The following is a 109,899-nucleotide window of genomic DNA, read 5'->3' as shown; positions in this document are numbered from 1 at the left end:
CAGCGGGAGAGGGCAGCGTCGCGGTGCATTGGTTCTCCGGCGTGTTGCGTACCCCGGGCGCCTGGGTCAGCGCCACACCGGCAGCCGAAAGTCCCGCGCCAGCGCCAGGGCACGCAGCCCGCTCGTGAGCCCGGCCCCCACCAAGAGCGCGGCGCTTTCGGGCCAGGCCAGGGCATGGGCCCCAACCACGGCCCAGCCGCCCACAAAGGCGCAAACGGCATAGGGCCGGTGGTCGTGGAAGGCGCTGGGGATGTCGTTGCACACGATGTCGCGCAGCACCCCGCCGCAGACAGCGCTGATCACCCCCATCAATACGGCCACCAAGGCGGGCTGCCCGAGGCTCAGCGCCAGTTGCGTACCGGTGGCCGTGAACAGGCCCAGCCCCAGGGCATCGGGCCATTGCATGGCGCGCTCGGTCAGCGCCAGGTGGCGCTTGCGCAAGAACAGCATCGCCCCCACACACAGCACCAGCAGCGCCCAGAGCCAATTGGCGTGCTCCACCCAGAAGAAGGGGCGCCGGTCCAGCAACACATCGCGCAGCGTGCCCCCGCCAAAAGCAGCTAGGCCGGCCACCACCACCAAGCCCACGGCATCCAGCCGCTTGCGCGCCCCGGCCATCAGGCCCGACAGCGCAAATGCGGCGGTGGCGGCAATTTCAACCGCCAAGACGAGGGTGGAGGGGGTGAAGGCGAGCGGCATGGGCGTGTGGTGTCGGGCGCTCAAGCACTTACTCGCAGCGCACCCGGCAAGCGCCAGGGTCGGCCGTGCACGCGGGCGGGTCCACCACCGCGCAGCGCGCCTTGGTGCGGTGGGCCAAGGTCAGGGTGTCGTTTTCGTCGCCACCTGCGATCCCATACTGGCAGGCCACCCGCGTCACCGTGCCTTGGCGGCTGACGGTCACGCTTTGCACGCGGGCGGCTTGCAGGCGCTCGCGGGGCACGTCACAACTCAGGTAGCCCTGCCATGCGCCGTCGGCGCCCGCTTCCCACAGCGCCACATTCTTGAGCTTGCGGTAGTTTTCAAAGCGGCTGCAGGTGTCGTGGTCGGCGGCATACAGGCGCCGGTTGTCGCTGCAGTAGCCGACAAAGCCACCGCGCAGCTGCTCGTCGGATGGGCAGGCGTCAATTTGCACGGCGCTGGCCAGGGCGGGGCAGCTGAGGGGCTCGGCGGCGTGGATTGGGATCAGGGGCAGGGCCAAGGCCCAGGCGGCCAGGCTGCGGTGGATGAGGGACGTCAAGCTTTGCATGGTGGCGTGATGCTGTGGGGCGCTTCTCTGAAGTGGGTTCAGCGCCCCAACAGAAACTCGATGGCGCGGTTGATGGTGGTGGCCTGGGCCTCGTTGCAGGCCGCGGGTGTGGTGCGCGGGCTGTCGGGGTAGACCTCGGTGGTGGTGGTGAAGCGCGCTTGGGTGATGCCGCCGCACAGGCCCAGCGCGCTGAAGTCGTAATGGATCACGCCGTGCGCCTGCACGGGCGAGCCAATGATGCAGCCCTGCGGATCGGGCTCGGCGATGGGCGTCACCCGTGCCACCGCCTCGATCAGTGCTTGCTGGAACGCAGGCACGGGGCGCGCGGTGTCGCCCACCACGTAGAAGCCATCGGGTACCTCGTGCCACTCGTAGGGTGTGCCATCGCGTGCGGCCTTGGCGGGGCCGAACTCGTCGTTGTCGCTGTCGGTGGTTTCGTGCAGGTCCACGTGCACATCCACCTGCGGTGCGTGTGCGGCCACACAGGCCATGGCCAGGTGGGCTTCGGCGGATGGGCTGTCCGGCTTGAACAGGCGGTTGGGGTCCAGGGCTTCCGGGTTCCAGCGGTTGATGGTCTCGTAGCCCCAGGGGCTGATGGCGGGCAGCACCAGCACATTCACCTCATGCGACCAGCGCGCGAAATCACGCCTCAGCCACAGGAGCGCACCCTGCACGCCGCTGGTTTCGTAGCCGTGCACACCGCCCGTCACCAGCACCGTGGGGCGGCCGGCTTGCCAGTCGCGGCTGCGCACGGCCATCAAGGGGTAGGTGCCCAGGCCCAAGTGGCGGTAATCCAGCTGTCCATATTCAAAGCACTCTGCCGGTGCGGGTGGGTGGGCCTGCAGCGGGGCCAGCACCTCGTCCGCATACGAGCGCTGCACGCGCTGGCGCGCCAGCCACGCGGCGCGTTCGGGCGCGCCCCAGGCCTGGCCGGGGGTGCCGATGGGGTAGGGGGTCAGGGTGGGGGGTGGGGTGGCTTGCATGCCCACACTGTAGACAACCGGCGTTGCTGGGGTGAGGTTCAGCGTGGCCTCCGGCCGGTTGGTGTCGCGCTCCCCGCCATTCGACCGCCCAATCCGCCATTCATTCCTCCACCCGGCACGCGGTGCGGGGGCGTCCCTACGCTACAGCTTGGCTTTAGGAGCGATGCAATGAAAACCTGGTGGCGCGCACAGCGCGGATGGGTCACCCTGCTGCTGATGTTTGGCTTGTTCCGCACCGCTGTGGCGGACTGGAACCCGGTGCCCACGGGCTCGATGCGGCCCACCGTCGTTGAGGGCGATGTGGTGCTGGTGAACCGCCTCGCTTGGCAGGCCAAGCTGCCCTTGTCCGATGTGGTGCTCGCGCAATGGGGCGCGCCCGAGCGGGGCGACATCGTGACCTTCAGCTCGCCGGCGGACGGCACGCGCCTGCTCAAGCGCGTGGTCGGACTGCCTGGGGACCGCATCGAGCTCGTGGACGGGCAGCTGTGGGTGAATGGCCAAGCCATCCCGACCAGCGAGGCTGAGTGGGTGACCGAAGCCGTGCAGGACGATCTGGAACTGAGCGCGGCACGCCGCCAGGAGCAACTGGGCCGGCATCGCCATCCCGTGCAAGCCCTGCCGCAACTCTCGGCACGGCGCGACGGCGTTTGGCACGTGCCGGCCGGGCACTATTTCATGATGGGCGACAACCGCGACAACAGCCTGGACTCGCGTTATTTCGGCCCCGTGCCCCAGGCGCGATTGATTGGCCGCGTCTCGCGTCTGTTGGCCTCGTTCGATCCGGATCGCTTCTTTCTGCCCCGCTGGGAGCGCGTGGCGTTGAGCCTGCCCTGAATTGGATACTGCGGCGCATGAGCTTCCTGCGTCTGTCTCCTGCCGCCGAACGTAACAAGCAACCCATTCTGGAGGCGCTGCAGCAGCGCTTGCCACCGCGTGGCGTGGCGCTGGAAGTCGCCTCGGGCACCGGGCAGCACGCGCTGCACTTCTTGGGCGGGCTCGGGGGCTGGACCTGGCTGCCCAGCGATGGGTCGGGCACAGCGGTCGAGGGCCTGCAGGCCCTGCGCGGGGCCCTCGCGCCCACGCTGGCGGAGCGTCTGCAGCCGGCGCGGCTCCTCGATGTCAGCGCCGACAGCTGGCCGCTGGACGAACAGCACTTTGATTTGATCTATTGCGCCAACCTGCTGCACGCCTCGCCCTGGCCTTGCTGCCGGGGCTTGATGCGGGGCGTGGCCCGGCACCTGGCGCCGGAGGGTCTGCTGGTGACCTACGGCCCCTACTTGGAGAAGGACGTTGCCCCTGCCCCCAGCAATCTGGCCTTTGACGCCGACCTCAAGCTGCGCAACCCCGAATGGGGGCTGCGCGAGCTGGACGCGGTGCGTGCCGAGGGCGGGCGTGTGGGTTTGCAGTTGCAGGAGCGCGTGAGCATGCCGGCGAACAACTTGCTGTTGTTCTGGGCGAAGGGGGGGTAAGGCGCCTGGCCTGCAGATGCCGTTCCGGGGACGGGAAGACACCATTGCTTCAAGTGGAGGTTCTCGCGGGGCTCGAAACCCACCACAGTCCGGCACGGCGCATTCATGCTTCGGAGGCTGCAAGACGCAGCCCTGCTAAGGAACACCCATGCTTTCAAATCTTTCTGGCGCACTGCATGCTTTGTTTGTCAGCCTGCTGCTGGCGCAACCTATGTTGGCTGCGTGCGCGGAGTCGGAGGCGAGGATCCCTGTGGCAGCGCTGCTCCAAGACCTTCACGCCCTGAAGCTAGGCATCGCCAACACCCACCCGGATCCCTCGCTCACCGCTGACCCAGAAGGTTTGGAAAATGCCTTCCAGGAACTCGAGGCCGAACTTCGCCGTGGGCCCTTGAACCGGTTGCAGGCCTAGCGCGCCTTCTCGCGACTGAATCGCTGGTTTGGCGACGCGCATTGGTCCGTGAATCTGCCCGATCGTGTGGCTCTTCTGAAGGCCCATTTGCAGGCAGGAAAGGGTCTGTTTCCCTTTGCTGTCCAGGTGGATTTGTCGGGTGACCTGCGCATCCGTACCTTACCTGGTGGCGGTGTGGCCGACTTGCAAGGGCGGCGCATCCTGCGCATTAACGGACGGGAAGCGCAGGCCGTGGTTCAAGAAATGTTGGCCCATTTTTCTGGCGACACATTGTCTTTCCGAACCGAACTGCTGTCGCGCCGCTGGCCCATGGCCTACTGGCTGTTGCAAGGTGCGCCCGAAGAATTTGAGTTGACCGTGGAAGGGTTTTCCAAGCTATTGCGTGTGTCGGCTAGCCGTGAGCTGCCGGTGGAGCTTCGGAACCCATCATTTGAACAAACCTTCCACCTACAGTTGCGCCCCGAGAAGTCCGCTGCCGTGCTCACGCTGAACGAATTTTGGTGGGAAGACAAGCCACGCTTTCACGCCTTCATCGAAGACGTTTACGCCCGACTCAAAGTTGCCAAGATCCGGCGTCTGATCATCGACGTGCGCGCGAACCCGGGCGGTGACGATGACATGTGGAAGGGCCCGCTGCTGCGTCTGGTGGCCAAGCAGCCGTTCCGCAATGCCTCGGCTTACGTGAAGAAGGTGCTGCCGGGACGGGCCAGTGGTACCGAGAAGGTGGGCGATGTGGTGCACGGACAAGCCGACAGCTGGGTGCAGCCTGATCTGGAGAGCCCGGTGCGGTTCGAGGGCCAGGTCTACGTGCTGGTGGGGCGTTTCACCTACTCCTCGGCGGTATTGTTTGCCAACGTAGTGCAAGATTTCGGCATCGGCCAGCTGGTGGGCGCTGGGGGCAGCCAGCGCACCCGGCAAAGCGGAGGTATTCAGAAAGCCGTCCCGTTGCCCCACACCGGCCTGGATTTATTTGTGCCGCGCTTTGTGCTGACCCGTCCTTCAGGTCAGCGTGAACCCGAATTGGTTTCTCCGGACATCGTGCTGCCGGACAACCCTTTCGACACCACCGAGTTGGTCGAGGAGCTACTGAACCGTTTCTAGCTTTTTTGAACCATGCGACGGCCCGTCGGTCGCAAGCCAACTAAAAGTTCTTCAGGATCCGCCATTCAGGGTCGTCTGTGCGGGTTACGAACCCCACGTGTAAATCTGGACTCATGAGTCGAGTTCCCGTTGAATATTGGCCAACAGGGCGTCGCAGGCGGCTTCCACCAGGTCGAGTACGGTCTCAAACCCCTCGCTGCCGCCGTAGTAAGGGTCGGGCACGTCTGGCGTGCGGAGGGCTGGCGCGTGGGCCAGCAATCGGTCCAGGCGCGGGCGCCGGGCCGGCGGGCACAGCGCTGCGGCCCGGGCCAGATTGGCGCCATCCATCACCAGCACGCGGTCGAAGCGCTCGAAGTCCTCGGCCACCAGCGCGCGGGCGCGCAAGTCGCTGATGTCGTAGCCGCGTCGCCGGGCGTGGGCTTGGGTGCGTTCGTCGGGGGGCTCGCCCACGTGATAAGCATGGGTGCCCGCAGAGTCCACCTCGATGCGGTGTGCCAAGCCGGCGGCCTGCACTTTGGCGCGCATCACGCCGTGGGCGGTGGGGCTGCGGCAAATGTTGCCCATGCAGACGAAAAGTACACGAATGGGAGCAGTCGGGGTCATGGTCGTCGATTCCGTCTTGCACGGGGTTCCGGTCGGGTGCTCGCTGGTCGCGCGGTTGCACCGCCGATATTTTGAGTTCGCGGGCGCGCCCGGGTCAGCTTGGGCCCCGCCGAGTCGGCCGCCGCCAGCGCCCGGCCCCATGACGCCGTAACATGGCCCAACAGCTCGTTTGAGCCGGCCTGCGCGTTGGCGCGTGCCCCGGTGTCAACGGACGGGCTTTGGGCTTAACTGCAAGCACCTCAATGGCATGAACGAAACGCGCATCCGATCGAAGCCGGCCCGAGTTGCGGGGTGGGTCGGCGCGCTGCTGTGGCCGCTGGTGGCCGCGGCACAGGCGCCGACATCGACAGAGTCGCCCGTGACCTTGCATTACGTTCAGCGCCCGCCCTACATGATGGTGAAGGGCGAGGGGCTGGTCGGGCTGACCGGCGGGCCCTCGTATCAAGCGTTCAAGCTGGCGCAGGTGCCGGTGCGCATCGAGGAGACGCCCTTCGCCCGACAACTCCGTTCCCTGAAGGAGAACACTGGGCAGGACTGCATGATCGGCATGTTCTGGAAGGCCGAGCGCGAGGAGTTTGGGCGCTACAGCAAGCCGGTGTACCAAGACCAGCCGCAGCTGATTCTGGCGGCCGCCGCCAGTCAGTCGCGCTTCAAAGATCACACCTCCGTGGAGGATGTGTTCAACGACAAGTCGCTGCGCTTGCTCGTCAAACTGGCGTACTCCTATGGGGCGCCGCTGGACGCCCTGATCGAAAAGATGCAGCCCACCCGCCGGGCCACACCGGACGAGAACCTGCAGATGGTGCGGCAGATCAAGCTCGGCATGGCCGACTACATGCTGATGGCGCCTGAAGAGGCAGGTGTGGCGATCGAGGCCGCTGGCTTCCAGCCCGCCGACTTCGTGCAGATTCGCTACAAGAGCATGCCCGCCGGGGAGCACCGGCACCTGTTCTGCAGCAAGAACGTGCCCGTCGAGGTCATGCAGCGGCTGGACGCCGCCATCAAGAAGCTCACCGACCGGGCGCCGCCACGCTGAGGCAGCCGCCGCGGTTTCACCGACCCGTGTACGCAGCGTGCGGCCTGGGCCATCGACGCAGACGCGTCAGCCCCGCAGGGTATCGAACGCAGCCCGCTCAGGGCGCGTAGCCGCTGGCCGCCAGCAGGGCGGCGGGGTCGCGTGCTGCGAGCAGCTCGCGCAGCGCCGCGCGCGGGTCGGCTGCGCGGGCCAGATAGGCGCGGGCGATGTTGCGCCCGACCCAATAGCCGAGCTCATCCGGCCAGCCTTCGGGCAGGCCTTTGAACGTGGCGCCCGCGTTGGCAAACCATCGACGATAGGCTTGGTTGGCGGCGTCTTTGTCGCCCTGGAGCAGGATCTCGCGGTCGGCCAGAAAGCGCCGCCACAGATCGGCCTCGCGGGGCCGTGCCCAGGCCTCGCGGGCGGGGTCGGGGTCGAACCCCGTCACCAACTCGGCCAACAGGTCCGGCGTGCCTTCTTTGAGTGCGGCCAGCAGCAGCCAGTCCTTCGTGTCCGCCGCGGGTCGCGGTTGCCAGGTGTGCGCGGTCTCGTGCGCAAAGAAGCTGCGCATGCTGCGACGGAACTCGGCCTCGGTGGTGCCCGCCTTGCACAGCACCTCCAGGCCCAGCACCTGCGCGTCGGGGGCGGCCGTGCCGCCGCTGTTGCCCGCGCCAAACACCCAGTGCACGGCCGGCAGGGGCAGCTCGGGCAACAGGCCGCGGTAGGCCAGGTAGATGGCGCGCAGCTCGCCATTCAAGCTCTCGGCCAGGGGCAAGCAGGTGGCAATCGCGTGGGCGTAATCGGCCCGGCGTTTTTCCACCTGGCGGGCGAGGTGGGCGGCGTCGTGGATGCGGTTGGGCGTGAAGATCTGCACCCCGCGCCCGGCGCCGTCCAGATAACCCGCCTGCAAATCCTCGGCGCTCGTCTTGCCGGCTTGAAACAGCTTGGCAAAGCGCCAGGCATCGCTCGTCTGCACCTGGGCGCGCAGCGGGTCTTCGCTGGCGTGGCTCAGGCTGCTGGCAAGGATCAGGAGGAGCGAGAACAGGGTCTTCATGGTGGCGAAACTGTGAGGCCTTTGCGGCAATGACGGGGTCGTGGAGATTGCAGCACGGCCCGCGGGGCGGTGCCGAAAGTTCAGCGCCGGGTCTCAGAGGTCGAACACCGACGGCCCGGCCTGCAGGCCGGCCAGATCCAGCGCGTGGGGCCGCCCCAGCCACAGCGCACCCTCGCGGTGGTCGCGCAGCTCGTTGTCCGAGTTGGGGTGCAGCAGCACGTCTAGCGTGCCCCGGTTCAGCAGCAGCCAGCCCAGCACCGCGGGCAGATGCTCCGGCAAAAAGGCGATCTCGTAGCTGCCCACGGGGTGCGGCCCCACCGGGCCCTCGTTGAAGCGCCCAAGCCGGATGCGCGGCCCCAGATCGGCTTCCAGCGCGCCGCGCAGGGCCCGGGCTGCCGCCTGCGTGGAGTCCTCGAAGTACACGTGGGCGTGCCAGCTGTGGATGCGAGAGGGGTCGAGAGAGCGCATGGAGTTGATTTTCGGAATCGAGGGGGCCGGGTCCGGCTCAGCCCCGCTTCACGCGGACGAGAGGTGACGCCTGAGACTCTGCTTCCGCCATCTTGATCAGCTGGCTGAGCCGCCCTACGGTGAGGTTCAACGCCCGCGCCAACTCGGTCTGTAACCCTGGAGCGGCGCTTCGCCGCTTCAGGAGAGCCAAATCAAATATGCAACGCCTGCCCCAAAGCCCGCAGGCAAGCCTCCTGCACCGCCTCACCCAGCGTGGGGTGCGAGTGGATGGTGTGCGCCACATCCTCCAGCCGCGCGCCCATTTCCAGGCTCAGGCCGAAGGCGGCGGAGAGCTCGGACACCGCCGCGCCCACGGCTTGCCAGCCGAGGATGAAGTGGTTGTCGGCACGCGCCACGACGCGCACAAAGCCTTCTGGCGCTTCCAGGGACAGCGCGCGGCCGTTGGCGGCGAAGGGGAATAGGGCCTGCAGGACCTTGAAGCCATGCTTGGCCCCTTCCGCCTCGGCGCTGGCCGGGGTGTGGCCGGCGACGACGATTTCGGGGTCGGTGAAGCAGACGGCTGGGATGCTGGCGGGCTCGAAGCGGCGGTTGTGGCCGGCAATGACCTCGGCCACCAGCTCGCCTTGCGCCATGGCGCGGTGGGCCAGCAGGGGCTCGCCGGTCAGGTCGCCAATCGCCCAGACGTTCTTCATGGAGGTGCGGCACTGGGCGTCCACCTTCACGGCGCGGCCGGCCATGTCGAGCATCAGGTGCTCCAAGCCCCAGCCGCTGGTGCGCGGCTTGCGGCCCACGGCGACGAGGATCTTGTCGGCCGGCAGTTCGAGGAGCGCGCCTTGCGGGTCGCGCACGGTGAGGGCCGTGCCGTCGGCGTTCAGGCCCTCAACGCGGTGGGCGGTGAGCAGCTTGATGCCCAGTTTGGTGAGGGACTGGGCGACGGGCTTGACGAGGTCGGCGTCGTAGGCGGGGAGGATGCGGTCTTGCGCTTCCACGACGGTGACCTCGGCGCCCAGCTTGCGCCAGACGGTGCCCAGCTCCAGGCCGATGTAGCCGCCGCCCACCACCACGAGGTGCTGGGGCACGTCGGCAAAGCTCAGGGCCTCGGTGGAGGAGACGACGCGGCCGTGGCCGCCCCCGAAGGGAAGGAAGGGCAGCTCAATCTCCTGCGAGCCCGCCGCCAGCAGCAGGTGCTCGCACTGAATCCGCTGGGGGCTGTCGCCCGCCTCGGCGCCGGGCTGGGTGATCTCGACGGTCTTGCCGTCGATGACTTCGGCCCAGCCCTGGACGACGGTGACGCCGTGCTTTTTGAGCAGCGCGCCCACGCCGCCCGTGAGCTTGGCGACGATGCCGTCCTTCCAGGCGATGGTTTTTGACAGGTCGAGCTGGGCGCTGCTGACGCTGATGCCCAGCTCAGACCGCCCATAGGCCTGTTCGCGGGCTTGGGCAAAGGCCTCGGCCGCGTGGATCAGCGCCTTGCTGGGGATGCAGCCGACGTTCAAGCAGGTGCCGCCCAAGCGCTTGCCTTCGACCAGCGTGACCTTGAGGCCGAGCTGGGCGGCGCGGATGGCGGCCACATAGCCGCCGGGGCCGCCGCCAATGATGAGCAACTGGGTTTGCGAATAAACGGGGGGCATCGCGGACTCACTCAATGAATAGGGTGGCGGGGGTTTCGAGCAGGGCGCGGATGCGCTGCACGAAGAGCGCGGCGTCCATGCCGTCCACCACGCGGTGGTCGAAGCTGCTGCTTAAGTTCATCAGCAGGCGCGGCACGACGCGGCCGTCGCGGTCGAACATGGGGCGCTCGACCATCTTGTTGACGCCAATGATGCCGACCTCGGGGTGGTTGATCACCGGCGTGGTGACGATGCCGCCCAGCGCGCCCAGGGACGTGATGGTGATGGTGCTGCCAGAGAGTTCGTCCCGGCTGGCCTTGCCGGTTTTGGCGGCGTCGGCCAGGCGGGCGATTTCTTCGGCGCAGGCCCAGGGGTCCAGGGTTTCCGCGTGGCGGATCACGGGCACCATCAGGCCAGCGTCGGTCTGCGCGGCCATGCCGATGTGCACGGCGCCGTAGCGCGTGACCACGTTGGCTTCGTCGTCAAAGCGGGCGTTGACTTGGGGGAAGTCGCGCACGGCGATGACGATGGCGCGGGCGATGAAGGGCAGCAGCGTCAGTTTGGTGCGGCTCTTGGCGTGCTGGGCGTTGAGGCGCTGGCGCAGGGCTTCGAGTTCGGTCACGTCCACTTCTTCCACATAGGTGAAGTGGGGGATTTGGCGCTTGGCCTGCTGCATCTTTTGCGCGATCTTGCGGCGCAGGCCGATGACGGGCACGGGCTCCTCATCGAGGCGCAGGGCGTAGCGGCTGTCGGCTTCGCCGCCGCCCACGCCCGAGGCACCGCTGGCTGCAAAGGCGTCCAGGTCCTCATGGGTGATGCGGCCCGCCGGGCCCGTGCCGGGCACGAACTGCAGCTCCAGCCCCAAGTCCCACGCGCGGCGGCGCACGGCGGGGCTGGCGATGGGCTTCTCGTTCGCGGCGCGGCGCGGGGCGGCTGTGCGCACTGCCGCCTTGGCCGGCGGCTTGGCGGCGGGCGCTGCAGCCGGTGCTGGGGCTGCGGCAGCCATCGGGGCGGGAGCGGGCGCGGCGGACACAGCGGGCGCAGCGGACGCGCCTAAGGGGGCAGGGGCGGGCTGGGCGGCCGCCGGGGCGGCGTCGCCTTCCTTGACGTTGCCCTCGCCCTCGACCTCCAGGCGGATCACCTCCGAGCCCACGGCCATCACCTGGCCGACCTTGCCGCCGTGCGAGATCACACGGCCGGCCACCGGCGAGGGGATCTCCACCGTGGCCTTGTCGGTCATCACATCGGCCAGGATCTGGTCCTCGGCCACCCAGTCGCCCGGCTGCACGTGCCAGGCCACCAATTCCACTTCCGCAATGCCCTCACCGATGTCGGGCATCTTGATCACATAAGCACCCATCGCTCAGGCCTCCGTCACACGTTTGAGAGCGGCACCCACACGTCCGGGGCCGGGGAAGTAAGCCCATTCCTGCGCGTGCGGGTAGGGGGTGTCCCAGCCCGTGACGCGCTCGATGGGCGCTTCCAGGTGATAGAAGCAGTGCTCTTGCACCAGCGACATCAGCTCGGCGCCGAAGCCGCTGGTGCGGGTGGCCTCGTGCACGATGACGCAGCGGCCGGTCTTCTTGACCGAGTTGACGATGGCGTCCAGGTCCAGCGGCCAGATGGAGCGCAGGTCGATGATCTCGGCGTCCACGCCGGTCTCGTTGGCCGCGGCCTCGCTGACCCACACCATGGTGCCGTAGGCCAGCACGGTCACATCCTTGCCGGGGCGGAAGATGCTGGCGCTGGTCAGCGGCACGGTGTAGTAGCCCTCGGGCACTTCGCCCATGGGGTGCTTGCTCCAGGGCACGACGGGTTTGTCGTGGTGGCCGTCGAAGGGGCCGTTGTAGAGCCGCTTGGGCTCCAGGAAGATGACCGGGTCGTCGTTCTCGATGGCCGAGATCAGCAGGCCCTTGGCGTCATACGGGTTGCTGGGCATGACGGTGCGCAGGCCGCAGACATGGGTGAACACGGCTTCGGGGCTCTGGCTGTGCGTCTGGCCGCCGTAGATGCCGCCGCCGCAGGGCATGCGGATGGTCAGGGGCGCCGTGAAATCGCCGTTGGAGCGGTAGCGCAGGCGCGCGGCCTCGCTGACGATCTGGTCGAAGGCGGGGTAGACGTAGTCGGCGAACTGGATCTCGACCACGGGGCGCAGGCCGTAGGCCCCCATGCCCACGGCGGCGCCGACGATGCCGCTCTCGGAGATCGGCGCATCAAACACGCGTGACTTGCCGTACTTGGCCTGCAAGCCTTCGGTGCAGCGGAAGACGCCGCCGAAGTAGCCCACGTCTTCGCCAAAGATGACCACATTGGGGTCGCGTTCCATCATCACGTCCATGGCCGAACGCAGGGCCTGGATCATGGTCATGGGCTTGGTGGGGCCTTGGTCGCCTTTCGCAGCGGGCGCGCCCAGTTTGTCCTGTTGGACGATGTCGTTCATGGCGTGCTCCTGATCAGTAACCTAGCTGCTGGCGTTGTTGGCGCAGGTGTTCAGGCATGTCCTTGTAGACGCCTTCGAACATGCTGGCGACGCTGGGGATGTGGCCATCCAGCAGCGAGCCATAGCGCTCGGCCTCGCGTTGCGCGGCGATCACTTCGGCCTCCATCGCTTTGAGGGTGGCCTCATGCTCGTCGTCGCTCCAGTGGCCGAGGCCGATCAGGTGCTTTTTGAGGCGCTCGACCGGGTCGCCCAGCGGGAAGCGCTCGGCATCGTCGGCGGGGCGGTACTTGCTCGGGTCGTCCGAGGTGGAGTGCGCGCCGGCACGGAAGGTCACCCATTCGATCAGCGTGGGGCCCAGGCCCCGGCGCGCGCGCTCGGCGGCCCAGGTGGAGGCCGCGTGCACAGCCAGGAAGTCGTTGCCATCCACGCGCAGGCTGGCAATGCCCGAGCCCACGCCCCGCGCGGCGAAGGTGGTGTGCTCACCGCCGGCAATGGCCTGGAAGGTGGAAATGGCCCACTGGTTGTTCACCACGTTCAGGATCACCGGCGCGCGGTAGACGTGGGCGAAGGTGAGCGCGGTGGAGAAGTCCGACTCCGCGGTGGAGCCGTCGCCAATCCAGGCCGAGGCAATCTTGGTGTCGCCCTTGATCGCGCTGGCCATGGCCCAGCCCACGGCCTGGATGTACTGCGTGGCCAGGTTGCCGGAGATCGAGAAGAACCCCGCGCGCTTGTAGCTGTACATCACCGGCAGCTGGCGGCCCTGGATCGGGTCTTTCTCGTTGCTGAGCAGCTGGCAAATCATCTCGACCATGGAGATGTCGTCGCGGCTCAGCAGCAAGCCTTGTTGGCGGTAGGTGGGGAAGTTCATGTCCCCCTGCTGCAGGGCCATGCCGTGTGCCACGGCGATTGCCTCTTCACCCAGGCACTGCATGTAGAAGCTCAGCTTCTTCTGGCGCTGGGCAATCTGCATGCGGGCGTCAAAGGCGCGCACCTTGAGCATGGCCTTGAGGCCACGGCGCAGGAAGTCGGGCGCCAGTTTCGGGTCCCAAGGGCCCTTGGCCGTTCCGTCGTCATCCAGCACGCGAATGAGCTGGTGGGCGAGGTCCTGGGTGTCGACGGGGGTCACGTCCACGTCCGGGCGGCGCACCGCGCCGGCGGGGGAGACCTTGAGGTAGGAAAAGTCCGTGGCACAGCCCGGACGCCCAGTGGGCTCGGGCACGTGCAGACGCAGCGGGGCGTACTGACTCATGGCAGCGCAAAACTCCTGGCGTCCCTTGTGGGGCGCCGTGGTGACAGGCAATGAGCCAACCGCGGGGCCCGGTTGGGGCCCAACGGCTGGCGGGGCTTGGCCGGCCGCGGGGCCCAGGGTGCGGGGCGCGGCGCCAGGGCCGTCAGCGTAGCGCAAAGGAGTCTGGGGTTTCCCCGAGGAAAGCCCGAACAGAAATCCTGGCACCGCCTGATTCAGGTCAAGGCCCCGGGCTGTCGATTCACCGCCACGATTGGCGATTCGGCGCGTGTTGCTGGTGCTTTGGCGTGCAGAACTGCACAGTTTCCATTCCTTTTACGAATACCCCAGGAGCCGTCATGACCCCCAGCTTGGACCACCAACTGAAGGAATTCCGCAACCGCCGTTTTTTGGCGATGCCCCTGGCTGGCACGCTGGCTTGGGCCTTGATTGGGGTGGCCGGTCAGGTGCTGGACGCGCGCTGGCACCTGCTGGCGACTTACCTGTTGACCGGGTGCATCGCCTATCTGGGGATGGGCTTGTCCAAACTCACCGGCGAAGACTTCATGGCCCCGGCGAACCGCCGCAACGTCTTTTCCAAACTGTTCATGCTCAGTATGGGGCAGGCCTTGCTGGCCTTCGCCATTGCCTTGCCGTTCGCCATGGTGCGCCCGGAATCGGCGGTGTTTACCGTGGGGATGTTGGCGGGATTCATGTGGCTGCCCATGAGCGGCTTGATCGGCCACTGGATTGGGGCTGCCCACGCCATCGGGCGCACCGCGATGATCGTGGCCGCTTGGTTTCTCGCCCCGGATCAGGGCATGGTGTGGGTGCCGGCCATCGTGCTGGGCTGGTATGCCGTGACGATTGCGGTGCTGGAACAGCGCTGGCACAACCTGAGCAAGCAGCCGACGCCTGCGGTCGCGGTGACGCCTGTTTGAGGGCCGCTCCGCCCACCCGGCGGTCCGACCGCCCGCGGGTTTTCCTGGTGGTCAAGGCAGAAAGTGCGGAAAAGTTAACGGTTTCCCTTTGGGGGTATTCCCTTGACCAAGGGAATACCCGTCCTTCTTTTGGGTGCACGAATCCATAACTTTTGGAAACAATCCGCTCCACGCCGCCCGAGAGGGTTCCAAGAGAACGCCAGGGCCTTCCGATTCCACACATTCACGGAATGAGCGACATGCAAAAGGTTTTCAAGCGCAGCGCCCTGGTTATCGCCCTGGCAGCCCTCTCGGCCCCCGTTCTGGCGGCTCCCGACGCCGAAGCCCGCGCCCGCGGTCACATCGAGTCGTTCGCCGGCTACACGATGCACGGCAACGGCCACGCCTACGGTCTGCGCGATGTGGTGACGGATGCCGACGGCGGCACCCACGCCCGCTTTGACCGCACCTTCCGCGGCATGCGCGTGATCGGCGGCGATCTGGTGGTGCACAACGACGGCAACGGCAATTTCCGCGGCGCTAGCCACACCCTGCGCCATGTGATCAACATGAGCGATGTGGCCCGGATCACCCCGGCCGCTGCTGCCCGTGCCGCACTCGCCGCCCATGCCGGTGACACCCAGGGCAAGCCGGCCGAGAAAGTGGTTTACGCCCGCGGCGCGACCCCGCAGCTGGCTTATGACGTGCGCGTTTTCGGTGAGCAAGCCGACGGCACGCCCAGCGAAATGCATGTGATTGTGGACGCCACCAACGGCGCCGTCCTGGAGATGTGGAATGACATCCACACCGCAGCCGTCAACGGTACGGGCAAGAGCCTGTACAGCGGTACCGTGTCCCTGGGCACGAACAGCCTGAGCAGTGGCTACGAGATGCGCGACCCCAGCCGCGGCGGCATCTACACCACCAACATGAACAAGAAGACCTCGGGTGCCGGCACGGTCTTCACCGACGCCGACAACGTCTGGGGCAATGGCACGACCTCCGACCTGGCCTCGGCCGCCGTGGACGCTCAGTACGGCACTGCTGTGACCTGGGACTACTACAAGAACGTGCACGGCCGCACCGGCATCGACGGAACGGGCGCCAAAGTGGCCTACAACAAGGTGCACTACGGCCGCAGCTATGCCAACGCCTTCTGGTCGGACAGCTGCTTCTGCATGACCTACGGCGACGGCAACTCGTCGATCAAGCCCTTGGTCTCGCTGGACGTGGCCGGCCACGAAATGACCCACGGCGTGACCAGCCGCACCGCCAACCTGACCTACTCGGGTGAGTCGGGTGGCCTGAACGAAGCCACCTCGGACATCTTCGGTTCGATGGTCGAGTTCTACGCCAACAACACCAGCGATGCCGGCGACTACCTGATCGGCGAGAAGATCATGGTGGGCAAGGCCTTCATGCGCAACATGATGCAGCCGAGCAAAGACGGTGTGAGCGCCGACTGCTGGTACAGCGGCCTGGGTTCCATCGACGTCCACTACAGCTCGGGCCCGGCCAACCACATGTTCTTCATGCTGGCCGAAGGCACCAACAGCGCCCTGGGTGCGAGCAAGACCTGCAACGCGGGTGACACCAAGACGGCCACCGGCAACGGCAGCGTGACGGGCATTGGCCGCGATGCCGCTGGCAAGATCTGGTATCGCGCCCTGACGGTGTACATGACCTCGTCGACCAACTACGCCGGCGCCCGTGTGGCGGCGTTGAAGGCCGCGAGCGATCTGTACGGCGCGGGCTCGACCCAGTACAACAGCGTGGCCGCCGCGTTCTCGGCGATCAACGTAAACTGATCGGAAAAATACGCTGCGGACACCGCGGCGACCAGAGGAGGGCCGGCTTGTCCGGCCCTTTTTCATTGACGACGGATTGAGGTTCGATGCGGGGTTTTGCGGTTCGTCTGGTGGCGGGGGTGGTGGGGTTCGGTGTGGCCGGCGTGGCGCTGGCCGCCCCCATGTCCGAACGGCGCGTGCTCGCGTGCGACGACGACAACGGCTGGCCGCCCTACACCTTTCGGGTGCCCACCGCGAATGGCGCCTCAGAGGTTCGGGGGCGCTCGGTCGACCTGCTTCGCTTGGCCTTGGGGCGCCTGGGCTGGACCTTGGAGCTGGAGCTGCTGCCCTGGAAACGCTGCCTGGCGGAAGTCGCGGGGGGGCGTTACCACCTCATCCTGAGCGCAACGCAGACGCCGGAGCGTCAACGCGACTACTGGGTGACGGCCCCCTATTACAAGACCCAGCAGTACTACGTGTGGAACCGGGCGCGGTGGCCGGACGGCCCCACCGTGGCCAAGGCCGCCGATTTCGCGCAGTGGCGCGTGGGCGGCGTGCAGGGCTTTGTTTACCCGTATTTGAAAGCGGTGGGGATCACACCGGCGGTGCAGGCCAAGAGCCACACCAACCTGGTGGACATGCTGTTTGCGGGTCGCTTGGATACGGTGCTCATCGCCGATTCCATTCTGCGCAGTCAGCGCAACCGCGAGGGCGTGCTGTTCTGGGACGACCCCAACCTCGGGCGAGCGCCGGTTCCCGGTGGCTATCAGAACGAATATCACATGCTCATCAGCAAGCGCTGGCCGCAGGGGCAAGAGCTGCTGCAGGACCTGCAAGCGGAACTGGGCCGCATGCGCCAACGGGGCGAGCTGAGTCTCTTGATGGATGGCCGGTGAAGCTCCCTTGATGGGGGTCAATCAACGCCGAAGCCGAACTTTTTGCGCAGTGCAGCAATTTGCGCGAAACCCAGTCAGAATTGGGTTTTCGCCCGACCTCGCGGCCCGCCTTGGCCGCCCCTCTGCAGGAGTGATTCATGTCTGCTGATCCCATCGTCATCGTTTCCGCGGCCCGCACGCCCATTGGCGGTTTGCTGGGTGATTTCTCCAACTTGGCGGCCTGGGAGCTGGGCGCTGTGGCCATCAAGGCGGCGGTGGAGCGCGCCGGAGTGCCGGGCGATGCCGTGGACGAGGTCCTGATGGGCAACTGCCTGATGGCCGGCCAGGGCCAGGCCCCGGCGCGCCAAGCGCTGCGCAAGGCCGGCCTGCCCGATTCGGCTGGCGCGGTGACGCTCTCCAAGATGTGCGGCTCGGGCATGCGCGCCATGATGTTCGCGCACGACATGCTGGCTGCCGGCTCGGCCTCCGTGATGGTGGCGGGCGGCATGGAAAGCATGACCAATGCACCCCACCTGATGTTTGCGCGCAAGGGCGTGAAGTACGGCCTCGCGCAGATGTACGACCACATGGCGCTGGACGGCCTGGAAGACGCTTACGAGCGCGGCAAGGCCATGGGTGTGTTTGCCGAGCAATGCGTCGGCAAGTACAACTTCAGCCGCGAGGCGATGGACCAATTCGCCATCAGCTCGACCCAGCGCGCCAAGGCCGCCAACGAGGACGGCAGCTTCGATTGGGAAATCGCCCCGGTGACGCTCACCAGCCCCAAGGGCGACACCGTCGTCAAGTTTGACGAGGCGCCTTTCAAGGCCAAGCTCGACAAGATCCCGACCCTGAAGCCGGCGTTCAAGAAGGATGGCGCCATCACCGCCGCGACCAGCTCGAGCATCTCGGACGGCGCCGCCGCCCTGGTGCTGATGCGCGAGAGCGAAGCGGCCAAGCGTGGCCTCACGCCCATCGCCCGCATCGTGTCGCACGCCGTGCACGCCCGCGCGCCCGAATGGTTCACGACGGCTCCCGTCGGCGCCATCGAACTTGCGCTGAAGAAGGCCGGCTGGGACGCCAAGTCGGTGAACCTGTGGGAAGTGAATGAAGCCTTCGCCGCGGTGTCGATGGCCGCGATGGCCGAGTTCAAGCTGCCGCACGAGATCGTCAATGTGCACGGCGGTGCGGTCGCGCTGGGCCACCCGATCGGCGCCTCGGGCGCGCGCATCGTCGTCACGCTGCTGGGCGCGCTGAAGAAGCGCGGCCTCAAGCGCGGCATGGCGGCGCTGTGTATTGGCGGCGGCGAGGCCACCGCGATGGCGGTGGAGATGATCTGACGCGGCTCAACTCGCGCTAATCTACGCATCAGGCCCTCCGGTGAGGGCCTGAACTTTTTGAGCCCCATGCGTCACTTGCTTCTTTTGTTCGTCGCCCTGCTGGTTGGCTACGGCCTGTGGCAGCTCGGCAACCGCCGCGCCTGGCGTCAGGCCACCCGGCACTTCCTGCGCGTTGCCGCGCTGGCGGTGGTACTGGTGGCCTTGCTGGTGCTGGCGTACCTCACCCCTGCAATCAAACTGTTATGAACCTGCGTACCCCTTTGCTGCTCGCCCTTGTGGCGGGCCTGACGGCTTGCACCCAAATCGACACCGGCAACGTGGGCGTGGAGCGCACGCTGGGCAAGGTGAGCCCCGAGGCCCTGCCACCGGGCGTGTACTTCACCCTGTTCAAGACGGTGGATGAGTTCAGCGCCAAGGAAGTGAGCTTCCAGCTCAACGACATGACGCCCAAGAGCCGCGACAACCTGACCATGAAGGATGTGGACATCGACGTCTACTTCAAGGTCAATCCGGGCGCCGTGCCGGGCCTGTACACCAAGTACCAGGGGGATGTGGTGCGCCACCGCGATGTGGTGCGCGAAGGCGGCACCAAGGACCTGATCATTGCCTACAGCCGTGTGTCCCGCGAGGCTCGTGAGGCGGTTTACAAGTCCATCGCCCAGCTGGACGCCACCACCATGCACACCAAGCGCAGCGAACTGGCGGAGCTGGTGCGCAGCGGCCTGCAGCGCGAGCTGGATGCCAACGACAAGGGCGCGTTCGTGGTCACCGCGGTCAATGTGCGCAACCTGCTCACCGACCCCGCCATTGAAGCGGCGATCCGCCAGCGCGCCGAGACCGATCAGGCGATCGAGAAAAAGCGCAAGGAAATCGAGCTGGCCAAGGCCGAGGCCGAGCGCTTGATCGTTGAAGCCGAGGGCCAGGCCAAGGCCAACCAAATCCTCAGTGCCTCGCTGACGCCGGCGCTGAAAGAGATCAAGCTGGCCGAGTTGCAGCGCGATGCGGCGCTGGCCATCGCCAGCAAACAGGGCAATACCGTGTTGCTGGGCACGACCGCCCAACCGCTGGTGAGCGTGGGCAAGTGAAGGGGAGTGGCATGCACGTTCTGGTGATTGGCGCGTCGCGCGGCATTGGGTTTGAGTTCGTCAAGCAGTATCGCGAGGCGGGGCATCAGGTCACGGCCACGGCGCGGGATGAAGCGTCCCTGCAAAAGCTAAAAGGCCTGGGGGCCAAGGCTTTGCCGCTGGAGCTGCTGGACGCCAAGAGCTGCGCGGGCCTAGCCTGGCAGCTGGATGGCCTGCAGTTCGACACGCTGTGGATCAACGCCGGTGTGTTTGGCGCGGACGTGGCGGCGCCCACGCCGCCCACGCAGGCCGAATTTGATTTGGTGATGCACACCAACGTGCTCGGCCCCATGCGCGTCTTGCCGGCCCTGACGGACTGCTTGGCGCAGAACGCCAAGCTGGCGTTGGTCTCCAGCCGCATGGGCTCCATGGGCGCGCGCACCAGCCCCAATGCCTGGCTGTACCGCGCCAGCAAGGCGGCCGCGAACTCCGTGCTCAAGGACGCATCGATTGCCTTCGGGGGCCGCGCCACCTGCGTGGCTTTTCACCCCGGTTGGGTGAAGACGGACATGGGCGGCTCGCAAGCCGACCTGACGCCGGCCGAAGCCGTGTCCAGCATGCGCCAGGTGCTGGACGGCCTGGGATTCCAAGACAACGGCCGCTTCTTGAATTTCGACGGCAAGCCCCTGCCGTGGTGAGCGCCTGATGCAGGCCTCCGAGGTCGAGGCCTTTTTCGCGGCCTACGCGGCGGATTTCAGCGCCCTCGACGGCCAGGCCGTGGCCTCGCGCTGCAGCGTGCCGCTGAGCATTGCCCACGCCGGCGGCGTGACGGCTTGGACCGATGCCGAGCCCCTTCGCGCCAACATGCTGGCGCTGTGCGAGATCTACCGCGGCGCCGGCCTGAGCGAGGCGGTGCCGCTCATTCTGGAGACCGTTCCCCTGGGGCCGGACGACGGTTTTGTGCTGGTGCGCTGGACCTTGCGGCGCGCCGATGCCTCGGTCCTTCAAGTCTTCCGCACCGGCTACCAACTCAAGCGCCTCGAAGGCGCTTGGCGGGTCGTGTTCGTGACAGCATTTGAAGAAAATCTGCAAGCCTTGAAGCGAGCAGCGGCCGCCCCCTGAGGGGCAGGTCAGACAAAAGAACGGGATGGCGATGCGGCGTGTATTGAAGGCGGTGCTGTTAACGGTGCTGGGCTTGTTGGGTCTGGTGGTGCTGGTGGCGGCCGCCTGGTTTCTGAGCAATGTCCGCGATGCGGAGCCGAAGCCTTGGCCTCAGGCGCTGACCGTTGCCCCAGCACTGCCGGGGGACGACAACTTGCTGATCCCGTTCGAGGCCGTGCGCGGTTCGAGGAACAGCCTTCCCTGGGAGCTCAAGGACTGTGGTGCCCAAGGGGATTGTCGGGAGGCGCTTGATAAGCAGGTGATTGCATGGGAGCGTTGGAAGGCTGCTGCGGCTGACTTGGTCAAAACCTGCGAGCAACTGCCGCCCGCGGCGGATTTGCGCCTGCGCGAACGCTTGCCGGAGCGTCCCCAAGACCCGCTGCCTACGTATTCCTTGGTCCTGGGCTGTCACACACATTGGTTGATGGTGGGTGAGCAAGCCCAGCGGCGAGGTGATGGCGCCGCGGCGTTGGACGCGCTGCAGCGGGCCGATGCGATTGCGCGGACGGTGAGCGAGCAAACCCGATTGCTGATTGGATACTTGGTTAGCCAGGGGATGACCCGGCGTCAGCTATTGCTGGTGCGTGAATGGGCTCGGCGAGACCCCGACCGGGCGGGGGACTGGCTACCGTTGGTGCGGTGGGACGAGGCCGTTTGGAAACGGGGTTTGGCCCGCTGGGTGCCCACGGAGGCGCAATTTGGACGGGGGGTGATGGTCGACTTGGCGGCTCAGACTTGCTCGGCCACTGCGCCCACCGATGGTTGGTGGGGGCGACTGACGTGCCCCATTGCCTCACGGACCCTGCAGTCGGAGTACGCGCAACAGCAGGCGGCGACTTATTGGATGTCTGTGATGGATCAGGCGCGACAGCATCCGCTAGATGAACTGCCAGCCCATGGAGCTGTTGCCGAGCCGGGCTGGCGTTGGTTCCATACCCTGCCGACCGTTCTGTGGAGCATCGCGCAGCCTGCTTTTGATCAGTACCTGGAACGCACAGCCGATCTAGCGCTGGCGACCCAGGCCACGGCGCTGTGGATCGAAGTCCACACGATGCCGGTGGCCGATCGCCCCGCATGGTTGAAGCAACGCACGCGAGGGGAGTTGGCGGCACGCCTGACAATTACGCCCGAAGGCGAGTGGGTGTTGCGGCCATGGCGTCCACAAGACGTCACGGAACTGCCCCTGCGCTGGCCTGCCATCCGCAGTTGAAAGCAAAACCATCATGATCCTCTCCGAAGACCACCTGGCCGTTCAAGACGCCGTGCGCGCGTTCGTGCAGGCTGAAATTGCCCCCCATGCCGCGGCCTGGGACAAAACCCACCAGTTCCCCGCCGAACAACTGAAGGGCTTGGCCCAGCTGGGCTGTTATGGCGTGGCGGTGCCGCCGGAGTACGACGGCGCGGGCTTGGACTATTTGGCGCTGGCCGTGATCTTGGAAGAGATCGCCGCGGGCGACGGCGGCACCTCGACCGTGGTGAGCGTCAACAACTGCCCGGTGTGTTCCATCCTGATGGCCTTTGCCAACGAAGAACAGAAGCAGGAATTCTTGAAGCCCCTGGCGCGCGGCGACATGCTCGGCGCCTTTTGCCTGACCGAACCGCATGTGGGCTCGGAAGCGGGCGGGCTCAAGACGGTGGCCGTGCGCGAGGGCGACGAGTACGTTCTCAATGGCGTCAAACAGTTCATCACCAGCGGCAAGAACGGCGACGTGGCCATCGTGATGGCCGTGACCGACAAGGCCGCCGGCAAGAAGGGCATCAGCGCCTTCTTGGTGCCGACAAAAACGCCGGGTTACACCGTGGCGCGCATCGAAGAAAAGATGGGCCAACACTCCAGTGACACGGCCCAGATCCTGTTTGAGAACTGCCGTATTCCGGCGCGCTACCGCCTGGGCGAGGAGGGCGAGGGCCTGAAGATTGCGCTCAGTGGGCTGGAAGGCGGGCGCATCGGCATCGCGTCGCAAAGCGTGGGCATGGCGCGCGCAGCGCTGGAGGCTGCCACCTCCTATGCCAAGGAGCGCATTGCGTTCGGCCAGCCCATCTTTCAGCACCAGGCCATCCAGTTCAAGCTGGCCGACATGGCCACCCAGGTCGAAGCGGCGCGCCAGCTCATCTGGCATGCCGCCAGCCTCAAGGATGCCGGCCGCCCCTGCCTGAAGGAGGCGGCGATGGCCAAGCTCTTTGCGTCCGAAATGGCGGAGCGCGTGTGCTCGTCGGCCATTCAGGTGCTGGGCGGCTACGGCTACGTGACCGACTTCCCCGTGGAGCGCCTCTACCGCGATGTGCGCGTGACGCAGATCTACGAAGGCACCAGCGAAGTGCAAAAAATCCTCATCGGGCGAGCTTTGGCCCTCTGACGGGGCTGGTGCAACCCCGCTGGGCCGTGCGATAACACCATCATGCTCAAGCCCCCGATCGACTTTTATTTCGACTTTTCCAGCCCTTACGCCTACATCGCCAGCGAATGGATCGGGGCGGTGGCGGCGCGGCATGGCCGCACGGTGAACTGGCGGGCCATCTTGCTGGGGGCCACCTTTCAGGTGACCGGCTTGAAGCCGCCGGTGGAGTTCCCGCTCAAGCGCGACTACCTGTTGCGGGACGTGGCCCGTTCGGCGGCGTACGCCGGGGTGCCGCTGCGCATGCCGGAGGTGTTTCCCATCCCCACCCAGAACGCGGCCCGTGTGTTCTGGTGGCTGCATGCCCAAGACACGCAGCGCGCCGTGGCCTGGGCGCGGACGGGGCTGCGCGCCTACTTTGCGAGGGGCATCAACCTCTCGGACCCCGCCGCGCTCAAGGCGCTGTGTGAGGAGTCGGGGTTGGATGCCGAGGCGGCCGAAGCGGCCTGGAACGCGCCCGAGTGGAAAGCCAAGCTCAAGAGCGTGAATGAAGCGGCCATCGCCACCGGGGTCTTTGGGGCCCCGTTCTTCGTGATCGATGGCGAGCCCTTCTGGGGCAATGACCGCCAGGCCCAAATCGAGGCCTGGCTGGCCAGCGGCCCGCCGCGCGGCATCGCCTAAAGCAAAACCTGAGCGGCGGGCTTCGCCGCTCAGGCGGCTTGGGCTGCGGCCGGCGCGCGGTAGCGGGCCAGCAGTTCGCGCCCCTGTTGGCGCACCGCTTCCACATTGGCGTGCTTGACGTGGCCATAGCCGCGGATGCGCTCGGGCAGGCGGGCCAGCTGCACGGCGGTGTCCAGCGTGTCCGGGCGAAGGCCAAGGATCAGCTCTTGCACCAGCGTTTCGTAGTCGGCCACCAGTTGCCGCTCCATGCGGCGCTCGGCCGTGTAGCCGAACAGGTCCAGGGCGCTGCCGCGCAGGCCCTTGAAGCGGGCCAGCCCGCGCAGCGCCTTCCACATCCAGCCGCCGTAGGTGATCTTCTTGGCCCGGCCATCGGCGCCGGGCTTGCTAAAGACCGGGGGCGCCATGTGGAAGCGCAGGCCGTCCCAGGACTCGAACTGCTCTTTGAGCGCGGCCTCGAAGCTGCCATTGGTGTACAGGCGCGCCACCTCGTACTCGTCTTTGATCGCGAGCAGCTTGGCGTAGTAGCGCGCCACGGCCTTGGTCAGGCGCTCGGCCTTGCCCGCATCCCCAAGCCGGCTCTCGGCTTCGCGCACGCGGCGCACCAGGGCTTCGTAACGCTCGGCATAGGCCGCGTCTTGGTAGTCGGTCAGGAAGGCCTTGCGGCGGGCGATCAGGCCCTGCTCGCCATCGAGCTTGTCGGTGGCCAGGCTGAGCTTGACCACGGTGGCGCCGCCCAGGCGGTCCAAGGCGGCCGGTGCGGCATGGGCCAGACGGCCCAGGGCAAAGGCCGTCTTGTTGGCCTCCACCGCCACCCCGTTGAGTTCGATGGCCCGCGTCAGCGCCGCCAGTGACACGGGCACCAGCCCCGCCTGCCAGGCCGCGCCCAGCATGATGATGTTGCTGGGCATGGTGTCGCCGAGCAGTTTTTGCGCCAGGGTTTGGGCGTCGACGGTCTTGAGCAGGTCGTCGCGCTGGCCCGTGGCAAAGCGCATCTTGGCCAGCAGCTCATGCGCTTGCAGCGAGGCGTCGGGGTTGCGCACGAAGGCGGCCGTGGGCAGCTCGTGCGTGTTGGCCAGGATCATGGTGCGGCCGGCCTTGACGGTTTGCAGGGCGTCGTTGCTGGCGCCCACGACCAGGTCGCAGGCCAGCAGCACATCGGCCTGCTGGGTGTCGATGCGCACTTGATTGAGCTGGCTGGCCTCGGGTGCCACGCGCACGAAGGAGAGCACGGCGCCGCCCTTTTGCGCGAAGCCCATGAAGTCCAGCACCGAGGCGCTCTTTTTCTCCAGGTGCGCGGCCATGGTGATGAGCGCGCCCACGGTCACCACGCCGGTGCCGCCCACGCCGGTCACCAGCATGTCAAAGGGGCCAGTCCAGTTCCAGGCGGCAGGCTCGCCGATGGCCGCCAACTCGCGTGCCACATCGGCGGCGCTGAAACTGGCGCCCTGGCGCTTCTTGAGCACCGCACCGTCGACCGAGACGAAGCTGGGGCAAAAGCCGTTGACGCAGCTGAAGTCCTTGTTGCAACTGGTTTGTTCGATGGCGCGCTTGCGGCCCCAGTCGGTTTCCACCGGCACGACCGACAGGCAGTTGCTGGCTTGGCCGCAATCGCCGCAGCCCTCGCACACCTGCTCGTTGATGAAGATCCGGCGCGGCGGGTCAGGGAACTCCTTCTTCTTGCGGCGGCGGCGCTTCTCGGCGGCGCAGGTCTGGTCGTAGATCAGCGCGGTCACGCCCGCGGTGTCGCGCAGCTCGCGCTGCACGGCATCCAATTCGCTGCGGTCGTGGAAGGTCGTGCCCGGCGGGAACTGGCTGCGGTGGTCGTCGTACTTGTCGATTTCATCGCTGACGACGACCACCCGCTTGACCCCCTCCGCCTCAATCTGGCGGGCAATCTGGGGCACCGATGTCGAGCCGTCCACCGGCTGCCCGCCGGTCATGGCCACCGCGTCGTTGTAGAGGATCTTGTAGGTCAGCGTGGCCTTGGCGGCCACAGCCTGACGGATGGCCAGATAGCCCGAGTGGTAGTACGTGCCATCGCCCAGGTTCTGGAACACGTGCGGCGCGCGGCTGAAGCGCTGTTGCGCCACCCAGTCCACCCCTTCCGCGCCCATTTGCACCAGGCCCGAGGTGCTGCGCTCCATCCAGTTGGCCATGAAGTGGCAGCCAATGCCGGCCAGCGCCCGTGAGCCCTCCGGCAGCTTGGTAGAGGTGTTGTGTGGGCAGCCTGAGCAGAAGTACGGCAGGCGGCGCACAGCGTCCGCGCTGTTGGAGAGCAACTGCGGCGCCGTGAAGTCCACCACGTGCTCGCGGCGGTCGAGCTCCGGTGCCAGGCGGGCCAGCCAGTCGGCCAGCACGCCCATCACCCGGCTGGGGCGCAGCTCGCCCAGGTCGGAGAGCAGGCGCTCGCCTTGGGTGCCCGTCTTGCCGACCACGGCAGGACGCTGCGCCCAGTGGAAGCACAGTTCCTTGAGCTGGCGCTCGACCACCGGCGCTTTCTCTTCGATCACCAGGATGTCGGTCAGCCCGGTCGCAAAGGCCGTGAGCCCCAAGGGCTCCAGCGGGTAGACCAACCCCACCTTGTAGACCGCGACCCCACTCTGGGCGAGTTGCTCCAGGCTGAGGCCCAGCCGGCGCAGCACTTCCAGGAAGTCGTAATGCGCCTTGCCCACGGTGACGATGCCCAGGCGCGGCTGGGTCGGCGCCACCACGAGGCGGTCCAGCGGGTTGGCGCGGGCGAAGGCGCGGATCGCGTCCAGCTTGTGCGTCAGGCGCGACTCCAGCTCCAACGAGGGCAGGTCAACCAGGCGCACGTGCAGGTTGACAGCGGGGGTGTGGTCGGTCGGAACTGCAAAACGGGTCTTCACCGCATCCAGATCCACGGTCATCCCACTCTCAACCACCTCCGAGATGGCCTTGAAGCCCACCCAGGCGCCCGAGTAGCGCGACGCGGCCCAGCCCCAGAGACCAAACTCCAGGTACTCCGCCACATTGCCGGGGTGCACCAGCGGCATGTGCCAGGCCTGCAGGGCCAGATCGCTCTGGTGCGGGGTGGAGGACGACACGCAGCCGTGGTCGTCGCCGCACACCACCAGCACCCCGCCCTGGGCGGAGCTGCCGTAGATGTGGCCGTGCTTGAGCGCGTCACCCGCGCGGTCCACCCCCGGGCCCTTGCCGTACCACATCGCAAACACGCCCTCGACCTTGCGCTCCGGGTCCAGCGCCAGGCGCTGCGTGCCCAGGCAAGCCGTGGCCGCCAGGTCCTCGTTGATGGCCGGCAAAAACTCCACGCTGGCTGCTGTCAGGAATTTCTTGGCCTTCCACATCTGCTGGTCCACCATGCCCAGCGGCGAGCCGCGGTAGCCAGAGACGAAGCCAGCTGTGGACAGCCCGGCCGCGTCATCTGCCTGCTTTTGCATCAGGGTCAAGCGCACCAGGGCCTGGGTCCCGGTCAGGAAGACGGCGCCAGAGGGGGCACTGAGGTTGTCGCTCAGTTGGTAGGGGCGCAAATCGGTGGACGCGGGCTGGGCGGACATGGCAGGGCTCGTGCAGGCGGGGGAGGCGTGATTTTTGGGGAGTTCACCCGGTGGAAGTTTGCTGATTGACGCAGTTGAAGGCCACTGACAGAATGAAAATACTCAAAATATCTGGATATGGAAAATAAATCATTCGATCGGGCAACGCGGCAGATCCTGGAAGCGCTCCAGGACGACGCCCGCCTCTCCACCCAGGCCTTGGCCGAGCGCGTGGGGCTGTCGGCCACGCCGGTGTGGCGCCGCGTGAGGGAGCTCGAGGACGGGGGCGTGATTCGCCGCCAGGTGGTGCTGGTGGATCGCGAAAAACTGGGGCTGTCGATCTGCGTGCTGGCCAACGTCAGCCTGGTGCGGCACAGCGAGGGGGCGGTCGAGCAGTTTGAGGCCCTGGTGAAGGCCAGCCGCGAAATCATCGAGTGCCATGGCATCACGGGCGAGGCGGATTACGTCATCAAGGTGGTGGTGCCGGACATGAAGGCCTACGACCAGTTTCTGCAGTCCAAGGTGTTCAAGGTGCCCGGTGTGGCCAGCGTGCGCAGCAACGTCGTGCTGCGCGAAGTCAAGTACGAGACGGCCCTGCCGATCCCCTAAGCCCCTTCCCTTCGTGGAAGGGTTTTCCGGGGGGATTTGTCGCGGGGCGGGACTGGCTTTTTGGCGGGCCGGCGATAGCATGGCTTCTCCAAGCCGGCGGGTTGAACCCGCGGGTGCACGGGCGAGGGATGCGCGTCATGGCGGAATCGGAGTCCAAGCTTGCAGCGGAGGCCATTGCGGCCATTCAAAAAGCAGTCGAAGAACTGCCGGATGCTTGCGAGCGCCTGAAATACGTCAAGCAATTGACTCAAAGCGCGGCCAACAAGGTCTTCGACTTGAGCGATGCGGTGCAAGCTGACGCCAAGGCGTTGCTGAGCTTGGCCGACCAGGTGGCGCCTGAGCATCAAGCCGCCCTGCGCGCCTTGGCCGAAAAGCAACAAGGGCTGGCGACCGAACTCATGATGTCGCAGGACTTTCAAGACCTGTCGGGTCAGGTGGTCAACAAAGTCATTGCGCTCATGCAATCGGTGGAGCGGCCGCTGGAAGCAGTGCTGGAGCACGCCGGGCGGGTCGAGGCCGCTGTGCAGGACGACGCCCTGGCTGGGGTGCAAACCCCTGACAAGGCCCTCAAACAAGATGACGTGGACGATCTGCTGGCGTCCTTGGGGTTCTAACCCGTGCTCACCATCGCCATCATTGATGACAACGCCGTCAACGTGGCGCTGTTCCGTGCCCTGGTCAAACAACTGGACGGGGCGCGGTCGGTCGAATTTCTTCAGCCGCAGGAAGCCCTGACCTGGGTGCTGTCCCACGATGTGGACTTGGTGGTCGTGGATTACCAAATGCCCGAGATGGACGGGCTGACCTTCATCCGGCATTTGCGTGCGCAAGAAGACAAACGCGAAGTGCCCGTGCTCATGGTGACGGCCGATCATGAAATCAGCCTTCGCCATGAGGCGCTGCAGGCCGGCGCGAATGACTTCCTCACCAAGCCAGTGGACCGAGTGGAGTTTCAAGCGCGAGCACGCAACATGTTGGCCCTGCGGCAATCACAGCTGGCCTTGCTGAACCGGGCAGCGTGGCTCGCTGAAGAGGTCAGTAAAGCGACGGCCACCGTGGTGGCGCGTGAGTTGGACACCATCTTGCGGCTCTCACGGGCAGCGGAATATCGTGACCCGGAGACTGGGGCGCATGTGCTGCGTATGGCGCACTATGCGCGGCTCATTGCTGTGGAGTTAGACCTGCCCCTAGAGGAGTGTGACCTGTTGTTGCGGGCGGCACCCATGCATGATTTAGGTAAGGTTGGTACGCCCGACCACATCCTGCTTAAGCCCGGGCGTCTGACACCGGAGGAACTGGCCATCATGCGCCAGCACGCACGGGTCGGCCATGACATTCTGGCGGACAGTGAGAGTCCGTATCTTCAGGCGGCAGCCATCGTTGCCTTGCACCACCACGAGCGGTGGGATGGAACCGGCTATCCAATTGGACTGGCTGGCGACGCGATTTCGCTGTGGGGTCGTATTGTCGCTGTGGCCGATGTGTTTGATGCCCTTACCTCAGAACGCCCCTACAAGGCGGCTTGGGCCATGGAACGGGCCCGTGAGTTCCTGTTGGAGCAATCTGGCTCGCACTTTGATCCACGCTGTGTTCAGGCCTTTTGCAATCGGTGGGCAGATGTTTTGAGGGTGCGAGCTCGGTTTGCGGATGACCCGTTGCCGCCGTCCGCATCTCAGATCATGGAGTTGCAATGAAAGTTGAACAAATCCGCTTGGACCGCACCCCGGATGCCGTGGCACTGGCGGGGCTGCAGGCTTTGGCTCCGCACTTGGTATTGGTCTTTGGATCGGTCCAGCAGATGGGCGCACCGGGCTTGGTCCGGGCGCTACAGGGGGCCTTCCCTCAGGCACAAGTGGCGGGCTGTACCACGGCCGGTGAGGTAAGCAATCAAGGCGTGAGCGATGGCACCTTGGTGATCACGGCACTGCGGTTTGACCACCCCGCTCTGCGTGTCGCCAGCACGGCCTTGTTGTCCATGGACGACTCCCAGGCCGCCGGACAGCGCTTGGCGGCGGCGCTGACGGCACCCCTTGACGGCCAGCCCCTGCACCAGGTGCTGGTCTTGGGCCAAGGGGTGGCCATCAATGGCAGCGCCCTGATTGACGGTCTGCAATCGGCTTTGGGGCCCAAGGTGTCGATCTCTGGGGGGCTTGCGGGCGATGGCGGGGCGTTTACCGGCACGTTGACTTTGGGGCCTGAGGGCGTCTCCGCCCAGCAGGTGGTGGGCCTGGGTTTTTATTCGCCCCACACGGTGTTGCGGCATGGCAGCTTTCACGGGTGGCAGCCCTTTGGGCCGGAGCGCAAGATCACCCGCTGTGCGGGCAATGTGCTGTACGAACTCGATAGCGAGCCGGCCTTGGCGGTTTACAAGCGCTACCTGGGGGAGTACGCCAGCGGCCTGCCCGGCACGGGGCTGTTGTTTCCCTTTGAAATGATGGGCAAAGATCACCAGACGCTGGGGTTGATCCGCACCATCTTGGGCGTGGACGAAGCGCAAGGCAGCTTGGTGTTGGCGGGGGATCTGGACCCCGACGGCTATCTGCGTCTGATGCATGCTTCGACGGACTCCTTGGTCGATGGGGCCGAGTCGGCGGCCGAGGCCCTGTTCGACACCGGTCCGGTGACGGGTGAGAAGCTTGCCGTTTTGGTGTCGTGCGTCGGGCGCAAGCTGGTGATGGGCGCGCGGGTTGACGAAGAGGTTGAGGCGGTGCTGGACGTGTTGGGCGCACAAGCCCAGGTCACGGGCTTTTATTCCAATGGCGAAATCAGCCCGGATCTCAAAGGGCTGGAGTGCCACCTGCACAACCAGACCATGACGATCACGCTCGTGGCCGAGCGGGCCTGAGCCCTCATGGTGCGGACCAAGTTGCTGCAGCGGCAGCTCAAACGGGGCTTGGGCGTCGAGGGGCCGGAGGCGCTGGAGGCGCTGCTCGGGGCCCTGGGGCAGGCGGCCGACCCCGCAGTGCAGGCGCTTGCGAACAAGTTGCCGCATTTTTTGGAGTTGGTCGATGCGGCCTATGAGCAGAGTGATCGCGATCTGACGCTGCGAACGCGGAGCCTTGAGCTGTCCAGCGCGGAACTCAGCGGGGTCAATGAGCGGCTGCGACAAGAGTCGGCGGCGCAGCGGGCGGTGTTGGAAGGCCTGCGCCGGACCAGCAATGAATTGCTGGTGCGCACCGGTCGCCCGCCGCTGGCGGTCGACGGGGAAGACAACCTGCTGGCGCTTAGTTCCTTACTGGGCGAACTGGTGGCGGAGAGCGAGCAGGCGCGGCGTGAATTGGTGCAAAAGGAAGCCCGGTTCCGCAGCCTGCTCTTCAACCTGCCCGGTTGCGTGTACCGGGCGCGCGTGGGGCCGCCCGCCAAACTGGTGTGGATCTCGGATGGTGTCGAAGAGCTGACGGGTTGGCCGGCCCGTGAGTTCATGGACAAGCGGCGCAACCTGCTGGATCTCATCCACCCCGAGGACATCGAAGCGGCCACCCAGGAGGTGCTGCAGGCCATCGAACAACGGCGCCCCTATGTCCAGGAATACCGCATGCGTCATGCCAACGGGCACTACCGCTGGGTGCATGGGCGCGGCCAATCGGTGCGCGACCCCCACGACGACGTGGTCTACATGGACGGCTTTGTGCTGGACGCGCACGAGGCCAAGCTGGCCCAAGAAGAGATCACGCGCACCCGAGCTCAACTGGTCGATGCGATCGAAGCCTTGGATGCCGGTTTTGCGATGTTCGATTCCGATCAGCGCTTGGTGACCTGCAACAGCCGCTACCGGCAGTTCTATCCGAGCTTGGCGGCGCAGCTTGTGGTTGGCGCGCGATACGACGACTTGAGTGCGGCCTATGCGGCGCAAGCCGGGGACGGCCCCGCTGATCGAGAACGGCGCCTGCAGGGGTTCCGCGTGGACCGCGGCGTGCGCGAGGCCAAGGTGGAAGAGGCCTGGCTGCGCATGGATGACAGCCAAACCCCGCAAGGTATGACGGTGAGTTTGCGCACCGACATCACGGCCATGAAGCGCTTGATGCTCGAACTGACCGAAGCCAAGGAGGCGGCGGAGGCTGCGCTGCAGGTCAAAGGAGACTTCCTGGCCAACATGAGCCATGAGATCCGCACGCCGATGAACAGCATCATTGGCATGACCGAATTGGCGCTGGACACCGAGTTGAGTGCCGAACAGCGGGAGTACCTCAGCCTGGTCAAGAGTTCGGCCGATGCGCTCTTGGTCATCGTCAACGACATCCTGGATTTTTCTAAGTTCGAGGCCGGCAAGATGACGCTGGACCGGATCGACTTTGATCTGGCGAATCTGATGTCGCAGACGCTGAGGCCGCTGGCGCTACAGGCGCAAGAAAAGGGCTTGGCGTTGCACTTTCGGATTGCCCCCACGTTGCCGGCAGTGTGTCAGGGTGATCCGGGCCGCTTGCGTCAAGTGCTCACCAATTTGGTGGGCAACGCCATCAAATTCACGGCCGCGGGCGAGGTGCAGGTGGATGTGCGCCCCGAGTCGGATCGGTCGGGCCGCGTGCAGTTCAGTGTTCGCGATACCGGTATCGGCATTCCAGCCGACAAACTCGATCGAATTTTCGAGGCCTTTTCGCAGGCCGATACCTCCACAACCCGGCGCTTTGGCGGCACGGGCTTGGGATTGAGTATCTCGGTTCGGCTCGCAGAATTGATGGGCGGGCGCATCTGGGTGGAGAGCGAGCCTGGCCGCGGTTCAACTTTCCACTTCTTGGCTGATTTGGGCGCAGCCTGTCACCCGGTGCAGACCGCTCCGGCGTTGCAGGGCTTGAGCGTGCTGCTGGCCGAAGCCCACCCCACGGCTCGCGCTTGGGAGTCCGAGTTGATGGCCGTGTGGGGCATGGACGTGACGACCGTTGCGGACGGCGAGGCGGCCCTGAAACGCTTGAGCGAGCAAGCGTTTGACTTGGTGCTGCTGGATGTCAATTTGCCCCACCTCAGTGGGCGCGATGTGGCCGCCACCCTGGCGGGCCAACCGCGCTTGCTGGAAAAAACCTTGCTGACGGCGCCGGTGATCGAGCAGCGCCGGGTGTCTCAGGACAGCCAATCGCTGGGGGTGGCGGGCTGCATGGTCAAACCGGCGTCACCCTCGGATTTGTTTGATGCGCTGGTTCAGGTCGCCCACGGCGAGCCCGTGGTGGCGCGCTCCAGTGTGAGCAAGGCCCGGGTGGCCCCGGCCGCTGGTCAGCAGAGCTTGAATCTGCTGCTGGCCGAAGACAACCCGGTGAACCAGGTGCTGGCGACGCGACTGTTGGCCAAACTCGGCCACCATGTCGATGTGGTCCCCAACGGCTTGGAGGCGGTTCGAGCCACCGCCGAGCGCGGCTATGACCTGGTTTTGATGGACATGCAAATGCCAGTATTGGGGGGAGTTGAGGCCACGGTGCAGATCCGTGCCCGCGAGGCGCAGTCCGGGGCGAGGCGGGTACCCATCGTGGCGATGACGGCCAACGTCCTGGAGGGCTATCGGGAGCGCTGTTTTGAGGCGGGCATGGATGGTTATGTATCCAAGCCCATTCAAACCGAACTCTTGGTGCTGGAACTGCAGCGGGTGCTGGGCGAACGTCCGCCAGCCAGTGGGGTGCCGGCTCCAACCCCCACCCCTGAAGTTTCGGCCGACTGGGACCAGGCAGAAGCACTCGACCGCCTGGGCGGTGACACCGCCTTGTTGATCGAGTTGATGGACATGCTGCGGGCTGATGTGGATGCGCGACTGGCCGAGGTCGAGGCGGGGTGGCAAGAGACCGACCCCCTGCGAGTCGCCCAGGCCGCCCATGCCTTGGCCGGGTCGGCCGGCAATCTGTCCGTCAAGGCGCTCACATCAGCGGCCCGGGCCGTGGAGGCCGTGGCCAAAGCGAACCGCCTTGCTGACGGGGCGGCGGAGCGGGCGGCGCTGCGCGAAACGGTGGAGCGATTTCGCCAACTACGGGTTTGACCTGCGGCGCGCGCGCCACAGCGTGTTGCAAAAAAGTGGCGAAACAGGGAGGCTTGAGGACTCTCTCCACGGACCGTCACACGACGGTCACGCGCCGGCATGACAATCCAACCACTTCATGCTTTCCTTGCGGCCGCCGGTCTGGGAGATCTCTACAAGGTCTCCGGATACAGGCGGCCGACTTGCGTTCAGCGTATCGCGTTAACACCTAGGAGTTTTCCCTGATGAGCTCGACTCTCTTTGCTCGTACCGCGCTGGCTGCGGCGGTGGCCATCGTGGCCGCCGCTCCGGCCTTGGCGCAGAACACCTCGGCGGCCATTGGTGGCCGCGTCACCACCCTGGACGGTAAGCCGGTGGCGGGTGCCACGGTGGTGGTGGTGCACCGGGAGTCCGGTTCGACCGTGACCCTGACCACCGATGCTGAAGGCCGTTTTGCATCGCGCGGGTTGCGCGTGGGCGGCCCCTACACGGTGACGGTGACCAAGGGCGCCGACAAGACGGTCAACAACGAGGTGTATTTGGCTCTGGCCGAAACCACGGTGGTGGACCTGCGCTTGGGGCAGCAACAACTCGAAGCCGTGGTGGTGACGGGTGCGGCATCCGCCAACAACAAATTCAGCAGCTCGGCCATGGGTTCGGGCACGCAATTGGGCCGTCAGGAGTTGGACGCCTACGCCTCCATCCAGCGCAACTTGCAGGATTACGCCCGCACGGATCCGCGTCTGGCGCAGACCGACAAGGAACGCGGCGAAATCTCGGCAGGCGGTCAGAACACCCGCTTCAACTCCATCACCGTGGACGGGGTGCGCATCAACGACACCTTCGGTCTGGAGGCCAACAACCTGCCGATGCTGAAGCAGCCGATCTCCATCGACGCGATTCAGGCGGTGCAGGTCAACCTGAGCAATTACGACGTCACCCAGACGGGCTACACCGGCGCCAACATCAATGCCGTGACCAAGTCGGGCACGAACGAACTCAAGGGCAGCATGTACTACGTGTACAGGGATGCCAACATGGCCGGTAAGCGCTACAACCGCAACACCGACACGTATTTCAACCCACCGGGCTTCAAGGAAGACACCAAGGGCTTTACGCTCGGCGGCCCGATCATCAAAGACAAGCTGTTCTTCTTCGCCAGCTATGAAGAGCTGGCCAGCACCCGCAACGGCCCGGGTTTTGGCGTTGTGGGCGGCACCCTGCCGTTCACGGGACTGACGCAAGCGCAGGTCGATGCGGCGGTGGCCCTGGCCAAGTCCAAATACGGCATGGACATTGGTGGTACGGCGACACCGGCCGGCGTGGAATTGACGGCCAAGGACACGCTGCTGAAGCTGGACTGGACCATCAGCGAAAAGCACCGCGCCAACGTGCGCTACGCCAAATCGGAAGAAAACAACCCGATCTACCCCAGCACGACCAGCAACACGCTGATGTCGCTCAGCTCGCACTGGTATGTGCAGGCCAAGACGCTCGAGTCCATCGTGGGCCAAGTGTTCTCGGATTGGACGGACAACTTCTCCACCGAGCTCAAGATCTCGCAACGTGACTACGACAGCGTGCCGCTGAACAACAGCAACCTGCCCCAGGTCAGCCTGATCTGGAACTCGTCGGCTGCCGGCAGTGGTCTGTCGGCCACCCAACCCCAGACCCTGCGGTTTGGCACGGAAAACAGCCGCCAGTTCAACAAGCTCTCGACCAAGACGTCGAACACCTTCTTCGCGGCCAACTGGATCCTGGACGACCACGAAATCAAGGGCGGCTTCGATCTCGAGAAGAACGACATCTACAACGCCTTCTTGCAAAACACCAAGGGCGTGTACGAGTTCCGTCAGGCCTCGCCGACCAGTTCCAACCCGAATCCGGCCGATCCGCTGGCCCTGTGGACGGCGGGCATTCCGACCTCCTACACCGTGCAATTGCCGCTCTCGGGTAAGGCGCTGACCGACGGGGTGGCGGATTGGACGCAGAACAACCTGGGCCTGTTCTTGCAAGACACCTGGCAGGCCAGCAGTCAGCTGACTTTGGTGGGTGGGGTGCGCATTGACCGCTTCACGACCGATGACCGGCCCATCGCGAACGCGGCCGCCTCGGCTGCCCCCACGGTCAACACCAGCACGGGTCGCGCCGCCGGTGGCTTTGGTTATGACAACACGCGCACCATGGACGGCATGAAGCTGTTCCAGCCGCGTCTGGGGTTCAACTACGCGTTCAAAAATGCCGACAAACGCAAAGAGCAGTTGCGCGGCGGCGTCGGTTTGTTCCAAGGGAACGCCGCGAACGTGTGGATGACCAACCCCTTCCAGAACGCGGGGGTGGCCACGGGCAACTTCAACTGCAACAGCGCCACCGCCTGTGCGTCGGTTCGTTTCAGCCCGAACCCTGACACTCAACCGGTGATCGCGGGGACGCCGCCGGCGCCGAACGTCGACTTCATCGCGCCGAACGTGAAGCAGCCCTCGGTGGTCAAGGCCAACTTGGCTTATGACGCTGAATTGCCCTGGCACGGCCTGACCTTTGGTGCCGAATGGCTGTTTACCGATGTCAAGGACGGCCTGTACTACCGGTACTTGAATCTGGGTGCGGCCACGGCCAAGGCCCCGGATGGCCGCGACATGTTCTGGAACGCAGCGGGTCGCGACCCCAACTGCTGGTTGCCGGGCGGCAGCACGCCGCAGAACTCCACGACGCCGGGCAAGCTGTGCAGTGGCGCCACCTTCAAGGCCTTGAACAACCCGGGCTTCAACAACGTGACCGTGGTTGAGCGCACGGACAAGGGCGGCGGCAATGCCGTGACGCTGTCGCTCAGCCAACGCCCGATGCCGGGCCTGAGCTGGAGCCTCGCCTACACCCGCACCAGCGCGACCGAAGTCAGCCCGCTGACCTCGTCGACGGCCAACTCGAACTGGTTGAACCGCGCAATCTACAACCCCAACGAGGAAGTGGCGTCGAACTCGGCCTACTTGATCCGAGATCGCTTCAGTGCCTCGGTGAACTTCAGCAAGGCGTTCTTCGGCAAATACAAGACCACCGTCGGGGTGTTCTATGAAGGCCGCGAGGGCAAACCCTATAGCTGGACCTTCAACAACGACATGAATGGCGACGGCGTTGCCGGCAATGATCTGCTCTATATCCCGAATGCCCCAGGGTCGGGTGATGTGCTGTTCAAGCTGCCGGGCTCTTCCAATACGGTGGCCAATTCCGGCGCCGCGGCGGAGGCCAAGTTCTGGGACGTGGTCCACAACAGTCCCGCTCTGACGAACGCGCGCGGCGGTGTGGTGGCGCGCAACGCGGAGTTCTCGAAGTTCACCAACAACATCGACCTGCGCATCAGCCAGGAAGTGCCCGGTTTCTTTGCCGGTCACAAGGGCGTGATCGCGCTGGACATCCTGAACTTCGGCAACATGCTGGACAAGCGTTGGGGCCGCATTGACGAAATCGGCTTCGGCACGGGCGGCAATGTGCGCAACTTCGTGAACTACTCAGGCATTGATCCGGCGACCGGCAAGATGATCTACACGGTCAACGATCCGCGCACCTTCACGACGCGCCAGGTGCGCGGCGAGTCGCAGTGGGCGGTGCAGGTCACGGCACGCTACACGTTCTGACCGTCGCGCCCTTCGGGGCGCTCTGGCAAGTATCAAGGGGGCCTACGGCCCCCTTCTTCATTGCCGCTCGTGTTGATTCGTGTCAGGCTTTTTGGGGGCGCTCGCCAAACAGCGCCGTGCCCACGCGCACCCAAGTGGCCCCTTCCACCACGGCGGCTTCCAAGTCGGCGCTCATGCCCATGCTGAGGGTGTCCAGCGCCAAGCCTTCGGCATTGAGTCGATCGAACAGGGCGCGCAACTGGCGGTGGGGCGCGCGTTGGGCCTCGAAGCCTTCGGCGGGGGCGGGAATGCTCATCAGCCCGCGCAGCTTCAGGCGCGGCAGTGCCGCAACCGCGTGCGCCAGAGCGGGCAGTTCCTGGGGGGGGACGCCGCTTTTGCTGGACTCACCGCTGACATTGACTTGGAGGCACACCTGCAGCGGCACCTTGGTGGGGGGGCGCTGCTCACTCAGACGCTGGGCAATTTTGAGTCGGTCCACGCTGTGCACCCAGTCGAAGGCTTCGGCAGCCAACCGTGTCTTGTTGCTCTGCAGGGGGCCGATCAGGTGCCAGGTCAGGGTGGGCCGCAGGTCGGGCAACTCGGCCATCTTGTCCAGGGCTTCTTGCAGGTAGTTTTCGCCGAAATGTCGCTCACCGAGTTGGTGAAATTCGCGGATGGCCGCTGCCGGCTGCGTCTTGCTGACGCACAGCAGGCCCACGGCGTTGTCCGGGCGCCCGGCCTGCGCACAGGCTGCCCTCAGGCGGGTGTGGACTGCGTGCAAACGAGAGGCGGCATTACCAGCAGAAACAATCGAAAAGGGGGAGGAGATGGCCATAATGGTTCGCAGCCTATCTCTTCTTTTGGCCCGCCATGGACATCACCCAACTCCTCGCGTTCTCGGTCAAGAACAAAGCCTCCGACTTGCACTTGTCCGCTGGCCTGCCCCCCATGATTCGGGTGCACGGTGACGTGCGCCGGATCAATGTCGAGGCCTTGGATCATCGCGGCGTGCACGACATGGTGTACGACATCATGAATGACGCCCAGCGCAAGGTCTACGAGGACACGCTGGAGGTGGACTTTTCCTTTGAGATTCAGGGCTTGGCGCGCTTCCGGGTCAACGCGTTTAACCAGAACCGCGGGGCGGGCGCGGTGTTCCGGACGATTCCGAGCAAGATCCTGACCTTGGAGCAATTGGGGTGCCCCAAGGTCTTTGCCGACTTGGCCTTGCGCCCTCGGGGGTTGGTGCTGGTGACCGGGCCGACCGGCTCGGGCAAGTCGACCACGCTGGCGGGCATGGTGAACCACCTGAATGAAAACGAGTACGGCCACATCCTGACGATTGAGGATCCGATCGAATTCGTGCACGAAAGCAAGAAGTGCTTGATCAACCAGCGGGAGGTCGGACCGCACACGCTGAGCTTCGCCAACGCGCTGCGCTCCGCCTTGCGGGAGGATCCGGACTGCGTGCTGGTGGGTGAGCTGCGCGATCTGGAGACGATCCGTTTGGCCCTGACGGCGGCTGAAACGGGGCACTTGGTGTTCGGCACCCTGCACACCAGCTCTGCGGCCAAAACGGTTGACCGGGTCGTGGACGTGTTCCCGGCCGCCGAAAAAGACATGGTGCGGGCGATGTTGTCCGAGTCGCTGGTGGCCGTGATCTCCCAAACGCTGTGCAAACTCAAGGACGGCAGCGGCCGGGTGGCCGCGCATGAAATCATGATTGGCACGTCGGCCATCCGCAACCTGATTCGCGAGAACAAGGTGGCCCAGATGTACTCGGCCATTCAAACGGGCCAGAGCCTGGGCATGCAGACGTTGGATCAGAATTTGACCGATTTGGTGCGCCGCAATGTCATCAGCCCGGCCGAAGCGCGAGGGAAGGCCAAGTTCCCTGAAAACTTCCCTGGCTGACAGCCGGGGAAGTTTGGCGAAGACGACACGAAGGGGAGTCTCGTCAAAATACTCTGACCGACAAACCGAGAAATTGGGCGAGAACGGCAGCGGGAAGCGTTTTTCCCGCTGGACCCAGGATTCCCGACAGGACCGCTGAATGGAACGCGATCAGGCCTCAAAATTTATCAACGACCTGCTGCGCTTGATGGTGTCGCGCAAGGGCTCGGACTTGTTCCTGACGGCCGAGTTTCCGCCCGCCATCAAGGTGGATGGCAAGGTCACCAAGGTCTCACCGCAGCCCCTGACGGGGCAACACACGATTCAGTTGGCGCGCGCCATCATGAACGACAAGCAGACGGCGGAGTTTGAAAAAACCAAGGAGTGCAACTTCGCGATTTCCCCGCAAGGGATTGGCCGTTTTCGCTGCAATGCCTTCATTCAGCAGGGCCATGTGGGCCTGGTGCTGCGGACCATTCCGGCCACCCTGCCGACCGTTTCCTCGATGGAGTTGCCGCCCATCCTGAGCGACCTGGTGCAAACCAAGCGCGGACTCATCATCCTGGTGGGGGGGACGGGTTCCGGCAAGTCCACGACCCTGGCGGCCATGGTGGATCACCGCAACGAAACCACACACGGGCACATCATCACGATTGAAGATCCGGTCGAATTTGTGCACCCCCACAAGAACTGCATCGTCACCCAGCGTGAGGTGGGCATCGACACCGATGGGTGGGACATGGCGCTGAAGAACACGCTGCGTCAGGCCCCGGACGTGATCCTTATGGGGGAAATCCGCGACCGTGAAACCATGGACCACGCGGTCGCCTTTGCGGAAACCGGCCACTTGTGCATGGCAACCCTGCACGCCAACAGCGCCAACCAGGCGCTGGACCGGATCATCAACTTCTTCCCCGAAGAGCGGCGTCAGCAGCTGTTGATGGACCTTTCGCTCAACCTGAAGTCCCTGATTTCGCAGCGTCTGCTGCCTCGTCGCGAAGGCAAGGGGCGGATTGCCGCAGTCGAAATTCTCATCAATACGCCGCTCATCTCCGAACTCATCTTCAAGGGCGAGGTGGGGGAGATTAAGGATGTGATGAAGCGCTCGCGCGAACTGGGCATGCAAACCTTCGATCAGGCCTTGTTCGACCTCTACGAAGGTGGGCGGGTGCTGTACGAAGACGCCCTGCGCAACGCGGACTCGGTGAACGACCTGCGCCTGAACATCAAGCTCAACAGCGAACGGGCCCGCAGCGGCGACCTGAACGCGGGCACCGAGCACCTGACCATCGTTTGATTGTTTCGAGGCACCTATGAGCGAATCTGTGGCCTTCATCGGCTTGGGGGCTATGGGCGCGCCCATGGCTGGCCATTGGCAGCGCGCCGGTCTGTCGGTGAGCGTTTTCAACCGCAGCGTAGACAAAGCGCAGCGCTGGGCGCAGGCCTATGGCGGACGGGCCGCGGCAACGCCAGCCGAGGCTGCTCAGGGCTGCCGGGTGGTGGCCCTGTGTGTGGGCCGCGACGAGGACGTGCGGCGGGTGGTCGGCGGCGAGGACGGCCTGTTGACCGTGTTGGCGCCGGGCTCGGTCATCGTGGACCACACGACCACCTCGGCCGAATTGGCGCGCGAAATGGCAGCCCTGTGCGCGAAGCACGGCGTGACGTTCCTGGATGCACCGGTGTCGGGTGGTGAGGTGGGGGCGCAGAAAGGGCAACTCACCGTCATGGTGGGGGGGGACGCCGCGGCGTTTGAGGGGGTTGCACCGATCTTGCGTCATTACGCCAAGGCTGTGACCTGGCTCGGGACGAGCGGATCCGGACAGCTCGCCAAGATGGTCAATCAAATTTGCATCGCAGGCCTGGTGCAGGGTCTGGCTGAAGCCCTGGCGTTTGGTCAGAACGCAGGACTGGACATGCCGGCCGTGCTCAAGGTCATTGGGCAAGGCGCGGCGCAGAGTTGGCAACTGGACCAACGTGGCCCCACGATGCTGGAGGACCGTTTTGACTTTGGGTTTGCTGTCGACTGGATGCGCAAGGACCTGGGCTTGGTGCTGGACGAGGCCCGTCGCAATGGCAGCCGTTTGCCCGTGACGGCCTTGGTCGACCAGTTCTATGCCGAGGTGCAGGCCCTGGGCGGGAATCGCTGGGACACCTCCAGCCTGATTCGCCGGCTTCAGTGAGGGGCAGGGGCCCCGCGGCCCCCGCCGGTCTGTGCCTGGATTACTTCTTGGGTTGCAGGCGGGCGAGTTCTTCCTCGCTGATCAGCTCAAAGACGCGCACCACTTTTTTGACGCCAGGGATGCCGCGCACCAGTTCAGCGGCACGGTGGGCCTCGCGCTCGGTGACGCGCCCCATCAAGAAGACTTCTCCGCGTTCCACCACGATCTCAAAGGCGTTGGAGATCAAGTCCTGGGCATCAATCAGGGTGGCCTTGACTTTGGCCTTGAGCACCACATCGCTCGAGCGCGAGGTCAGCGAACTCAGGAATCCGGGCTGCACCTCGTTGACCACCCGGCTGACGTTTTCCACTTGCGCCGCCACCTGCTCCGCGCGCAGGCGGTCGGCTTCTTCTTTGGTCTCGCCAGTGATCAGCAGCACCCGGTTGTAGGCGGTGACGTTGAGGTGGGCGCGGTCACCCAGGGCTTCGCGCAGTCGCAGCGCGGCTTTGAGCTCAATGCCCTGGTCTTCGACTTGCGTGCCTGCCGTGCGCCGGTCCGTCGCCATCAGCGCCCCTCCCACCATGGCCCCGCCCACAACGAGGGGCGTGCAAGCCGTCAGGGCGGAAGCCAGGAGCGTCAGAACGAGAATTTTTTTCAGCATGGGAAAGTCAAGGTTAGGCGCCGGCATCCAGGCCGAGCAGTTGAACGTCAATGGCGTCGCACAGGGCATGCAAGGCCAAACGGTGGGTTTCGGTGACCCGCGGCCAGCGCGGGTGCGCGACACGAATCAACAAGTCGGTCTCCGTCATGACGGCGCGCAGGTGGGCGTCCTGATTGCCGCACAGCGCCACCACCGCCACATCCTGCTGGTGCGCGGCTTCGACGAGTAGGCCGGCTTGCGCATCCCCCAGCGGGTCAATCCACACCAGCAAGTCACCCGGGTGGGCCAGCGCTTGCACTTGGCGAACCAGGGCCGGCACGCCGTGAAGGTCGCCCAACTCAGCCTGCAGGGTTTGGGCACAGAGGGGCGGGCGGTCCTGCTCAAAGCGATTCAGCAGCAGTTGAGACCACCACTGCGCATCGCCTTGCGCCAGCCCACTGCCGGCCACCCACAGACGGGCGCCACTGGTCAGGGTGCCCACCGCCATTTGGGCTGCGGCGGCGAGGGGGCGGGTGAGTTGCTCGGCCGCTTGGTAAAACCAATCGGCGCTCTCAAAAAACTGGGCTTGAATGCGGGCTTCCGTCATGGGGCCAGGATGATAGGCGGGGTTTACCCCAAATCAAACGCGGCCTGCAACCATTGCAGCGACTCACCGTCCAGCGCGACCACATCGAACCGGCAGGGCGGCAAGCGATCCAACCGCAGCAAAAAGTGCTGCGCTGCGCGAATGACGCGGCGGCGCTTGCCCTGGCCAATGCTGGCGGCGGCCCCGCCGTGGGCGGAGGAGCGACGCGAACGCACTTCGACGAAAACCAGGGTGTCGCCGTCGCGCATGATCAAGTCGATTTCACCGGCGGGCCGGTGCGGCCCGCCGCCAATCCGATAATTCCGCGTCATCAACTTGAGCCCTTGCTGCTGCAAGTACTGCAGTGCACGCGCTTCGCCTTCATCCCCGGTGGCGCGGGGGCTCCAGAGCTTTTGAATGTCCAACGCCCTTGACCTCCTGGCGGTTGCCGCCCACGTGGCCGGCGGCCAGCAGTATCCCGCTGGTGCGCTGTATGTGGTGGCCACTCCCATCGGTAACTTGGCAGATTTGAGTTTGCGGGCGGTGCATGCCTTGGCGATGGCGGATGCGGTGGCCTGTGAAGACACGCGGGTGAGTGGGCAGTTGCTGCGTCACTTGGGCCTGCACAAGCCGCTGATCGCCTTGCATCAGCACAACGAGCGAGAAGCCGCACAAGGCGTCTGCGCGCGGCTGCAGCGCGGTGAGCGCATCGCGTTTGTCAGCGATGCGGGGACGCCGGCGGTGTCTGACCCGGGCGCGCGCCTGGTGGCCGAGGTGCGGGCGGCCGGCCTGCGCGCCATTCCCCTGCCCGGTGCCAGTGCGCCGCTGGCCGCGCTCAGTGTGGCCGGAGATGCCCAGGCCACCGGTTTTCGGTTTGTGGGCTTCCTGCCCCCGAAGGGCGAGGCCCGCGCGCAGGCGCTAGCCGCGCTGGACCGACCGGGGGATGCGCAGATTCTGTTTGAGGCGCCGCACCGCATTGCCACCTTGGCCCAAGACTTGGCCGAACGCTGGCCGGAGCGCCTCGTCACCTGCGCTCGGGAATTGACCAAGCAGTTCGAGACCGTGACCACGCTGACTTGCGCGAATCTGCCGGCTGCCTTGCAGGGTGATGCGAATGCCCAGCGGGGGGAATTCGCGCTGGTGCTGCATGCCCAGCCGGCAGGGCAAGGGCAAGAGGGCTTGCCGCCAGACGCGGAGCGCATGCTGCAAACCCTGCTGAACGAGTTGCCGCTCAAGCAAGCCGTGGGCCTGGCAGCTCAGCTCAGCGGTGTGGCCCGCAACGCCTTGTACGCGCGGGCCCTGGAACTGAAGGGCGCCTGAGCCGGCACCGCGCCTGGTTTACCGGCGGCCGTTGTGCTTCTTGCGGTGGATATCCCGGCTGGCGGCGTCTTGCGCGGCTTCTAAGCGGGCGCGCTCTTTGCCGGTGATCACCCCATCGGCTTGGGCGCGAGTTTCCATTTTTTGGATGCGAGCCTGCTCTTTTTCCAGACGCAGGGTTTCGGGTGCCGTGAGGCTGCCCGTCGCGACGCCTTGTTCAATGCGCTGCTGCTGGCTGGCCTGTCGTTGATCCACGCGCGGGGTGCCGGCATGCGCGTTCAGTGCGGCCATCAAGAAGCCGGCGAGGACAAGGGCGAGGGGGATTGATTTCATGGTGGACTCCGGTGAAGGCCGCGACCCCGATGGCCGCGGTGGGGTGTTCAACGGCGGCGGGAATGGTTTGCTGACCGCGGGGGCGTAAAGCTCGCGTCAAGTTGTGTGAACCCCAAAAAGTGGATGGCACCCCTCACAATTGCCCCATGAATGCACCTGACTCCATGCTCACCGCGCTGGCCGCTGCCCACGGCAGTTTGTTGACTCCGTTTGGTCTGGATGAGGCCGCGCTGGACCGGACGCTCAAGTTGATCACCGCGCACCGCGTGGACGATGCCGATCTCTATTTCCAAACCACCCGTGCAGAGGGCTGGAGTTTGGAGGAGGGTATTGTGAAAAGCGGTAGCTTTTCCATCGACCAAGGGGTGGGCGTGCGCGCGGTGGTGGGCGAAAAAACTGCCTTTGCGTATTCCGATTCGCTGACCGAAGCGGCGCTGGCTGACTGCGCGCAGACGGTACGCACCATCGCCGCAGCGGGGCAAAGCCGCCGCATCAAGGTGCTGGCGCGCCAGGCCCGCGGGCTTCAGCTCTACGGCAGCGCCGACCCCATCGCCAGCCTGGACAGTGCCGCCAAAGTGGCCCTGCTGGAACGAATCGAACGCATGGCGCGTGCCAAGGATCCGGCCGTCGTGCAGGTCATGGCCGGCCTGGCCGCTGAGCATGAGGTGGTGCTGATCGCCCGCGCCGATGGCCTGCGCGCCGCTGACGTGCGCCCCTTGGTGCGCCTGTCCATCACGGTCATCGCCGAGCGCAATGGCCGCCGCGAGGTGGGCAGCGGCGGTGGTGGCGGGCGTTTTGGGCTGGCTTACTTCACCGACGAGGTGTTGCGTGGCTATGTGGACCAGGCGGTCAATGGGGCGCTGACCAATTTGGAAAGCCGCCCCGCGCCAGCGGGCGAAATGACCGTGGTGCTGGGCCCGGGTTGGCCGGGCGTGCTCTTGCACGAGGCGGTGGGTCACGGGCTGGAGGGGGACTTCAATCGCAAAGGCTCCAGCACCTTTGCCGGCCGCCTCGGGCAGCGTGTGGCGGCCAAGGGCGTGACGGTGTTGGACGACGGCACGCTGCCCGACCGCCGCGGCTCGCTCAACATCGACGACGAGGGCCACGCCAGCCAGCGCAATGTGCTGATCGAAGACGGCATCTTGGTGGGCTACATCCAAGACGCCATGAACGCGCGATTGATGAAGGTGGCCCAGACGGGCAATGGGCGCCGCGAAAGCTATGCCCACCTGCCCATGCCGCGCATGACCAACACCTACATGCTGGGCGGTGACAAGACGCCGGAAGAAATCATCGCCAGCATCGACCGAGGCCTGTACGCCACCAACTTCGGTGGGGGCCAAGTGGACATCACCAGTGGCAAGTTTGTGTTCTCGGCCTCCGAAGCGTATTGGGTTGAGAAGGGCAAGATCCAGTACCCGGTCAAGGGCGCCACGCTGATCGGCAACGGCCCCGAGGCGCTGACCCGCGTGTCCATGATCGGCAACGACATGGCGCTCGATTCGGGCGTGGGCGTGTGCGGCAAGGAAGGTCAATCCGTGCCCGTCGGTGTCGGGCAACCCACCCTTCGCATCGAAGGGCTGACGGTCGGCGGCACGGCCTGATACATTCAGTCCCCATGTTCCGCGCTGCTGCTTACTTTTACTTTTGGTTCTATCCCTGCCCCGGCGGTGGAGAGATCTGAGCGCGCGAAACGCGAACCGAATCCCCAACAAACCGCCGGCCCGAAAAGCCCGGCGGTTTTTTTATGCCCTGAGCGAAAGCCATGAACGCCAAAGCCCTGCCCGAACGCGTGTACAGCCAGGAAGACCGCACCAGCCGCACCGATGACGAGCGCATTGCCGACATCACACCGCTGCCGCCGCCGGAACATCTGATTCGCTTTTTCCCCATCGCCGGGACGCCGATGGAAAAGCTGGTGCTGCAAACGCGCCAAAGCATTCGCAATATTCTGGCTGGTAAGGACCAGCGCCTGCTGGTGGTGGTGGGCCCCTGCTCCATTCACGACCCCGCCGCTGCCCTGGAGTACGCCCGGCGCTTGCGCACGGTGCGCGAGCAGTACAAGGACACGCTGGAAATCGTGATGCGGGTGTACTTCGAAAAGCCGCGCACCACGGTGGGCTGGAAGGGGCTGATCAACGACCCCTACCTGGATGAGAGCTACCGCATCGACGAGGGTCTGCGCATCGCACGCCAGCTGCTGCTGGAAATCAACCGCTTGGGCGTGCCGGCCGCGTCGGAGTTCCTGGACGTGATCTCGCCCCAGTACATCGGCGACCTGATCGCCTGGGGTGCGATTGGGGCGCGCACCACCGAAAGCCAAGTCCACCGCGAGTTGTCTTCGGGGCTGTCTGCGCCGATTGGCTTCAAGAACGGCACCGATGGCAACATCAAGATCGCGACCGACGCGATTCAAGCGGCCGCCCGCCCGCACCACTTCCTGTCGGTTCACAAGAACGGGCAGGTGGCCATCGTGCAGACCAAGGGCAACAAAGACTGTCACGTGATCCTGCGGGGCGGCAAGGCCCCCAACTACGACGAGGCCAGCATCGACGCCGCATGTGCTGAGTTGACCGCCAGCAAGCTGCCCAATCGATTGATGGTGGATTGCAGCCACGCCAACAGCAGCAAGCAGCACGAGCGGCAGCTGCTGGTCGCCGAGGAGTTGGCGCGTCAGTGGCGGGAGGGCCGACGCCAGGTGTTTGGCGTGATGGTCGAGAGCCATTTGCACGGCGGCGCGCAGAAATTCAGCCCCGGCAAGGACGATCCGGCCAAGCTCACCTATGGCCAGAGCATCACCGATGCCTGCATCGATTGGATGCAAACGCTCAACCTACTGGCCCATCTGGACGAAGCGGTGCGCGGCGCCTGAGGGCGCTCGGCCTCAAAATGGGGGCTTGAAACCCGGCGGCTTGGCCCCAGATGGCCAGCCGCCGGTTTTGTTTTTTGGAACGACACGCCATGAGCACCAAACACACCCATGCCTTCCAGGCTGAAGTCAAGCAGATCCTGCATCTGGTCACGCACAGCCTGTACTCCAACAAAGAGATTTTTCTGCGCGAATTGGTCTCCAACGCCAGCGACGCGTGCGACAAGCTGCGGTTCGAGGCGCTGGATCAGAACGAGCTGTTCGAAGACACGCCGAACTTGGAAATCCGTCTGCTGGTGGACAAGGAGGCGCGTACCCTCACCATCCGTGACAACGGCATCGGCATGAGCGCCGACGAAGCCATTGCGCACTTGGGCACCATCGCCAAGAGCGGCACGCGGGACTTCATGGCGAAGCTCGATGACGCCAAGAAGGGCGATGCCAATCTGATCGGTCAGTTTGGCGTCGGTTTTTATTCGGGTTTCATCGTGGCCGACCGGATCACGGTCGAAAGCCGTCGCGCTGGGGTGGCCGCCGACCAAGGTGTGCGCTGGGTGAGCGAAGGCACGGGCGAATTCGAGGTGGAGACGATCGAAAAAGCCGGGCGTGGCACCGACGTCATCCTGCACCTGCGTGAGGGCGAGGACGAGTTCCTGCAGCCCTGGAAGCTGCGCGCGGTGGTGGGCAAGTACAGCGACCACATCAGCTTGCCGATCCTGCTGAAAAAGGAAGTCTGGGACGCCGAGAAGAGCGCCTACGTGGCGACCGACGAGTGGGAGACCATCAACAAGGCCTCGGCCCTGTGGGCGCGCCCGAAGAGCGAGGTCACGCAGGAGCAATACGAGGAGTTCTACAAGACCCTCAGCCACGACAGCCAGGCCCCGTTGGCCTACACGCACAACCGCGTGGAAGGCCGCAGCGAGTACACGCAGCTGCTGTACATCCCGGCCAAGGCGCCCTTTGACCTCTGGAACCGTGACAAGAAGCCGGGCGTGAAGCTCTACGTCAAGCGCGTCTTCATCATGGACGACGCCCAGGAGTTGATGCCCAGCTACCTGCGCTTTGTGCGCGGCGTGATCGACTCGGCCGACCTGCCGCTGAACGTGAGCCGCGAATTGCTCCAAGAGAGTCGCGACGTACGCGCCATCCGCGAGGGCTCCACCAAGAAGGTGCTGGGCATGCTGGAGGCACTCGCCACCAGCGAGGACCAGGCGGACCAGGACAAGTACGCCGCCTTCTGGAAGGAATTTGGTGCCGTCCTCAAGGAGGGCATGGGCGAGGACTTCCCCAACCAGGAGCGTCTGGCCAAGCTGCTGCGCTTTGCCTCGACCCACGCCAGCGAAAACGTCAGCCTGGCGGACTACTTGTCGCGCATGAAGGAGGGGCAGGAGCACGTCTACTACATCGCTGCCGACAGCCTGGCCGCGGCTCAAAACAGCCCGCAGCTCGAAATCTTCCGCAAGAAGGGCATCGAGGTGCTGCTGATGGTGGATCGCGTGGATGAGTGGATGCTCAGCTACCTGAGTGAGTTCGAAGGCAAGACGCTGCAATCCGTGGCCAAGGGCGCCGTGGACCTCGGCAAGCTGCAGGATGAGGCCGAGAAGAAGGCGGCCGAAGAAGCTGCCGAGGCCTTCAAGCCGGTGCTGGACAAGCTCAAGGACGCGCTCAAAGACCGGGCCAAGGACGTGCGGGTAACCACCCGCCTGGTCGACTCACCCGCCTGCATCGTGGTGGAAGAGGGTGACATGAGCGCCCACCTGGCGCGCCTCCTCAAGCAGGCCGGTCAGGCGGCGCCCAGCAGCCAGCCCACGCTGGAAGTGAACGCCGAGCATGCGCTGGTCAAGGCCTTGGCGGGCCACCCGAAGTTCGACGACCTGGCCCACGTGCTGTTCGACCAAGCCTTGCTCGCGGAGGGCGGGCAGCTGGACGACCCGGCCGCCTATGTGAAACGGGTCAACGCGCTGCTGCTGGGCTGATCTCAAGGCGCTCGGGGCGGCCGGCCGCCGGCCGGCCTTGGGCGCTCATGAGAATCCGTCCCCATCGAAGTCGACGAAATCATCGTCGGCCGGCGGTGGGGGCGCGTCCTGAGGTTCGGCCATGGCCTCCAACTGCTCGGCCAGCTTGGCGACTTGGTCGGACCAGTAGTTCGGCGTGCCAAACCAGGGAAAGGCCAGCGGAAAGGCCGGGTCGTCCCAGCGTTTGGCAATCCAGCCGCTGTGGTGAATCATGCGCAGGGTGCGCAGCGGTTCGATCAGGCGCAGTTCGCGGCGGTCGAAATCCAGCACTTGTTCATAGCCGGCCAGCAGCGAGCGCAACTGGGCCTGGGCTTGCGCCGGCTCCCCGCTGAGCAGCATCCACAAATCCTGAACGGCCGGGCCGGTGACGGCATCGTCCAAATCCACAAAGTGAGCGCCGCCGCCTGGGGACCACAGCAGGTTGCCCGGGTGGCAGTCGCCGTGCAGTCGCTGCAGGCGCAGGTCGGGCACCGCGTCAAAGGCGGTTTGTACGGCCTCCAAGCAACGGTCCACGATGGAGAGCCAGCGCGGCGCCAGATCCGGAGGCAGGGTGTCGCTTGCCAAGACGGCGGCTCGGGCCAGGTCACCCGGAGCGCGGCCTACCCACTGCGGACGGGCCACGAAGTGACGCTCGCGCCCCACGCGGTGAATCCGGGCGATGAAGCGCCCCAGGACTTCCAACACTTCGGGGTCTTCGAGCTCTGGCGCGCGGCCGCCGAGTTTGGGCGTTGCGGCGAATCGCATGCCGCCCCACAGGGCGAGCGTGGGCGGCTGACCTTGAACTTCCGCCCGGCTGTCCGGGGCGAGGCTCAGCGACAGTGGGGCCGCCAAAGGGACTTCGGCAGCGAGCAAATCCAATGCAAAGCGGTGCTCCTCGAGTAATTGGGCATTGCTCCAGCGTCCCGGCCGGTAGAACTTGGCCACGATGGCGCCGCCTTCTTCCAGGTGAACCAGATAGACCCGGTTCTCATAAGAATTGAGTTGCAACAGTCGGCCATCGCCGCGCAGGCCCACTTCATCCAGCGCGTCCAGCAATCGACCCGGGTCCAGGTCGGCGTAGTCAAGATTCAAGGCGCGCTTTCGGGCGGTTGTTGAGGGGGCGCATCTTCGCTGACTCGCTCTGGCGCATCGGCCTGCAGCGTTTCGACGAAGTCCTTGATCTGCTTGGCCTGCATCTTGAGGCGGAAGTCCAACTCGCCCAGACCGTCTTCGATGGCTTGCTCCGCATGGCTACCCCAGGTGTCTTCGGGTAGATGGAGGCGGGCGCTGACACTGCCCTCAGCGACCTCCTCGACCCAGGCGCCTGACTTGGCGGCGATGTGCAGCATGGGTTGGTTCTCACTGAGGGCGTGAATCAGCAGGTAGCGGCAGTTGCGATTGCGCGCATGCAGACAGGCCAGTTCAAACAGCCGGCTTCCCAGGCCGCGCCCCCGGTAACGCTCCAAAACCGAGACCCCAAATTCCGCGGTGTCGAGATCCGGTCCCGCCGGGGCGTAGGCCAGATGCGCCATGGCGACCACCTCCAGGCGTCGGTTGAACACGCCCAACAATTCGTCGCGATCAAAATTGAGACTCAGCGCGTAGCGTTCGATTTGTGCGTCGCTGGCGGCGTAGCCGAATCGCAAGTACCGGTCGCTTGGGGTCAGGGTCAGCAGGTGCTTGAGGATGCGGCGACGGTGGCGGCGCCCCAGGGCTCGTATGGGCACCCAATGCCCTCGCAAGGCGGCCAGTGCGGCGTGCAGGGGGGATCGGTGGCTGTCACCCATGAGGCCCATTATCCGAAGCGGGGTGCACAAGCTGCGCGGGTGAGGCATCCTTGCGGCCCCCTAGGGTATCTGCTAGACTCGACAGCTTTTCCGCCTCCAGTGGGCTTTGGGGGTGGGCGTTGTTGTGCGAGGCCGCCTGATCGCAAGGTCAGATCGATAAGCGGTTCCAAACGGCAAATGTTTGAAAAAGCTCGTTTGAAAGACATTCATGAAGACCTTCAGCGCCAAGCCGGCCGAAGTGACGCACGAGTGGTTTGTGATTGACGCCACCGATAAGGTGCTCGGACGTGTTGCCAGCGAAGTGGCACTCCGACTGCGCGGCAAGCACAAAGCCATTTACACGCCTCACGTCGACACCGGTGACTTCATCATCGTTGTGAACGCCGACAAGATTCGCGTGACCGGTACCAAGTCGGAAGACAAGATGTACTACCGTCACAGCGGTTTCCCGGGCGGCATCTACGCCACCAAATTCAAGGACATGCAGGCCAAGCACCCCGGCCGCGCCTTGGAGAAGGCCGTCAAGGGCATGCTGCCCAAGGGCCCGCTGGGCTATGCGATGGTCAAGAAGCTGAAGGTTTATGCTGGTGACAACCACCCGCACGCCGCTCAGCAGCCCAAAGTCCTGGAGATCTGAGCATGATCGGTAATTGGAATTACGGTACCGGCCGTCGCAAGTCGTCGGTGGCGCGTGTCTTCATCAAGAAGGGCACCGGCCAAATCACCGTCAATGGTCGTCCCATCGCCGAGTACTTCGGCCGTCAGACCTCCATCATGGTGGCCCGTCAAGCTTTGGTGCTGACGAACAACGCTGAAGCCTTTGACGTCAAGGTCAATGTGCACGGCGGCGGCGAATCCGGTCAAGCCGGTGCGGTTCGTCTGGGCGTGACCCGTGCGCTGATCGACTATGACGCGGCCCTGAAGCCGCAACTGAGCGCTGCGGGCTTCGTGACCCGTGACGCCCGTGAAGTCGAGCGTAAGAAGGTCGGTCTGCACGGCGCCCGTCGCCGGAAGCAGTTCTCGAAGCGTTAATTCGTTATCGAGAGGTCGCAGAAGTCGCATCGTTCCGGGCAACTTCTTGCAGGCCCCGCTCGTCAAAAGGCCGCAGTTTTCTGCGGCCTTTTTCATTGGCGCCGATAATGCTGCCCTATTCAGGAAATCTCATCATGAACGCTGTTGCCGACATCCAAGACATTCCCCTGCCGCTGGTCTTTACGGACAGCGCCGCCAACAAAGTGGCCGAATTGGTGGCCGAGGAAGGCAACCCCGATCTGAAGTTGCGCGTCTTCGTGCAAGGGGGCGGTTGCTCGGGCTTTCAATACGGCTTTACCTTTGATGAAGAGGTGAACGATGACGACACGCAGATGCAGAAGAACGGCGTCACCCTGTTGATCGATGCCATGAGTCTGCAATACCTGACGGGGGCGGAGATCGACTACAAAGACGATTTGAGCGGGGCGCAGTTCGTGATCAAGAATCCGAATGCGACGACGACCTGCGGCTGTGGGTCGAGTTTTTCGGTTTGAAGCCGGAGGGTAGGCACTGAAGAGCGGCTCGATGAGCCGCTTTTTTGTTGGGTCGCCCGTGTGCCGCCCGCGGGACGCTCAGGCCGGGTAGAGCGCGCCCAGAATACGCGGCCCCTGGGCCCCCGTCACACAGACTAGGTTTCCCGGTTCACGGGCCGTGAATCGCGCGGCCAGCCAGGCGAACGCTGTGGCCTCCACCTGCATGGGCGGCAAACCCCGCCGATCACTGGTGACAACCTGCAGCTGAGGCAAGTGCCGCTGCAGGCGATGAAGCAAGTCGAGGTTGAAGGCGCCGCCGCCACAAACGATTAACTCGTTGGTTGCGGGCTGCGCACGGTTCAGTGCGTCCGCAATGCTCCAGGCGGTTAGCTCGGCCAGTGTCGCCTGCACATCGGCTGGACTGAAGGACCGCAGAACCTGTTGCTGAAGCCAAGTCCAGTCGAACAAATCCCGGCCGGTGGAGCGTGGCGGTGGCAGCGAGAAGAACGGTTCTGACTGCCAGCGCGCCAGCAAGTCCGGCAGAACGCGCCCTGTGGCGGCCCAGCAGCCTCCGGCGTCGAAGGCCGGGCCTTGGTGGTGGCGATGCCAGGTGTCAAGCAACACATTGCCGGGGCCGGTGTCAAACCCTCCGGTGGGCCCCTGTGCGGGCAGCAGGCTGAGGTTGGCCATGCCGCCGATGTTGAGCACCGCGATGTCCGCATCGGGTCGACCAAAGACGGCCCGGTGAAAGGCCGGCACCAGCGGGGCGCCCTGTCCGCCGGCCGCAACATCCCGGCTGCGCAAGTCGGCAACGATATCGACTCCGGTCAGTTCAGCGAGCAGGGCCGCATTGAGTAACTGCACGGTAAAGCCGAGCTCGGGGCGGTGGCGAACCGTTTGCCCGTGAGCCCCAGCCGCTGATACGTCTTGGGGGCGAGCGCCCGCCTCCTCGAGCAGCGTGCGCAGGACCTGGGCGTACGCTCGTGCGACGGCGTTGGCCGCCAGCGCAGCCTGGTGGAGTTCATCGGGGCCGCTTTGATTCAGGCGAAGCAGCTGGCTTTGAAGCGCGGGGTCAAAGGCCTCAAAGCGATGGGCAGTCACACCCGAGTTGGGTGACCACAAGACCGCATCCACGCCATCCAGCGAGGTGCCGGACATGAGCCCGGCAAAAAGAGGGCTCGGGCTCAATCGGAGCCGGTCACGCCCATGCCCAGCGTTCCAGCGACCGCCAGCTGGGTGCGCGCCCCTTGGGCCGTGGCATCGAAGGCTGCTTTGGCGGTCGTGGGCAGCGGCACGTTGTCACTCGCCTTGGCGATGGTGCGCGGGTCAACGTGACGTCCATTGACGCGAAATTCAAAGTGCAGGTGCGGGCCGGTGGCCCAGCCGGTGGCCCCCACAGCCCCAATGCGTTGGCTCTGCTCGACGCGCTGACCCTTGCGTACATCGATCTTGCTCAAGTGAGCATAGACCGTGGTGCGCTCGCCCGCATGGCGCAGATGGACCACATTACCAAACCCGTTCTGCCACCCTGCAAACTCCACCACCCCATCCCCCACGCTCCGTACCGGGGTCCCGGTCGGAGCACCGTAATCGGTGCCCAAATGCTGGCGCCAGGTTTGATGGATGGGGTGAAAACGCATGGCAAATCCGCTGGTCACGCGCGAGAACTCCAGCGGGCTGGCCAGGAAAGCGCGCCGCTTGTTTTTGCCCTGGAAATCGTAAAAGCTCCCCTTCCCAGTGGCGGTGTCTTTGAACCACAAAGCCTGGTGGGTGCGCCCGCCGTTCACGAACTCGGCGGCGAGCACCCGCCCTTCGCCCCAATTCACGGGTTCGCCATCCGCGGTCAAGCTTTCAAAGACCAAGGTGAAGCGGTCGCCGCGCCGCAGATCCCGGTGGAAATCAATTTCGGCGGCGAACATGTCCGCCAGTTGCGAGGCCACGCGATCCGGAAGACCGGCGGCATCGGTGGCGGCAAAGAGAGAGGACTCGATCGTTCCGCTGGCCAGTCGGGTTTGCGCTTCAAAGCGCCCCAGTTCCATGCGGGCTTCCCAGGCTTGGGCGGTGTTGCGCTCCAGAACCAATCGGTTGAAGTGCGAGCCCGCGACTTCACTGCTGGTGGCTGGAAACCGGGCAACCAGCCGCAGAACCTTGCCGGCATCGTCCACATCGACCTCGACCCGTTTGCCCGCTCGCCCACTCAGCAATTGGCGAGCGGTGCCGTCGCGGCGCAAAAAGTTGGCCACCTCGGGATCAAAGGCGCCCAGGCGGCTGAGCAACGTTTCAGCCGTGTCGCTTGCGCGGGTTTGGTCGCTACGGCGCAGCGAGAGTCGATGCTCCGCCAAGGCGTCCAGCTGGTCGGCCAGCGACAGGGCGGGCAGGGCCTCTACAACCGAGTGCCGCGGCAGGTCCGCCGGGTTGGGCACAAGCGGCGCCAAGCCGAAGGCGGTTACGGCAAAACCGCCCAACAGCACCAGAACCGCCCCTGTGAGTTGGTGCGGGTGTCGAGCTGCAAAACGATCCAGAGACTGCAGCCAAGGCTGCAGGCGATTCAACCAATTCATACCAGCACCACGAGGTGTGGGGAGCAAAGGGTGAAACGGGGCACCAACGTCGCTTCCACCAGGGGTTGCAGGGGGTGTCGGCGTTCCGGGCCGACGGCGGCAGGGGGCGAGACCCTGTGCACCTGCTCAACCGGAGGGGCCGGGAGCGTGCCTGAGGCAGTCACCTAGAATTTGCGACTCTTTGTGGCCGTGAGCAGCGGCTGTACGGCAGAGGCGCGAGGTAGATTCTACGACGCCCGCCCGCCAGCGCAGCCGGGAAAGCCCGGGCCATGCCCACCCGATTTCGGGTAAACCCTGAATTGAGCCGCCCATGACGAGCGCCCAGCAGCCTGAATTCCCCATCACCGATGCCGTCCGCGAGGCGCTGGCGGTCAGCCGGCGCGGCACGCAGGAGTTGCTGCCCGAGGACGCATGGGTCAAGAAGCTGGCCCGTTCGGCGGCCACCGGCGTGCCGCTGCGCATCAAACTGGGCCTGGACCCGACAGCGCCGGACATCCACCTGGGCCACACCGTGGTGCTGAACAAGATGCGCCAGTTGCAGAACCTGGGGCATCAGGTCATTTTCTTGATCGGCGACTTCACCTCCATGATTGGCGATCCGAGCGGCCGCAACAGCACCCGCCCACCGCTGACCAAGGAGCAGATCAAGGCCAACGCCGAAACCTACTACCAACAGGCCAGCCTGGTGCTGGACCCGGCGCGAACCGAGATCCGCTACAACTCCGAGTGGAGCGACCCCCTGGGGGCCGCGGGCTTGATTCAGCTGGCCAGCCGCTACACCGTGGCGCGGATGTTGGAGCGCGACGACTTCACCAAGCGGTTCCAAAGCCAGACGCCGATCTCGGTTCACGAGTTCTTGTACCCGTTGATGCAAGGCTATGACTCGGTGGCGCTGAAGTCCGACCTGGAGCTCGGGGGCACCGACCAGAAATTCAACTTGCTGATGGGCCGCCACCTGCAGGCTGAATACGGGCAAGAGCCGCAGTGCATCTTGACGATGCCGCTGCTCGAGGGCTTGGATGGCGTCGAGAAGATGTCGAAATCCAAGAACAACTACATCGGTATCAGCGAGCCCGCGAACACCATGTACGCCAAGGTGCTGTCCATCTCCGACACCCTGATGTGGCGCTGGTACGAACTGCTGAGCTTTGAATCGCTGGAGGCCATCGCCCAGCTCAAGGCCGAGGTGGACGCTGGGCGCAACCCCAAGGACGCCAAGGTGGCCCTGGCGCGCGAGATCACCACCCGCTTCCACGGCGCAGCCGCGGCAGCGGCCGCTCAGGAGGACTTCGAACGCCGGGCCCGAGGCGGCATTCCGGACGACGTGCCGGAGCTGACCCTCGCTGGGGGGCCGCTGGGCATTGGTGCCTTGCTCAAGGCTGCGGGCCTGGTGCCGTCCAACGGCGAGGGCCTGCGCAAGGTGGAGCAGGGCGGTGTGCGCATCGATGGCACCGTGATCAGCGACAAGGGACTCAAGGTCGAGCCGGGCACCTTTGTGTTGCAGGTGGGCAAGCGCCAATTCGCGCGCGTCACCCTGACCGCATGAGCGATCCCCGCTTCACCGCCAAGCCGCCGCGCAACAGCACGTGGCGTTATTTGTGGGTGTTGGCCCTCATCGTGGCGGGCCTGCTGGCCTATCTGCGCCCCTGGGCTGCCGAAACACCCCTGGTGTTCCGGCTCCGTCCGGCCGAGCCTGCAGCCTCTGGGGCGGCACCGACGCCCAATGCGGTGGGCGTGCGGCTCATCCCGTCGGCGCCCGGCACGGCAGCCTCTCGGCCCAAGCGCGCCGCCTCCAGCGGGTTCTGACACCCTCAGCGGTTGGCAATCCCCGCCGCCACATGGCCGCTGGGTACGTGCTGGCTCGCGTGGGTGATGTGGCCCAATTGATCGTCGAAGAAAAAGTCGGGCTCAAACTCGCGCAGGAACTCACCCTTGGGCAGGCCGCCGAGGAACATCGCCTCGTCGATCTCGATCTTCCAGCTCATCAAGGTGCGGATGGCGCGCTCATGCGCTGGCGCGCTACGCGCGGTGACCAGCGCGGTGCGCACGCGCACCGCCTGGTTGCGCTGCTGCTGCAGGCCGTGCAAGGCCAACAGCAAGGGTTTGAAAGGGCCGGGCGGCAGGGGTTCAAGGGCGTGGTGGGTCTCGTGGCGCTGGAAGGCGTCCAGGCCTTCGGCCTGGAACACGCGCTCGGCCTCGTCGCTGAACAGCACGGCGTCGCCGTCGAAGGCGATGCGCAACTCGTCCGGGTGGGCATCGCTGGCGCGCGCGCTGGTGGGGTAGACACGCGCCGCCGGCACGCCGGCGTCGAGCGCGGCCCGCACATCAAGCTCATTGGCGCTCAGGAACAGCTGGGCGTGTAGGGGTTTGAGAAAGCGCCAGGGCTCGCGCCCGCGCGTGAACACGCCGCGCTGGATGGGCAGGCCATAGGCCTGGGCCGAGCGGTAGACGCGCAGGCCCGAGACCGGGTCGTTGCGGCTCAGTACCACCACTTCGACGCGCGGTGGCTGGCCGGCCTGGTTGAAGCCGAGCAGCTTCTTCACCAGCGAGAAGGCCACGCCCGGCTTGGCCGGCACGTCCAGACGCTGCTGCTGCAGGGCCATGTAGGCGTGGTCGTCGCTGGCTTCGAAGAGCTGGTTCTCTTCCTCGAAATCGAACAGCGCGCGCGAGGAGATCGCGACGACCAGGCAGCCATCCAGGGAGGCGGGCATGTCAGGGCTTCAGTCCGAGCTTCTTCCAGCCTTCGATGCCGAGCTTCTCCAGCGTCTCCATGTTGGCTTCGAAGATGGATTCCGCTTCGGGGAAGGCCGCCACGGCACGGTCGATGGAGTCTTCGCGAATCAGGTGCAGCGTGGGGTAGGGCGAGCGGTTGCTGTAGTTGGTGATGTCGTCGACCTCGGTCCCTTCGAATTGGTACTGGGGGTGGAAGCTGGCGATCTGCAACTCGCCCTCCAGGCCGATCTCGGCCACCAACGCGTCGGCCGCGTCCAGAAAGTCGTTGTAGTCCAGGAAGTCGGTCAACACGCCCGGGTGAATCAGCAGCGTGGTGTCCGTCTGTTCCGCGGGGGTGTCGTGCAAATGGTTCAGTTCGGCCGCCAGCTCATAGAGCAGCGCTTCGACGCTCGTCGAGGAGCTCACCACGTATCGCACCTGTCCCTTGACTTGAACTTGTTTGGCGAAGGGGCACAGGTTCAGGCCAATGACCGCTTTGTCCACCCAGGCGCGGGTGTCCGCGATGACTTGTTCTTCATTCATGCTTGTTGCTCCTTGAACCAGGCTTCGACGAGCTGGACCCACATACTGCCGCCGACCGGGATCAGGTGGTCGTTGAAGTCGTAGCTCGGGTTGTGCAAGGTGCACGGCCCCAGACCGTGGCCGCCTTCGCGGTGCTGGCCCTCGCCGTTGCCGATCAGGAAGTAACAGCCCGGCTTGTCCAGCAGGTAGTAGCTGAAATCCTCGGCGCCCATGGTGGGCTCGAAGTGCTCGACCTTCGCGCCCATGGCGGTGAGGGTGCGGCGCACAAACTCGGTCTCGCGCGCGTGGTTCACTGTGGGCGGGTAGTTGCGGCGGAACTGGAACTCGCACTGCAGCTCAAAGCCGGCGGCCAGGTGTTCGCTCAGCTCCTTCATACGGCGCTCGATCAGGTCCAGCACCTCCACCGTGAAGGTGCGCACCGTGCCTTCCAGCGTCACCGCCTCGGGGATCACGTTGGTGGCCTCGCCGGCGTGGATCATGGTGACCGAGATGACGCCGGTGTCGATTGGCCGCTTGTTGCGGTTGATGATGGTCTGGAAGGCCTGCACCAGCTGGCAGGCGGCGGGCACCGGGTCGAGACCAAGGTGGGGCATCGCGCCATGCGCGCCTTTGCCCTTGAGCACGATCTTGAACTCGTTGCTGCTGGCAAACACCGGGCCACTGGCCAGCGAGAAGGTGCCGGCCGGCATGCCGGGCCAGTTGTGGATGCCGAACACGGCGTCCATCGGACACTGTTGCCACAGCCCGTCCTTGATCATTTCGCGCGCACCGCCACCGCCTTCTTCGGCGGGCTGGAAGATCAGGTAGACCGTGCCGTCGAAGTTCCGGTGCTCGGCCAGATGCTTGGCTGCGGCCAGCAGCATGGTGGTGTGGCCGTCGTGGCCGCAGGCGTGCATCTTGCCGGCGTGCACGCTGGCGTGCGGGAAGTGGTTGTGCTCGGTCATCGGCAGGGCGTCGATGTCGGCGCGCAAACCGACCGCGCGCGGGCTGTCACCGCCCTTGACGACGCCGACCACGCCGGTTTGCCCCAAGCCCCGGATCACCGGAAGGCCCCAGGCTTCCAGCTGCTTGGCAATCAGATCCGAGGTGCGCTGTTCCTGAAAGCACAGCTCGGGGTGCTGGTGGATGTCGCGGCGGATGCGCACCAGGTCAGCTTGGGCATCGAGCAAGGGAGTCAGCAATTTCATGGGACGGGCGAGGGAAAGAAGGCTCGTGCCATCATCGTCGCATGTCTGCCGAAACTTCTTTGCGCCGTGTTCATGGCGCCTGCCCGCACGATTGTCCTGATACCTGTGCCCTGGTGGTGCATTCAGAGGGACAGCGCGTTCTTCGCGTTCAGGGGCGGGCTGACCATCCAAGTACTCACGGTGCCTTGTGCACCAAGGTGAGCCGGTATCCCGAGCGCACGCACCATCCTGATCGTGTGCTGTACCCACTCAGGCGCGTGTCCGCCAAGACCGAGCCCCCTCGGTTCGAGCGGGTGACCTGGACCGAGGCGCTGGCGGATATCGCGGGGCGCCTTCAGGGTATCGCGGCCCGTGACCCGCAGGCCATTCAGCCCTATTCCTATGCCGGCACCATGGGCTTATTGCAAGGCGGGTCCATGGCCGACCGCCTGTGGAATCGGTTGGGGGCGGCCCGTTTGGATCGCACCATTTGCGCCAGCGCTGGCGCCGAGGCGCTGAACCTGACATATGGGAGCCGCGTGGGGATGCACTTGCGGTTCTTTGCCGAGTCGCGATTGATCTTGATTTGGGGCAGTAACAGCATCGCCAGCAATTTGCACTTCTGGACCTATGCCAATCAGGCCAAGCGCAACGGCGCCAAGCTGATTTGCATCGATCCGCGCCGCACCGAGACGGCCGATAAATGTCATCAACACTTGGCGTTGCGCCCTGGCAGCGACGGCGCGCTGGCGCTGGCACTGATGCATGAATTGATCCGGCACGATTGGCTGGACCACGACTACCTCGAGAACTATGTGACCGGGTGGGCCCAACTGCGGGAACGAGCGCTGCAGTGGCCCCCGGAGCGAGTTGCGCCAGTCACGGGGCTGAAGGTCGATGAGATTGAAGCGCTGGCGCGCGACTATGGCACCACCGCGCCGGCCGCCATTCGGCTCAACTACGGGATGCAGCGTGTACACGGCGGAGGCAATGCCGTGCGCTTGATTGCCCTGTTGCCCTGCCTGGTTGGCGCCTGGAAACACCGAGCAGGCGGCCTGCTGCTGTCCAGCTCGGGTTGGAGCGCGCCGTTCAAGAACAACGCGGCGCTGGAACGCCCGGACTTGCTCGCCGGGCGACAGCCCCGCATGGTGAACATGAGCGCAATCGGCAATGCCCTGAGGGACTTGGAGGGCCCGCGCATCGAGGCGCTGGTGGTCTACAACAGCAACCCGGCCGCCGTTGCACCCGAGAACGGGAACGTGGTGCGTGGCTTGCAGCGCAACGACCTGTTCACGGTCGTACTCGAACACTTCATGACGGACACCGCCGACCATGCGGATTACGTGCTGCCGGCCACCACCCAGATGGAGCACTTGGATGTGCACACCAGTTACGGCCACACCGACGTGCTGATCAACGAACCGGCTATTCCGCCACTGGGTGAGTCGAAGCCCAACACGCAGATCTTTCGTGAGCTGGCCGCGGCCCTGGGTTTTGGCAGTGAACCCTGGGCGCAGGAGGACGATGAGGCGCTGGCCCGGCAAGCCTTGCTGGGCTTGGACTACGAGCGCTTGCGGCGCGAAGGATTCGTCTCTCTGGATCTGCCGGATGCGCCTTTTGCGCATGGCGAGTGGCCCACGACGGATGGCAAGGTCTGGGCCGTGCATCCCGCAGCCGGTCTGCCGGACTTTGTGCCCAATGTGGAGAGCCCTGAGTCAGCCCCGACACTGGCCGCACGCTACCCGCTGGCCATGATTTCCCCGCCGGCTCGGAACTTCTTAAACAGTAGTTTTGTCAACGTGCAGAGCCTGCGAGACATCGAGCGCGAGCCGGTGCTGGAAATGCACCCTCAAGACGCCCAAACCCGCGGTCTGACCGATGGGGCGATGGCCCGTGTGTTCAATGACCGTGGCGAGCAGCGACTGAAAGTTGTGCTCAACGGGCGAGCCCGCCCAGGCGTGGTGCACGGTCTGGGCGTGTGGTGGCGCAAGTTTGGCCCTGACGGCAAGAACGTCAATGAACTCACCCACCAGGGGCTTACGGACATCGGAGGCGGTGCCTGTTTTTACGACTGCTTGGTGGAAGTCAGGGCTGCCTGAAGTGACTGCACCCTGGTAATCTCAGCGCATGTCGACACTGCACATCCACCGCGAACACCACCTCGGCTTGGCCAAGGCCCGCAAGATCGCCTGGAAATGGGCCGAGGATGCCGAGGCCAAGCTGGGCATGGAATGCACGGTCTATGAAGGGGATGACAGCGACACGGTGGAGTTCCACCGCAGTGGCGTGAAGGGTGAGCTGGTGGTGACCGCCACGGCCTTCGAGCTCAAAGCCAAGCTGGGGATCTTGTTGGGAGCGCTGCGCGGCACGATTGAGAAGGAAATCGAATCGGAGTTGGACATGCTGCTTGCCCAGAGCAGTAAGCCGGCCAAAAAGCCCAAATAGAACTGCCCCCAAAGGGGCGACTGAGCGAAGCAAGAACGGCCCCACTGGGGCCGTTCTTGCTTGGGGGGAGTGCGCCTTACTTCAGGCTTTCCACCAAGTCCACGTACTCTTGCATGGCGTCGTTCTGGCTCATGCCTTTGAGTTCGTCCCAGGCGCCCCACTTGGCACGCCCCACCATGTCCATCATGCCGGGTTTGGAGGTCTCGTTGTCGCCCTCGGTCCCTTGCTTGTACAGCGCATACAGCTTCAGCAATGTGGCGTTGTCAGGGCGTTCAGGCAGTTGCTTGGAATCGGCCACCGCGGTCTCAAACTGCTTTTTCAGGCTCATCGTGTCTCCTTCGTTCAACAACGACCGCAATCTGTGCGGACAGGGCTAGGGTGAGACGGATGTTAGCGACAGAATCCGTTCTGAACTCCTATTTGAGCGCCCACCCCATGAGTCTGATCCCCGAGCGCATGAGCCGTGTTGACACCGCATGGTTGCGGATGGACACGCCTGAGAACCTGATGATGATCGTGGGGGTCTGGTTTCTCAAGCCCAAACTTGACATCGAGGCCCTGCGCGAACGCTGTGCCGAGCGACTGCTGCCCTATCGGCGGTTTCGCCAGCGGGTGGTCGAGGACGCGATGGGGGCCGTGTGGATTGAAGACCGAGACTTTGACATCGAGAACCATGTCTGCACCGTGGAGTTGGACGTGGATCCGGGCCAAACCCGCATGCAGGCCTTGCAGTCATTTGTGGCCATGCGGGCTGCTCAACCCCTGGACCCGGGGCGACCGCTGTGGTCTATGGAGTTGATCGAGGATTTCGAGAACGGCGAGTCGGTACTCCTAGCGCGTCTGCATCACTGCATCGCGGACGGCATTGCGCTCATCTCGGTCATGCTGTCGATCACCGATGGCGGGGCGCTTCCGTCTAAGAATCGCAAGCCCGAGCACGATGCCCACGAAGGTGAACACGACTGGATCATCGATCACCTTCTAAAACCCATCACCGACATGACGGTTAAAACCGTCAAGATGGCGAGCAAAGGGGCAGCCAAGAGCATGGATCTCTTGATGGCGCCGGACACGCCGACGGACGCCACGGTTCACATGGCTCGATTGGGCTTCCAGGCCTTCAACGATGTGGCAGCCATGGCCCTGATGCCCGATGACGCGCACACGCGGCTCAAGGGCAAGCCGGGGCAAACCAAAACGGTGGCTTGGGCCGACAGCCTCAAAGTGGACGAAGTCAAGGCGATAGGCAAGGCCCTGGGCGGCTCGGTGAACGATGTGCTGCTGTCATGCGTGGCTGGGGCAATCGGGGCCTACCTACGCGAAAAAGGGGACGACCCGAGTGGGCAGGAAATCCGTGCCATGGTGCCGGTGAACCTGCGGCCACTGGACAAGGCTTACCAATTGGGTAATCGGTTTGGATTGGTGCCCCTGGTGTTGCCCATTGGCATCGAAAACCCGATCGAACGCCTCTACGCCGTGCGCGCCCGGATGCAGGAACTCAAAGGAAGCTTCCAGCCCATCATGGCCTTTGGCTTGTTGGCTGTGGCGGGGCTGCTGATCAAGCCGGTTCAGCATGCCCTGCTGAACCTGTTCGCCAAAAAGGCCACGGCGGTCATGACCAACGTGCCAGGGCCCAGCAAACCCTTGACTTTTTGCGGCTCGACGGTGGAGCGCGTGATGTTCTGGGTGCCGCAAAGCGGCGACATCGGCATGGGGGTGAGCATCCTGACCTACGCCGGCAAGGTTCAGTTTGGGCTGATCACCGATGCCGAACTGTGCCCGGACCCGGAGGCCATCATTGCGCAGTTTGAACCGGAGTTCGAGAAGCTCACGATGCTGACCCTGATGCTGCCGTGGGTGGGCGAGCCCACCTAGCGCCCCGAAATCAGAAAGACAAACGGCCGGAGCAAAGCGCCGGCCGTTTACTGCTGCAGGTTTCTAATTAAGTGGAAGCCGCTTTTCTGGCGGGTTTCTTGGCCGCCGGACTCACGGCCTTGCGGTGGGGTTTCTTGACTGCAGGTTCTGCGGGAGCCTTGGCCGCTGCGGCCTTCTTGGCGGGCGCGCGCTTGGGTGCAGTCACTAGCAATTTGCCGTCGGAACCCTTCCAGGTTTTACGGGCCTCGCGGGCCAGATCCACCACCTTGGCGATGTCTTTGTCGGTGAAGACGCCGTTGACCCCCGAGATGGCGGCCAGCTTCATGCCATGTTTGAGGCCCAGCTTGTAGATCTCTTTGACCTTGGGCCACTCGGTATCCCGACCGATGGTGAAGACCTCAAAGCGGCCTTCCAGCGCCAACACGATGGTCTCGGCCAAGCAGGCATAGATCACATTGTTCGGCAGGCCAATGCTCTTCATGCCCCGCACCTTGGTGGGCAGTTCGATTTCACCCGACTCCACCACCAGCACATCTGGGCGTTTGGCCACCTCTTCGGGGGGCAGGTCCAGCGGACGGGCGACGTCGGTGATGACGCAACCCGGCTTGACCTTGGTGATGTCCAAGATCTTCTTGCCCGCGCCGCTGGTGGACGTGACGATCATGTCCATGTCCGCGAGCAACGGGTCGTAGTCGGTTGAGCAGGTGACTTGGGCATCCGGCGTGTCCACCAGGATGCTCTTTTTGAGTTCTTCGAGTTTCTTGATGTCGCGGCCCGCGAGCACCACTTCATCGAAGGCCATGGCCATCAACCGGGCAGACACCGAGCCGATTGAGCCCGTGGCACCAATCACCATGGTTTTGGCGGGCACTCGCTTGTCGCCCTTCTTCAGTTCAATCAGCCCCATGCGGCGCATGGCGTCTGCGGCCGCCCACAGGGCTCCAGAGGCCGAATAGCTGTTGCCGGTGGTGATGGGGATGGCCGAGCGACGCGCAACGGTCACTCCCGCGTCGCCCACCACTTTGGTGAAGGCGCCCAGGCCCATGATCTGGGCGCCCATCTTTTCAGCCATCTCGGCGGCCTGAAGCAAGCGTCGGTAGGTGAACTCCGGGCTGTGCGACAGCATCTGCTTAGGGGTGCCACCCACGCTGATCAACCAGCCTTCGGCCTCGGCGCCGGTGGGGCTGATGATGTTCTCCATCTTGCAATAAACCATGGGCGGCATGTGGGCCGCCAGCGTTTCCACTTGATCCATCACGAACTTGGGCGTGCCCTTGGGGATGGGGAAGCCTTTGCGGATGAACTCTTGCGACAGCGGGTGGATGACGAAGGCGAAGCGTCGGATGTTGCGGAATTTGCCCGTGGGGTGCAGCAGGCGCGGTTTGACGTGCAACTCGTCCAGGATCTCCGTGAAATCGTCGTCCGAAACCTCCTCGGGGGCCTTGCCGACTGCCGCCAGGATCATGGCTTCCAGTACGTTGATGCCAATCACCTGATCGAAGAGTTTTGGGGACACGTCAATCACCAAATTGACCTTGCACTGCTTGAAAAACTTCAGGCGCTCGGCATCGACGGCCGACGTGATCAGGGTCTTGCCTGCCAGGTTGCCCGCGTTGCCCACGGTTTTGAGCTCGGCAAAAGTGCCGACGACGACATGGGCCTTTTCCACTTCGGCCATGACCTTGCGGCGCTTCAGCCCCGAGAGTGAGGCCTCCAAGATTTCGCGCGGCTTGCCGGGCATGACCCAGCGCATGCCCTTGGCAAAGAGTTCGAGCTGGTCGAGCGAGGTCAGCATGGCCGGTGCGCCCGTTTGAAAGAGCGCATCGGCAAAGTTCAAATTCTTGGTGTAGTCCGACAAGGCCACGGCCATGTCGTAGTTGCGCATGCCGTTCAAGAACAGCACGATGTTGTTGTTGAAGTAATGGCCCAACTCGTGCTGCACGTGTCGGATGGCGCGCACCTGCAGCAGGCGCCGCAAGGTCGCGCCGGTGGTGGCCGGCACACGGGTCACCACGTTGAGGAGCCGTTTGGTCTCCTTGTTGACCACCGTGCGCAGGCCCACCTGGTAGTGGTCGCCAATTTCTCCCAGGCCCACGGCATCCGCATCGGCCTGGTGGCGGCGCATCAGCTCCCAAGCCTTGGTGGTGTCGTCGTCGGCACCCAGGCGCTGAACGATGAAGTCATGACCCAAGAACCGGGTCTTGAACTCGAAATCCTGCTTAGAGGAGCCGAGGGTGACGGTTACTACCTTTTTCGTGGGCATCGGACGTCTCCTGAGATCAAGCCTTGCGGGCAGTCTTTTTGGCCGGGGTCTTGGCGGGGGTCTTGGGCGCGGACTTGGCTGGCGCTGGAGCCGCCGGTTTGCGGGGGCTGCTGGGCTTGGCGGCCGCGACCGGCGCGGGTGCCGCGCCGCTCTCACCGTCCACCGGCAGCAGCGCTTTGAGCAAGGCCACGCATTCGTCTTGACTCATGTAGCGCGGCACCGGGTAGCCGGCATCGGCCTCCGCGCGGGCGCCGCGGGCGATGCTGGCGATGTCGCTGCGCTTCAATGCGGCCAAGGTGCGGGGGATCGCCAAGTCGGCATTGAGTTGGTCGATGGCATCCAAGAACCGTTCGGCCAATTCGTCATCGCGGTCACTGGCTTCGCCCAGTCGCGCGGCGACAGCCAAGCGCGCCAACCGCGCCGTGATGGCGGGGGCAGAGAAGCGCAAAACATGGGGCAACACGATGGCATTGGCCAGCCCGTGAGGGGTGTGATAGCGCCCGCCGAACTGGTGTGCGATGGCGTGCACATAACCGACATTGGCCCGCGTGAAGGCCATGCCGGCATAGGTCGAGGCCAGCGCCATCTTCTCCCGGGCGGCCAAGTTGCCGCCCTCGAGGTAGGCCGTGCGCAGGTTGCCAAAGATCAGCCCCACGGCCGTCAGCGCCAAGCCGTCGGTGTAATCGGTGGCCCATTGGCCGATGAAGGCTTCCACTGCATGGGTCAGGGCGTCAATGCCTGTCGCGGCGGTCACCGCCGGCGGCAATCCGGTCATGAGGGTCGGGTCGAGCGCCGCAGCACGCGGCACGATGCGCGGATCGACGATGACGATCTTGTCTTTGCGCTCGGGGTCAGAGATCACCGCGGCGACCGTGACCTCGGATCCGGTGCCGGCCGTGGTGGGCACGGCATAGAGCGGCAGTGGGGCGTGCCGGCCCTTGAAATACCCGGCCAAGCGGCGCAGGGGCTTGGGGTTGGCTGCGGCGACCGCAATGGCTTTGGCGGCATCCATGCTGGAGCCCCCGCCGACCGCGATCAAGGCATCACAGCCCTGATCTCGAAAAAAGGCCAGGCCGCGCTCGATGAGGGGGATGGGGGCGTCCGGTGTGATTTCGTCAAAGACCGCGTACTCGGTGCCACCGCTTTCCAAAGCATCCGTCAGCCCTTTGAGCAGGCCCAGCTTGGCAATCACGGCATCCGTGACGATGAGCAGTTTTAGGTGTCCGAATCCGGCAATCAGTTCGCCCAATCGGGTCATCGAACCCGGTCCGACCAGCAACGTGGGCTGGGGAATGGGGATGTAGCGCGTGACTTTTCCAGCACCCTTCATCAAGGTGCCAAGACTGGCCGCGCGGGCACTGTCGGGGAGGAGGTCCAAGAGCACGTCGTTCTCCGCTACACAAAGCCAAGGGTCGTGTGATTCTGCGGTAGGAACGCAAGGGATTTGCAGCGTGCATGCGACAAAGCCCTAGGGGCGTGCCCCCAGGGACAATGCGGGTTTCCTTCAAGGGCCGCAACGATGGCAATTCAATGGTTCCCCGGGCACATGCATGCCACCCGTCAGGCGATTCAGGATCGACTGAAGGAGGGCATTGATGTGGTCATCGAACTCATCGATGCCCGCTGCCCGGGGTCGAGTGCCAACCCGTTGCTGGCGGACATGACGGGCCACAAGCCCACGCTCAAGTTGCTGAACAAACAGGACTTGGCCGATCCGATCCGGACGGACGCCTGGTTGGCGGCGTACAACGCCCGTCCGGCCACCCGGGCCTTGGCGGTGGACTCCCAGCAAGCGGCGCCCGTCAAGGCGCTCTTGCAGGCCGTTCGGGAATTGGCGCCCCACCGCGGCGGCATGGTCAAACCGTTGCGGGTTCTGATCTGCGGCATTCCCAATGTGGGCAAATCCACCCTGATCAATCGATTGATGGGTCGCAAGGCGACCAAGACGGGGGACGAGCCCGGCATCACCAAAGTCGAGCAAAAACTGCAACTGGCCAACGACGTCTATTTGTTTGACACGCCGGGCATGCTGTGGCCGCGGATTCACATTCCTGAAGCGGGGCAAAACTTGGCGGCCAGCGGTGCGGTAGGCCGCAATGCCTTCAGTGAAGAGTTGGTGGCCTTGGACCTGCTGCGGGATCTGCGTCGAGACTATCCCGCTTTGCTGGAGGCGCGATACGCCCTGGGCGCGCTGGTGGTGGACCCGGCGACGGATGACGAGGCGGTGCTGGCCGCGATTGGGCGCAAGCGGGGGGCCATGCAGAGCGGTGGCCGCGTGAACTTGCAGAAAGCGGCTGAAGTGTTGATTTATGAATTTCGTCAGGGGGTTCTGGGCCGGATCACGCTGGAGACCCCCGAGGCGTTTCGCGCGTGGGAAGCCGCCGCCGCGGTGGCCGAAGTAGAGCGCGTGGCGCGCCAAGCCGCCCGCAAGGCAGCGCGCCGGGGCGGGCGACGGGGGGCGAGTGCCGAGGAACTGGCCGAAGGGGTGGACGAGCCGGAGGCCTGAGCGAGGTCTGTGACCTCAATCTTCCAACTCGGATCGCGCCAACTCGATGTCCAAGCACTCCATGGCATCCAGGGGTTCACAGGCCGCCGCCTTGAGGTAAAGCGCCTCGGCCTCCTCCAGGCGCTTTTCCCCTTCGAGCATCACCAAGCCGTTGGCGCGTTCAATCATGCCGATGGCTGAGTGGGGGGCCAACTTGCCGGCTTGCGTCAGCAGTTTGAGCCCCGTGGCCGGGTCCGCCCCTTGCGTCTTGCCCAGAAGCGGCCCCACCTTGTCGATCACCTCCGCGTGAAAAGCGCCCAGAGCCAAGTGCGCATCCGCGTGCTTGGGCGCCAGTTCGATGGCGGTCTCTAGCGCGAACTTGATCTTGATGCCCAGGCCTTGCGACAGCGCCTTGGCCACGGTGATGCCCTGTCCGTAGCGTCCGAGCGCGTAGGCCTGCCAATAAAAGGCATTGGGGTTGTGGGGCTCGTCGGCTTGCTGAGCCTCCGCGCGCTCGGCAACCTCCAGGTACAACTCGAGCTTGGTTTTCTCGTTTTTTTCGAGGTAAGTCGCGTAAATCGATTGGGCCTTGTTGGCGCAGGTCAAGCCGGCGCCGCCGACCTTCAGTCCGGCATCCACCGCCTTCTTGAAGTCACCCGCGTGAAAGTGCAGCCACGCCTTTTGCACGGCCTCTTCCTTGGGCCAGGGCTCGCCATCGCCTTGGTGTAAACGAGCCCAGTTCTTCTTGAGGCTGGCCAGCGTGTATTGAAAGGCCTTGTTCTCATAGGGGAAAGCGGTCCATTTGGGCATGGCGAAACTCCCTTGAATCAGGATGACAGGTACTGGCTGGCCAATCGGTGCAGGTGCTCGCGGGATTGGGGCTCCAGATAGGGCATCAGCACACTCAGCACATGAAAGGCGCCCCTCAGCAAGGCGGACCCCGCGCGTTCGGGTTCCAGCGCGTGGCGGGGGTCTTTGACGTACTCGTAACTCAGCCAATAACTCAGCAGCACCACCATGCTGGCACCGACGGGTGCCGCCTCGCGCGGGTCCATCTTGAGGGCGCCGCCGATTTTTAAGCCGGCCAGCACGCCGCGCATGGCTTCTTGCTTGCGGGCCAACACCGTTTGAAAGTGCGTCTCCAGTTTGCGGTTCTTGGAGAGCAAATCGTTCAAATCGCGGTACAGGAAGCGGTGCTTCCAAATCAGTTCGAACAGCGTATGGAAGAAGAACCACGCGTCTTCCACATGACGCACGTTGTCGGCCGCCAGCAGCAGGTCAGCGAGCTCGGTGTCAAAGCGCTGGAAAAGCGCATTGATCAGCTCGTCTTTGGCGGGGTAGTGGTAATACAAATTGCCGGGGCTGATGTTCAGCTCGGCCGAGATCAGCGTGGTGGAGACATTGGGTTCACCAAAACGGTTAAACAAATCCAGCGTCACTTCCAGGATGCGCTCGGCGGTACGGCGGGGCTTTTTGGGTGGGGCCATGGGTGTTTTGCCTCGGGGACGCTGCACGATAACCCCAGTTTTTCCGCTGATGGAAGTGGTTTTCTAGAATTGGCGCATGACCGCGACACCCGCCATCCGCTTCGAGCGGGTGAAGAAGACCTACCGCGGCGCCTCCAACCCGGCTTTGCAGGACGTCAGTTTTGACATCCCGCCCGGGGAGTTCTTTGGGCTTTTGGGTCCCAATGGCGCCGGCAAGACCAGCCTGATTTCCATCTTGGCGGGGCTTTCACGCGCCGATCAAGGGCGCGTGGAGGTGCTGGGCCACGATGTGGTCGGCGACTTTGCTGCCGCGCGGCGCTTGCTCGGCGTGGTGCCCCAGGAGTTGGTGTTTGACCCGTTCTTCTCGGTGCGGGAGACCTTGCGCTTCCAATGCGGCTACTTTGGCCTGCAGGCCGACGAGCGCTGGATTGAGGAGCTGCTCGACAACCTGGGCTTGCTTGCCAAGGCGGACGCCAATATGCGTCAGCTCAGTGGGGGCATGAAGCGTCGCGTGTTGGTGGCGCAAGCCCTGGTGCACCGGCCGCCGGTGATCGTGTTGGATGAACCCACCGCCGGAGTGGACGTGGAATTGCGCCAGACCCTGTGGGCGTTTATTGCTCGCCTGAACAAGGAGCAGGGCACCACGGTGTTGCTGACCACCCATTACCTGGAAGAGGCGGAAGCCCTGTGTGGGCGGATCGGCATGCTCAAGCAAGGGCGTTTGGTGGCGCTGGACCGCACGGCGGCGTTGCTGGCGAATCGCAGCCATCAGGTGTTGCGGTTCAAGACAGACGCGGTGCTGCCGTTGGGCCTTGAGGCCCGAGTGACCGGGCGCATCGTGCAAATCAAAGCCCATGACGCGGCAGACGTCGAGCAGGTCCTGGCCCGCTTGCGGAGTTCACAGGTGCCCATTGAAGATCTGGAAATCGGCCGCGCGGACTTGGAAGACGTGTTCCTGGAGATCGTTGGAGGGGAATCGCCATGAGGGCCACCTCCGGGGCGGCGACGCTCTTTAGAAAAGAATTGCTGCGTTTCTGGAAGGTCAGCTTCCAAACCATTGCCGCGCCGGTGCTCACGGCTGTTCTGTACCTGATGATCTTTGGGCATGTGCTCGATGAGCATGTGCGCGTGCACGGCGTGCCCTACGGCAGTTTTCTGTTGCCGGGTTTGGTGATGATGAGCGTGCTGCAAAACGCGTTTGCGAACAGCAGCTCCAGCCTGATTCAAAGCAAGATCACGGGCAATCTGGTGTTTCTCCTCCTGACGCCGCTGTCGGCCCGAGATTGGTTTCTGGCCTATGTGGGGGCCGCCGTCTTGCGCGGGCTGTGTGTGGGGGCGGGGGTGGCCTTGGCGACGGTGTGGTTTGTGCCCTGGGCCGCGTTTCAGCCGGCCCATTTGGCCTGGGCCTTGGCGTTCGGATTGCTCGGTGCGGGACTGATGGGCAGCCTGGGCCTGATCGCCGGGCTGTGGGCCGAAAAATTCGACCAACTCGCAGCCTTTCAGAATTTCATCGTGATGCCCATGACCTTCTTGGCGGGAGTTTTCTACTCGGTGGACTCGCTGCCGCCCGTGTGGCGTGCGGTATCCCACCTCAATCCTTTCTTCTTCATGGTGGACGGCTTTCGCTACGGTTTCTTTGGCGTCAGCGACAGTTCACCGTGGATCAGCTTGACCATCGTGGGGGCCAGCTTTGCGCTGGTTGCCGCCTTGGCGCTCCACCTCCTGAAGAGCGGCTACAAAGTCCGCCACTGAACACCATGTCTGATCCCACGCCCATCGAGGTGCGCGACTACATCGCCGCCGGCTTGCCCTGTACCCATCTGGAGGTGAACGGCGATGGCCGGCACTTTTTTGCCACCATCGTCTCGCCCGAGTTCGAAGGTCTGTCCCGCGTGCGCCGTCACCAACGCGTCTATGCCGCCTTGGGGGAGCGCATGAAGGAGCAAATCCACGCGCTGTCGATGAAGACCCTCACGCCGACTGAATTCCAAAGCGAAGCGAGCCACTGATGGACAAGCTCCTGATCCGCGGTGGCAAGCCGCTGAATGGCACGGTGACCATTTCCGGCGCCAAGAACGCCGCCTTGCCGGAACTCTGCGCTGCGCTGCTGACGGCCGAGCCGGTCGTACTGGACAACGTGCCCCGTCTGCAAGACGTGCAGACCATGATCAAGCTGTTGCGCAACATGGGCGCCGGCGTGGAGTGGCAGGCAGAGGGCAGCCACCGCCTGGTGTTGAATGCCGGCACGGTCACCAGCCCCGAGGCCCCGTACGAACTGGTGAAAACCATGCGCGCCAGCATTTTGGCGCTGGGTCCGTTGCTGGCGCGTTTCGGCGAGGCCACGGTCAGCCTGCCGGGCGGCTGCGCCATCGGTTCTCGCCCTGTGGATCAGCACATCAAAGGGCTGCAGGCCATGGGCGCCGAGATTCGCGTGGAGCACGGCTACATCCTGGCCAAGGTGAACGGCCGCCTCAAGGGGGCGCGCATCACCACCGACATGATCACCGTCACCGGCACGGAGAACTTCCTGATGGCCGCCGCCTTGGCCGAGGGCGAGACGGTGCTGGAGAACGCGGCGCAAGAGCCCGAGGTCACCGATCTGGCCGAGCTGCTCATCAAGATGGGGGCCAAGATCTCGGGCCATGGCACGAGCCGCATCGTCATTCAGGGCGTGGACCGCCTGCATGCGCCAGTGCAGCCGCACCCCATCGTGCCGGATCGGATCGAGGCGGGCACGTTTTTGTGCGCCGTCGCCGCCGCAGGCGGGGATGTGGCCTTGGTCGGGTCGCGCGCCGACCATTTGGATGCGGTGATCGACAAGCTGCGCGAAGCGGGCGCCAGCATCAATGCCATCAACAACCAGTTGCGCATCACCATGAGCACCCGGCCGGTTGCTGTGGGCTTTCGCACCAGTGAATATCCGGCCTTCCCCACCGACATGCAGGCGCAGTTGATGGCGGTGAACTGCGTCGCCCAAGGGGCGGCCAAGATCAGCGAAACCATCTTTGAAAACCGTTTCATGCACGTCAACGAGTTGGTTCGGCTGGGGGCCCACATCGAAGTAGACGGGCACACGGCCGTGGTGACCGGGGTGGAGCGCCTGAGCGGCGCCACGGTGATGGCCACCGATTTGCGGGCGTCGGCCAGCTTGGTCATTGCGGGGCTGTGTGCGGATGGCGAAACGGTGGTGGACCGTATCTACCACCTGGACCGCGGCTACGAGCAAATGGAAGCCAAGCTGCGCGGCCTGGGCGCTGACATCGAAAGAATCAAGTGAGTGGACTGACCCTTGCCCTGTCCAAGGGCCGCATCTTTGACGACACGCTACCGCTGTTGAAAAGCGCGGGCATCGAGGTGGTGGACGACCCCGAGAAAAGCCGCGCGCTGATTCTGCGCACCAACCAGGCGGATGTGCGCGTGGTGCTGGTGCGCGCCAGCGATGTCCCGACCTATGTGCAGCACGGCGGGGCGGACGTGGGGGTGGCGGGCTTGGACGTCTTGCTCGAGCACGAAGCCGGGCCCTATGGGGGGGGGGCCTTGTTGCGCCCGCTGGATCTGCAGATTGCCCGGTGCCGCCTCTCGGTGGCCACGCGCGCCGACTTTGATTACGGCGCGGCGGTGCGCCAGGGTGCCCGCATTCGCGTGGCGACCAAGTACACCTACCTGGCCCGCCAGCACTTCGCCGAAAAGGGCGTGCACGTGGATCTGATCAAGCTGTACGGGTCCATGGAGCTCGCACCGCTCACCGGGCTGGCGGACGCCATCGTCGATCTGGTGAGCACCGGCAGCACCCTCAAGGCTAACAACCTCGTGGAGGTGGAGCACATCTTGCCCATTTCCTCGTACCTGGTGATGAACCCCGTCTCAGCCAAGCTCAAGCGCGAGCGTTTGCAGCCCCTGCTGCAAAGCCTGCAGGCGGCGGTGGCGCAGCGTTGATGCCGGAGCTCCGACGGGCCGTCGCCGCCGACGCCCCGGTGCTGGCTGCGCTCGGGGCCCAGGTTTTCTTGGAAACCTATGCCACCGACGGCGTGACCCCCGCCCTTGCGCGGGAGGTTGCGGAATTTTTTACAACCGATCGATTCCTGGCGCTGATGCGCGACCCGACGGTCGAGCTGCAGGTGCTGGCACAAGGCGAGGGCCTGCTTGGCTTTGCGCAAAGCCAGGTGGACGTGACACACCGGTTGGTGTCCACGGGGCGGCCCGCCGAGTTGCAGCGCCTTTATCTGCAACGGCGTTGCCACGGCCAGGGGTTGGGCGCTCAGTTGCTGCGTGCCGCCGAACAAGGCATGGCGGCCCGGGGGGCTGGCGTGCTGTGGCTGGATGCTTGGGTTCACAACCAGCACGCCCGTGCCTTTTACGTCCGTCAAGGCTACGACGAGTTGGGCGCCGACGTCTACCGCTACGAAGACGCCGTCCACGAGACACGGATCTACGCAAGGCGCCTTGCGCCGCAAAATTGACCCATGAAAATCACCCGCCTCGCCACCACCGCCCCCGACTTCGACGACAGCCTGCAAACGCTCTTGCATTGGAGCGAAGACACCGATGCGGGGATCGAGCAGGCGGTGGCCGGCATCCTGGCCGAGGTTCGGGCGCATGGTGATGCGGCCGTGCTGGCGCGCACGGCGCAGTTCGATGGGGTGCAGGCCGCATCGGTGACTGAGTTGGAAATCCCGCGTGCCGATTTGCAAGCCGCCTTCGAGGGATTGCCGGCGGACCAGCGCTTGGCCCTGACGACAGCCAGCGAGCGCGTGCGCCGCTACCACAAGGCCCAGGCGGAGGCGTGCTGCCAAGGCTTTGAGTTCACCGACGCCCAGGGCAACCGCCTGGGCCAACAAGTGACCCCGCTGGATCGGGTGGGCATCTATGTGCCGGGTGGCAAGGCGGCCTACCCGAGTTCGGTGCTGATGAATGCGATCCCTGCCCTGGTGGCCGGGGTGCCCGAGATCATCATGGTGGTGCCCACGCCCGCCCGACGGGATGGCTCGTCCCAGGGCTCGCGGGGTGAACGCAACCCCCTGGTGCTGGCCGCGGCCTATCTGGCCGGCGTGCACCGCGTGTTCACCATCGGGGGTGCCCAGGCCGTGGGCGCACTGGCCTATGGCACGGCCACCATTCCGCGCGTGGACAAAATCACCGGCCCCGGCAACGCCTACGTGGCGGCCGCCAAGCGCCGGGTGTTTGGACAGGTCGGCATCGACATGATTGCCGGGCCCAGCGAAATCCTGGTGCTGGCCGATGGCACGGTGGACCCGAGCTGGGTGGCGATGGACCTCTTCAGCCAAGCCGAGCACGACGAGTTGGCGCAGTCCATCCTGCTGTGCCCCGACGCCGCCTACATCGACGCCGTGGCTGCAGCGATGGAACGCCTGCTGCCCGAGATGCCGCGTGCGGCGGTCATCCGCGCGAGCCTCGAAGGCCGGGGTGGCCTGATCCACACGCGCAGCATGGAAGAGGCCTGCGACATCAGCAATCGCATCGCCCCTGAACACCTTGAAGTCAGCGCCGCCCAGCCGCGCCAATGGTTGCCCCATTTGCGCCACGCGGGTGCCATTTTCTTGGGCGCCTATGCCAGTGAAAGCTTGGGCGACTACTGCGCCGGACCCAACCATGTGCTGCCCACCAGCGGCACGGCGCGCTTCTCGTCACCGCTCGGGGTGTATGACTTCGTCAAGCGCTCCAGCCTGATCGACATCAGCGCCCAGGGCGCGCAGGCCCTGGGGCCGGTGGCCGACACGCTGGCCCAAGGCGAGGGCCTGCAGGCGCACGCACGCTCGGCCACGATGCGCCTCGCTTAACAGCGGGCGGGCGCTTCCTTCACAGTGCGCGCGCCGCAGCCCGCGCCGTGAGGATGCAACCGGGCAGGAACGTGCCTTCAAGGGAGCGTTTGCCGTTGGCCCCACCGCCGCCAAACCCGGCCGCCTCTCCGACGCAATAGAGGCCGGGAATCGGTTTGCCCGCGGTGTTGAGCGCGCGGCTTTGCAAATCCGTTCGCAGGCCACCCAGGCTCTTGCGGGTGATCAATTGCATCTGGATGGCGATGAAGGGCCCGGCGCCGCGCTGTTGCAGGGGCGCGGGTTTGCAGGTGCGCAGGCGGTCTGGGCCCCACTGACGGGCGTGGAGGATGCGGCGGATCTGATCGTCGTTGTGCAGACTGTCGCCGCGTGAAAAGTTCGCATCAAAGGTGTCGGCCGTGGCCTGCAGCACTTCGGCCCGCACGTCTTGGGTGCCGGTTAGCGCGTTCATTTGGTGAGCCAGGCCGGCCAACGTGGCGTCGACCAAAAAATGCGGGCTCTCGGCCTGCATTTGGCGCACCAAACGGTGATTGCCCAACAGGGTTTCCTTGAGGAAACGCAGGAACTGACGGTCGCGAATGCGGGCGTTGTGCTCGGCGCCCGAGATGGCCAACTCTTTGGCCGCGATGCGCCAGTTCAGCAGGTGCCAGGTGTAGGGCTTTTCGAGGGCGGCCACCCGCTGACACAGCGCATGGGTATCGAACCCCGTCACCAGCGGCTCCGGGCCGAGGCGCTCGCCCCGGTGGTTCAGCCACAGCGCGGATTTGCAGGGGATGCTGGAGAGCCCATGCCCTTCAAAGTGCGGCTGGGGGTGCGGGAAACCGGCGGCGTAATTCCACATCTCGCCCGGACGCACCAGCGGGGCGCCCAGGTGCTCGGCAGCCCAGTGGTGGAGCGTGCCGTCGGAGTAGGGGTGCGCGCCGTTGAGAAACGTCGCGGGCAGGGCGCGGCCTTGGGGCCAGTGGGCGCGCACGGCCGCGTGATGCCCGTTGAGCCCGCCCATGGCCAGCACGACGGCTGTCGCCTGGCAGCGCACGGACGCGCCGGTGGCCTCGTCCGTGGCGTGGACCCCGGTGACCTGTCCCGCCTGCGTGTCCAGGGCGGTGACCCGGTGGCGGTGCAGGAGGCGCAGGCGCCCGCCCGAATCGGCGGCGCGCAGCGCCGCGATCAAGGTCAATGTCATGTGGCGAGCGGTGCCCCAGACGATGTGATAACGCGGCACGGAGTTGCCGTCGCCCTGCCAGCCGCGCTCCACCCAGTTCACGGCCGGCATGAAGCGCAAGCCGTGGGCCAGCAGGTAGTCGTACACCTCGGCGCAGGAGTGCTCCACATAGTGCCGCGCCCAAGCCAGCGACCAGGGGTCGTCGTCGGGCAGTTCGCCAAACCGCAGCCAGTCCCGCAGCGCGCGGTCGGGGCTGTCGGGAATCTTCTTTTTGGCCTGCAGCGGCGTGCCCACCAAGGCCATGCCCCCAAACGCCCACAGGGCCAGCCCGCCCAGTCGTTCGGGGGTGTCGCGGTCAATCAAGGTGACGGAGCGCCCTTTGCGTAGGGCCTCTAACGCGGTGACGATGCCCGCCAGCCCCCCACCCACCACCACCACGTCGGATTGCATTGGCTTGTCCATGATGGGCTGTGCACTCAAGGGGCGAGTTTGCGCTTCAAGAAACGGGCGACAGGGGCGGGCAGGCCTTCCAGCGACTCCAGCACGGTGGGCAAGAGCTTCAGCTTGAGTCCAGACAGGGAGGGCGGCACCAGGGCCTCGATCAAGTGCGGCCCTGGGGTGCTGAGGGTGCGCTCCAACGCTTGCACGAACCCCTCCGGGCTCTGCACCCGCGTGGCGGGGACGCCCATGCCCTGGGCCAACGCCGTGAAGTTCAAGCCTGGCGCGCTGAGGTCCAATTGCGCCTTGGCCTTTGGCCCCGCCTCCTGGGCCCCGACGCGGGAAAGCTCCACATTGAGCACCGAATACGCCGCGTTGTTGAAGATCACGGTGACCACGTTCAGTCCCTCCCGCGCCATCGTCCAGAGGGCTTGGATCGTGTACATGGCGCTGCCGTCACCGACCAGGGCCAGGACGGGCCGATTCGGGCACGCGATGGCCGCCCCGATGGCGTTGGGCAGCGCCTGCCCGATGGCGCCGCCCGTCAGGGTCAGCAGGTCATGGCGAGGGGCGCCGGCGGTGAACTTGGGCAACATCAGTCCGGAGGTGATGGCCTCGTCCACGACGATGGCGTTTTCCGGCAGCAAGTGCCCGATGGCTTTGCACACTTTTTCCGCCGTCAGCTTGCGCCCGCGGGGGCGGCTGGGCCGCAAGGCCGGGGATCGGGGGGGGGTGAGCGCGTCAACGCCCAGGGCTTGGGCCAAACGGGTCAGACTGGCGGCGGCGTCCTGCTCGGGGCTGCACAGGGTGTGCACTTGGCAGCCGGGCGGCACCAGCTCACTCTTTTTGCCGGGGTAAGCGAAGAACGACACCGGTGCCTTGGCATCGACCAGGACCAGGTGCTCAAACCCACGCAACTGCACGGATGCCAGCTCGGCCAGATAGGCCATACGCTCCACCGCCGGCACCCCGGCGCCGCGGGTCAGTCGGGTGGGGAAAACTTCGCTGAACAATTTGGCGCCACTGTGCGCGGCGATGCGCGCGGCGGAGACCAAGGCCGCCTCTCGCAACGCCTGCCCCCCGAGCAAGAAGGCCACCCTTGCCCCGGATTGCAGCAGCGCCACCAGAGACTCCAGCGTGGTGTCGTCGCATACCGGCGCGACGGGGGCGGGCGGCGGCGCCACAGCTTGTCCCCCGTCGCTCCACGAAACGTCGGCGGGCAGGATCAAGGTGGCCACCTGCCCGGGGCGCCCCCGGGCCACTTGCAGGGCGTCCACCGCGTCTTGGGCCAATGTGCCGGTCTGAGTGGCGGTGCGGACAAAGCCCGGGGACACGTTGCGCGCCACGGTTTCGATGTCCGACTGCAGTTGGGCATCCAGTGGGGCGTGATACGTGGCGTGATCCCCCACGATATTGAGCACCGGCACCTTGCCCTTGCGGGCGTTGTGCAAATTGGCCAGGCCGTTGCCCAGGCCACACCCCAGGTGCAACAGCGTGGCTGCGGGCTTGTCCGCCATGCGGGCATAGCCATCGGCCGCACCGGTGGCCACACCCTCGAAGAGGCACAGCACCGCCCGCATCCGGGGTTGATCGTCCAGTGCGGCCACGAAGTGCATCTCGGACGTGCCGGGGTTGGTGAAGCACACCTCAATGCCCGCATCGGTCAAGGTTTGCATCAGGGCTTGCGCACCGTTCATCAGACTTCTCCAGAACTGAAATGCGATTGGAGCGTGCAGGGCGCTCAACGGATGGCAGGGGATTTCCCGGTGCGGACGTTGATTCGGCGCGAGCGGCATGAACACGAACTTCGTGCAACACGAAGTTCGTGCTGAACCAAAGTCGTAAGACAATGGAGCGATGCGAAATGTCACCGTGACGATGGAAGACGCTGTGGCCGATTGGGTGCGGGTCGAGGCGGCGCGCCGGAATACCAGCGTGTCGCGTTGGCTGGGCGAACTACTGGCCGAAAAGATGCGCCACGATGACGCCTATGAGCGGGGCATGCGCGAGGCGCTGGAATTCAAAAGCTTTGCGCAAGCCCAGTCCCGTACGGTGCGGCGAGGCCGGGCGTGAATCCCCTGACCTTTGTGGACAGTGGCGTTTTGCTGGCCGCGTTTGACGTGGACGCGCCGCGTCGTGAGCGGGCACGCCAGTGGTTGGTGCATTGCTGGACGCAGCGCACGGGGCGATTGAGCACTCAGGTGCTGGATGCCTTCTATGCCCAGGCTCGGGCTCGCTACCCCAGCGCGCTCTCTGCGGGTGATGCGCGAGCCGAGGTCCGGCGTTATCAACTCTGGCACCCCTGGAGCACGGACCATGCGACCGTGGAGTCGGCCTGGGCCGTGGAGAGTCGCTGGGGGCTGCCCTATGCCGATGCGCTGCTGATCGCCTCGGCGCAGCAGCAAAGCTGTGAATGGTTTCTGTCTGAAACCCTGCCCCATGGGCAAGTCATCGATCGGGTGTCCATCCTCAATCCGTTTCAAGTGGACCCTGTCGTGGCAGGGTCAGGACGATCAACATGAGCCGTTTCTGGAGTGACACCGTGCGGGGGCTCACGCCCTACGTGCCGGGTGAGCAGCCGCGGATTGAGGGGCTGGTCAAGCTCAATACCAATGAGTGCCCTTACGCGCCCAGCGAGCACGTGGTGGCCGCCATTGCGGCGCAAGGTGGGGAAGCCCTGCGCTTGTACCCCGATCCCCAGTCGACGCTGTTACGTGAAACCTTGGCCAGCTACCACGGGGTGACTCAGGATCAGGTCTTCGTGGGCAATGGATCCGACGAGGTGCTGGCCCACGTGTTCATGGGCTTGCTTCGGCACCCTCTGCCGCTGCTGCACCCGGACATCTCCTACAGTTTTTACCCCGTCTACGCCAAGCTGTATGGCATCACAACCCGCGAAATTCCGCTCAACGCAACGTTTGAGATTGAGGTTCAGGACTACCTGAATGCAGGTCCGAACGGCGGCATCATCTTCCCCAACCCCAACGCCCCAACGGGCGTTGCCCTGCCTCGGGCTGAGGTCCAGCGGCTGCTGGATGGCAATCGCGATTCGGTGGTGGTGGTGGATGAAGCCTATGTGGACTTCGGCGCCGACTCCGTGGCGCCCTTGATTGCCCAGCATCCGAATCTCTTGGTGATTCGCACATTTTCGAAATCTCGTGCTTTGGCCGGCTTGCGGGTCGGCTATGCGCTGGGGCACCCCGCGCTCATCGAGGCCCTGGTTCGGGTGAAGGACAGCTTCAATTCCTACCCCTTGGACCGCCTGGCGCAGGCCGGGGCACAGGCGTCGGTCGAGGATGAATCTTGGTTCCGTTTGACTTGCGATCGCATCATGGCCACGCGAAACCGCTTGAGCTTGGCGCTCCAGCAGCGGGGCTTTGAGGTCTTGCCGTCCGCCGCCAATTTTGTTTTCGCGCGCCATCCGGGACATCGGGGTGCCCATGTGGCCGCCGCGCTGCGCCAGCACAAAGTTCTGGTCCGTCACTTCAGCCAGCCGGCTCGGATTGCCGACTTTTTGCGCATCAGCATCGGCACTGAGGCCCAGACGGACACCTTGCTCGCCGCACTGGATGTGGTTTTGAACCCCACTTGATTGCCCTTGATTCGATCGGATGACCTCATGAGCCATCGCACCGCCACTGTTCACCGCCAAACCGCGGAAACCGACATTCGTGTGACTCTCGACTTGGATGGGCACGGGCAGGCTCGAATGCAGACAGGCCTGGGCTTTTTTGACCACATGCTTGACCAAATTGCGCGGCACGGCTTGATCGACTTGACGATTGAGGCCAAGGGAGACCTGCACATCGATGGTCATCACACCGTTGAAGATGTGGGCATCACGCTGGGGCAAGCGGTCGCGCAAGCCCTGGGCGACAAGCGCGGCATCACCCGCTATGGCCACGCCTATGTGCCTTTGGATGAAGCCTTGGCCCGCGTGGTGGTGGACTGCTCTGGACGCCCAGGCTTGCACATGCAGGTGCCCTTTACCGCGGGCCGCATTGGGGACTTCGACACCCAGCTGAGCTACGAATTTTTCCAGGGCTTTGTGAACCACGCGGGGATCACCGTGCACATTGACGGCTTGAAGGGACACAACGCCCATCATCAGTGCGAGGCGGTTTTTAAGGCGTTTGCCCGTGCCCTGCGTGCGGCTCTGGCGTTGGACCCCCGCGCCGCAGGCGTCATCCCCAGCACCAAAGGCAGTTTGTGAGGCCGCGACCATGAGTACGGTCTTGGTGCTGGATTACGGCATGGGCAATCTGCGGTCGGTGGCGCAGGCCGTCCAGGAAGCGGCCAAGGGCAGCGACGTACGTGTGGAGGTCGGCCACGATCCCGATCAGGTTCGTGCGGCGGACCGTATCGTGCTGCCGGGCCAAGGGGCGATGCGGGATTGCATGGCGCACTTCGCACAAAGCGGGGCCCGCGAAGCCGTGTTGAGTGCGGTCACGGCGGGCAAGCCTTTGATGGGCGTGTGCGTGGGCATGCAAATGCTGTTGGAGCACAGTGAAGAGCAGGACACGCCAGGCCTGGGCCTGTTGCCCGGGCGCGTGCGGCGGTTCCAGTTGGCGGGACGGTATCAGGCTGATGGCAGCCGGTTTAAGGTGCCACAAATGGGGTGGAACCGCGTGGACCTCGCCGCAGGTCATCTGGGGCACCCGATGTGGGCGGGGATTCCCGGCGGCGCCTACTTCTACTTTGTGCACAGTTATTACGCCGCGCCGTCTCGTCCGGAGGATGTGGCCGCAACGACCGACTACGGCGGTGCATTCGCCTGCGCCCTCGCTCGGGATAACATTTTCGCGACCCAGTTTCACCCCGAGAAGAGTGCGGAACTGGGTCTGCGGCTGTACCGGAATTTTTTGACCTGGAACCCCCAAGGCGCAAGCCCCTAAGGACCTGTTTGCATCATGTTGTTGATTCCTGCCATCGATCTGAAAGACGGCCATTGCGTGCGCCTGCAGCAAGGCGACATGAACGCGAGCACCACCTTCGGTGAAGACCCTGCCGCCATGGCACGACGCTGGCTAGCGGCCGGTGCGCGGCGCTTGCATTTGGTCGATCTGAACGGGGCCTTTGCGGGCAAGCCGGTCAACGAAGCGGCGGTCAAGTCCATCCTGCGGGAAGTGGGCGACGAGATTCCGGTGCAACTGGGCGGTGGGATCCGTGACTTGGACACCATCGAGCGCTATTTGGATGACGGCATCAGCGCCGTCATCGTTGGTACGGCGGCGGTCAAAAACCCGGGGTTCATTCGGGACGCCTGCACGGCATTTGGTGGCCACATTTGGGTGGGTTTGGACGCCAAGGATGGCAAGGTGGCGACCGATGGCTGGAGCAAGCTTTCCGGCCACGAGGTCGGGGACCTGGCCAAGAAGTTCGAGGACTACGGTATCGAAGGGGTGATCTACACCGATATCGGCCGCGACGGCATGCTCAGTGGTATCAATGTGGAGGCCACGGTGCGCTTGGCGCAGCAACTCAGCATTCCCGTGGTGGCGTCGGGAGGGCTGGCGGGCTGGGCCGATATCGAAGCCCTGTGCGCCGTGGAAGACGAAGGCATCAGCGGCGTGATTTGCGGGAAAGCGATTTACACCGGTGCGCTGGATTTGCAGTCGGCCCAGCTTCGGGCGGATGCCCTTCGAAAATAGAAACCTTTCACCAACGAGGAGATGGGCATGACCCTGAATACCTGGATCGTGGCTTTGGCATTTGGCCTGCTGGGGTCGGTGAGCACGCTCCCCGACGCACAAGCGGCAACGCACAAGGGCGCTCACGCGGTGAAGTCGGCCAAGGGGGTTCAGGCGGCCCAGGCGGGGCACAAAGCCAAGGTAACCACCAAAAAGGTTGTGAAGAAGAAGACGACGAAAAAGGTCAAGAAGAAGGTGGGCAAAAAGCGCGCCCACTGAGCGCTTAGAGGCGACGTGCTTCGCCGTGCAGAAGGATAGAGACATGCTGGCCAAGCGCCTCATCCCTTGCCTGGACGTCAAAGACGGCCGGGTCGTTAAAGGGATCAATTTCGTTGGTTTGCGAGACGCCGGCGATCCGGTGGAGATCGCCCGTCGGTACAACGAACAGGGTGCCGACGAGCTGACGTTCTTGGACATCACCGCCACGCACGAAGGCCGGGATTTGATTCTTCCCATCATTGAAGCGGTGGCCGCCCAAGTCTTCATCCCCTTGACGGTGGGGGGCGGTGTTCGGGAGGTGGCCGATGTACGGCGGTTGCTGAACGCTGGCGCCGACAAGGTCAGCTTCAACTCGGCGGCGGTGGCGCGCCCCGAGCTCATCCGCGAGGCCAGCGACAAATACGGTTCGCAGTGCATCGTGGTGGCCATCGATGCGAAGGACAACGGGCTGGGCGGCTGGAATGTTTTCACCCATGGGGGCCGCAAGGACACGGGGCTCGATGCCGTGGCGTGGGCGCAGACCATGCAGGCACAGGGCGCGGGGGAGATTTTGCTGACCAGCATGGATCGCGACGGAACGCGTGCGGGCTTCAATGTGCCGCTGACGCGTGCAGTCAGTGATGCGGTCGACGTTCCGGTGATTGCCAGCGGTGGCGTGGGGAACTTGCAGCACTTGGTCGATGGGATTCGCCTGGGTGGCGCCGATGCGGTCCTGGCTGCCAGCATCTTTCACGATGGGCAGCACAGCATTGGCGAGGCCAAAGCTTTCATGCGGGACGCGGGCATCGCGGTTCGCCTGTGACCAAGCCAGGGAAGTCAGCGACCGGAGAGGTCCGGATCGTTGGGGGGCTGTGGCGTCGCAGCAAACTGCCGGTTTTGGATCGCCCGGGCCTACGCCCGACCGGTGATCGCCTCCGCGAGACCTTGTTCAACTGGTTGGGACAGGACCTGTCGGGTTGGCGGGTCCTGGACGCATTTGCCGGCAGCGGTGCCTTGGGCCTGGAGGCGGCTTCGCGCGGCGCGGCATGGGTCAAATTGGTCGAGCGCGATGCGGCCGCAGCGGCCAGCTTGCGGCAGGTCGTCACGCGCCTGCCGGGGGCGGCGGAACGCGTCCAGGTGCAGGCCGGGGATGCCCTGGGCGCCTTGATTCCCGATGCCTGGGACTTGATCTTGCTGGACCCGCCCTTCGATGCGCAACTGTTTGAGCCTGCGCTGGCCGCGGCCACTGCTGCGATACAGCCAGGCGGATGGATTTATTTGGAAGCGCCGAGGCCGTATCCCGAGTCCTCGCGTCTCGCCCTGCATCGTCACCTGAAGGCCGGAGCGACCCACGCTCACTTGTTCCGGCGCAACGTTGACAATTCAGCCCCATGAAAGCGGTCTACCCCGGTACCTTTGATCCCCTGACCCTGGGTCACGAAGACATCGTGCGCCGGGCCGCGCGCCTGTTTCCCCAGGTCGTGCTCGCCGTGGCGTCTGCCCACCACAAGAAAACACTGTTCACGTTGGACGAGCGTTTGGCCATGGCGCGGGAAGCCTTGGCGGATGTGCCGCAGGTGGATGTGGTGTCGTTCGAAGGGCTGCTGAGCAACTTCGTGCGTGCACAGGGGGCGCACGTTGTGGTGAGGGGCATTCGCGCGGTGAGTGATTACGACTACGAGTTTCAGATGGCGGGCATGAACCGCCAATTGATGCCCGAAGTGGAAACGGTGTTTTTAACCCCCGGCGACGACTACCAATTCGTTAGCGGCACGTTTGTGCGCGAGATTGCCATGTTGGGTGGCGATGTGCGCAAGTTCGTGGGGCCGGGCGTGCTGCAGCGCTTGCAGGCCAAGCGAGGGGGCTGAGGTGGCGCTGAAGATCACCGAAGAGTGCATCAACTGCGATGTCTGTGAACCGGTTTGCCCCAACCAGGCCATCTCCCTGGGCATGGAGCACTATGTGATCGATCCCGCGCGCTGCACGGAATGCGTCGGGCACTTTGATCAGCCCCAATGCGCCTTGCTGTGCCCTGTGGCCTGCATTCCCAAAGACCCCGCCCACCCGGAGACCGGGGAGCAGTTGCTGGAGAAATATCAGGCGCTGATCCAGGTCAAGCGTTTGGACTGAGCTGGCTGTCGGGGTACTGCGCGTACAAAGCGCGCACCTTGTCCACGTTTTGCATCAACAAGGGCACCAAGCCTGGGTCAAAGTGCAAGCCGGCCTGGCTCTCGATGTACTCGAGGGCTGTTTCAAAGTCCCAGCGGGCCTTGTAAACGCGGTCCGAGACCAGTGTGTCCAGCACATCCGCCAGCGCCACGATGCGGCCTTGCACGCTAATGGCTTCGCCGGCCAATCCGCGGGGGTACCCTTGGCCATCCCAGCGCTCGTGATGCTCCAGCGCAATCTGTGCCCCCAGGCGCAAGATGCGACGCTTGCTTTGCGCCAGCAAGTCGTAGCCGGACTGGGTGTGGGTTTGCATGGCCGCCCATTCATCCGCACTGAGCTTGCCGGGTTTGCTGAGGATGCCTTCTGGCACCGACACCATGCCCACATCGTGAAGGGCCGCGGCCAGTCGCAAATGCTCGACCTCAACCGAGCACATGCCCCGAGCCGCGGCGATCAGGGCGCTGAGCTCCGAGATGCGCCGCACGTGCGCACCCCCCTGGAACTGATGCCGCTCAAGTGCCTCACCGAGCACATACACCATGTCCCGCTGGGTTTCCAGCACCTCTTCCCGCAACAACAGGGATTCGTAAGTGATGGCCACGTTGGAGCAGTAAATCTCCAGCAACTCCTGGGCCTCGCGATCGACGGCGTCGCTGAACTCAATGTAGAGCAGGCTGATGCTGCCGGCGCTGGTGCGGTAGTAGCCCACACAGTAATGGGGCTCAAACAAGCTCCGCTGCTCGCGTTCGGCGCGCTCCAGCGCCTCGCGAACCTTGTTGGGCAGGGACTCGTCCGCCAAGTCGTCCAGCAAGCCCGCGTATTCGGGCGTGGCCGCCAGGATGTGCAGGCGCCCATCCCATTCGGAGGTGGCATAGGCCGAAATGCGGTTGGCGCACAGCCCGCGCGCTTCGTAGCCCAGCAGGTGCGCCACCTGGTTCAATACGGCCGAAGCAAAAACCCTCAGGTTGCGAGAGTCATACACCCGCTGAATAGCCTCGATGGAGCGACGCAGCGCAGCCTTGCTTTCCTCAATGATCAGGATGTCGCGGTACGAGCGCAGGGCCGCGAAAAAGACGGTATTGAGCTTGCGCTTGGTGAGCTCGGTCTTTTCCTTGTAGTCGTTGATGTCGTAATTCTTGATGACCTGCTCTTCAGGCGCCTGTCCAGGCTGCCCCGTGCGCAGCACGATGCGCGAGCGCCGGTTACCCATCTGTTCTCGGATGTCCCGTGCCAGATCCAGGCCAGCATGCTCGGACTCCATCACCACGTCCAGCAGGATGAGCGCGACATCGTCTCGTCCCTCCAGGACCTTGCGGGCGTCGGCCGCGCTGTAGGCGTGGAGAAATTTCAAGTGGCGCCCCGCGAACTCGAAATCCGCCATCACCAATTCGGTAACCTCGTGAACCTGCGGCTCATCGTCAACGATCAGCACCACCCAGGGGCTGAGGGCTGCGCCCAGGCCGGCGGCACTGGGTTCAGGGGCAAACAGCAGATCGTTGTCGTCGGTGTCAGGCAAGGACATGGATCACGCCCGAGTCAAGGGTCGGATGATCATGCCAGAAACCCGGCCCTTGCGAGACCCCGGAAACTTGGGGCTAATCGGGATGGCGTGCTGTCGGCGCACTGGCTGCTCCCAAAAAACGCGGGGGCTTGGTCTTTGGCGGTTTGCGCTGGGCGGCGGCGGAGGCGGGCGTCTCCGCGGGTCTTGCGGCTTGGGCAGGCCCCAAATTGCCCGGGGAAGTGGGGGCCTGGGATTCCGCTTTCTCTCGTTGAGCCCGTGCACCGTCCGCCCATTTTTTTTCCTGCTCAGCTCGTGCGCGAGCGAGCGCGGTGTCCTTTGCCGAGGGCTGATCCACGCGAACGGCCTGCGAAGCACTGGGCCCTGGCGGGCAGGGGCGGTCACTGAGCTCCCGGCCCTCGGGGCCGCAGCGGTAGACCGTGGTCCCCGCGGCTTGAGCCTGTCCCCCCAGTGCATTCAAGCTGACGAGGGCAAGGGCAATCTTGAGAGAGAAACGACGTGGGCTCATGATGGGGTGGCGGCGGGGTCGGCAGGGGTGGCGGGCGGACGGGGAGGCTTGGGGCGCTGGGGCTTGGCGTGCAACTGATGGGTGGCCGCGTCCAATTGACCGGCCAGGATCAGGGGCAGCAAGCCCAAGCTCTTCTGAATGGCGAGTTCCAAGGCCTCGCGCTCGGGCGCGGGGGCGCGTCGCAGCACGTAGCCGGCCACGGCGTCCCGGTGGCCGGGGTGACCGATTCCCAGGCGCAATCGCCAATAGTCGGGAGAACCCAGTTGCGCGGTGATGTCCTTCAATCCGTTGTGTCCGGCCGCCCCTCCGCCGCGTTTGAGCTTGACCTCCCCTGGCGCCAGGTCCAGTTCATCATGCGCGACCAACACCTGCTGGGGCTCCATCTTGAAAAAACGGGCCAGGGCGGCCACCGACTTCCCGGACAGATTCATGTACGTCAAGGGTTCAAGTAGCCACACGTCTCCTTGTGGGGTGCGCGCTCGCGCCGCAAGGCCGAAGTACGTCCGTTCGGTGGTCAGCGACACCTTCAGCGTGCGGGACACGGCGTCGATCCAGGCGAACCCCGCGTTGTGTCGGGTGTCTTCGTATTCGGCCCCGGGGTTTCCCAGGCCAACCAGCAGTTTCAGCATGCGAGGATTATCCCGAGGGCGGCCAACTGGCCCAGCCTGAAATACTGCCACCCGATCAGGAGTGAAATCCCTTGGCTTTTTTGCGCACCCGCACCGAACCCGGCTGGACGGCCCTGTCGCCGCAGGGCCCTGTCTTGCGGGCGGTTCACGTGGCGCCCGCTGCGCCGGGAGGACGCCCTCGGGTGCAGTGGGTGTGGGAAGGCCCCTGGGGCGAGACGGACGAGGCCCAGCGTGAAGCCTTGCAGGCGTTGCGTCGGCAACACAGTGCCCCCAGCCAGCGGGTGTGGGTGTTGGAGCGGGGCCAGTACCAAATTGTGCCGACCGACGCCCCCGCCGATGTGCCCGAATCGGATTGGGCGCAAGCCTTGCGCTGGCAGCTGAAGGGGCAACTGGAGTTCTCGGCCGAAGACGCCACCATCGATTTGCTCCGCATTCCCCAAGAGGCGGGCTCCCGGCGGAGCACGCCCTTGCTGGCCGTGTTGGCGCCGCGCAACCGTCTGCGTCCCCTGGTCATGGCCGCCGAGTCCGCGTCCCAGGCCTTTCGGGTCATTGACATTCCGGAAACCGCGCTGCGGAATTGGACGGTTCGGGCGGAGGCGTCAGTGCGGGCGCGGGCCTTGCTCAGTTTTGGCAGTGGGCAAGGCGGTCTGGTGATCACCCATGAAGGGCAGCTGTTGTCGTTTCGTCAGATTGAGCTGGCCGCAGAGCTGTTGGAGCACACGGACCTCGACCGCCGCCAGGCCGCCTTGGACCGAGCGGCCCTGGAGGTTCAGCGCACGCTGGATCACTTCGACCGCCAGTTCAGTCACTTGAGTTTGGGTCAGCTGGACGTGGCACCCGGTCCCGCCTCGGAGGCCCTGTTGATGCACTTGGCGGTGCAGGTTGCGACCCCGGTGACCGCGCTGGATCCGGTCGAGCGGGTGGACTTGAGCGGGGTTCCAGCCCTCCAAGGCACAGCGTTAGCGCCCTGGCTGTTGCCCATCGGGGCAGCCTTGCGCGGGGGATGATGGTGGCTGTGCAAGACCTCAATTTATTTGACGCCGGCCTGCTGCCCGAAAAGCGCTGGGTCACCCTGCCTACCGCGCTGGGACTGGCGCTGGCCCTCCTGGTGTTGATGCTCGCTGGGGCGGCCGGGTTTCAGCAGGCCATGCGCGGCCAGATGCAGCGCTTGCAGCAAGCGGAGACCGAGCTCAAGGTGTTGGCGCTGACACCGGCCGTGAGCGAGGAGGCCGCCCAGAAGGAGGCCATACAAGCCATTCGGGATCGCCTGGCTCAAGCCCAGGCCTTTGATCGGCAATTGGCGTCGCTCCCCACGAGTGAGGCGGCACCGCAATTGCTGGAAGGCCTGGCCCACGCGGCCCTACCCGACGTCTGGGTGACAGGATTGCGCTGGGAAGCGAGTGAGTCCCAGCTCGAAATTGCCGGTCGTTTGTTGGACCCGGCTCGGTTGCCGGCTTACTTGCGTCGGCTCGAGCAACAACCGGTCTTCAAGGGACAGAAACTGGCTCAAGTTCAGGTGGCCACGGGCGCCGGCGCCGACCCGGGCTCTGCCAGTTTTCAGCTGCGCAGCCTCGCCGCCAAGGGGAAGTCGCCATGAAGCGTTCGTCCTGGCACCAGCAGTGGCGGGCTTGGCAGCAAGCGTTTGACGCGCGTGCCCCGCGGGAGCGTTGGCTCTTGGCAGGTACGGTGGTGGCGCTGGCTTTGTGGCTGGGCGACAGCCTGGCACTGAACCCGGCAATGAAGCGCTGGAAAGCGGCCCAAACCCAAGCCGGGCAACTCGAATCACGCGTGGCCGAGCTGCGCCAGGTTCAGGCGCAAGCCCGGGTGCAAGCCGAGCAGCAACGCCAGCAACGGGCGGCAGAGTTGCAGCGACTGCAGGCCGAATTGGGGCGCCTGGAAGGGCGGCCCGGCGCGCTGGAAGCGGCGCGAATGCTCACGCTGTTGGAGGAGGTGGTTGCACAGCAGGGGGGGGCTGTTCGCTTGCGCGCGCTTAGCGCCAAGCCGGACACCCGGGTCGCCCCAGCGGCGGCGGCCAGTGAGCCGGTGGGCCCGCGGCTCTTCCGGCACGGCATGGAAATTGTCGTAACCGGTCGCTATGAGGCCTTGCACCGCTACTTGGCTGACTTGGCCCACAGTGAGAGCCGGCTGCGCGTGCGTCAATTGGCCCTGACGGTGCGGGAGCACCCGGAGATTGAGATGACCGTGCTCGTAGAAACCTTGAGCCCGCAAGCGGCATGGTTGACGTTATGAGGGCGCTTTGGGGCATCGTTGGCGGATTGAGCGCGGTGGCATCCGTCCAGGCCCTGCCGGATCCCACGCTGCCGCCGCCCCAGGCACGCGCCAGTGTGAGCGCGGGGTTGCCGGCCTCCCCGGTGAGCGCGGCGCCCGCACGGCCCGTTCTGCAGGGCCTTCGTCCCGGGCAGCAGCCCACCGCGGTGGTGAGTGGACAGTTGTTGCGTCCTGGGCAAAGCGTTCAAGGCCACGTGCTGCTGCGCATCGAGGCCGATGCGGTGGTGATGCGGGACCCCGAGGGGCAGCGCCTGCGCTTGACGATGTGGCCGGTTGACGAGAAGAAACCATTGATTAAAGAGGTTCGCCGATGAAGTTCTGGGGTCCCCTTTCTCTTGCCCTGGCCCTTGGCGTGGGGGTCTCGCCTGGGGCCTGGGCTACGACGGCCCTGTCCGCGGCGCCGACCGCGAACGCCAAGTTGGAGCGCTTCGACATCGCTTTGGTAGACGCGCCGGCGGCCCAGGTCTTCTTGCAGATTGCCCAAGGCTCTCCGTATCAATTGCTGGTGGCCCCGGAGGTCACGGGGCGCATCAGCTTGAATCTGAAACAGACCACGGTGTTGGAGGCGCTGGAGGCGATCAAAGAGCTCTACGGGTACGACTACAAGGTTCTCACCGACAAGGTCTACGTTTATTCCAACGCGATCCAGACGCGGATCTTCCGCATCAATTACTTGCCCGGTCGTCGTCAGGGGGAAAGTGATACCCGGGTCTCGACCAGTGCCTTGGCGGTGGCTGGCGCCACCTCGGGTGGCAACTCAGGGGGCGGCTCGGGCGGAAGTAATGGCGGGGGGGCGGGCGGGAGCAGCGCGCTCAAGAGCTTTGAATCCGCTCAGGTGCGCACCACGTCAGACGCCAACTTCTGGAGCGAGGTGCGGGAATCTTTGGCGCTGCTGGTGGGCAGCAGCGGCGGGCGCTCGGTGGTGCTCAACCCCTCGGCCGGCGTGATTGTGGTGCGAGCCCCAGGGCCTGAACTCGTGCAGGTGGAGCAGTATTTGCAGGCCATCCAGGTGAGCATTGAGCGACAGGTGATGCTGGAGGCCAAGATCCTCGAAGTGAGCCTGAGCGACGATGCCAAGACGGGTATCAACTGGGGCGCCTTCGGGCAGTTGTTGGGCGGCGCACGGGGCGGTCAACTGGCCATTGGGGTCGGTCAACCCGGGGCCGTCATCAGTCCCACTGGGACGGCGCTGACCGATGGTGCGAATGTCATCACACCCGGCGCGGGAGGCGCCATCAATCTGGGCGCCATGGGCCGCGGCTTCTATGGGTTGGCCTTTCAGGCGACCAACTTTGCGGCTCTGCTCAACTTCTTGGAGTCGCAGGGCGATGTGCACGTGCTGTCCAGCCCCCGCATTGCCACGCTCAACAACCAAAAAGCGTTGCTCAAAGTGGGCTCGGATGAGCTTTATGTCACCGGCATCAGCAACAGCAACACCAACAATTCGAGTTCGAACAACACGGGCAGCAGCACCAGCCCGGCGGTCCCCACCTTGCAGTTCACCCCGTTCTTTTCCGGCATCGTGCTGGACGTGACGCCGCAAATTGACGCGCAGGGCCAAGTGATGCTGCACGTTCACCCGTCGATCAGTTTGGTGAACGAACGCGAAAAAATTCTCAACCTGGGTCTTCTCGGTAATTTCCGCCTCCCGTTGGCCACGTCCTCCATCAATGAAACGGATTCCATCGTTCGCGTGGCCGACGGGCAAATCGTGGCCATTGGCGGCTTGATGACCCAGGAGCTGCGCGGGGATCGGACGGGTTTGCCGGTGCTGTCCAACCTGCCCGTGGTGGGCAACCTGTTCGGTCAAACCCAGCGCGTCAACCGCAAGCGCGAGCTGGTGATTCTCATCAAGCCGACGGTGATCCCCGCCGATGGGCGCTGGCCTGCGGAGCTCAGCGCGCCGGCGCTGCCCGCCCCGCCCACGCCCCAGCGCACAGCGCCATGAACGCCCCCCAGCGCATCCGGCTGGGTGATTTGCTCACCCAAGAAGGGCTGATTCGTCCGGAGCAACTAACCGAAGCCCTGAGCTTGCAGAAGGCCACTGGCCGCAAGCTGGGGCGCATCTTTGTCGACAACGGCTGGGTGACCGAGGCGCAGATCGCCAAGACGGTGGCACGTCAGCTCAGGGTGCCCTACCAGGACTTGAGCGACACGGTGGTCCGGCCCGACGCCGTACGGGCCCTGCCTGAGGGGCTGGCGCGCCGCATGCGCGCCATGGTGCTGGAGTCCGATGCATTGGGCGCTCGGGTGGCCATGGGCGACCCGACCGACATTGCCGCGTTCGATGAAATCGCCCGCCTTCTGAAAAAAGACGTTCAGCTGGTGGCGGTATCCGAGAGCCAGTTGTTGGCCCTGATCGATCGCAGCTACACGCTCGGTGAAGACATTGGCAGCTTGGCCAAGGAGCTGACCAGTGAGCTGGGGGCGGTCGAGGACGAACTTGGCGAGTTGCTCGGGCTCAATACCGCCGGCGCTGAGGATGCCCCGGTGGTTCGCCTTTTGCAGTCGGTGTTTGAAGAGGCCTTGCGCAAGCGGGCCAGCGACATCCACATCGAACCGCAGGAGCGGAGCCTGCGCATTCGTTTCCGCATCGACGGCGTGCTGCAGGTGCAGACCGAAGCCGACGCCAAAATTTCTACCGCGGTGGCGCTCCGCCTCAAGCTGATGAGCGGCTTGGACATCTCCGAGCGTCGACTGCCGCAAGATGGGCGTTTTCACGTCAAGCTGCGCAACAGCAGTGTGGATGTACGGATCTCCACCATGCCCACTCAGCATGGCGAATCCGTCGTCATGCGGTTGCTCAACCAGAGCACGGGCCTCTTGCACCTGGATGGCTTGAGCTTGCCTCGCCACGTCAAGGAGGCCATAGGTCGGGCCATTGAGCGCCCCAGCGGCATGTTCTTGGTCACGGGGCCCACGGGCTCGGGAAAGACCACGACCTTGTACGCGACGCTCAATGCGCTCAACAACACCGAGCGAAAAATCATCACGGTCGAAGATCCGGTGGAGTACCGCCTGCCGGGCTTGAATCAGGTGCAGGTGCACGAAAAGATCGACCTCAGTTTTGAACGCGTTTTGCGGGCGGCGCTGCGCCAGGACCCGGACGTGGTGCTCGTGGGCGAGATGCGGGACCAAGTCACGGCCGAAGTGGGCCTGCGGGCGGCCATGACGGGCCACTTGGTGTTGTCCACACTCCACACGAATGACGCGGTTTCCACCCCCATCCGCTTGTTGGACATGGGCGTGCCCCGCTACATGGTGGCGCTGTCGCTTCATCTCGTGCTGGCGCAGCGGCTGGTGCGAACGATTTGTACCCACTGTGCCCAAGCCCATGAACCCACACCGCAGGAGCATGCTTGGTTTGAGGCCAACGGCGAAAGCCTGGTGGGCGCCACCTTGAAGAGGGGGCGGGGCTGCGTGCATTGCAGTGACACGGGGTACTCAGGCCGCACGGGGGTGTACGAATTCCTCGAGATGGATCAGGGCTTGATTACCGCCTTGAATCGGGGCGACAACGAGGAGTTCACGCGCTTGGGTCGCGCCCAAATGAAGGGCAACAACCTGCGTCACGATGCGCTGCGCTTGGTCAAAGATGGACGGACCACGCTGGAAGAAGCCCTGCGCGTGTCGACCGCGGTGGATGAACTGTAGGTCTGCTGAGCCCGTATGCCCAATTTTGCTTACACCGGACGTCGTGGCCCGGAAGCCGTGCGCGGGGTGCTCGATGCCGCCTCGGCGGGCGCAGTGGCAGACGCCTTGCGAGCGGAGGGCATTACCGTCTTGTCGGTGCAGGCCGATGCTGCGGCTGGCGGCGACGGCACTTCATCTGCACAAGATTGGCTGAACGAGCGCCTCAAACCCGCCATTCAGCCGGTGGACATGCTGGTGTTCACGCGGCAATTGCACACCTTGTTGAAATCCGGGGTGCCGATTCTTCGGGCGTTGGCAGGCCTGACAGAGTCGGCCACCAATCTGCGCATGAAGGACACCCTGCAGGCCGTGCGCAGCAGCTTGGAGTCTGGGATTGAACTGAGCCGCTGTTTTGCCCAGCAAAGCGGCGTGTTTGACCAATTCTTCGTGGCCATGGTGCGCGTCGGGGAAATGACGGGGCGCCTGGACGAGATCTTTTTGCGCCTGTTCGAACATTTGGAGTTCGAACTGTTCATGCGCCAGCAGGTCAAGTCGGCCTTGCGCTACCCCATGTTCGTCATGATCGCCATGGCGGCGGCCATCGGCGTCATCAACGTCATGGTGATTCCCGCGTTTGCGGGGGTGTTCAAGAGCCTGGGGGCCGAGTTGCCGCTGGCCACGCGCATTCTGCTCGCGACGTCGAACTTCACCGTGCAATACGGTTGGGCGCTCCTGCTGTTGCTGGGCGGCGCCATCTTTGGATTGAAGCGGTGGGTGGCCACAGAGCCCGGGCGCCTGGCCTGGGACCGTTTCAAGCTGAAGATTCCGGTGGCCGGCAAGATCGTGCTGAAAGCCGAACTGGCGCGGTTCGCGCGGAGCTTGGCGCTGTCCTTGCGCAGTGGCTTGCCCGTGGAGCAGGCTTTGACCGTGGTGGCCCAGACCTGTGAGAACACGCACATCGCCAGCAAGATTGAGGGCATGCGGGCGGGCATTGAGCGGGGCGAGTCGTTACTGCGCGCGGCCATTGCCTCCGGTGTGTTCACGCCGGTTGTTCTGCAGATGGTGGCGGTTGGCGAGGAAACGGGCTCCGTGGACGAACTCATGCTCGAAGTGGCGCAGCTCTATGGCAACGACGTGCAGTACGAACTCAAGACGCTCAGCCAGCAAATCGAACCCATCTTGATCGTTTTCCTGGGGGTCTTGGTGCTCATCTTGGCGCTGGGGGTGTTCTTGCCGATTTGGGATTTGGGGCGCGTGTCGTTCAAAAAATGAGGTTGCGTCGCATGCTGGAGTTGGCGGTGGTGCTCATTGCCCTGGGCATTGCCGCGTGGCTGATCGAGGCGCGATTCAACGACGTCCAGCGCGAAGCCCGGCGCGTCCAGGTGCGCATGGCAGCCGAGGCCGCTCGCACCAACGGGGCGCTTTTTCAGCTGCAATGTCCCCATTTGGACGACACCGCGTGCACGCAGCGCGTGATGAGCCGTCTGAGGCGCGCGCACCTGACGACGGTGAGTCCTGTGGAGGGCGACCGGTTGCCCCCTGGTTTGGCGGGGGCTCAGGCCCGTCTCTGGGGCCTTGCCTTGGCCAGCGGCGTTGCGCCGGATCAAGGGGAGCAGGGGCGGTGGATTGCGGACTTTGACAGCGCTGATACGCTTCGGGTCAGCCTGCGCGGTGTGACCGATTGCCGCTTCTTGTTGCGTATCCACCTCAATTCAGGGTCTGTCACGGTCGAAGAGCAGGCTCTGACTTGCTAGGCTTTCGTCATCCAAAAAGAGGAGTTTTGCCATGCGTGCCACTTCCCGCCATCAGTCGGGTTTCACCATCATTGAATTGATCGTGGTTATCGTAATCTTGGGGGTGTTGGCGGCAACCGCTCTGCCCCGGTTTGTGGATATTGGTGACGATGCGAAGACTGCTGCGGTTCAGGGCGTGGCGGGTGCCGCGGGTTCTGCCATGACACTGAACTACAGCGGCTGTGCCATTAAGAACCACAGCACGGCCGACGCGACCAAGTGCAAGTTGGTCAACGATTGCACTGATGTGGCGGGCCTCATGCAAGGTGGGGCGATGCCAGCGGGCTATGTGGCCTCGGACGCGGGTGGCTCGTCTACGACCAATGGTACGAGCCTTACCTGCACTATTGAGACTTCAGATGGTAAGAAGTCGGCTACCTACACCGGTATCGCTGCCGGAAACTGAAGGCAGTCCGACTGGGCCGTCCGTGAGCGTCCCTCGAAAGGCGCAGGGCCTGCCTGCCCTGGATCAACGGTCAGCCGCGTGCTGGCCGTTTTTTATTCGCTGCTTGCGAGCCACAGTCGCGGTCATGACCCTTGTGGGGGTGGCTGGCGTGGATGCCGCCACCTGTCTTCCCGTGCGCAGTCCAACTACCTGCGTGAATGATTCGTCGAACGGTTTGCATGAACCTTGGACGAACGCCAGTCGGGCCACAGCCAGCGATGGGCTGTCGGCTACTGCATCCCCGCCAGGGACCAACCAAACCCAATACCTCAAATGCACCGGCTATGGATTCTCCGTGCCAACGGGATCGGTCATTGACAGCATCAAGGTGGGCGTCCAACGCTCGGGATCCGCTTTCCAGGACCATCAGGTCTATCTCGTGAAGGCTGGCGTGGTTCAAACGGCGAAAAATGCGGCGTCGACCACCAATTGGACCTCGTCAAGCGTCACGGAATGGCATGGCGGGGCTCCCAGCTATTGGACTGGAACCTGGGGTGTGACCGATGTGAATCATGCGGGTTTTGGTGTGGCCTTCGCGGCTGACAAGGACCCGGGGGGGGCAGCCACAGCCCAAGTCGATCATCTCCCGATTGAAGTCTGCTACAGCGCCGCCACTGGACCCCACCACCTGCAAATTGAACACGCCAGTGGCAGCGGATCGACGTGCTCGGCCACGACCTTTACGGTCCGTGCATGCGCGGACGCGGCTTGCAGCACTGGCTACACGGGCGGGGTGACGGGCAGTTTGTCAGCCTCGAATGCCAGCTTCAGTTGGCCGGGCTCGGCCAATTTCAGCATCGCTTCAGGTGCCAGCACGACCACGGTGTCGGGCTTGCTGCCGGTCGCTGGCACGGCGAGCCTGAGTGTGGCCAGCAGCAGCCCCACGGCGACCGCGGCAGCCACCTGCCTCTTTGGCGGCAGCACCAGTTGTACGTACACGAGCGCCACCGCGGGATTCACGGTCACGGTGGCAGACCATCGGGCCGAGGACAGTGGGATGGCCACGATTTCTGCCAGTTGCGCCGGGCTGGCGGATGTCACGCGCACGTTGACCCTGGGCTGTTCCTACGTGGACCCTGGCTCGGGCACGTTGCCGCTTCGAATGGGGGCGGGGCTGACGCCTCTCAACGCCAGCGCCAGTGCGACGGCAGCCTGTGGAAGCCGCGATCTCTCGGTGTACTTTGACGCCTCGGGCACCGCCAGCTTGGACCTGCGTTACGCAGACGTTGGCCGCATGAGCCTGACGGCCACCTACAGCGGTTCGGCCGGCACGGGCGATGCGGGGGTCACGATCACCGGGAGTACGCAGTTTGTGGTGGCGCCGGCCAGTTTTGCTTTGACTTTGGACGGCAGCCCCCCGCGCACCGCCGGGCAGTCGTTTACGGGCCAGCTTCAGGCGCGCAATGGCTTGGGGGCGGTGACGCCCAATTTTGGCCTCGAGACGACACCGGAAACGGCGGTGCTCAGCTTTACTCGCCTGAGTCCGGCCGGGGGTTTTGATGGGCTGTTTGCGGGAGACGTCGGCGCCTTTGCAGGGGGCCAGGCGAGCTTGAGTAATTTGATCTGGTCCGAAGTCGGCGAAGGGCGAGTCAGCGCGCAGTTGGGGGACGGCAGTTATCTGGGCAGTGCCTTCAATGTGACGGGGCAAGTGGATACCGGGGCCTTTCGTCCGCATCGCTTGCTGATCGGGGTCACGCCGGGTTGCGATAGCTTTACCTATGCCGATCAACCGTTCGAGCGGGTCACGGTGACCGCGCTGAACGCCACCGGCGGCACCACGCAGAACTACGACGGCAGCTTGGGGCTCTCGCGGGTGTTGACCTTTGCGGACGCCAAGGCCTCCACCAAGGGCGGCTTGGACACGGGCAACACCAGCCCGCTGAGCGCGCAGCAATGGCCGGCCAGTCAGTTCGTGCAAGGGGTGGCGGAATCCAGCTTGCGGTATCGGTTCACCGCCAAGCAGACTGCCCCCATGCGGTCCACCGATGTCGGTAATCCCGCGCTCCAGCTGCGGGCCACGGATGCCGATGGCGTCAGCAGCAGTGTGGTGACCGCCGATGAGCCACTGCTTGACATCTGGAGCGGGCGACTCACGCTGGAGAGCCGCTCGGGTTCGGCGGCGTCCTCGTTGAGCCTGCCGGTTCGCATCGAAGCCTGGTCCGGCAAGGCGTGGGCCCTGCACGCGGCCGATTCCTGCACGGCGGCCCGGCTCAGCACTACGGCGATCGCGGTGTCCAGCCCCACCACCCTTCGTGGCGCGACCGCGAGCTGGGGGGTGACGGCCGCCAGCCTGGGGGGTTTCAGTGGCGGGTTGGGCAGCCTGCGACTGAATGCACCCGTTCCTGCTGGGGGCAGCGGCAGTGTGGACGTGGCCCTGAACTTGGGCAGTACCACGACCGACCGCGCCTGTGTGGCCCAGCATCCAACGACCACGGGTGCGGGCCTGGCGTGGCTGCGGTCGCGGTTTGGGGTGGCCCAGGGCTGTAACGACCGGTGGGACAGCGATCCCAGCGCCCGCGCCAGCTTCGGCGCCGCCATCCCGGAAAGCCAGCGGAGGGTGCATGAGCGGCAGGTGTATTGAGTCCCGCTGCTCCGGCTTCACCTTGGTCGAACTGGTGGCCGTGCTCTTGTTGTTGGGGGTCCTGGCGGCGGTCGCGGTGCCCCAACTCACGGGGCTGGGAGGCTTCAAAACCGACAGTTGGCGCGAGCAGGTGGCAGCAGGTCTGCGCTGGGGGGGCGCCGTGGCGCAGGGGCATCGACGTGTCGTGTGCGCGGAGGTGACGGGGCAGGGGGTGTTGAGCCTGAGTATGGTCAGCAGCCGGACCGGTACGAGTTGCGATCAAGCCTTGTTGGGCCCCGATGGACAAACGGCCTTCAGTTCGGCGGCTGGGGTGACAGTCTCTGCCACGCCGAGCGGGACGTTTTTCTTCCAACCCGACGGTCGGGTGAGCACCGACTTGGCCGGGGCCAGTTCGGCCACCGTGCGATTGAGCGCGGAGGGCGTTGGCGATCTGGTGGTGCGAGGGGAGAGTGGCTATGTGGAGTAGCCGTGCCACGCGGGGTTTCACCTTGGTGGAGATGATCATCGCCATCCTGGTGCTCGGTTTTGGGCTGGCGGGCGTCCTGGTGGCCTTCCAGCAAACCACCAAGGGCTCGGCCGATCCTCTGATCCACCGGCAACTCTTGTCCGTGGCTGAGGGCTATTTGGAGGAAGTGCTCAGCCGGCCCTTCGCCAGCAACTTGGCGCGGAGTGTGAACGGCTGCGCACGCGATGGGTTTCACGACGTCGACGATTACGCAGGATTTACCAATCAGTCGGTTTGCCCCATCGACAGCACTACGCCCGTCAGTGGCTTGGAGCTGTACACGGTGTCCATCGCGGTGGAGGCAATGGCCCTCAACGGCGTGGCGGCCGATCAGGCCCGCCGAATCACGGTCACGGCCCAGCGCAGTGACGGCCAGTCGTTGACCCTGGTCGGTTGGCGAACCCATTACGCGGGGCCGTGATGAACACCCAGCACCGCGGCTTTAGTTTGGTTGAGTTGATTGTGGTGATCGTCATCCTGGGGGTCATTGCAGCCACTGCCACGGTTTTTGTGAAGCCGGCGGCTGAGGGGTTTGTGGCGCAGCGCGACCGCAGCACGCTGCAGTCGGCGGCGCAGTCGGCCCTGCACGTGATGGCACGTGATCTGCGCTTGGCGTTGCCCAATTCGCTGCGCCGGCCGGCCGACGCTTGTTTTGAGTTGGTGCCGACAGTGGGCGGGGGCCGCTACCGCATGGGGCCCGACATCGATGCGCCTTGCACCGGTGCGGCAGACTGCGCGGCCGTGCTGGACCCGAGTACCACCACGACGACTTTCGATGTTCTCGGGCCCGTGACGGGCCGACTGCTCACGGGAGACTGGATCGTGGTGGGCAACCAGAACGGGGACGAGTTCTACGGCGGAAGTAACCGCAGCGCCGTGGTGGCCTTGGGCAGTGCGGGCGCCTACGGCAGCCAGCGGGTCCAGATCAATCCGCTGCAGTTCCCGCTAGGCTATGCCGGGGGGCGCTTCCAGGTGGTGAACCCGAGCGAGGCGAGCGTCTTCTTTGTTTGTGCCAATGCGGGGGTCGATGCCCAAGGCAATGGAACGGGCACCTTGTATCGCCAAACGTCGACCGCTCCATCGAGCAGCTACCCCTCGTCCTGCCCCGGTGCGGGGGGCGAGGTGCTGGCGACCCAGGTCGCTGACTGTGGTTTTGAGTACAACAACACCTCACTGACCGAGCAGGGCCTGATGAGTCTGCGTTTGGTGTTGCAGCGCCGGGGCGAAACCATCAGTCTGCGTCAGCAAGCGCAGGTGGTGAATCGACCATGAAGCCGCATCAACAGGGATTTGGCGCGCTGGCCGCCGTGGTGGTCTTGGTGCTGCTGGCGCTGGTGGCGGCGTCGGTGGTGCGATTGAGTCAATCCAGCCAACTTGGCATGGCGCAGGAAGCGCAGGCGGCGCATGCGCAAGCGGCTGTACGTGCGGGCGTGGATTGGGGGCTCTACCAGGTATTCCGTGGGACTTGGCAGGGCTGCACGGGGGGGCAATCCCAGACCTTGGACTTGCGGGCGGAAGGTGGTAACTGGGTCACCGTGAGCTGCAGCGCCCCGTCCCCTTATCAAGAAGGGCAACTGGGCAATGGGAACGCACGACAGGTGCGGGTGATTACGCTCAGTGCGGTGGCCTGCAATGCACCGGCTGGGCCTTGCCCCGACGACGGCGCGGCCGCAGGCGCACATTACGTGGAGCGCGCACGCGAGGTGGTGGTGGCGGAGTGCACGCAAGAAGACGGCAGTTGGGGGAATTGCCCTTCTTGATCCGGTCTGCGTGACCATGAAAAAAGCCCTGCCGAAGCAGGGCTGTTGCGAGGCGGATGCCGGGCGAAGAATTACTTCTTGCCCTTGCCCTTGCCCTTGGCGGGCGCGGCCGGAGCGGCTGCGACCACGATCTCTTCGACCTTGGGTTCGACCGGGGTGGCCACAACCGGGTTCGGCTTGCCGTGGGTCACCACCTTGACGCCCGCGGGCAGCTTGAGGTCGTTGACGTGCACGCTGTGGCCCTTGGTCAGGCCGCTCAGGTCCACCTCGATGAACTCGGGCAGCTCCACGGCAACGCAGGTGATTTCCAGCTCGTTCATGATGTGGCTGACCGTGCACTTGTCGGTCTTGACGGCCACGCTCTCGGCTTCACCGATGAAGTGCAGGGGCACCTTCTTGGTGATCTTGGTCGTGTTGTCCACGCGCTGGAAGTCCACGTGCAGAACCTGCTGCTTCCAGGGGTGGTACTGCGCGTCACGCAACAGCACTTTGGACACTTGGCCACCCAGTTCCATCTCGAGGATGGAGCTGTGGAAGGCTTCCTTCTTCAGGGCGTGCCACAGGGCGTTGTGATCGACTTCGATCATGGCCGGTTCGCCCGCGCCAAACACGATGCCGGGCACCTTGCCCGAGATACGCAGGCGGCGGCTCGCACCAGTCCCCTGCAATTTGCGCTCAAAAGCGACGAATTTCATAAACACTCCAGTTGAGTGAAGACGGCTCGCGACCAAACCGCCTGTTGCGAAAAAGGGCCGCAGGGCGGCCCCGAGGAAAGCGCCTTGCGGCGCTCAATTCAAAAATTGTTGTTCTGTTCCGAGAACAGCGACGTGACCGATTCGCCATCGCTGATGCGACGGATGGTCTCGGCAAACAAGAAGGCCACCGACAACTGGCGGATCTTTTTGCAGGCCCGGGCCGCATCGGTCAGCGGAATGGTGTTCGTGATCACCACTTCATCCAGCGCTGAACCCGAGATGCGTTCGATCGCCGGGCCGCTGAGGATGGGGTGCGTGCAGTAGGCGTAAACCGACTTGGCGCCCCGGTCTTTCAACACCTCAGCCGCTTTGACCAGGGTGCCGGCGGTGTCGATCATGTCGTCCATGATCACGCAATTGCGACCTTCGATTTCCCCGATGACGTGCATCACTTCGGACACATTGGCCGCTGGGCGGCGCTTGTCGATGATGGACAGATCACACCCGAGTTGCTTGGCCAACGCACGAGCCCGCACCACGCCGCCGACATCGGGGCTGACCACCACCAAGTCCGGGTAGTCTTTGCTCTTCAGATCCGAGAGCAGCACCGGGCTGGCGTAGATGTTGTCGACCGGAATGTCGAAAAAGCCCTGAATTTGGTCGGCGTGCAGGTCCATGGTCAGGACCCGGTTGATGCCCACGGTTTCCAGCAGGTTGGCCACGACCTTGGCCGAAATGGGCACGCGGGTCGAACGCGGACGGCGATCTTGCCGCGCGTAGCCAAAGTAGGGGATGACCGCGGTGATGCGGCGAGCACTGGCGCGCTTCAGCGCGTCCGTCATCACCAGGAGTTCCATCAGGTTGTCATTCGTCGGCGCACAGGTGGGCTGAACGATGAACACGTCGCGGGCGCGGACGTTCTGCTGGATTTCGATGTCGACTTCGCCATCCGAAAAACGGCTCACCTTCGCACGGCCGAGTTCGGCGCCGAGATGAGCGGCGATTTCTTGCGACAGCGCCGGATTGGCATTGCCAGTGAACAGAACGGTGTTGTTGAGCACGGGGCGTTCCTTTGCGGTCTCGCATTCAACGCGCAAACTGCGTTGCTCTCGCCTCGCCGTGCGCTAGCGCTGTCTTCAGTTCAGTGTCTGATTGGCTTTGGACGCATAACCGCGTTGGGCCAGCAGGAGCACCGGGACTGACGAAAAATTTGGCAGGGGAGGAAGGACTCGAACCCTCGCATGTCGGAATCAAAATCCGATGCCTTAACCAACTTGGCGACTCCCCTACACAGGACCTTGGCTGAGGCCAAGACCCAGAAATCATCTCAGTCTTTTAACCACGGCGCCAGCGGCAGTGATTCCAGACTGCGGCAGACCCGACCCTCCCACTGATGATGCATTCCGATGCCGAAATCCACCAACTCGGTCGCCATGGGCGAATCGTCGCTGCCTACTTCCGCAAACACCGCGCTGCCTGATCCGGTCATTCGGCTGTTGCCAAAACGACTGAACAAACACTGAAGGGCGTCGTCAATCTCTGCGCACTGCGCACTAGCGCTGGCTTGCAGATCATTCCGCTTGGCCTTCCAGTCCAGAACAATGTTGTCTGCGAAAGAGCCCGCGACTATAGCCTGACTTTTTGAGGTCTGCAAGAGGGGGCTTGAAAAAATCGCGCGGGTGGGCAGGCTTTGGCGCGGCTTGATGACGGCGAACCGGGTGGCGGGGAAGGCGACTGCGCGCAGGTTTTCCCCGATGCCTTGGGCAAAGGCGGGGCCGGTGCCCAAGAAAAAGGGAAGGTCCGCGCCCAGTTGGAGCCCGAGGGCCATCAACTGCGCTCGACTGAGATGGAGGTTCCACAGGCGATTCAAGCCGATCAACACTGTGGCCGCATCGGACGAGCCGCCGCCCAGGCCGGCGCCAGAGGGCAGGCGCTTGTGCAAATGAATGTCGACCCCCGCCGTCGAACCGCTGGCCTTTTGCAGCAACCGCGCGGCGCGGGTGCACAGATCGTCCGCAGGGAGCGGCTCGGCTGTGGCTGGGTGTAGATCGTGGCGGACGATGCGCCCATCGGTGCGTCGTACCAAGTGCAGGCTGTCGCCCCAGTCGATTGGTACGAACAAAGATTCCAACAAGTGGTAGCCATCGGGGCGTTTGCCCACCACGTGAAGGTACAAGTTCAATTTGGCGGGGGCGGGGAGGTCGTAGAGGGCGTGCAAGGCTCACTCCGTGCTGATCAAGACCAAGCGCAAGGCCCCCAGGCCGCCCTGTGCGGGGCGGGTCAGGGTGATGCGCTGCGGCGCCAGTTGGACCCGCCAGCCGGCTTGTTCAAATCCGTCCTCCCGTGCGAGGGCGGGCCAGCCCGGAGCCGGTTCGCGGCGCAGCCAGTGCAGCAGCGGACGCAGCGGAAGAGGCGGGCCTTGCAAGGCGTCTCCCAGCGCCTGCCCGAGTTCCTCCAGCGTGACAAAGGGGCGCGGACCGTGGCCGTCGTCCAGCCACACCCCTGAGGCATCCCAGCGGGCCGAGGCCAAGGTGGTCCCCAGTGGGCTGGTGAGGCTGAGTTGCCCTTGCTCTGTCGAACCCTGCCATTCGAAAAGCGCCGATCCGGCTTGAGCGCGCTGGGTGGGGCTGGCTTCCATTTGGTAGGCCAGTTTGCCGCTCCAGGTGCCCGGCGTTGGCGGGGGGGGCGTGGTGACGCAGCCGGTTAGCACGAGGGCAAGGCCCACCGTCAGCAGGGCCAGGGCGTGACGGATGTTCACAGCGAAAGGCGCTTTTGCAGGGCCAGCAGTGCCTCACTGCGGGGGTCCCGCTTGAGGGCGCTGCTCAACAGATCCCGAGCCTCCTCCAGGCGCCCCTGGGCCTTCAACACTTCGACGAGGTGCGCCGCAATCTCGGCGTCGTAGCGCGCTTGGTAGGCCCGCCGCAGGTGCTGCTCGGCGTCCTGCAGTTTGCCCTCACGGAAGGCGACCCAGCCGAGGCTGTCCACCAACGCGGGTTCGTGTCCGGCCAGCTTGAGCGCGCTTTCGATCAATTCCCGCGCTTCGGGCAGACGCTGGTTTCGATCCGCCAGGGAATAGCCCAACGCGTTGCGGGCATGCGCGTGGTTGGCGTCGAGTTGGATCACCTCACGAAGAACCCGCTCCATGTCCTCATGGCGCTGTTGGCGCTCCAGCCCCATGGCCTTTTCGTACAAGAGGTCGGTGTCCTGTGGCTCGGCTCGGAGGGCTTCTTCCAGCCGCTCCTGAGCTTCTGCCCAACGCTTGGCCTCCCGCAGGACTTGCACTTCGGCCAACAGACGTCGTCGGGGCTGATCGGGCTGGTCGCCAGGTAGGCTGCGGGCGATGGCACGGGCGGCGTCCCACTGCCCTTGGCGGGAGAGGATGTGCAGGCGACGGTAGGCGGCCTCGAGTGCACGGTCTGGGTCCTTGACGGCCTCGAGCGCGTTCAAGGCCTTGGCCCAGTCGCCACGCTGCTCGTCTACCTGCACCAGCAGCAGTTGAGCGGCTGATCGCCGGCGCCCCTCCTCGTCGGAGGGATCCGGTTGGCTCAGGTACTGCGTCAAGGCCTCTTGGGCGTCGTCCAGTTGCCGCAAATCCAGCGCCAAAGACCCCATCAGGTACAGGTGGCTGCGAACCTGCGGTTGCTCTTTTGCGAGTTCACGGACCAGGTCGAGGGCCTCGGCACTGCGCTGGTCCCGGGCCCGCGCGTAGGCCAATTCCAAACGAAAGGCGCTGTCAGCCCGGGGCCCCGTGGCAATCAGCGCATCCGCTGCGGGCGCGAACTGCGTCCAGCGCAGGGCCAACCAGGCGGGGAGGGGGTGGCTGGGGTCCAGTTTGCGGGCGGCTTCCAGGTGTTGGACGGCCAGACCGTATTCCTTGGAAAGGGCCGCCAGTTGAGCAATGGCACAGGCGGCCAACGAGCGGCGCAAGGGCGTTGAGCCGGCACGGTCGCGCTCCACCGTGAGGCCCGGCAGCAGCGTGCCCAGTGCCTGGGGGCTGCGAATCAAGGCCCCGAGGTTGCTTAGGAGATGGGCCCGATCCTGTGCGGTTGTGCTGCGCTGCAGCCAATCCAAAATGGGGCCTGGCGTGGCATCCAGTTGCCCCAGGGCCGCCAGCAACTGAATCTCGGACTGCGCCGGCTCCACCAGGGCCGGGCGGGCGAACTTCCAGGCGCGGGCTGCTTGCAGCGCCTCTTGCCCCGCACGCGCCTGAATCGCAACTTGAACGGCCCGTCGATACAAAGCGTCATCCTGGGTTCGCCGCGCGGCGTCCAACAAGACTTGAAACGCCACACCGGCCTGCCCCCGCTGCAATTCCAACTCGCCCACCAGCACTTGATAAAAGAGAGGGGCGTCCATCGCCGACGGCGCGGGCATCGCTGGAGTCGATTGGGCCAAGGTTCCCAGCGGGGCCAGCAGGGCAAGGGCGCAGGAGGTGCGCACGAGGGGGCGGATCAAACGATTCAGACGGTCCATGGCGCGGAGATTGTGCCGGGCCTGAACAGCAAGGGCGCCAGCGTGTCTTTCTACACTGCACCCATGCCGGAACTTCCCGAAGTTGAAATCACCCGCCAGGGCTTTGCCCAAGCCCTTGAAGGTGCCACCGTTCAGGGCGTACGCCTGGGCAAACCCCTGCGGTGGCCCCTGGGGGTGCAACCAGCGGCGTTTCAAGGCGCGCGCTTGGGGGCGACGTTGCGTCGGGGCAAGTACTTGTGGTTGCCGCTGGATCGTCCGGAGCCCCGGGGAGGGGTGCTGCTGCACCTCGGCATGTCAGGCTCCCTGGCGTTTGAACCCGCCCCCGGCAAGCTTCAACCGCACCAACACTTTCAATTGGTCACGGACCGGGGGACGTTGACCCTGACCGATCCGCGCCGATTCGGCGCCGTGGTGTGGTCCCCTGCGCTGGACGTCGATCCAGCGGCCCGCTTGCTGGCCCGGTTGGGTGTGGAGCCCTTTGATGAGTCGTTCACGTCGACTCAGTTTCATGCGGCGCTGCGCGGACGCCGGCAGGCCATCAAACCCGTATTGCTCGGTGGTGAGGTGATTGTGGGCGCTGGGAACATCTACGCTTGCGAAGCCTTGTGGCAAGCGGGAATTCACCCCGAGGCGCCCTCTGGTCGTTTGTCGCGCGTGCGGGCTGAGCGCCTGTTGACGGCGCTGCGAAGCGTGTTGCGCGCTGCACTGGAGGCCGGGGGCAGCACCTTGCGAGATTTTTCGAGCAGCCTCGGCGCCATCGGGCGCTACCAGACCCTGGTGGCGGTCTACGGGCGGGAGGGCCAGCCCTGTCCTGCTTGTGGGCAGGCTGTGCGTCGTTTGGTGCAGGGGCAGCGTTCAACTTTTTATTGCCCGAAATGCCAGCCGCGCTGACTGAGTTTTCCGCTCGACTGCTGGCATGGCAGCGCCAGCACGGCCGCCATGATTTGCCTTGGTGTGGGATGCGCGACCCCTATCGGGTCTGGTTGTCGGAAATCATGCTGCAGCAGACCCAAGTGGCCACGGTGCGCACCTACTACGCACGCTTCCTGGCGCGCTTTCCCTCTGTTGACGATTTGGCTGCGGCGCCGTTGGACGAGGTGCTGGCCCTGTGGGCCGGGCTCGGTTACTACACCCGCGCCCGGAATTTGCATGCGTGTGCCCAGGCGGTGGTGGCCCTGGGGGGATTCCCCCGCGCCGCCGACGCCTTGGAAGCCCTGCCCGGCATCGGGCGAAGCACGGCGCGGGCCATTGCCTCGTTCTGCTTTGAGGAGCGGGTGTCGATTTTGGATGGCAATGTGCGGCGCGTGTTGGCGCGGCTTCTTGCTTGGCCCCATCCCACCACCAGTGCGCGTGCCCAGAAAGAACTGTGGGCGCACGCCGATGCCCTGCTGCCCCCAGCGGCGGCCGACATGCCGCGCTACACCCAGGGCCTCATGGACTTGGGGGCCTTGGTGTGTACCCCGCGAGGTCCTCGCTGTGGTGAGTGCCCTGTTGCTGCACTGTGCGCCGCGCAGGCACAAGGACGGGTCGCGGAGTTCCCCTTGCGGGCGCCCAAACCCCAGCGGGGGCGACGCGAACAGTGGTGGCTCTGGCTCGAGCGCGAATCGGACGGCGCGCTGTGGTTACAGCAGCGCCCGAGCCCCGGTGTGTGGGCGGGGCTGTGGAGCTTGCCGCTCTTCGACGCGGAGGCTGACCTCCGGGCAGCCGTGGGTCTGCGAACCGTGGAGTTGTTGCCCCGAATTGACCATGCCTTGACCCATTTCGATTGGGTGCTGCACCCCCGGCAGGTGCGGTGGTCCGACTCCGCGCCGCCGTTGGAGGTCGGGCAGTGGGTGAGCCCAACAGACCGGCCCCGCTATGGGATGCCGGCACCTTTGAAGAAGCTTCTGGGATGAGGCTCTACGCGGTCGGCGAATCCTGTGCGGTGTTGGATCTGGATACGGTCCCTGACCCCGTGGCGCAGCGGCGCTTGTGGTGGGTGGCCCATCGATTGCGCGCGCAAGGCCTCGGATCGGACGTGGTTCCGGGCGTGGGCAACCTCAGCATTTTTTTTGACCCAGCCCGTGACGAGGTGGAGGCCGTGCTTCAGCGCTTGAGCGACACCTGGGCGGCGGCCCGTCCGCGCGCCGAAGCGATCGGAGCCTTGCATCAACTGGCGGTGCGCTACGGCGGTGCGGCGGGGCCGGATTTGGACGCGTTGGCCTGCGGAGTCGGCTTGACCCCGTTGGCGGTGGTCGAGCTTCACACGGCGGCGGAGTACACCGTTCAATGCCTGGGTTTTTTGCCGGGATTTGCCTACTTGGCCGGCTTGCCCGCCCAGTTGCACTGGCCGCGGCGGGCCCAGCCTCGAACCCAAGTGCCCGCGGGTGCGGTGGGGATCGGAGGCGGGCAGACGGGAATCTATCCGGTGGAGAGCCCGGGCGGTTGGAACTGGATTGGCCGGTGCGAGCAAGCCCTGTTCAACGCCCATGCTGAGTCGCCGTGCTTGTTGCTGCCGGGCGACCGGGTGCGCTTTGTTGCGGAGTCGTTCGATGCTTGAGGTGGTGCGGGCAGCGGCACTGTGCAGCGTTCAGGACTTGGGCCGACCCGGGCGGCAGCACTTGGGGGTTCCGCGCGGGGGCGCGCTGGACCGAACCGCTCTTCAGCGCGCCAATCTGCTGGTCGGGAACCCGGCTGAGGCGGCGGCCTTGGAGGTGCTGGCGGGCCCACTGCGGTTGCGATTCCACCGTGCGGGCTGGTTGGCCTTGTGTGGCGCGGCGTTTGAGATGCATCTGAACGGCAGGCCCTTGCGAACCGAGTGGCGCTGGCCGTTTCCCGCGGGGGCTGAATTGGTGCTGCGGGGCCCGGTGACGGGGCGGGTGGGGATCTTGGCGCTCGATGGGGGCCTGGCGGTGGACCCGGTGCTGGGGTCTCGTGCGACCCAGATTCCCGGCGGGTTTGGGGGCTGGCAGGGGCGGACTCTTCAGGCGGGGGACCGGCTTCCGCTGGGCCCCCCGCGTTCGCTGTTGGGGGTGCGGGGGCTGCGCGTTCCGGCTGTCGAACCGGGCTTGCGGGTGGTTCCGGGGCCCGAGTGGGCGGCGCTTACGGCCGCGTCGCAGCGCCAGTGGACCGAGCAACTTTGGCGAATGAGTCCGCAGTCGGACCGCATGGGCGTGTGGCTGGAAGGGGCGCCGCTGCGCTTCTCCACGTCGGTGGAGATGCGCTCGCATGCGGTTGCGGCCGGATGGATCCAACTGCCCCCCGCAGGGCAGCCCATCGTCCTGTTGCCGGGGTGTCAGAGCACGGGCGGCTATCCCCGCATTGCCGCCGTGATTGAGGCGGACCTGGGGGCGCTCGCCCAATGGCGGCCGGGGGAGGCGCGTCGCTTCCGTTGGGTTACGCCCGACGAGGCGCGAGCCGCTCGACAAGTTCAAGGGGTCCAGTACGCACAGTGGGAGTGGGCATGCGCGGGATCGATTTGAATGCCGATGTGGGAGAAGGCGGTGCCCACGATCTGGCACTGATCGGGTGTATCAGCAGCGCCAACATTGCCTGCGGTTGGCA

At 64.9% G+C, this 109,899-nt stretch carries 113 protein-coding genes and 1 tRNA gene (2 of these 114 only partly in view); 75 read left to right on the top strand and 39 right to left on the bottom strand.

Going from position 1 to position 109,899, the window contains the following annotated elements; all coding sequences use genetic code 11:
- The 4 genes in view from I7X43_RS01080 to I7X43_RS01065 are tightly spaced (at most 38 nt apart) and all read right to left on the bottom strand, a layout consistent with a single transcriptional unit that may run on beyond the window.
- Positions 1–29 carry the start of a DUF1643 domain-containing protein gene (locus I7X43_RS01080; RefSeq protein ID WP_198099040.1) on the bottom strand. Its footprint begins 493 nt before the window's first position, so 29 of the gene's 522 nt are visible here — the first part of the coding sequence; its start codon is at positions 27–29; the stop codon falls past the left edge of the window.
- 37 nt (positions 30–66) lie between these two features.
- Positions 67–699 (bottom strand): trimeric intracellular cation channel family protein, encoded by a 633-nt coding sequence (locus tag I7X43_RS01075; protein WP_198099768.1) that lies wholly within the window; start codon positions 697–699, stop codon positions 67–69.
- 28 nt (positions 700–727) lie between these two features.
- Complete coding sequence (locus I7X43_RS01070) at positions 728–1,246, bottom strand: hypothetical protein (RefSeq protein WP_198099039.1); 519 nt, start codon at positions 1,244–1,246, stop codon at positions 728–730.
- 38 nt (positions 1,247–1,284) lie between these two features.
- Positions 1,285–2,229: a M14 family metallopeptidase gene (locus tag I7X43_RS01065; RefSeq protein ID WP_198099038.1), complete on the bottom strand. Its 945-nt coding sequence runs from the start codon at positions 2,227–2,229 to the stop codon at positions 1,285–1,287.
- 168 nt (positions 2,230–2,397) lie between these two features.
- Between I7X43_RS01065 and lepB the strand changes: the two genes are divergently transcribed.
- From lepB to I7X43_RS01045, 4 genes are all read left to right on the top strand, one after another.
- Positions 2,398–3,063, top strand: coding sequence for a signal peptidase I (gene lepB / locus I7X43_RS01060; protein ID WP_198099037.1), 666 nt, complete (start codon positions 2,398–2,400; stop codon positions 3,061–3,063).
- 17 nt (positions 3,064–3,080) lie between these two features.
- Positions 3,081–3,698, top strand: a complete 618-nt coding sequence (locus I7X43_RS01055) for a DUF938 domain-containing protein (protein WP_198099036.1) — start codon at positions 3,081–3,083, stop codon at positions 3,696–3,698.
- A 148-nt stretch (positions 3,699–3,846) separates the two neighbouring features.
- A complete protein-coding gene (locus tag I7X43_RS01050) occupies positions 3,847–4,107 on the top strand; it encodes a hypothetical protein (RefSeq protein ID WP_198099035.1) in 261 nt (86 codons plus the stop codon).
- 48 nt (positions 4,108–4,155) lie between these two features.
- Positions 4,156–5,208 carry a S41 family peptidase gene (locus I7X43_RS01045; RefSeq protein WP_198099034.1) on the top strand — a complete coding sequence of 351 codons (1,053 nt, stop codon included), beginning with the start codon at positions 4,156–4,158 and terminating at the stop codon, positions 5,206–5,208.
- A 111-nt stretch (positions 5,209–5,319) separates the two neighbouring features.
- Here the strand turns inward: I7X43_RS01045 and I7X43_RS01040 are convergent, their stop codons facing one another.
- Positions 5,320–5,811 (bottom strand): low molecular weight protein-tyrosine-phosphatase, encoded by a 492-nt coding sequence (locus tag I7X43_RS01040; protein WP_198099033.1) that lies wholly within the window; start codon positions 5,809–5,811, stop codon positions 5,320–5,322.
- A gap of 247 nt (positions 5,812–6,058) precedes the next feature.
- Here I7X43_RS01040 and I7X43_RS01035 point away from each other — a divergent pair, with 247 nt between their 5' ends.
- Positions 6,059–6,847, top strand: coding sequence for a substrate-binding periplasmic protein (locus tag I7X43_RS01035; RefSeq protein WP_198099032.1), 789 nt, complete (start codon positions 6,059–6,061; stop codon positions 6,845–6,847).
- Positions 6,848–6,944: 97 nt separating this feature from the next.
- Here the strand turns inward: I7X43_RS01035 and I7X43_RS01030 are convergent, their stop codons facing one another.
- From I7X43_RS01030 to I7X43_RS01005, 6 genes are all read right to left on the bottom strand, one after another.
- Positions 6,945–7,880: a gliding motility protein GldB-related protein gene (locus tag I7X43_RS01030; protein WP_198099031.1), complete on the bottom strand. Its 936-nt coding sequence runs from the start codon at positions 7,878–7,880 to the stop codon at positions 6,945–6,947.
- Between the two features lie 93 nt (positions 7,881–7,973).
- Positions 7,974–8,348, bottom strand: a complete 375-nt coding sequence (locus I7X43_RS01025; protein ID WP_198099030.1) for a DOPA 4,5-dioxygenase family protein — start codon at positions 8,346–8,348, stop codon at positions 7,974–7,976.
- A 191-nt stretch (positions 8,349–8,539) separates the two neighbouring features.
- Positions 8,540–9,979 carry a dihydrolipoyl dehydrogenase gene (gene lpdA, locus I7X43_RS01020; RefSeq protein WP_198099029.1) on the bottom strand — a complete coding sequence of 480 codons (1,440 nt, stop codon included), beginning with the start codon at positions 9,977–9,979 and terminating at the stop codon, positions 8,540–8,542.
- A gap of 7 nt (positions 9,980–9,986) precedes the next feature.
- Entirely contained in the window at positions 9,987–11,318 is a 1,332-nt protein-coding gene (locus tag I7X43_RS01015) for a dihydrolipoamide acetyltransferase family protein (RefSeq protein WP_198099028.1), read from the bottom strand.
- A gap of 3 nt (positions 11,319–11,321) precedes the next feature.
- Positions 11,322–12,326 carry an alpha-ketoacid dehydrogenase subunit beta gene (locus tag I7X43_RS01010; RefSeq protein WP_198099767.1) on the bottom strand — a complete coding sequence of 335 codons (1,005 nt, stop codon included), beginning with the start codon at positions 12,324–12,326 and terminating at the stop codon, positions 11,322–11,324.
- An 85-nt stretch (positions 12,327–12,411) separates the two neighbouring features.
- Positions 12,412–13,647, bottom strand: coding sequence for a 3-methyl-2-oxobutanoate dehydrogenase (2-methylpropanoyl-transferring) subunit alpha (locus I7X43_RS01005; RefSeq protein ID WP_198099027.1), 1,236 nt, complete (start codon positions 13,645–13,647; stop codon positions 12,412–12,414).
- Positions 13,648–13,982: 335 nt separating this feature from the next.
- Between I7X43_RS01005 and I7X43_RS01000 the strand changes: the two genes are divergently transcribed.
- The 11 genes from I7X43_RS01000 (at position 13,983) to I7X43_RS00950 (ending at position 23,787) form a co-directional block, all read left to right on the top strand.
- Positions 13,983–14,564 (top strand): DUF7010 family protein, encoded by a 582-nt coding sequence (locus I7X43_RS01000; protein WP_198099026.1) that lies wholly within the window; start codon positions 13,983–13,985, stop codon positions 14,562–14,564.
- Between the two features lie 230 nt (positions 14,565–14,794).
- Complete coding sequence (locus I7X43_RS00995; RefSeq protein WP_198099025.1) at positions 14,795–16,351, top strand: M4 family metallopeptidase; 1,557 nt, start codon at positions 14,795–14,797, stop codon at positions 16,349–16,351.
- An 86-nt stretch (positions 16,352–16,437) separates the two neighbouring features.
- Positions 16,438–17,226, top strand: coding sequence for a substrate-binding periplasmic protein (locus I7X43_RS00990; RefSeq protein WP_198099024.1), 789 nt, complete (start codon positions 16,438–16,440; stop codon positions 17,224–17,226).
- A gap of 137 nt (positions 17,227–17,363) precedes the next feature.
- Entirely contained in the window at positions 17,364–18,545 is a 1,182-nt protein-coding gene (locus I7X43_RS00985; protein ID WP_198099023.1) for an acetyl-CoA C-acyltransferase, read from the top strand.
- Positions 18,546–18,611: 66 nt separating this feature from the next.
- Complete coding sequence (locus tag I7X43_RS00980) at positions 18,612–18,791, top strand: hypothetical protein (RefSeq protein WP_198099022.1); 180 nt, start codon at positions 18,612–18,614, stop codon at positions 18,789–18,791.
- The gene (locus tag I7X43_RS00975; RefSeq protein ID WP_198099021.1) at positions 18,788–19,630 is read left to right on the top strand and encodes an SPFH domain-containing protein; all 843 of its coding nucleotides are present in this window, start codon (positions 18,788–18,790) and stop codon (positions 19,628–19,630) included. Before I7X43_RS00980 ends, I7X43_RS00975 begins: the two co-directional genes overlap by 4 nt.
- A gap of 11 nt (positions 19,631–19,641) precedes the next feature.
- Positions 19,642–20,307: an SDR family oxidoreductase gene (locus I7X43_RS00970; protein WP_198099020.1), complete on the top strand. Its 666-nt coding sequence runs from the start codon at positions 19,642–19,644 to the stop codon at positions 20,305–20,307.
- A 7-nt stretch (positions 20,308–20,314) separates the two neighbouring features.
- Positions 20,315–20,731: a DUF6841 family protein gene (locus I7X43_RS00965; protein WP_198099019.1), complete on the top strand. Its 417-nt coding sequence runs from the start codon at positions 20,315–20,317 to the stop codon at positions 20,729–20,731.
- Between the two features lie 31 nt (positions 20,732–20,762).
- On the top strand, positions 20,763–21,980 hold the full coding sequence (locus tag I7X43_RS00960; protein ID WP_216860038.1) for a hypothetical protein: 1,218 nt from the start codon (positions 20,763–20,765) through the stop codon (positions 21,978–21,980).
- Positions 21,981–21,993: 13 nt separating this feature from the next.
- On the top strand, positions 21,994–23,127 hold the full coding sequence (locus I7X43_RS00955; RefSeq protein ID WP_198099017.1) for an acyl-CoA dehydrogenase family protein: 1,134 nt from the start codon (positions 21,994–21,996) through the stop codon (positions 23,125–23,127).
- Between the two features lie 42 nt (positions 23,128–23,169).
- On the top strand, positions 23,170–23,787 hold the full coding sequence (locus I7X43_RS00950; RefSeq protein ID WP_198099016.1) for a 2-hydroxychromene-2-carboxylate isomerase: 618 nt from the start codon (positions 23,170–23,172) through the stop codon (positions 23,785–23,787).
- A gap of 29 nt (positions 23,788–23,816) precedes the next feature.
- Here the strand turns inward: I7X43_RS00950 and I7X43_RS00945 are convergent, their stop codons facing one another.
- Positions 23,817–27,323, bottom strand: coding sequence for an indolepyruvate ferredoxin oxidoreductase family protein (locus I7X43_RS00945; protein WP_198099015.1), 3,507 nt, complete (start codon positions 27,321–27,323; stop codon positions 23,817–23,819).
- A gap of 117 nt (positions 27,324–27,440) precedes the next feature.
- Here I7X43_RS00945 and I7X43_RS00940 point away from each other — a divergent pair, with 117 nt between their 5' ends.
- The 6 genes from I7X43_RS00940 (at position 27,441) to I7X43_RS00915 (ending at position 37,475) form a co-directional block, all read left to right on the top strand.
- Positions 27,441–27,911 (top strand): Lrp/AsnC family transcriptional regulator, encoded by a 471-nt coding sequence (locus tag I7X43_RS00940; protein WP_198099014.1) that lies wholly within the window; start codon positions 27,441–27,443, stop codon positions 27,909–27,911.
- A gap of 137 nt (positions 27,912–28,048) precedes the next feature.
- Complete coding sequence (locus I7X43_RS00935; RefSeq protein ID WP_198099013.1) at positions 28,049–28,525, top strand: protein phosphatase CheZ; 477 nt, start codon at positions 28,049–28,051, stop codon at positions 28,523–28,525.
- Between the two features lie 3 nt (positions 28,526–28,528).
- Positions 28,529–29,605, top strand: coding sequence for an HD domain-containing phosphohydrolase (locus tag I7X43_RS00930; RefSeq protein WP_198099012.1), 1,077 nt, complete (start codon positions 28,529–28,531; stop codon positions 29,603–29,605).
- Positions 29,602–30,756: an FIST signal transduction protein gene (locus I7X43_RS00925; protein ID WP_198099011.1), complete on the top strand. Its 1,155-nt coding sequence runs from the start codon at positions 29,602–29,604 to the stop codon at positions 30,754–30,756. The genes I7X43_RS00930 and I7X43_RS00925 overlap by 4 nt, the downstream gene beginning before the upstream one ends.
- A gap of 6 nt (positions 30,757–30,762) precedes the next feature.
- A complete protein-coding gene (locus I7X43_RS00920) occupies positions 30,763–33,867 on the top strand; it encodes a hybrid sensor histidine kinase/response regulator (protein ID WP_198099010.1) in 3,105 nt (1,034 codons plus the stop codon).
- A gap of 224 nt (positions 33,868–34,091) precedes the next feature.
- On the top strand, positions 34,092–37,475 hold the full coding sequence (locus tag I7X43_RS00915; RefSeq protein ID WP_198099009.1) for a TonB-dependent receptor: 3,384 nt from the start codon (positions 34,092–34,094) through the stop codon (positions 37,473–37,475).
- 82 nt (positions 37,476–37,557) lie between these two features.
- On the opposite strand, the gene I7X43_RS00910 is transcribed toward I7X43_RS00915, so the two are convergent.
- Positions 37,558–38,289: a YggS family pyridoxal phosphate-dependent enzyme gene (locus I7X43_RS00910; protein WP_198099008.1), complete on the bottom strand. Its 732-nt coding sequence runs from the start codon at positions 38,287–38,289 to the stop codon at positions 37,558–37,560.
- 35 nt (positions 38,290–38,324) lie between these two features.
- On the opposite strand from I7X43_RS00910, the gene I7X43_RS00905 reads away from it, so the two are divergent.
- The 3 genes from I7X43_RS00905 (at position 38,325) to I7X43_RS00895 (ending at position 41,527) form a co-directional block, all read left to right on the top strand.
- Positions 38,325–39,368, top strand: a complete 1,044-nt coding sequence (locus I7X43_RS00905; RefSeq protein WP_198099007.1) for a type IV pilus twitching motility protein PilT — start codon at positions 38,325–38,327, stop codon at positions 39,366–39,368.
- 139 nt (positions 39,369–39,507) lie between these two features.
- Entirely contained in the window at positions 39,508–40,644 is a 1,137-nt protein-coding gene (locus tag I7X43_RS00900; RefSeq protein WP_198099006.1) for a PilT/PilU family type 4a pilus ATPase, read from the top strand.
- Between the two features lie 16 nt (positions 40,645–40,660).
- Positions 40,661–41,527: an NAD(P)-dependent oxidoreductase gene (locus I7X43_RS00895; protein WP_198099005.1), complete on the top strand. Its 867-nt coding sequence runs from the start codon at positions 40,661–40,663 to the stop codon at positions 41,525–41,527.
- A 40-nt stretch (positions 41,528–41,567) separates the two neighbouring features.
- On the opposite strand, the gene I7X43_RS00890 is transcribed toward I7X43_RS00895, so the two are convergent.
- The 3 genes from I7X43_RS00890 to I7X43_RS00880 are packed head-to-tail and all read right to left on the bottom strand — an operon-like array spanning position 41,568 to position 43,157.
- Positions 41,568–42,167: a BON domain-containing protein gene (locus tag I7X43_RS00890; protein WP_198099004.1), complete on the bottom strand. Its 600-nt coding sequence runs from the start codon at positions 42,165–42,167 to the stop codon at positions 41,568–41,570.
- A gap of 13 nt (positions 42,168–42,180) precedes the next feature.
- On the bottom strand, positions 42,181–42,753 hold the full coding sequence (locus I7X43_RS00885) for an SIS domain-containing protein (protein WP_198099003.1): 573 nt from the start codon (positions 42,751–42,753) through the stop codon (positions 42,181–42,183).
- A gap of 23 nt (positions 42,754–42,776) precedes the next feature.
- Positions 42,777–43,157 carry a YraN family protein gene (locus I7X43_RS00880; protein ID WP_246480083.1) on the bottom strand — a complete coding sequence of 127 codons (381 nt, stop codon included), beginning with the start codon at positions 43,155–43,157 and terminating at the stop codon, positions 42,777–42,779.
- Between I7X43_RS00880 and rsmI the strand changes: the two genes are divergently transcribed.
- On the top strand, positions 43,150–44,052 hold the full coding sequence (gene rsmI / locus I7X43_RS00875) for a 16S rRNA (cytidine(1402)-2'-O)-methyltransferase (RefSeq protein WP_198099001.1): 903 nt from the start codon (positions 43,150–43,152) through the stop codon (positions 44,050–44,052). The two genes, I7X43_RS00880 and rsmI, sit on opposite strands and share 8 nt — an antisense overlap.
- A gap of 18 nt (positions 44,053–44,070) precedes the next feature.
- On the opposite strand, the gene I7X43_RS00870 is transcribed toward rsmI, so the two are convergent.
- Positions 44,071–44,382 carry a hypothetical protein gene (locus I7X43_RS00870; protein ID WP_198099000.1) on the bottom strand — a complete coding sequence of 104 codons (312 nt, stop codon included), beginning with the start codon at positions 44,380–44,382 and terminating at the stop codon, positions 44,071–44,073.
- Positions 44,383–44,528: 146 nt separating this feature from the next.
- Here I7X43_RS00870 and tldD point away from each other — a divergent pair, with 146 nt between their 5' ends.
- The 3 genes from tldD to htpG all read left to right on the top strand — a co-directional run bounded on the left by tldD (position 44,529) and on the right by htpG (position 49,227).
- Positions 44,529–45,986, top strand: a complete 1,458-nt coding sequence (gene tldD / locus I7X43_RS00865) for a metalloprotease TldD (RefSeq protein ID WP_198098999.1) — start codon at positions 44,529–44,531, stop codon at positions 45,984–45,986.
- A 161-nt stretch (positions 45,987–46,147) separates the two neighbouring features.
- Positions 46,148–47,254, top strand: coding sequence for a 3-deoxy-7-phosphoheptulonate synthase (locus I7X43_RS00860; RefSeq protein ID WP_198098998.1), 1,107 nt, complete (start codon positions 46,148–46,150; stop codon positions 47,252–47,254).
- 89 nt (positions 47,255–47,343) lie between these two features.
- On the top strand, positions 47,344–49,227 hold the full coding sequence (gene htpG / locus I7X43_RS00855) for a molecular chaperone HtpG (RefSeq protein WP_198098997.1): 1,884 nt from the start codon (positions 47,344–47,346) through the stop codon (positions 49,225–49,227).
- Positions 49,228–49,272: 45 nt separating this feature from the next.
- On the opposite strand, the gene I7X43_RS00850 is transcribed toward htpG, so the two are convergent.
- Complete coding sequence (locus I7X43_RS00850) at positions 49,273–50,337, bottom strand: serine/threonine protein kinase (RefSeq protein ID WP_198098996.1); 1,065 nt, start codon at positions 50,335–50,337, stop codon at positions 49,273–49,275.
- The gene (locus I7X43_RS00845) at positions 50,334–51,032 is read right to left on the bottom strand and encodes a GNAT family N-acetyltransferase (protein ID WP_198098995.1); all 699 of its coding nucleotides are present in this window, start codon (positions 51,030–51,032) and stop codon (positions 50,334–50,336) included. The genes I7X43_RS00850 and I7X43_RS00845 overlap by 4 nt, the downstream gene beginning before the upstream one ends.
- Before the next feature lie 208 nt (positions 51,033–51,240).
- Here I7X43_RS00845 and rplM point away from each other — a divergent pair, with 208 nt between their 5' ends.
- The 3 genes from rplM (at position 51,241) to erpA (ending at position 52,558) form a co-directional block, all read left to right on the top strand.
- Positions 51,241–51,669 carry a 50S ribosomal protein L13 gene (rplM, locus tag I7X43_RS00840; protein WP_198098994.1) on the top strand — a complete coding sequence of 143 codons (429 nt, stop codon included), beginning with the start codon at positions 51,241–51,243 and terminating at the stop codon, positions 51,667–51,669.
- Positions 51,670–51,671: 2 nt separating this feature from the next.
- Positions 51,672–52,064, top strand: a complete 393-nt coding sequence (rpsI, locus tag I7X43_RS00835) for a 30S ribosomal protein S9 (RefSeq protein WP_198098993.1) — start codon at positions 51,672–51,674, stop codon at positions 52,062–52,064.
- Between the two features lie 134 nt (positions 52,065–52,198).
- Positions 52,199–52,558, top strand: coding sequence for an iron-sulfur cluster insertion protein ErpA (erpA, locus tag I7X43_RS00830; protein ID WP_198098992.1), 360 nt, complete (start codon positions 52,199–52,201; stop codon positions 52,556–52,558).
- A gap of 78 nt (positions 52,559–52,636) precedes the next feature.
- On the opposite strand, the gene I7X43_RS00825 is transcribed toward erpA, so the two are convergent.
- Together I7X43_RS00825 and I7X43_RS00820 are read right to left on the bottom strand one after the other, a co-directional pair.
- Positions 52,637–53,725, bottom strand: coding sequence for an anhydro-N-acetylmuramic acid kinase (locus I7X43_RS00825; RefSeq protein WP_259373353.1), 1,089 nt, complete (start codon positions 53,723–53,725; stop codon positions 52,637–52,639).
- Entirely contained in the window at positions 53,722–55,098 is a 1,377-nt protein-coding gene (locus I7X43_RS00820; protein ID WP_198098990.1) for a M23 family metallopeptidase, read from the bottom strand. The genes I7X43_RS00825 and I7X43_RS00820 overlap by 4 nt, the downstream gene beginning before the upstream one ends.
- Before the next feature lie 310 nt (positions 55,099–55,408).
- Here I7X43_RS00820 and tyrS point away from each other — a divergent pair, with 310 nt between their 5' ends.
- Together tyrS and I7X43_RS00810 are read left to right on the top strand one after the other, a co-directional pair.
- On the top strand, positions 55,409–56,644 hold the full coding sequence (tyrS, locus tag I7X43_RS00815; protein WP_198098989.1) for a tyrosine--tRNA ligase: 1,236 nt from the start codon (positions 55,409–55,411) through the stop codon (positions 56,642–56,644).
- Positions 56,641–56,904: a hypothetical protein gene (locus I7X43_RS00810; protein ID WP_198098988.1), complete on the top strand. Its 264-nt coding sequence runs from the start codon at positions 56,641–56,643 to the stop codon at positions 56,902–56,904. Before tyrS ends, I7X43_RS00810 begins: the two co-directional genes overlap by 4 nt.
- Positions 56,905–56,909: 5 nt before the next feature.
- On the opposite strand, the gene I7X43_RS00805 is transcribed toward I7X43_RS00810, so the two are convergent.
- Genes I7X43_RS00805 through I7X43_RS00795 form a run of 3 tightly spaced genes read right to left on the bottom strand, consistent with a single transcriptional unit; the run spans position 56,910 to position 59,540 of the window.
- Positions 56,910–57,809: a 5'-nucleotidase gene (locus I7X43_RS00805; RefSeq protein WP_198098987.1), complete on the bottom strand. Its 900-nt coding sequence runs from the start codon at positions 57,807–57,809 to the stop codon at positions 56,910–56,912.
- A gap of 1 nt (position 57,810) precedes the next feature.
- Entirely contained in the window at positions 57,811–58,353 is a 543-nt protein-coding gene (locus I7X43_RS00800; RefSeq protein ID WP_198098986.1) for a DUF1415 domain-containing protein, read from the bottom strand.
- Positions 58,350–59,540: a M20 aminoacylase family protein gene (locus tag I7X43_RS00795; RefSeq protein ID WP_198098985.1), complete on the bottom strand. Its 1,191-nt coding sequence runs from the start codon at positions 59,538–59,540 to the stop codon at positions 58,350–58,352. The genes I7X43_RS00800 and I7X43_RS00795 overlap by 4 nt, the downstream gene beginning before the upstream one ends.
- A gap of 41 nt (positions 59,541–59,581) precedes the next feature.
- On the opposite strand from I7X43_RS00795, the gene I7X43_RS00790 reads away from it, so the two are divergent.
- Together I7X43_RS00790 and I7X43_RS00785 are read left to right on the top strand one after the other, a co-directional pair.
- Positions 59,582–61,618, top strand: a complete 2,037-nt coding sequence (locus I7X43_RS00790) for a molybdopterin-containing oxidoreductase family protein (RefSeq protein ID WP_198098984.1) — start codon at positions 59,582–59,584, stop codon at positions 61,616–61,618.
- Positions 61,619–61,646: 28 nt separating this feature from the next.
- Complete coding sequence (locus I7X43_RS00785; RefSeq protein ID WP_198098983.1) at positions 61,647–61,964, top strand: polyhydroxyalkanoic acid system family protein; 318 nt, start codon at positions 61,647–61,649, stop codon at positions 61,962–61,964.
- A gap of 76 nt (positions 61,965–62,040) precedes the next feature.
- Here I7X43_RS00785 and I7X43_RS00780 read toward each other — a convergent pair whose 3' ends face one another.
- Positions 62,041–62,292 (bottom strand): acyl-CoA-binding protein, encoded by a 252-nt coding sequence (locus I7X43_RS00780; protein ID WP_198098982.1) that lies wholly within the window; start codon positions 62,290–62,292, stop codon positions 62,041–62,043.
- Between the two features lie 107 nt (positions 62,293–62,399).
- Between I7X43_RS00780 and I7X43_RS00775 the strand changes: the two genes are divergently transcribed.
- Positions 62,400–63,839 carry a wax ester/triacylglycerol synthase family O-acyltransferase gene (locus I7X43_RS00775; RefSeq protein ID WP_246480082.1) on the top strand — a complete coding sequence of 480 codons (1,440 nt, stop codon included), beginning with the start codon at positions 62,400–62,402 and terminating at the stop codon, positions 63,837–63,839.
- Positions 63,840–63,906: 67 nt separating this feature from the next.
- Here the strand turns inward: I7X43_RS00775 and I7X43_RS00770 are convergent, their stop codons facing one another.
- Positions 63,907–66,102: a DUF8754 domain-containing protein gene (locus tag I7X43_RS00770; RefSeq protein ID WP_198098981.1), complete on the bottom strand. Its 2,196-nt coding sequence runs from the start codon at positions 66,100–66,102 to the stop codon at positions 63,907–63,909.
- Positions 66,103–66,118: 16 nt separating this feature from the next.
- Positions 66,119–67,486 carry an iron-containing alcohol dehydrogenase gene (locus I7X43_RS00765; RefSeq protein ID WP_310737500.1) on the bottom strand — a complete coding sequence of 456 codons (1,368 nt, stop codon included), beginning with the start codon at positions 67,484–67,486 and terminating at the stop codon, positions 66,119–66,121.
- A 135-nt stretch (positions 67,487–67,621) separates the two neighbouring features.
- Between I7X43_RS00765 and ylqF the strand changes: the two genes are divergently transcribed.
- On the top strand, positions 67,622–68,608 hold the full coding sequence (gene ylqF, locus I7X43_RS00760; protein WP_198098980.1) for a ribosome biogenesis GTPase YlqF: 987 nt from the start codon (positions 67,622–67,624) through the stop codon (positions 68,606–68,608).
- A 15-nt stretch (positions 68,609–68,623) separates the two neighbouring features.
- Here ylqF and I7X43_RS00755 read toward each other — a convergent pair whose 3' ends face one another.
- Positions 68,624–69,397 (bottom strand): tetratricopeptide repeat protein, encoded by a 774-nt coding sequence (locus tag I7X43_RS00755; protein ID WP_198098979.1) that lies wholly within the window; start codon positions 69,395–69,397, stop codon positions 68,624–68,626.
- A gap of 17 nt (positions 69,398–69,414) precedes the next feature.
- On the bottom strand, positions 69,415–70,074 hold the full coding sequence (locus I7X43_RS00750) for a TetR/AcrR family transcriptional regulator (protein WP_198098978.1): 660 nt from the start codon (positions 70,072–70,074) through the stop codon (positions 69,415–69,417).
- Positions 70,075–70,150: 76 nt separating this feature from the next.
- Between I7X43_RS00750 and I7X43_RS00745 the strand changes: the two genes are divergently transcribed.
- The 7 genes from I7X43_RS00745 to hisD are packed head-to-tail and all read left to right on the top strand — an operon-like array spanning position 70,151 to position 75,872.
- The gene (locus I7X43_RS00745) at positions 70,151–71,059 is read left to right on the top strand and encodes an ABC transporter ATP-binding protein (protein WP_198098977.1); all 909 of its coding nucleotides are present in this window, start codon (positions 70,151–70,153) and stop codon (positions 71,057–71,059) included.
- Positions 71,056–71,826: an ABC transporter permease gene (locus tag I7X43_RS00740; protein ID WP_198098976.1), complete on the top strand. Its 771-nt coding sequence runs from the start codon at positions 71,056–71,058 to the stop codon at positions 71,824–71,826. The genes I7X43_RS00745 and I7X43_RS00740 overlap by 4 nt, the downstream gene beginning before the upstream one ends.
- A gap of 5 nt (positions 71,827–71,831) precedes the next feature.
- On the top strand, positions 71,832–72,083 hold the full coding sequence (locus tag I7X43_RS00735) for a BolA family protein (RefSeq protein WP_198098975.1): 252 nt from the start codon (positions 71,832–71,834) through the stop codon (positions 72,081–72,083).
- Positions 72,083–73,351: a UDP-N-acetylglucosamine 1-carboxyvinyltransferase gene (gene murA, locus I7X43_RS00730; protein WP_198098974.1), complete on the top strand. Its 1,269-nt coding sequence runs from the start codon at positions 72,083–72,085 to the stop codon at positions 73,349–73,351. The genes I7X43_RS00735 and murA overlap by 1 nt, the downstream gene beginning before the upstream one ends.
- The gene (hisG, locus tag I7X43_RS00725; RefSeq protein ID WP_198098973.1) at positions 73,348–74,010 is read left to right on the top strand and encodes an ATP phosphoribosyltransferase; all 663 of its coding nucleotides are present in this window, start codon (positions 73,348–73,350) and stop codon (positions 74,008–74,010) included. The genes murA and hisG overlap by 4 nt, the downstream gene beginning before the upstream one ends.
- Complete coding sequence (locus I7X43_RS00720; RefSeq protein ID WP_198098972.1) at positions 74,010–74,534, top strand: GNAT family N-acetyltransferase; 525 nt, start codon at positions 74,010–74,012, stop codon at positions 74,532–74,534. Before hisG ends, I7X43_RS00720 begins: the two co-directional genes overlap by 1 nt.
- 3 nt (positions 74,535–74,537) lie before the next feature.
- Entirely contained in the window at positions 74,538–75,872 is a 1,335-nt protein-coding gene (gene hisD / locus I7X43_RS00715) for a histidinol dehydrogenase (RefSeq protein WP_198098971.1), read from the top strand.
- 19 nt (positions 75,873–75,891) lie between these two features.
- On the opposite strand, the gene I7X43_RS00710 is transcribed toward hisD, so the two are convergent.
- A complete protein-coding gene (locus tag I7X43_RS00710; protein ID WP_246480081.1) occupies positions 75,892–77,481 on the bottom strand; it encodes an FAD-dependent oxidoreductase in 1,590 nt (529 codons plus the stop codon).
- A 26-nt stretch (positions 77,482–77,507) separates the two neighbouring features.
- Positions 77,508–79,166, bottom strand: a complete 1,659-nt coding sequence (locus tag I7X43_RS00705; protein WP_198098970.1) for an acetolactate synthase large subunit — start codon at positions 79,164–79,166, stop codon at positions 77,508–77,510.
- Positions 79,167–79,326: 160 nt separating this feature from the next.
- Between I7X43_RS00705 and I7X43_RS00700 the strand changes: the two genes are divergently transcribed.
- From I7X43_RS00700 to I7X43_RS00650, 11 genes are read left to right on the top strand one after another with little or no spacing between them, the layout of a single operon-like run.
- Entirely contained in the window at positions 79,327–79,542 is a 216-nt protein-coding gene (locus tag I7X43_RS00700) for a CopG family transcriptional regulator (protein ID WP_198098969.1), read from the top strand.
- Positions 79,539–79,991: a PIN domain-containing protein gene (locus I7X43_RS00695; protein ID WP_198098968.1), complete on the top strand. Its 453-nt coding sequence runs from the start codon at positions 79,539–79,541 to the stop codon at positions 79,989–79,991. Before I7X43_RS00700 ends, I7X43_RS00695 begins: the two co-directional genes overlap by 4 nt.
- The gene (gene hisC, locus I7X43_RS00690) at positions 79,988–81,061 is read left to right on the top strand and encodes a histidinol-phosphate transaminase (RefSeq protein WP_198098967.1); all 1,074 of its coding nucleotides are present in this window, start codon (positions 79,988–79,990) and stop codon (positions 81,059–81,061) included. The genes I7X43_RS00695 and hisC overlap by 4 nt, the downstream gene beginning before the upstream one ends.
- A 27-nt stretch (positions 81,062–81,088) precedes the next feature.
- Positions 81,089–81,682 (top strand): imidazoleglycerol-phosphate dehydratase HisB, encoded by a 594-nt coding sequence (hisB, locus tag I7X43_RS00685; RefSeq protein ID WP_198098966.1) that lies wholly within the window; start codon positions 81,089–81,091, stop codon positions 81,680–81,682.
- A 10-nt stretch (positions 81,683–81,692) separates the two neighbouring features.
- The gene (gene hisH / locus I7X43_RS00680) at positions 81,693–82,364 is read left to right on the top strand and encodes an imidazole glycerol phosphate synthase subunit HisH (RefSeq protein WP_198098965.1); all 672 of its coding nucleotides are present in this window, start codon (positions 81,693–81,695) and stop codon (positions 82,362–82,364) included.
- 15 nt (positions 82,365–82,379) lie between these two features.
- A complete protein-coding gene (gene hisA / locus I7X43_RS00675; protein WP_198098964.1) occupies positions 82,380–83,120 on the top strand; it encodes a 1-(5-phosphoribosyl)-5-[(5-phosphoribosylamino)methylideneamino]imidazole-4-carboxamide isomerase in 741 nt (246 codons plus the stop codon).
- 27 nt (positions 83,121–83,147) lie between these two features.
- Positions 83,148–83,378, top strand: coding sequence for a hypothetical protein (locus I7X43_RS00670; RefSeq protein WP_198098963.1), 231 nt, complete (start codon positions 83,148–83,150; stop codon positions 83,376–83,378).
- A 43-nt stretch (positions 83,379–83,421) separates the two neighbouring features.
- Positions 83,422–84,180 (top strand): imidazole glycerol phosphate synthase subunit HisF, encoded by a 759-nt coding sequence (gene hisF / locus I7X43_RS00665; RefSeq protein ID WP_198098962.1) that lies wholly within the window; start codon positions 83,422–83,424, stop codon positions 84,178–84,180.
- Positions 84,177–84,752 (top strand): 16S rRNA (guanine(966)-N(2))-methyltransferase RsmD, encoded by a 576-nt coding sequence (rsmD, locus tag I7X43_RS00660; protein ID WP_198098961.1) that lies wholly within the window; start codon positions 84,177–84,179, stop codon positions 84,750–84,752. The genes hisF and rsmD overlap by 4 nt, the downstream gene beginning before the upstream one ends.
- Positions 84,749–85,225 carry a pantetheine-phosphate adenylyltransferase gene (gene coaD, locus I7X43_RS00655; RefSeq protein WP_198098960.1) on the top strand — a complete coding sequence of 159 codons (477 nt, stop codon included), beginning with the start codon at positions 84,749–84,751 and terminating at the stop codon, positions 85,223–85,225. Before rsmD ends, coaD begins: the two co-directional genes overlap by 4 nt.
- 1 nt (position 85,226) lies before the next feature.
- Positions 85,227–85,487, top strand: a complete 261-nt coding sequence (locus I7X43_RS00650) for a YfhL family 4Fe-4S dicluster ferredoxin (RefSeq protein ID WP_198098959.1) — start codon at positions 85,227–85,229, stop codon at positions 85,485–85,487.
- Here I7X43_RS00650 and I7X43_RS00645 read toward each other — a convergent pair.
- Together I7X43_RS00645 and pth are read right to left on the bottom strand one after the other, a co-directional pair.
- Positions 85,471–87,048: a DUF3369 domain-containing protein gene (locus I7X43_RS00645; RefSeq protein ID WP_198098958.1), complete on the bottom strand. Its 1,578-nt coding sequence runs from the start codon at positions 87,046–87,048 to the stop codon at positions 85,471–85,473. The two genes, I7X43_RS00650 and I7X43_RS00645, sit on opposite strands and share 17 nt — an antisense overlap.
- Before the next feature lie 501 nt (positions 87,049–87,549).
- The gene (pth, locus tag I7X43_RS00640; RefSeq protein WP_198098957.1) at positions 87,550–88,182 is read right to left on the bottom strand and encodes an aminoacyl-tRNA hydrolase; all 633 of its coding nucleotides are present in this window, start codon (positions 88,180–88,182) and stop codon (positions 87,550–87,552) included.
- A 71-nt stretch (positions 88,183–88,253) separates the two neighbouring features.
- Here pth and I7X43_RS00635 point away from each other — a divergent pair, with 71 nt between their 5' ends.
- The 14 genes from I7X43_RS00635 (at position 88,254) to I7X43_RS00570 (ending at position 101,188) form a co-directional block, all read left to right on the top strand.
- Positions 88,254–89,189, top strand: a complete 936-nt coding sequence (locus I7X43_RS00635) for a type IV pilus biogenesis protein PilM (RefSeq protein ID WP_198098956.1) — start codon at positions 88,254–88,256, stop codon at positions 89,187–89,189.
- 8 nt (positions 89,190–89,197) lie between these two features.
- Positions 89,198–89,779 carry a PilN domain-containing protein gene (locus tag I7X43_RS00630; protein ID WP_198098955.1) on the top strand — a complete coding sequence of 194 codons (582 nt, stop codon included), beginning with the start codon at positions 89,198–89,200 and terminating at the stop codon, positions 89,777–89,779.
- The gene (locus I7X43_RS00625; RefSeq protein WP_198098954.1) at positions 89,776–90,432 is read left to right on the top strand and encodes a hypothetical protein; all 657 of its coding nucleotides are present in this window, start codon (positions 89,776–89,778) and stop codon (positions 90,430–90,432) included. The genes I7X43_RS00630 and I7X43_RS00625 overlap by 4 nt, the downstream gene beginning before the upstream one ends.
- A complete protein-coding gene (locus tag I7X43_RS00620) occupies positions 90,429–90,785 on the top strand; it encodes a hypothetical protein (RefSeq protein ID WP_198098953.1) in 357 nt (118 codons plus the stop codon). Before I7X43_RS00625 ends, I7X43_RS00620 begins: the two co-directional genes overlap by 4 nt.
- Positions 90,782–92,419: a pilus (MSHA type) biogenesis protein MshL gene (gene mshL / locus I7X43_RS00615; protein WP_198098952.1), complete on the top strand. Its 1,638-nt coding sequence runs from the start codon at positions 90,782–90,784 to the stop codon at positions 92,417–92,419. The genes I7X43_RS00620 and mshL overlap by 4 nt, the downstream gene beginning before the upstream one ends.
- A complete protein-coding gene (locus tag I7X43_RS00610) occupies positions 92,416–94,125 on the top strand; it encodes a GspE/PulE family protein (RefSeq protein WP_198098951.1) in 1,710 nt (569 codons plus the stop codon). The genes mshL and I7X43_RS00610 overlap by 4 nt, the downstream gene beginning before the upstream one ends.
- A 15-nt stretch (positions 94,126–94,140) precedes the next feature.
- Complete coding sequence (locus I7X43_RS00605; RefSeq protein WP_198098950.1) at positions 94,141–95,376, top strand: type II secretion system F family protein; 1,236 nt, start codon at positions 94,141–94,143, stop codon at positions 95,374–95,376.
- Positions 95,373–95,858 (top strand): hypothetical protein, encoded by a 486-nt coding sequence (locus tag I7X43_RS00600; RefSeq protein ID WP_198098949.1) that lies wholly within the window; start codon positions 95,373–95,375, stop codon positions 95,856–95,858. The genes I7X43_RS00605 and I7X43_RS00600 overlap by 4 nt, the downstream gene beginning before the upstream one ends.
- Before the next feature lie 31 nt (positions 95,859–95,889).
- Entirely contained in the window at positions 95,890–96,303 is a 414-nt protein-coding gene (locus I7X43_RS00595) for a prepilin-type N-terminal cleavage/methylation domain-containing protein (protein ID WP_198098948.1), read from the top strand.
- A 334-nt stretch (positions 96,304–96,637) separates the two neighbouring features.
- Positions 96,638–98,923: a DUF6701 domain-containing protein gene (locus tag I7X43_RS00590; protein ID WP_198098947.1), complete on the top strand. Its 2,286-nt coding sequence runs from the start codon at positions 96,638–96,640 to the stop codon at positions 98,921–98,923.
- Complete coding sequence (locus I7X43_RS00585) at positions 98,904–99,389, top strand: prepilin-type N-terminal cleavage/methylation domain-containing protein (protein WP_198098946.1); 486 nt, start codon at positions 98,904–98,906, stop codon at positions 99,387–99,389. Before I7X43_RS00590 ends, I7X43_RS00585 begins: the two co-directional genes overlap by 20 nt.
- Positions 99,379–99,849 (top strand): type IV pilus modification PilV family protein, encoded by a 471-nt coding sequence (locus I7X43_RS00580; RefSeq protein WP_198098945.1) that lies wholly within the window; start codon positions 99,379–99,381, stop codon positions 99,847–99,849. The genes I7X43_RS00585 and I7X43_RS00580 overlap by 11 nt, the downstream gene beginning before the upstream one ends.
- Positions 99,849–100,700 (top strand): prepilin-type N-terminal cleavage/methylation domain-containing protein, encoded by an 852-nt coding sequence (locus I7X43_RS00575; RefSeq protein ID WP_198098944.1) that lies wholly within the window; start codon positions 99,849–99,851, stop codon positions 100,698–100,700. The genes I7X43_RS00580 and I7X43_RS00575 overlap by 1 nt, the downstream gene beginning before the upstream one ends.
- Positions 100,697–101,188, top strand: a complete 492-nt coding sequence (locus I7X43_RS00570) for an MSHA biogenesis protein MshP (protein WP_198098943.1) — start codon at positions 100,697–100,699, stop codon at positions 101,186–101,188. Before I7X43_RS00575 ends, I7X43_RS00570 begins: the two co-directional genes overlap by 4 nt.
- 71 nt (positions 101,189–101,259) lie before the next feature.
- Here the strand turns inward: I7X43_RS00570 and I7X43_RS00565 are convergent, their stop codons facing one another.
- From I7X43_RS00565 to I7X43_RS00540, 6 genes are all read right to left on the bottom strand, one after another.
- Complete coding sequence (locus tag I7X43_RS00565) at positions 101,260–101,883, bottom strand: 50S ribosomal protein L25/general stress protein Ctc (protein WP_198098942.1); 624 nt, start codon at positions 101,881–101,883, stop codon at positions 101,260–101,262.
- Between the two features lie 98 nt (positions 101,884–101,981).
- On the bottom strand, positions 101,982–102,944 hold the full coding sequence (locus tag I7X43_RS00560; RefSeq protein ID WP_198098941.1) for a ribose-phosphate pyrophosphokinase: 963 nt from the start codon (positions 102,942–102,944) through the stop codon (positions 101,982–101,984).
- 150 nt (positions 102,945–103,094) lie between these two features.
- Positions 103,095–103,171 (bottom strand) — tRNA-Gln (locus I7X43_RS00555).
- Positions 103,172–103,210: 39 nt separating this feature from the next.
- Positions 103,211–104,101 carry a 4-(cytidine 5'-diphospho)-2-C-methyl-D-erythritol kinase gene (gene ispE / locus I7X43_RS00550; protein ID WP_198098940.1) on the bottom strand — a complete coding sequence of 297 codons (891 nt, stop codon included), beginning with the start codon at positions 104,099–104,101 and terminating at the stop codon, positions 103,211–103,213.
- 3 nt (positions 104,102–104,104) lie between these two features.
- The gene (locus I7X43_RS00545) at positions 104,105–104,641 is read right to left on the bottom strand and encodes a lipoprotein insertase outer membrane protein LolB (protein WP_198098939.1); all 537 of its coding nucleotides are present in this window, start codon (positions 104,639–104,641) and stop codon (positions 104,105–104,107) included.
- The gene (locus tag I7X43_RS00540; protein ID WP_198098938.1) at positions 104,638–106,356 is read right to left on the bottom strand and encodes a tetratricopeptide repeat protein; all 1,719 of its coding nucleotides are present in this window, start codon (positions 106,354–106,356) and stop codon (positions 104,638–104,640) included. The genes I7X43_RS00545 and I7X43_RS00540 overlap by 4 nt, the downstream gene beginning before the upstream one ends.
- 63 nt (positions 106,357–106,419) lie before the next feature.
- Here I7X43_RS00540 and mutM point away from each other — a divergent pair, with 63 nt between their 5' ends.
- The 5 genes in view from mutM to I7X43_RS00515 are tightly spaced (each overlapping or abutting the next) and all read left to right on the top strand, a layout consistent with a single transcriptional unit that may run on beyond the window.
- Entirely contained in the window at positions 106,420–107,247 is an 828-nt protein-coding gene (gene mutM, locus I7X43_RS00535) for a bifunctional DNA-formamidopyrimidine glycosylase/DNA-(apurinic or apyrimidinic site) lyase (RefSeq protein WP_198098937.1), read from the top strand.
- Entirely contained in the window at positions 107,232–108,251 is a 1,020-nt protein-coding gene (gene mutY, locus I7X43_RS00530; RefSeq protein WP_198098936.1) for an A/G-specific adenine glycosylase, read from the top strand. Before mutM ends, mutY begins: the two co-directional genes overlap by 16 nt.
- Positions 108,248–108,895, top strand: a complete 648-nt coding sequence (gene pxpB / locus I7X43_RS00525; RefSeq protein WP_198098935.1) for a 5-oxoprolinase subunit PxpB — start codon at positions 108,248–108,250, stop codon at positions 108,893–108,895. The genes mutY and pxpB overlap by 4 nt, the downstream gene beginning before the upstream one ends.
- Positions 108,888–109,817 carry a 5-oxoprolinase subunit C family protein gene (locus tag I7X43_RS00520; RefSeq protein WP_198098934.1) on the top strand — a complete coding sequence of 310 codons (930 nt, stop codon included), beginning with the start codon at positions 108,888–108,890 and terminating at the stop codon, positions 109,815–109,817. The genes pxpB and I7X43_RS00520 overlap by 8 nt, the downstream gene beginning before the upstream one ends.
- Positions 109,799–109,899: the 5' portion of a LamB/YcsF family protein gene (locus I7X43_RS00515; protein WP_198098933.1), read on the top strand. The gene runs 640 nt beyond the window's last position; 101 of the gene's 741 nt are visible here — the first part of the coding sequence; the start codon lies at positions 109,799–109,801; its stop codon lies beyond the right edge, outside the window. Before I7X43_RS00520 ends, I7X43_RS00515 begins: the two co-directional genes overlap by 19 nt.

Origin of the sequence: Inhella gelatinilytica (genome assembly GCF_016093295.1) — a bacterium.
In the GTDB taxonomy this organism is placed as follows: domain Bacteria; phylum Pseudomonadota; class Gammaproteobacteria; order Burkholderiales; family Burkholderiaceae_C; genus Inhella; species Inhella gelatinilytica.
The sequence above is the reverse complement of the archived record's forward strand: the minus strand, read 5'-3'. Positions and strand labels throughout refer to the sequence as shown.

Excerpts from the sequence above, each read along its gene's own strand:
- I7X43_RS00965 (WP_198099019.1), top strand. The coding sequence starts at position 20,315 with ATGCAGGCCTCCGAGGTCGAGGCCTTTTTCGCGGCCTACGCGGCGGAT.
- mutY (WP_198098936.1), top strand. The coding sequence starts at position 107,232 with ATGCCAGCCGCGCTGACTGAGTTTTCCGCTCGACTGCTGGCATGGCAG.
- tldD (WP_198098999.1), top strand. The coding sequence starts at position 44,529 with ATGAATGCACCTGACTCCATGCTCACCGCGCTGGCCGCTGCCCACGGC.
- I7X43_RS00610 (WP_198098951.1), top strand. The coding sequence starts at position 92,416 with ATGAACGCCCCCCAGCGCATCCGGCTGGGTGATTTGCTCACCCAAGAA.
- htpG (WP_198098997.1), top strand. The coding sequence starts at position 47,344 with ATGAGCACCAAACACACCCATGCCTTCCAGGCTGAAGTCAAGCAGATC.
- I7X43_RS00975 (WP_198099021.1), top strand. The coding sequence starts at position 18,788 with ATGAACCTGCGTACCCCTTTGCTGCTCGCCCTTGTGGCGGGCCTGACG.
- I7X43_RS00920 (WP_198099010.1), top strand. The coding sequence starts at position 30,763 with ATGGTGCGGACCAAGTTGCTGCAGCGGCAGCTCAAACGGGGCTTGGGC.
- I7X43_RS00625 (WP_198098954.1), top strand. The coding sequence starts at position 89,776 with ATGAAGCGTTCGTCCTGGCACCAGCAGTGGCGGGCTTGGCAGCAAGCG.
- I7X43_RS00960 (WP_216860038.1), top strand. The coding sequence starts at position 20,763 with ATGCGGCGTGTATTGAAGGCGGTGCTGTTAACGGTGCTGGGCTTGTTG.
- I7X43_RS00950 (WP_198099016.1), top strand. The coding sequence starts at position 23,170 with ATGCTCAAGCCCCCGATCGACTTTTATTTCGACTTTTCCAGCCCTTAC.
- I7X43_RS01000 (WP_198099026.1), top strand. The coding sequence starts at position 13,983 with ATGACCCCCAGCTTGGACCACCAACTGAAGGAATTCCGCAACCGCCGT.
- I7X43_RS00970 (WP_198099020.1), top strand. The coding sequence starts at position 19,642 with ATGCACGTTCTGGTGATTGGCGCGTCGCGCGGCATTGGGTTTGAGTTC.
- I7X43_RS00570 (WP_198098943.1), top strand. The coding sequence starts at position 100,697 with ATGAAGCCGCATCAACAGGGATTTGGCGCGCTGGCCGCCGTGGTGGTC.
- I7X43_RS00895 (WP_198099005.1), top strand. The coding sequence starts at position 40,661 with ATGAGCGAATCTGTGGCCTTCATCGGCTTGGGGGCTATGGGCGCGCCC.
- I7X43_RS00750 (WP_198098978.1), bottom strand. The coding sequence starts at position 70,074 with ATGGCCCCACCCAAAAAGCCCCGCCGTACCGCCGAGCGCATCCTGGAA.
- I7X43_RS01070 (WP_198099039.1), bottom strand. The coding sequence starts at position 1,246 with ATGCAAAGCTTGACGTCCCTCATCCACCGCAGCCTGGCCGCCTGGGCC.
- I7X43_RS01030 (WP_198099031.1), bottom strand. The coding sequence starts at position 7,880 with ATGAAGACCCTGTTCTCGCTCCTCCTGATCCTTGCCAGCAGCCTGAGC.
- rpsI (WP_198098993.1), top strand. The coding sequence starts at position 51,672 with ATGATCGGTAATTGGAATTACGGTACCGGCCGTCGCAAGTCGTCGGTG.
- lepB (WP_198099037.1), top strand. The coding sequence starts at position 2,398 with ATGAAAACCTGGTGGCGCGCACAGCGCGGATGGGTCACCCTGCTGCTG.
- I7X43_RS00605 (WP_198098950.1), top strand. The coding sequence starts at position 94,141 with ATGCCCAATTTTGCTTACACCGGACGTCGTGGCCCGGAAGCCGTGCGC.
- I7X43_RS00745 (WP_198098977.1), top strand. The coding sequence starts at position 70,151 with ATGACCGCGACACCCGCCATCCGCTTCGAGCGGGTGAAGAAGACCTAC.
- coaD (WP_198098960.1), top strand. The coding sequence starts at position 84,749 with ATGAAAGCGGTCTACCCCGGTACCTTTGATCCCCTGACCCTGGGTCAC.
- erpA (WP_198098992.1), top strand. The coding sequence starts at position 52,199 with ATGAACGCTGTTGCCGACATCCAAGACATTCCCCTGCCGCTGGTCTTT.
- I7X43_RS00700 (WP_198098969.1), top strand. The coding sequence starts at position 79,327 with ATGCGAAATGTCACCGTGACGATGGAAGACGCTGTGGCCGATTGGGTG.
- pth (WP_198098957.1), bottom strand. The coding sequence starts at position 88,182 with ATGCTGAAACTGCTGGTTGGCCTGGGAAACCCCGGGGCCGAATACGAA.
- rplM (WP_198098994.1), top strand. The coding sequence starts at position 51,241 with ATGAAGACCTTCAGCGCCAAGCCGGCCGAAGTGACGCACGAGTGGTTT.
- I7X43_RS00755 (WP_198098979.1), bottom strand. The coding sequence starts at position 69,397 with ATGCCCAAATGGACCGCTTTCCCCTATGAGAACAAGGCCTTTCAATAC.
- tyrS (WP_198098989.1), top strand. The coding sequence starts at position 55,409 with ATGACGAGCGCCCAGCAGCCTGAATTCCCCATCACCGATGCCGTCCGC.
- hisC (WP_198098967.1), top strand. The coding sequence starts at position 79,988 with ATGAGCCGTTTCTGGAGTGACACCGTGCGGGGGCTCACGCCCTACGTG.
- rsmI (WP_198099001.1), top strand. The coding sequence starts at position 43,150 with ATGTCCAACGCCCTTGACCTCCTGGCGGTTGCCGCCCACGTGGCCGGC.
- I7X43_RS01035 (WP_198099032.1), top strand. The coding sequence starts at position 6,059 with ATGAACGAAACGCGCATCCGATCGAAGCCGGCCCGAGTTGCGGGGTGG.
- I7X43_RS00710 (WP_246480081.1), bottom strand. The coding sequence starts at position 77,481 with ATGCAATCCGACGTGGTGGTGGTGGGTGGGGGGCTGGCGGGCATCGTC.
- I7X43_RS00955 (WP_198099017.1), top strand. The coding sequence starts at position 21,994 with ATGATCCTCTCCGAAGACCACCTGGCCGTTCAAGACGCCGTGCGCGCG.
- I7X43_RS00705 (WP_198098970.1), bottom strand. The coding sequence starts at position 79,166 with ATGAACGGTGCGCAAGCCCTGATGCAAACCTTGACCGATGCGGGCATT.
- I7X43_RS00900 (WP_198099006.1), top strand. The coding sequence starts at position 39,508 with ATGGAACGCGATCAGGCCTCAAAATTTATCAACGACCTGCTGCGCTTG.
- I7X43_RS01055 (WP_198099036.1), top strand. The coding sequence starts at position 3,081 with ATGAGCTTCCTGCGTCTGTCTCCTGCCGCCGAACGTAACAAGCAACCC.
- I7X43_RS00910 (WP_198099008.1), bottom strand. The coding sequence starts at position 38,289 with ATGGCCATCTCCTCCCCCTTTTCGATTGTTTCTGCTGGTAATGCCGCC.
- I7X43_RS00945 (WP_198099015.1), bottom strand. The coding sequence starts at position 27,323 with ATGTCCGCCCAGCCCGCGTCCACCGATTTGCGCCCCTACCAACTGAGC.
- lpdA (WP_198099029.1), bottom strand. The coding sequence starts at position 9,979 with ATGCCCCCCGTTTATTCGCAAACCCAGTTGCTCATCATTGGCGGCGGC.
- hisF (WP_198098962.1), top strand. The coding sequence starts at position 83,422 with ATGCTGGCCAAGCGCCTCATCCCTTGCCTGGACGTCAAAGACGGCCGG.
- I7X43_RS00595 (WP_198098948.1), top strand. The coding sequence starts at position 95,890 with ATGCGTGCCACTTCCCGCCATCAGTCGGGTTTCACCATCATTGAATTG.
- I7X43_RS00890 (WP_198099004.1), bottom strand. The coding sequence starts at position 42,167 with ATGCTGAAAAAAATTCTCGTTCTGACGCTCCTGGCTTCCGCCCTGACG.
- I7X43_RS01015 (WP_198099028.1), bottom strand. The coding sequence starts at position 11,318 with ATGGGTGCTTATGTGATCAAGATGCCCGACATCGGTGAGGGCATTGCG.
- I7X43_RS00990 (WP_198099024.1), top strand. The coding sequence starts at position 16,438 with ATGCGGGGTTTTGCGGTTCGTCTGGTGGCGGGGGTGGTGGGGTTCGGT.
- pxpB (WP_198098935.1), top strand. The coding sequence starts at position 108,248 with ATGAGGCTCTACGCGGTCGGCGAATCCTGTGCGGTGTTGGATCTGGAT.
- I7X43_RS00735 (WP_198098975.1), top strand. The coding sequence starts at position 71,832 with ATGTCTGATCCCACGCCCATCGAGGTGCGCGACTACATCGCCGCCGGC.
- ylqF (WP_198098980.1), top strand. The coding sequence starts at position 67,622 with ATGGCAATTCAATGGTTCCCCGGGCACATGCATGCCACCCGTCAGGCG.
- I7X43_RS00940 (WP_198099014.1), top strand. The coding sequence starts at position 27,441 with ATGGAAAATAAATCATTCGATCGGGCAACGCGGCAGATCCTGGAAGCG.
- I7X43_RS00670 (WP_198098963.1), top strand. The coding sequence starts at position 83,148 with ATGACCCTGAATACCTGGATCGTGGCTTTGGCATTTGGCCTGCTGGGG.
- I7X43_RS00740 (WP_198098976.1), top strand. The coding sequence starts at position 71,056 with ATGAGGGCCACCTCCGGGGCGGCGACGCTCTTTAGAAAAGAATTGCTG.
- I7X43_RS00580 (WP_198098945.1), top strand. The coding sequence starts at position 99,379 with ATGTGGAGTAGCCGTGCCACGCGGGGTTTCACCTTGGTGGAGATGATC.
- I7X43_RS00540 (WP_198098938.1), bottom strand. The coding sequence starts at position 106,356 with ATGGACCGTCTGAATCGTTTGATCCGCCCCCTCGTGCGCACCTCCTGC.
- I7X43_RS00985 (WP_198099023.1), top strand. The coding sequence starts at position 17,364 with ATGTCTGCTGATCCCATCGTCATCGTTTCCGCGGCCCGCACGCCCATT.
- I7X43_RS00565 (WP_198098942.1), bottom strand. The coding sequence starts at position 101,883 with ATGAAATTCGTCGCTTTTGAGCGCAAATTGCAGGGGACTGGTGCGAGC.
- I7X43_RS00925 (WP_198099011.1), top strand. The coding sequence starts at position 29,602 with ATGAAAGTTGAACAAATCCGCTTGGACCGCACCCCGGATGCCGTGGCA.
- hisB (WP_198098966.1), top strand. The coding sequence starts at position 81,089 with ATGAGCCATCGCACCGCCACTGTTCACCGCCAAACCGCGGAAACCGAC.
- I7X43_RS00585 (WP_198098946.1), top strand. The coding sequence starts at position 98,904 with ATGAGCGGCAGGTGTATTGAGTCCCGCTGCTCCGGCTTCACCTTGGTC.
- I7X43_RS01040 (WP_198099033.1), bottom strand. The coding sequence starts at position 5,811 with ATGACCCCGACTGCTCCCATTCGTGTACTTTTCGTCTGCATGGGCAAC.
- I7X43_RS00820 (WP_198098990.1), bottom strand. The coding sequence starts at position 55,098 with ATGAATTGGTTGAATCGCCTGCAGCCTTGGCTGCAGTCTCTGGATCGT.
- I7X43_RS00885 (WP_198099003.1), bottom strand. The coding sequence starts at position 42,753 with ATGACGGAAGCCCGCATTCAAGCCCAGTTTTTTGAGAGCGCCGATTGG.
- I7X43_RS01050 (WP_198099035.1), top strand. The coding sequence starts at position 3,847 with ATGCTTTCAAATCTTTCTGGCGCACTGCATGCTTTGTTTGTCAGCCTG.
- hisA (WP_198098964.1), top strand. The coding sequence starts at position 82,380 with ATGTTGTTGATTCCTGCCATCGATCTGAAAGACGGCCATTGCGTGCGC.
- I7X43_RS00905 (WP_198099007.1), top strand. The coding sequence starts at position 38,325 with ATGGACATCACCCAACTCCTCGCGTTCTCGGTCAAGAACAAAGCCTCC.
- I7X43_RS00795 (WP_198098985.1), bottom strand. The coding sequence starts at position 59,540 with ATGAAATTGCTGACTCCCTTGCTCGATGCCCAAGCTGACCTGGTGCGC.
- I7X43_RS00805 (WP_198098987.1), bottom strand. The coding sequence starts at position 57,809 with ATGCCCGCCTCCCTGGATGGCTGCCTGGTCGTCGCGATCTCCTCGCGC.
- I7X43_RS01075 (WP_198099768.1), bottom strand. The coding sequence starts at position 699 with ATGCCGCTCGCCTTCACCCCCTCCACCCTCGTCTTGGCGGTTGAAATT.
- I7X43_RS00645 (WP_198098958.1), bottom strand. The coding sequence starts at position 87,048 with ATGTCCTTGCCTGACACCGACGACAACGATCTGCTGTTTGCCCCTGAA.
- I7X43_RS00870 (WP_198099000.1), bottom strand. The coding sequence starts at position 44,382 with ATGAAATCAATCCCCCTCGCCCTTGTCCTCGCCGGCTTCTTGATGGCC.
- I7X43_RS00785 (WP_198098983.1), top strand. The coding sequence starts at position 61,647 with ATGTCGACACTGCACATCCACCGCGAACACCACCTCGGCTTGGCCAAG.
- mshL (WP_198098952.1), top strand. The coding sequence starts at position 90,782 with ATGAAGTTCTGGGGTCCCCTTTCTCTTGCCCTGGCCCTTGGCGTGGGG.
- I7X43_RS00860 (WP_198098998.1), top strand. The coding sequence starts at position 46,148 with ATGAACGCCAAAGCCCTGCCCGAACGCGTGTACAGCCAGGAAGACCGC.
- murA (WP_198098974.1), top strand. The coding sequence starts at position 72,083 with ATGGACAAGCTCCTGATCCGCGGTGGCAAGCCGCTGAATGGCACGGTG.
- I7X43_RS01025 (WP_198099030.1), bottom strand. The coding sequence starts at position 8,348 with ATGCGCTCTCTCGACCCCTCTCGCATCCACAGCTGGCACGCCCACGTG.
- hisD (WP_198098971.1), top strand. The coding sequence starts at position 74,538 with ATGAAAATCACCCGCCTCGCCACCACCGCCCCCGACTTCGACGACAGC.
- I7X43_RS00845 (WP_198098995.1), bottom strand. The coding sequence starts at position 51,032 with ATGGGTGACAGCCACCGATCCCCCCTGCACGCCGCACTGGCCGCCTTG.
- I7X43_RS00800 (WP_198098986.1), bottom strand. The coding sequence starts at position 58,353 with ATGAATGAAGAACAAGTCATCGCGGACACCCGCGCCTGGGTGGACAAA.
- I7X43_RS01010 (WP_198099767.1), bottom strand. The coding sequence starts at position 12,326 with ATGACCATGATCCAGGCCCTGCGTTCGGCCATGGACGTGATGATGGAA.
- mutM (WP_198098937.1), top strand. The coding sequence starts at position 106,420 with ATGCCGGAACTTCCCGAAGTTGAAATCACCCGCCAGGGCTTTGCCCAA.
- I7X43_RS00575 (WP_198098944.1), top strand. The coding sequence starts at position 99,849 with ATGAACACCCAGCACCGCGGCTTTAGTTTGGTTGAGTTGATTGTGGTG.
- I7X43_RS01065 (WP_198099038.1), bottom strand. The coding sequence starts at position 2,229 with ATGCAAGCCACCCCACCCCCCACCCTGACCCCCTACCCCATCGGCACC.
- I7X43_RS00775 (WP_246480082.1), top strand. The coding sequence starts at position 62,400 with ATGAGTCTGATCCCCGAGCGCATGAGCCGTGTTGACACCGCATGGTTG.
- I7X43_RS00520 (WP_198098934.1), top strand. The coding sequence starts at position 108,888 with ATGCTTGAGGTGGTGCGGGCAGCGGCACTGTGCAGCGTTCAGGACTTG.
- I7X43_RS00995 (WP_198099025.1), top strand. The coding sequence starts at position 14,795 with ATGAGCGACATGCAAAAGGTTTTCAAGCGCAGCGCCCTGGTTATCGCC.
- I7X43_RS00620 (WP_198098953.1), top strand. The coding sequence starts at position 90,429 with ATGAGGGCGCTTTGGGGCATCGTTGGCGGATTGAGCGCGGTGGCATCC.
- I7X43_RS00915 (WP_198099009.1), top strand. The coding sequence starts at position 34,092 with ATGAGCTCGACTCTCTTTGCTCGTACCGCGCTGGCTGCGGCGGTGGCC.
- I7X43_RS00770 (WP_198098981.1), bottom strand. The coding sequence starts at position 66,102 with ATGCCCACGAAAAAGGTAGTAACCGTCACCCTCGGCTCCTCTAAGCAG.
- hisH (WP_198098965.1), top strand. The coding sequence starts at position 81,693 with ATGAGTACGGTCTTGGTGCTGGATTACGGCATGGGCAATCTGCGGTCG.
- I7X43_RS01005 (WP_198099027.1), bottom strand. The coding sequence starts at position 13,647 with ATGAGTCAGTACGCCCCGCTGCGTCTGCACGTGCCCGAGCCCACTGGG.
- I7X43_RS00810 (WP_198098988.1), top strand. The coding sequence starts at position 56,641 with ATGAGCGATCCCCGCTTCACCGCCAAGCCGCCGCGCAACAGCACGTGG.
- I7X43_RS00600 (WP_198098949.1), top strand. The coding sequence starts at position 95,373 with ATGAGGTTGCGTCGCATGCTGGAGTTGGCGGTGGTGCTCATTGCCCTG.
- I7X43_RS00980 (WP_198099022.1), top strand. The coding sequence starts at position 18,612 with ATGCGTCACTTGCTTCTTTTGTTCGTCGCCCTGCTGGTTGGCTACGGC.
- I7X43_RS00935 (WP_198099013.1), top strand. The coding sequence starts at position 28,049 with ATGGCGGAATCGGAGTCCAAGCTTGCAGCGGAGGCCATTGCGGCCATT.
- I7X43_RS00720 (WP_198098972.1), top strand. The coding sequence starts at position 74,010 with ATGCCGGAGCTCCGACGGGCCGTCGCCGCCGACGCCCCGGTGCTGGCT.
- I7X43_RS00790 (WP_198098984.1), top strand. The coding sequence starts at position 59,582 with ATGTCTGCCGAAACTTCTTTGCGCCGTGTTCATGGCGCCTGCCCGCAC.
- I7X43_RS00780 (WP_198098982.1), bottom strand. The coding sequence starts at position 62,292 with ATGAGCCTGAAAAAGCAGTTTGAGACCGCGGTGGCCGATTCCAAGCAA.